Source organism: Pseudoalteromonas galatheae (assembly GCF_005886105.2).
Lineage (GTDB): Bacteria > Pseudomonadota > Gammaproteobacteria > Enterobacterales > Alteromonadaceae > Pseudoalteromonas > Pseudoalteromonas galatheae.
In genome coordinates this window covers 288,358-403,700 of record NZ_PNCO02000002.1, presented here as the reverse complement: position 1 = coordinate 403,700, position 115,343 = coordinate 288,358, and the positions used below count along the sequence as shown (strand labels likewise).

The following is a 115,343-nucleotide window of genomic DNA, read 5'->3' as shown; positions in this document are numbered from 1 at the left end:
GAGAAGGCCGCTAAAACCGACGCCAACGTTTTAATCTTAGGTGAAAGCGGCACTGGTAAAGAAGTCGTTGCCAGAGAGCTACATAAACAATCTTTACGAAAAGACAATACCTTTATGTCTGTAGATATGGGCACGATCGCCAGCTCTTTGTTCGAAAGTGAGTTGTTCGGCCATATGAAAGGCGCATTTACAGATGCGAAAGCCAATAAGCCAGGTCGCTTTGAACTTGCGGAATCCGGTACTTTATTTTTGGATGAAATAGCTAATATTCCGCTCGAGTTACAGGGAAAGTTACTTACTGCGATCCAAAATCGAGTAGTTACGCCAGTAGGTGGTAGCAAACAAATAGAGGTTGATCTGCGCCTTATCACCGCAACCAATATGAATTTGTATGACATGGTTCGCGAAGGCAGTTTTCGTCAGGACTTGTTATACCGCATTAATACCGTAGAGATCACACTTCCAGCACTACGAGATAGACCTCAAGATATTCCACTACTTATTGAGTTTTATGCTGATCTATACAGCAAAAAGTACAAGCTCGCGTGTAAAACGGTCAGCGACAAAATGATGGCTGATTTAGTCAAATATCAATGGCCCGGTAATATTCGAGAATTACAACATTTGGTTGAACGTGCTGTTATTTTATCTGACTCAACCCAATTACAGTTTCAGCTCGCCAGTCCAGCGGCAAGCACGCAAGAGAGAGTGGGACTTTTTGACACCTACAATCTCGCAGAAATAGAGCAACACACCATAGAGCGGGCGGTCCGAGACTTTAAGGGAAATATCAGCCATGCAGCTAAAGCGCTTGGGATCACCCGCGCGTCACTGTACCGTAAAATGGAGAAGTATGATGTGGAATAATAGCCTCGCTCGCATGGCCATTTTTCAACTCGCGGCCATTGTATTCGCCACGCTTGGTGTATTGGGCTTTCTCCACAGCTACGTCTTTTTGTTTAGTGGGTTATCCATTGCGATTGCAGTGCTATTCACAGTGCTGTCTATTGCCACACTGAAAAGACAAAAACAACGATTCGAAGAGGTGTTTACTGCGCTCAAGTATCAAGATGGCAGCTTTAGAATTGATAAAAAGCACCCAATAAGTAAGCAAGCACTTACAACCTGTAACGAGCTTATTCAGAAAGCTCAGCAAGATAAAGCCAAGCAGACAGAGCTCGTCACCACTTATGAAACGATGCTACAACACATAGAAGCAGGTCTGATCCTTATCAAAAATGGCCACACCATTTTGATTTGTAATAACAGCGCAAAGCAATTGTTGGATATTCGCGGCGCAGAGTCTGGACACTCACTACTTGCAGCACACCCAGAGCTTGAACAAGCCAAAGTAGGTAGCCACATTACCAAAGACTTACTATTTAAATATTTTACGTTTTCCAATCAAGACAACCAATACCAACTTTGGCTTTTTACTGCAATTTCAGAGCAGCTAGAGAGTACCCAAATCGAATCTTGGCAAAAGCTGATCCGCGTGCTTATCCATGAAATAGGAAACTCCGTCGCACCGATTTATTCGCTCTCAAATACGCTAATTAATATCACCAATAATCAGTTAGCCGAAGCGGTGACAGACCAAGAACTCGTTGAAGACTACTTACAAAGCCTACAAGCGATTGGTGTTAGGAGCCAGTCTTTACTTGGCTTTATAGATAACTACAGAAAGCTCACACATATCCCTGAACTTGACCTCCAACCGCTTGTAGTACAGACTTTATTTGATGACATCACGCCATTGATAAAAAGCGACTTTCGTGACGCAAATATCAGCCTACACTTTGACGTGACGCCCGCTGCGCTAAGCATTAATGTTGATAGAAAGATGATAGAGCAAGTGCTGCTCAACCTACTAAACAACGCCAAAGATGCCATGAAACATAACAACCAAGAAAAAGTAGTGACAGTATCAGCAACGATTAATCGCTACGGCAAATGTGAGATCAAAGTTGCTGATAACGGGGAAGGAATAGAGCCCAGCGCACTCGATAAGATATTTGTACCATTTTTTACCACAAAACCTCATGGCTCGGGAATTGGACTTGCACTCAGCCAGCAAATTATCCACCGCCATAAAGGGAGGATCAGCGCGACTTCTGAAGTAGGAAAAGGGAGCTGCTTTAGTGTATTGCTTTAGTGCTTTTCTTTTTTAAAGAAAAATAGCAACAACAAGGAGTTAATCATGAAGCTTCCACTTTTAAATAATGCCGAGGCAGAATATATTCCAGCATTTCTTACCAAGGCAGAGAGCCAATTACTGTATCAGTGGTTAATCACACACTGTGATTTGTCTCAGCCTGAAACCATCACCTTGCCTAACGGTGAAAATACGGAAATTAGACCTTGGAAAATGATGTTTGTAGACCCTAGTCTCGAAGATCCGGAAGTATTTCCTAGCTACCATGGTCGACGCCAAGCTTGGCCTAATTTGATTTCATCAATACAACAACGGCTACAAGCTCAAATAGGCGTCGAATTTAGCGTCTGCGTCTGTATTTTTTATTCAGATGGTGATGAGTACATGGACTTTCACAGTGATCTGTCCGCATTTGGGCCAACTAATGTTATCGCTTCTTTGAGCTTAGGTGCCGAGCGCTTGTTTCAAGTTCGTCATCAAGCAAAACCCGATGAACAATTTGAACAGCTGCTAGAAGATGGTTCATTATTTATTATGGGGAATGGCTTTCAAACACAATTCCAACATGCCATCCCCCCCGCACCTAAAGAGGTTGGCGCTAGATTTAATCTGACCTTTAGGCAGTTTACTTGACCAAACGTAACATAGGTGAAAAATGAAAGTAGGATTTTATCAATTTGCAGTCAAATATGGTGACCCCCAATACAACCGAACGACCATAGTCGAGGCATTATCACAGGCAGACTTTGATCTCATTGTGTTACCCGAGTTATGTACCTCAGGTTGCCTCTTTCTTAATCACACTCATATGGAGGAGATGGCTGAGGAATTACCTAATTGCACGACTCTCAGCCTACTCCAACCTTTAGCACAGCAGCGACAAGGAACTATCATCGCAGGGATCATTGAAAAAGCTGGTCGTGATCACTTTAATAGTGCAGTTATAGTTAAGCCAGAAGGAGCTGTCGGCGTGCATCGTAAGGTTTTTTTAGCCCCACCCGACAAACGCTTTTTTCAAGCCGGTGATACGTTCAAAGTGCACGAAATAATGGGGGTTAAAGTGGGTATTTTATTATGTTACGACATCTGGTTTGAAGAGGGACTCACCCAACTTACAAAGCAAGGTGTGCAGTTAATTGTAAATCCCTCAAATTATTGTGGTGAAGACAGTCTTGATACAATTAGAAAGCAAGCCAAGAAATATAAAGTCCATATTATTTCAGCAAATCGCACTGGTATGGACCACGTTACTGAAACAGGAGTTCAATTTATCGGCCAAAGCATTCTTGTAAGCCCTGATGGTGAAGTACTTATGCTTGGGGATTCAACGGAGCAGCTTATCACAGCCGAAATAGACTTTTTCGCCCCTTCGTGAGGATAGCCTGCAAATGCTTTCTATCGGAACAAGTAACCCCATTTTGGTTTTGCTTCCCATGTAATTCTTGATATTATCGCAACTCGTTGGGGAGTAGCCTGCTTCCAATGCTCGGAAGAGTTCGTATCAACATAATTGGCCAAAATGCCATGGTGCGGACACCTCTCGGTTGGCGAGACCATCGATGTATCCATGCCTGTGGTTGGGCGTGTGGATGTATCGTGGACTCAAATCGCCTGACCGGAGCAATGTAAATGAATTTCGTCACCCTGCTACTATTAGCATACGCTATGTCTACCGATGCTTTTGCCGCGGCAATCGGTAAAGGCGCCAGCTTAAAATCACCTCGGCTTACTCAAGCCATAAAAATCGGCCTTATTTTTGGAATTATTGAAGCCAGTGCACCGCTGCTTGGCTGGTTAATAGGACAATCTGCTGCAGGCTATGTCGAAGCTTGGGATCATTGGATTGCCTTTATCTTACTGTTCGGACTTGGCGCTCATATGATTTATGAGAGCCTTAAGGGTGATGACGAAGCGCCAACTCAACACGCAAAACAGCCTTGGTTCAGAACCATTATAACAGCATTTGGCACTAGTATTGATGCAATGGCTGTCGGCGTCAGTCTCGCATTTGTTGATGTGAATATATGGCTCGCTGCCGCACTCATTGGCCTCGCCACCACCATGATGGTGACAATTGGTGTGATGATTGGGCATTCGGCTGGAAAGTTTCTTGGTAGTCGAGCTGAAACCTTTGGTGGGGTGATCTTAATCTGTGTGGGAACTTGGTTGCTATATAGCCACCTTTCGATTTAATCTGACTCGCAAAAAAGAGCGGTATATTTACCGCTTGCTTACTTATACCCTTTACCTAGGGCTAATGGCTTTTAAGCCTTTTTAATCGCTTTTTTCAGCTTTTTGATTTTCGCTTCATGCTTTTCAATCTTTGCTTTACGCGCTTTCAGCTCTTTTTTAAGCGCTTTAACATCGCTTTTCTTCGCCATAACTAATCTCCTTTGGTTGTTTTGCGAACACTTACTACCATAGCAAAGTGACTGACAATATCAAACTACTCTCGTACTACAGCTCTATCTAATCCTAAAATAAACCCCTTGGCATCATGCCAAAGGGTTTTTTATTATCCGAATAGTTGAGTAAGCTTTTTTACTTCTCTACCGGAAAGCCTCTATCACGCATCAGCGCTTCAACCTCAGCATCACGACCTCTAAACTTGCGATACGCTTCTGCTGGATCCATTGAGTTGCGAACTGAGAATAGGTAATCCACCAAACGCTGTGCAACGTCTTTGTCATAGAAGCCACCTGGCGCTTCAGCAAACGCTTCAGCTGCATCTGAGGTTAATACCTCAGCCCACAGGTAACCGTAGTAACCCGCTGAATAACCTTCACCTGAGAATACGTGACCAAAGTGGGTGGTGCGGTGACGCATCACTACCTCATCCGGCATGCCTAGCGCACCTAACTGAGACTTTTCGAATGCAACAGGGTCGCCAATCTTGTCTGGATCTGTGGTATGGAAAAGCATATCCATGATAGCCGAACCAAGATATTCAGTCGTTGCGAAACCTTGGTTAAAGGTTGCTGACTTCTTGATTTTCTCGATTAGCGCTTTAGGCATAGGCTTGCCTGTTTTATAGTGAACTAAGTAACGATTGATTACTTCGTCCGTTGACAACCAACGCTCCAATAACTGAGATTGGAACTCAGTGTAGTCACGCACGCCAGAGTTTGAACTTGGATACTTCACGTTTGAAGAAAGCGCATGCAGCGCGTGGCCAAACTCGTGGAAATAGGTTTCTGCATCAGACCAAGAGATCAAAGTTGCTTCACCCTCTGGCGCTTTCACAAAGTTGGAGTTGTTTGAGCTAAGCACATTTGTTTTACCATCAAACGTTGTATGGCTGCGGTATGACAAGGCCCACGCACCTGAGCGCTTACCTTTACGTGCGAACGGGTCTAGATACCAGAGGCCAATATTATCACCAGTGGTTTTGTCTGTTACTTCCCAAACACGAACATCAGGGTGGAATACAGACACCGACCCTTTCGGCACTTCAGTGAACTCAAAGTTGAACAAACGACCTGCCACATAGAACATCGCTTCACGCAAATTATCTAGCTGTAAATAAGCCTTAACTTCGTTTGAATCCAATTGATATTTGGCTTGACGTACCTTCTCAGCGTAAAAACGATAATCCCAAGGCTTGATGGTGATATCAGCACCTTCTTTGTCAGCGATCGCTTGCATGTCAGCCACTTCTTCTTTCACACGCGCAATTGCAGCTGGCCATACTTTTTTCATCAGCGCCATCGCGTTTTCAGGCTTTTTCGCCATGCGGTCTTCGAGACGCCACTGCGCATAATTATCGTAGCCTAATAAGTTAACGCGCTCATGTCTCAACTTTAAGATGTCAGAGATAATCGCTTTGTTGTCGTACTCACCACCATTGTTGCCACGGTTATAGTAGTTGTTCCATACTTTCTCGCGTAACTCACGCTCTGTTGAGTAGGTTAAAAATGGATCCATGGATGAGCGAGAGTTGGTAATCGCGTACATGTCCGCCTTACCGCGCGCTTTTGCAGCAGCCGCTGCCGACGCAACAAACGACTCAGGCAAACCTGACAATTGCGCTTTAGTGAGGTAAACCACGTAGTTTTCTTCGTCTGCAAGGACGTTGTTTGCAAACTGAGTATGTAGCTTTGATAGCGCTAGATTAATGTCTGCGTAACGCTTAGCGTCTTCACCTTTTAGCGTCGCACCATTACGGGCAAAGCCGTTATAACGCATCCAAGTAATACGCTGCTCTTCTGCGGTTAGCTTTTTATATTCAGCACCTTCATAGACTGCTTTTACACGTTCAAAAAGCGCTTGGTTTTGGGTGATTTTAGAGCTGAACTCTGAAAACTTAGGTACCACTCGCGATTGAATTTCTCTAAATTCAGGGCTTGAAATATTAGAACGCCAAAGACCGTAGTAGGTAAATACACGATCCAAAGCAGCACCCGCTCTTTCCAGCGCAACGATTGTGTTCTCAAAAGTTGGCTTCGCAGGGTTATTAGCTATCGCTTCAATTTCTTTTAAATTATCAGCCATACCTATTTCAAGTGCGGCTTCTAAATCCTCAAGCTTCATTTTATCAAAATGAGGAACGCCTTGATAAGGGCCTGAAAACTCTTGCAAAAGCACATTATCATATTGCTTACTTTGAAGTAGTTTTACTGGTTCTTGAGTTTGATCCGCTGTGCCCGCACAACCCGCAAGGGCTAAACATACAGCAGCACTTAAAAGTGTGATGGTAGGTTTGAACATATTGTTACATCGCTTGTTGTTATCGTGGGTAAGATATTACGGATCGTCTCTAAAAGTGCAATCGCTTTGCGAGAGAAGCAAGATTCTCTGCGATGGAGAAGAGAAGCGAGAATTCATGACTGTTTGAATGTATCTAAACCAAGATTTAAGTTGTTTTTTTCATCGGTTGTTACAATTTACCTTGAAAATTTAACCAAAATCAGCCAAGTTAGTAAAAAACTGATCTGTAGGGAAAAATAATGGAAGTTGGTATTTTCATCTATGACGGTGCAGAGTGTTTAGATTTTTGCGGCCCGTTTGAGGTATTCAATACCGCAAAGCGATTTATCGAGACTCCGATTAACGTCAACCTTGTCGCGCCAAGTCATATCCCAGTAACCTCGCGTGGCGGCATGAGTGTAAACCCCCATTACAGCATCTACTCGCATCCAAAGTTTGACTTGCTCATAGTTGTAGGTGGGCTTCATCACCAAATTTGTAGCGATCACAACGTACTTAATTGGCTTGCAGAAACTGCCAACCATACCTCTCAATGCGCATCAGTTTGTACAGGCGTATTTTTATATGCTGAAGCAGGCCTCATTGATGGAAAGCGAGTCACCACCCATTGGCAAGATATCGACGATTTGAGAGAACAATACCCTTCTCTAGAAGTGGTTGAGGACGTAAGGTTTATCATGGATCAAAATTTTACTAGCTCAGCGGGTATTTCAGCTGGTATTGATATGAGTTTAGAGCTAGTGAAAAAACGTTTCGGGCAATCTATTGCAAGAAAAACAGCAACGCAAATGGATTACGATTGGCCTAGAAATTAATAATGGTGAATGTCACCATTATTAATTCTACCACACGCGGGTCTACTCACCGCTAACACCTGCAAGCTCCAGCTCACTCACACGTTTTTTCGCAAATACTACGACTTTATCGTATTCACTTTGCGCCTGTGCCAAATGTGATTTACACTGTCCTGCTTGATGTTCTCGCGCATAAGTTTCTATTTTATCGAGCAAATCAAATAGCGTATCTGCAGCCAAATCACCTGCTTGACCTTTAAGTGCATGGCTGTACCTCGCTGATGCGTCACAATTACTATTTTTAATACTCAATCTAAGCTGTTGCATTTGATTTTCAGAGTCACTCAAAAACAAAGTGTATACTTGTTTAAGTAACTCATCATCTCCAGAGAGGCGTTCTAGCACGTTAGCTTCATTTATTGGCTGTTTCGCTTGTTTTTCTTCCTCGCTCTCGAAGGGATGAATAAGCACAGAGTCATCATCCTTAGCGTGTACTCCTAAGACTTCCAGCACTTCAAATAATCGCTCAACGACCACAGGTTTAGTCACAAATTCATCCATTCCCGCGTTTAAGCAACGTTCTTTTTCACCCGCAAGTGCACTGGCAGTCATCGCAATAATGATCGCATCTTTGTATTTATCACCACCTTGACCCTGACGAATTGCCCTTGTGGCCTGATAACCATCCATTCCTGGCATATTGCAGTCCATAAAGATGGCATCAAAGTTAACTTCTTGATGCTCAAATAGCAGTAGTTTATTCACGGCATCTTGGCCATCAACGGCAAAGCTCACTTTAGCCCCTTGTCCTTCTAAGATGCCTTTAGCCACAATCCGATTGATTTGATTATCGTCTACCACCAAGAAATGACAACCCGCGACTAAATTACCGCTTAATGCCACTGTCTCACCAGACTTTTTCAAACTGGGCTGTAATCTAATTGCTTTATTTAAATCAAATAGCGCGACAAACTCCCCCACCCGAAGAGGAGCAGAGATATGCACAATATTGTCGAAATCATTAATATGCTGAAGCTCATCCCCCACTAAAACAAGCTTCTCAAATTGATTTTGAGCCGACTTTACTTGATTGTAATCTTGCTCACTCGTAACGATGCATATATCACTCTGTGCGCCTTTCTGTACAAGCTCACCACCACATTTACTGATAAGTTTAGCAATCATGTCTGACTCTAATTTTGTTTTACTGAACACAGAGGCTGTTTTGCCAGCTAATACTTCAGGCACGTCAATGGGTTTAGTTTGCGAACTAGAAAACGGTAGTTCAAACCAAAATTTACTCCCTTTAAACTTTTCACTCTCAAAATGAATATGGCCGAGCATTTTTTCTACGAGCTGTTTACAAATAGAGAGCCCAAGCCCAGTTCCACCAAACTCGTTCGAGGTGTTAGCTGACTCTTGACTAAACGATTGGAATAGCTTGCCGTGATTGGCTTTTTCAATACCGACCCCAGTGTCTTCAACTGTGATTTTAAGCCATACCGTATCGTCTAGTTGCTCGGTAACTGCGGTCAATTTCACATGGCCTTTTTTAGTGAATTTAATCGCGTTGCTAAGGAGGTTATAAATTATTTGTTTAACGCGCGCCGCATCACCGCACAACTCAATATGCGCTAAACCCGTTTGATCTAAAATATAAGTAACCTTCTGCTCCTTGGCCTTTGCCGACATAGAAAGTGCGACGTGCTCAATGACAGAGAGCGGGTTGAATGGTTCATTATCAATGTCTAGTTTACCCGCCTCTATCTTCGATAAGTCAAGTACATCATTGATTAACGACAAAAGCGTAGTCGAGCTAGTTTCCATCATTTCTAGGTACTTATGCTGGTGCTTAGTAACGGGCTCTTTTCTCACCAAATTTAGTGACCCCAAAATACCATTGAGGGGAGTTCTCATTTCATGGCTGATAGTAGATATAAAGGCACTTTTCACTTCTGACGCTTTGGCGGCTTTATCTCGAGCATCCACGAGCTCTTTGGTACGCTCTTTCACCTCTTGTTCTAAGCGCTCATTTGCACCAACTAGTTGTGCTTCCGCTTCTTTTTTCGCAGTAATGTCTTCAACAAATAATGCCACCCCCTGAATGCGTTCATTTCCCGCGTAGATTGGAGATAAACTAAGTGAAAGCCAAATACTTTCATGGGCATTCAGCTTCAGTTGTAATGACTTAGATTCCACCACTTCACCCTGTAAAACCGTATTAGCATAGCGAGATACAAACTGATGCACAGCTTCTGGCAGAAACTGTGAGTTACTACCTAAACTGCTATTTTTTAATTGCTTAAAGAAGTGTTTTGCTGATTCATTAAAGCTGGTGAGCTTTAGGTTGTTATCAAAGCCAAGTACACCATCTGATGCGCCATCTAAAATCGCCTTAAACTCTGCTCGCGTTGAATCGAGCGCACGTAAACTACTGGTATATTGCCAAAACGCAAAAAAGACTAGCGCAAATACACCGCAAGCAACAGCGAGTAAAGCATAGGTGGTTAACCGTTTTTCATTCAAACTTTGCTGATAAGCAGCAAAAGGGATCAGATTAACAAGCTTAACCTTTAGATTATTAAAGTTAGCCCCTGCAACCTTGTTAATGAGCGCTAAAAACTGTTCCCCCGTCGACTTGTCTTCCACCAGCTGGACTTTATTCGACCATGGCGTCACGCGATATAATGTTTGAAAGTTGATTTCGGGGTTTAAGTCTTTGCTGTATCGTAGCGAAAATTCTTGGTGATAAATAAATGAGTCATCTGCATCTAAGAGCATCACTTGTTGCATACTTGGCGCTTGAGAGACAATTCTGTCAATCATCTTTTCAGCATTGGTATTAATTACCAATATACCAAATAAGTCGTTATCTATATCGTAAGTCGGTAGAGTAAAACGTTTGGTTGGTTGAAAAGGCGTGACAACTTGTCCGTACTCGCGATTTAGGTTGATAGTTGTAGAGTAGATAGTACGCTCTGGTAGTTGCAGTGCTTGGATAAAGTAATCACTTTCGCTCTTATCCTGTAGTTTGCTATCCGGTACAGCAATTACCTGCCCTAGCTGCCGCTCAACCCTAACCATTTCCATCCCAGAATGGGCGTCAAGTAGGCGGATCTGGTTAAGGCCATCATACGAATACAACATTGACCTAAAGATCGTGCTTAGTCGTGCTCGCCAAATATCAAGCGGAGTGTTTTCTTGAGGGTCGATACCATTGTTTTTTTCCGCTCTGGCGATCCCCTGAATTGGTGGGGTGTCTAATAGAAAATAAAGAAACCGACGATTATCGTCGATTTCTCCCAAATAAATACTGTTTTGCGCTGAATGAACCTGCTCTAACCGCTGGAAAAAGCTCTCGTTTAGGTCACGATGGATGCTATTTTCAAAATATAAGATAGCACTTACCATCACGGCGAGCAGCAGTGCGATAGCGCTCTTAGCAATATTGGAAGAAGACACATTTTCTCCTTGGACAGTGGCCTGAGTGTTAGGCATAAAGACCTAAAATGCGTTCGCACTTAAGCACAAAAGGCAGCTACAAGCAAACGCATTATTAAATCTAGTCCAAATAGAAACAAAGACAAAGCTTCCTTACCATGAACTCAGCATAATAAGTCAGGTCATTTACAACGAAATACCTTTACGATTATGAAAACGGTGATAATCAATGCTTGGCCCTTCTGGTACTACTTGGGTTGGATTGATCATCGTGTGGCTAAAGTAGTAGTGTCTTTTAATGTGGTAAAAATCAACCGTATCTGCAATACCTTGATGTTGATATAAGTCACGCACATACGCAGAAATATTGGGGTAATCTTCGATTTGCTTAATATTGCACTTGAAGTGACCATGGTACACGCTGTCGAAACGGATGAGAGTCGTAAATAATCGCCAGTCGGCTTCCGTTAATTGTCCTTTCACAAGATAACGTTGCGCAGCAAGCCTTGCCTCGAGCTTATCTAGCGCGTTAAATAACGCATTTACAGCACTACTATAGGCATCTTGGGTAGTTGCAAATCCGGCCTTGTATACACCATTATTGATATTGTGGTAAACAAACTCATTTATTTCATCGATTTCATGCTTTAACGCCTCTGGGTAATAATCGGTGTCGTTTCCCGTTATCTGATTAAACGCATGATTAAACATACGGATAATTTCACTCGATTCATTGCTCACGATTTGCTTCGTTTGTTTATCCCAAAGGACAGGCACCGTGACTCGGCCCGAATAACTTGGATCGTTTTTAGTATACAGCTGATGCATAAAACTGAGCTGATACAGGCTATCACCGACTTCTGGACGCTGACTCGTAAAGCGCCACCCTTGGTCCAACATATCAGGGTCAACAATCGATACGTCGATATGCGCCTCTAGCTGTTTAAGCTTTCGGAAAATGAGCGTTCTATGAGCCCATGGACATGCAAGAGAAACATACAAATGGTAACGTCCGGACTCGGCTTTAAAGCCCGCTTTACCCGTTGGCCCCGCACTGCCGTCTGCTGTTACCCAATTTCTTAGCTTTGCAGACTCACGCTCAAACTTGCCTTGGCTACTTTTCGTATCATACCATTTATCATGCCATTGACCTTCGATTAATAATCCCATGTAAACCCCCTATACAATATCGCCGAAGCGTCCTTGTTGATAATCTTTTACTGCTTGATGAAGCTCCTCTTGAGTATTCATCACAAATGGTCCCATATGCGCTATTTTTTCCTCAATTGGCTGCCCAGCAAGGATCAAAAAGCCAACATCATCCGTCGCGAGGAGATCAAAATTTTGGCTTGGGTCAAGCTCAAGCAACGTTTGCTCCCCATAGTTTTCAAGTTTGCCCGTATGAATATAGATCATCACCTTGCCAAACTGAGCCAGTTCAAGGTGCAATTGACTTCCCGCAGCTAAAGCCACATCAGCAAGTGCTCCCCCGCCTGAAAGAGACTGTAATGACGATGTCAGTACCTCGCCTGCCACTTGCCATGTGCCCGCCAATGCTTTGAAATGACCTTTTTTTGCTATCGCTATTTGCGGCACAGGGTGCTCAATTGTATCTTGGTATTTAGGCGCTCGCATTTTGTCTTTTGCTGGCATATTTAACCAAATCTGGAAGCCATGCATGCCCTCTGCGTCACTTAGCGGCATTTCTGAATGCACCACACCACGCCCAGTACTCATCCATTGTACATCACCGCTGCGAATGGCTTTGATATTACCCATTTGATCTCTATGCTCAAAGCCGCCTTTGCGAATATAGGTAAAGGTTTCAATGCCTCGGTGTGGATGCGGTGGGAAGCCAGCCACAAAGTCATTGCGATTATCTGACTTTAATTCATCAATCATGAGATAAGGATCTAAACTCTTGCCATCAAATCCAGCGATGCGGTTAATATTTACACCAGCACCATCTCGTGTCGCCTGTGCCTTGTTAATTCGAATAATCTTCATAATAGCTCTCAAATTCGCCTGAACATGAAGTAATACGTTCAGCTCAATAATTTAATGGTTAGCCTATCAAACCTGCGAGAGAATAAAATTAGTCAAATTTGGCTATTTTGTTCGATTAAAAAGAACGAACATCACAAACCATAAGTAGCGCCGTCAATCACTGGTCTGAACAGCTTCTGATACCGACCATATTGAACAATTTTTAATTGTAATTAGATTATTCTCTGACAAGCTAGAGGGGCTACAATTTAACCCTTAATAGGAGCAAAGGATGAGGTCCCTAAGTCTATTGTTTGCGCTGGCATTACTTGCGGCGTGTAGTTCAACAAGTCCGGTAAGTGTAAATACGGTTACAGGTCCCCCAACCAATCTAACGGTTGAAATTACGGATGTCACCAATACCGATGGTCAAATGCTGGTACTGTTATTTGACAACAGCGCTGACTACCACAGCGACAAAAATGTGAATGATCCTGATGCTAACTTTTTTCGCAAATTGATTGTTACGCCGCAAACGCCCAACACCAGAGTCACTTTTGAAAACGTACCTGCAGGTCAATACGCTATTCAGGTTATCCACGACGAAGATAGTGACGGTGGCATGGATCGAATGATTTTCCCATTTATGGGGATGCCTAGTGAGCCTTACGCACTGTCAAACAACATTCACGATAGCTTGTCAAAAGGCGATTTCGAAGAGGCTTTATTTACTGTAAAGGCCCCTGACACTAAAATTCAGCTAGTCCTCTCCACGCATTTATCAAAAATGACAGGGCTGTAATACTCTATAACTCACAGATAATTCTACGCCTGTGAGTTATCCTCTCAAGTCATTACATTTGTCATTTTATTTTCTGACAACCCTCACTCACATCTCACCTTAAAGCAAAGCATACTGCAAATCGTACAGTTAAGTAGGAGCGAAGACGGTGAGCAATGCCATTGAGTTATCAAATATCAGTTTTGCATACGACAATACTAAGCCGATATTAGCAGATCTAAACCTTACGCTTGAACAGGGTAAGGTATATTCCATTCTTGGCCCAAACGGCGCAGGAAAAACCACCTTGATCAACATAATGCTCGGCAGACTAAGACCCACGTCAGGACGAGTTTCTGTTCTTGGCCACCAACCTGAGTCTGACTTTTGCCGCCAGCGCGTGGGTGCCATGATGCAATTAGGCGGGCTACCTCTGCAAACCAAGGTGAGGGAGTTTCTGGCGTTATTTGCAAGTTACCATCAAGCCCCAATTCCATTAGAGAGTTTAATTTCACTCTGCCAATTAACACCATTTTTAGAACAAACTTTCGATACGTTATCTGGGGGGCAAAAACAACGACTGTTTATGGCAATTGCACTCGTAGGCAATCCCGACATTGTTTTTTTGGATGAACCTAGTGTTGGTATGGATGTAGAGTCAAGACAGCAGCTGTGGCAGGCCGTACGCACGTTAAAACAACAAAGTAAAACGGTACTCCTTACCACACACTATCTTCACGAGGCAGAAGCATTAGCGGATGAATTGTTAGTTTTAAAAGAAGGAAAATGTACCAAGCTTAACGACATACCTGAACTTGCCAGCACCTATCGTCGGTCACAAATCAAGTTCACCAGCGACCTGTCTGCTGCAGCACTGGTTAATGCGATACCTATGATAGACCTGAATATTAAAGGCGATCAGTTCACTATCTTGACGGATGAGCCAAATCATATTTTGCAGCAGTTATTAGAGAAATTTTCTATTCGCAATTTACATGTAGCCCCAATGAGCCTCGAAGAGGCTTATTTATCACTGATGAATGCGAGGAGCGCTTAACCATGATAAACACTGCATCTTTTATACTTGAAAGCAAAACTGAACTTTTGAGCACATTTAGAAGTAAGGGTTTTGTGATCCCAGCCACACTATTTCCTTGCTTGTTTTATCTTTTCTTCGGCGTGGTGTTCAGTCATGGTGACTCCCATAACTATATGTATATCAATTATCTGATATTTGGCATGATAGGACCTGCGCTATTTTCCTTTGGCGTTAACGTCGCCCTTGAAAAGCAAAATGGTTGGCTGATACTCAAACAACTATCTCCCGTTTCTCCCTATCAGTATCTGCTCGCAAAGTGTGTGAGTGCGACGGCTTTTTCATTGCTCGTAGCCTGCCTAATGAGCTTACTGGCATTATTTTCCGTCTTGTCTTTAAGTTTAGCTCAATGGTTACTCGTGGTTACAATTACCCTACTCGGCACCTTGCCTTTGTGTATGTTAGGGTTGTTAGTTGGGCTGTCAGTGCCAGCAAAAGCGGCACCTGCGGTGGTTAATTTAGTTTACCTACCACTTTCGCTGCTTTCAGGTCTGTGGCTGCCTATCGGGCTATTTCCTGAAGCAATGCAATGGTTTGCTTGGCTGTTGCCAACTTTCCATATTTCCCAGTTAGCGCTTTCGACCATCGATGCAACTTTGGGTTTTCCTGTTTACCTCCATGCGGCCGTCTTAATTACACAAACGCTAGCATTATTTTTTGTCGCGCAAATAAAATTTAAGCAGGCGTAACAGGACAACCAAAAGCGCACGGTCCCAACCCTGTGCGCTTTTATTTTGTCATTACTTACTTTCTTCGAGCTTACTATCAATACTGAATTTACCAGCACCTGACGCGGCAAGTGCGAGAAAACCACCAGCCATGGCAATATTTTTAAAAAACATTAAGAACTGCATTTGGTCGGCCAGATCAAAGTGAAACAGCAACGCACTGACAATACTAAACCCCGCAAATGCAATTGCTGTCAGTTGAGTAAATGCTCCCGCAAGAATGAAAAGCCCTCCTATCAATTCAAAGGCTATAACCAATGGCAGCAGCTCGCTTGGTAATCCACTTGAAGCCATGTATGTAGCATTACCTTCGAAGTATTGGATTTTATTAATCGCAGCCAGTATAAAAATGGCTGATAGCCCTACTCGACCAAATAAAGATAATACTGATGCCATTGTACTGTTCGGTTTAATGATGTTAATTAGGTTCATGATACTTTCCTCGATAAATATAGACTGTATTGGATTGGCTCTCGGTGATGAGCCGTTGGAAGAAAGTATACGTTCGCTTTAAAATAATTAAATTAGTAAAAAAATCATGAATCATTCTATTAAAAAGAATTAAAGCTATCCAAACAGATTCGCTTCCAATAGGTAGTCAATCACCGCCCGTGTCCTAGGTGGAATTTGTTTACGCGATGGATAAATGAGAGAAAACACCAGCTGCTCGCTACTTAACTCTGGACAGATCATTTGTAACTCCCCACGCTCAACTTCTTGCTTCACAGTAGAAGGCAATAACTGCGCAACTCCTAATCCTGCTACTGTCATTTGTTGTAACAACATAGGAGAATTGCACCAATGCACTTGAGTTGGTGTAAAGTTTATGGCTTCACCACCACGATAAAATTGTGTCATCCCCGTTGATTTAGCCTGCTCTAACAGTAACCAAGGTAACTGATTTAGCTGTGTGTCTTTGCTTGGTAAACCATGCAATGCTATCAGTTTAGGACTTGCATAGAGCTTAAAACATTCTTGATGTAATTGCCTTGCAACCAATGCGCTGTCTTTAGGAAAGCCAACCCTGATAGCGAGATCTATTTGGTCATTAATAATATCGCGCTTGTTATCATCAACAATGATATTTAATTGGATCTTCGGATATCGCGCCGTGAGCTCAGGTAGTTTTGGTAACAGAAATTTATGTGCGGTGTCGTGTGTTATGGTTATTGAGACCATACCATGAGGCTCTTTGTTATCTAGTAATACCTCAACATCATCCAAAATAGCGTGTAATGAATGTGCTTGAGCCAAAATGTCACGCCCCTCTCGCGTTAGCGTGAGTTGCCTCGTGCTACGCTGCAGTAGTCTAACGCCTAGCATAGTCTCTAACTGAGACACTTGTTCACTCACTCTAGAACGGCTAGTTGCGAGCTTTCTAGCGGCTTGAGCAAAACTTCCCACATCCACAACCGTTGCAAATATTGCTAAGAGTTTTAATGCATTTAAGTCTATTGTACTCAATTTCAGAACTCACCATATCGAATTAACCCACTTATGATAACAAAAATTACCACCCATAATAGCCACATCCAATACATTCTCATTTTAAAAAGAGGTATACATCATGATCGCAATCACAGGCGCAACAGGTAAATTAGGTCAATTAGTTATCGAGTTTTTGGCACAGAAGATACCAGCCAAACATATTGTGGCTCTAGTCAGAGATCTCGATAAAGGAAAGGCACTCACCAATTTAGGGGTCACCGTAAGGCAAGCTGATTACGACAAACCGCACACACTTGACGCAGCACTTGCAGGTGTTGAAAAACTGCTGCTAATCTCCGGCAACCAGATCGGAAGCCGCACACCTCAACACAAAGCAGTTATTGACGCCGCTGTGAAAAACCAAGTGCGCTTAATTGCCTATACCAGTATTTTGAATGTGGACGATTCACCACTGGAGCTGGCTAAAGAGCACAAAGAAACAGAGGCTTATTTGAGGGCAAGCGGCGTGGCTTATAGCATGCTGAGAAATGGATGGTATAACGAGAACTACACTGATTTAGTGCCTGTATTTACAGCAAATAATGCCATTACCTCAATTGCGCCGCAAGCTCAAATCAACAGCGCCGCTCGTGCAGACTACGCACTGGCTGCTGCCACCGTATTAAGTAGCGCTGGCCATGATAATTCAGTCTATGAACTGGCTGGCGATAACGCTTTTACAATTGAAGGTTTGGCACAAGCTGTGTCAAAGCATACTCATGTTGAAGTAAAAGCAAAGTTTGTATCTGATGAAGAATATTTGGTCCACTTGGTTGATCTAGGCGTGCCAGCAACTTTTGCCGCATTACTGGTTGACGCAGAGGCACAAGCGCAAAAAGGATATTTGGCAACCCAGAGTAATGCGCTCAGCCAGTTGATTGGTCGCCCGACCACAAGTGTGGCCCAGTCGCTAGTTGCACATTAAGCGCATAGACCCAGTGTACAAGCTCCCGCTTGTGCACTGAATCCTACTCGGTCTCAGCTTTGCCCTCTAGCGTCGATACAAAAAGGTCTCGACTGACCAAAAAGCCACAAATGCTTACTACGACTAGAAAGATCCCGTACATAGAGCCAATATAAACCCAATCGCTTTGGCCAAACCAAAGACTTGCACGAGTCCCATCATTAACCAATAGAATGTTAATAAGAGACAATGTGATCACGCTGCGAAAATAAATCGGTTTATCCATGTGGCTCGCAAACGCTGCGATAATGAGGGAAAATAAGCACAGATAGAAGCCCATTACAGAAAACGCACCAGGTTGTATACTAGGGTAAAATGCGATGAGCGAGAGTAATACAGCAGCCCAACCGGTAGTTTTGTATATCATTATCAAGTCCTTTGAAAATGTTAATAAATGTTCGTTATGTAAACAGGATGGAGTATGAGGTAATACTCGTAATTACGCAACTAAATGATTATGAATATTGACTGATATGACCTTTATTCCTTAGTTTTAAACCTATATAACTATCTTTAACTTAAAACCTAAGTAAAAAGCATTAATTAAAAATTGATTTCATAACTATCAAGACGATAGTGCAACTGAAACTCTTGTCTTTAGCTGCGGTACACTGTCTTTTTCAAACCAATCGTGCTTTTTTAACCAGATTTGATTGCGAGGACTTGGGTGCGGTAATGGCAGATGACTTTGGCTGGAAAAGTCAGCATTTTTAACCACCTCAGTTACCGATGAATATTGCGTTAAGTAGCACTTTTGCGCATATTGCCCAATAAGTAGTGTCAGCGACACCTGATTGAGCGTAGCTAGCACCTGGTGATGCCAAGTTGGCGCGCAAATTTTCGGCGGTGGTAAATCTCCAGACTTCCCTTTACCTGGGTAACAAAATGCCATTGGCATAATGGCAAATAGATCTGGGTTATAAAACTGCGCTCGACTTACACCAAGCCAGTCTCGCAATCTATCTCCACTAGGGTCATTGAACGGCTGGCAGGTTTGATGTGCTTTTAATCCCGGTGCTTGACCAATAATCAACACTTTAGCCTTGCAACTGCCTTGAATAATAGGTTTTGCCCCCATAGGAAGCGTTTTATCGCACAGCTTGCATTGCCTAACACGTTCAAAAACTTCCATCTTCCCTTATTTATTTTACCCAACATCACCAAGGATCATTATGGCATAACCATATTCAAAACCCCATTTAACTAGCAGAGCTTAGAGTACTTAGTCGTTAAAACAACTCCACTCGACTTAAAACAAGTGCGAATCACTATCATTTAGATGCAAATTATTGGATAATATTCTATTACGTTTGCTGTCTTTTAAAGGGGTGCTATGCCTAGTCGGGATAACACAAATCATAAGGCTATTTTATATAAAGCTGAAGTACTAGCACGCTTTTTCATCGCTATTTTCGGCGGCTATTATGTGACCGTTTTAGCTTCATCTTTATTGGCTTTAACTTTACCAACTACGCGCCTAGATGCGCTTTTATATGCATTAACAACCGGCATCGTCTTTTACGCCATTGTCTTTATTTGGGTGTTTGGATGCCGCTCTTTTAAAAAGGTATTTCTTGGCATGATCGGACTACTTTGTATTCTCTACGGAACTTTGACGCATTTTGGAGGCTCCCTGTGAGAGAGTCATTTTTTCGTAGTATGACTTGGTTACACACTTGGGTGGGTTTACTCGTTTGTTGGTTGCTGTTTTTAATCTTTTTTGCCGGTACTGCGAGCTTTTTCAGACATGAGATCAGTCTATGGGCGCAACCAGCAACGCACCATTTACCTCATTATGAAAGTGCCCAACAAAATGAAACGGTCAAAAAGAGTATCGAACGGTTTCAAGAGATAGCGCCAAACGCCGAGTCTTGGCGTATTGAGATGCCAACAGAGCGTCGCCCCAGCTTGCTATTGATGTACTCCGAAAAGCCAGCCGAAGGAGAAAGGCGCGGAAAACGTCACTCTGAGTATCTTGACCCTGTAACGCTGGAGGCGCTTCCTGAGTTTAGGGAGACCAAAGGCGGTAACTTTTTCTACCGACTGCATTTTGATTTGCATTACATGAGCGCAATTACCGCGCGTTGGATTGTTTGTTTTGCAACTCTGTTTATGCTAATTGCGCTTATTTCTGGCGTGGTGATCCATAAGCGCATCTTCAAAGACCTATTCCAATTTAGAAACGGGAAAGGGTTGAGAAGCTGGCTTGACGCTCACAACGTTTCTTCAGTAGTGGCATTACCGTTTCATATTATGATCACTTACACCGGCTTAGTAACGCTTATTTTTATGTTACTGCCACAACCTGCAGAACAGCGCTTTGAAGATACAAAAACGCTCAGAGCCGAGCGCTACCCCTTTCTTGCTGAGATCCCTGAAACAGGACAGCCACTAACGGATCTAGCATTAAACAAAGCATTAGATCATTATTTTACTAACTCTGGCGACGCACCACTTCGCCGCATTGTGATTTCATCACCAGGAGACTCAGGTGCAACGATAAAGCTTTATGCCAATGCTCAACGCGCCGTGCAGGACGATCCACCAAGTTGGATGTATAGCGCAGCATCAGGTGAGTTGTTAAAAACACACAATGTGACACTGTCTGGCGCTGAAAATCTCTACGGCGGAATGATAGCACTGCATACAGGGCGCTTAGCAGAGCCGCTTTTGCGTTGGCTGTACTTTATCGCGGGATTGGCAGGCTGTGCCATGATTGCAACGGGTGCTGTTATGTGGGCAAAAAGACTGCGCCAAAAGCTCAAAGGTGGTGACAAGCCGGGTGTAGGCCTTAGGCTTGTGGAGTCGCTCAATTTAGGCACCATTATGGGACTACCAGCCGCAACGGCAATGTTCTTTTATGCAAACCGTTTGCTTCCAATGGAGTTATCGAGCCGTGCAGACAAAGAAGTTCTGGCGTTCTTTGTTACCTGGGGAGTATTCACTCTGGCCGCGCTCTTTAAGTCGAATAGGCTCGCGTGGCTGCTATCTGCGAAAGTGAATGCAATCGTGTGGGGCTTACTGCCTGTCGTAAATATGCTGACCACAGAGGGCAACCTTGTAAGCTATTTCATTAATGGTCAGTGGGTATTATTTGGTTTTGATGCAATAGCTATTGGTATCGCTATCGGTTTCTTAGTTCAAGCTAAAAAGCTCGGCAGTACCAAAGCAGCTCCAACGACACCACGTCGCCAAGCAAAGCGCGAGGTAACTGCCTAATGGAATGGCTAACGTTTTTACTTTGTCTACTTGCGTTTATGGGTTTTGCAGTAGCAAAACCCAATCACTATAAAGAAGTATTTGGCACACGCCCAAAAGGTAACGTAACAAGCCAATTAACCATTGCCAGCTGGCTTTGCCTTTGCGGAAGTTTAGCATTGGCCCTTACAACTCAGGGAACCTACGGTAGCTTAGAGTTTATTGGTTATACGACCTTAGCTGTGCTACTCCTTGTCGTTATCTTTGCAACTAAACCGAGTTATTTCAGATCACTATTTTACCTAGTCATCATAGGTATGCTGGTTAGTACGCTGTACTGGATCATATTTTAACTAAGGCGCCATCTTTGGCGCCTTTTTAGATCATTATTTTACTAACACTTTTCCATTAAGCTATTGAAACCACACCACTTAGCATAAAATATCAGCAACAATTGCGCTATACACCGCAAATTTACCAACTCAATTACGATATTGTTAGTAAAATAGTGATCTACCCAACTAAATTCTCCTCATTAGTTAGTAAAAATATGATCTATTAATCTATTTTTAGAATTAGCTTGGTAAAATTCTGATCCAAGAGGCTAAAGGAGTTGGGCCCGTTAGTTAAATATTGATCCAACCCCTCAACAACAACAATCTAAGCCACCATCGTCGACTTAAAGCAAAAATCACACTCGATCTTTACTATCCCTATGTAGAGTAAATTCTTTTATTTTTGCCATCTATTTGAAAATAAGAAGACCACCGATAAGATTAACTACGCTCCATTGTTGGAACAGCTTTACCAATAATTCAACGCAAAATTGCAGTTAGTAAAATTAAGATCTGCAAGAATAAGCAAAGTACATTGGTAACAATAATTGCCAGCCGCTGAAATCTCAGCCCGTACATCAGCCAAAAACTAAATACCAGAACATACCCGATTAAAAACGTATAGGACAAGTTGGTTGGGCCTTGGCGCTCAAGTTCACTGAATAGCTGACCTAATAATGCGATAAACCCGATACCGCCGAAGAGCACACCGGCGAAATCCCAGTAGGTATCTTTCGTTTGATAAAAGCCTGTCAGCCATGTTTTCATTTGCTTACTTCCTCTGATAAGTAGATATCCTTATAGTGATTGATACGGGCAACAATATGGTCATGTTGAATGGTACAAAAACGGTTAACTACGACTACTTCACAGCCTGCGTTAAGTGCGGATCTTACCCCTTGATCTGAGTCTTCAAATGCAAGACATTTAGAGGTTGCCACTCCCAGTCGTTTGGCCGCCAATAAAAATGGCTCAGGGTGAGGCTTACCTTGCCCAACATCATCTGCGGTAATTAATATTTCAGGAATAGATAAACCTGCTGTGGTGAGTCGTGCAATTGCATTATGACGATTTGCAGAAGTTGCAACGGCCCACTTGCGTTGCTGTGCTTTTATTTCGCTTAAAAACGATTTAGCGCCGGGAATGGCTGTTACGGTTTGGGCAAGATCGGCTTCTGCTTGTTCCAACAGCTCGACTTCATGCTGGCAATCTAAATGCGGAGTAAATTGTTCTATAAAGTCTTTGAAACGTGCACCTCTGCCCGTAGTTAATACCATTTCTAAATCGACATGATGTTTCTCACACCAAGGCGCGACGGCCTGTCGTACTGCAACTTCAGAATCAACAAGTGTGCCATCCATATCGAATATCAATCCCTGATAGTGGTTCAGGTTGAGTGAATTTAGTGCCATTTTTACTCCTTATGATAATGTTTCATGCACAAACAGGCATTAACCTATATTAAACCAGCTTTACAATGCATATTCGTGCAAATAATACGCTTGTATCTCGATCTTTTTCAAGTAAAATTACGCAAAAACATGCAGGAACATGCAATGCTATTAGCAGAACGTCATCAATTCATTCTTGATCAGCTTAATTTACAAGGGCGGATCACCTCTGTGTCCTTGGCGCAAACGCTTGATGTGAGCGAAGACACAATCCGTCGGGATTTAAACAAGTTAGCTGAACTTAAGCTACTACGGCGTGTTCATGGTGGTGCTTTAGCGCTGCAGGATAATACTCCTGACTATATCGAGCGTTTAGATAAGCCCGATACCAGTAAAATTCGTTATATTGAACCTGCTTTAGCGATGCTCGTGCCTGGACAAACGATAGTGATTGATTCTGGCGAGACATGCCGTTATTTGGCTCAGCACTTACCTAAAAATATGCCGCTGACGGTGGTTACGGGTTGTCCACTAATCGCCAAAGAGCTGGCCTACCATTCATTAGTGGATGTGATTGTGTTAGGCGGTCCTATGTTTAAACCTGCAATGCGGGTGGTAGGCATGACGGCGATCGAAATGGTGAAACGGATCCGTTTTGATATTGTTTTTATGGGGATTTGCTCGTTCCATATTCACCACGGTTTTAGTGCAAGCTATATCGAAGAAGCGGAGATCCTCTCTGCGACTATTCGTCAAAGCGATCACACTGTGATTATGGGACCGAGCCATAAACTAGATAAAGTCGCTACTTATCAGATTGTTACCGCTAACGAAATTAACACAATTATTACCGATGAAGAAATCAATCCAAGCTTAAAAAAGCAGATTGAGTCGCTAGAGATAGCGCTTACTCTGGTCTAGGTTAATACGGAGCTACTGGGTTGCTTGAGTAGCCTACTTACGGTTGAACTAAGCAACCGCCCCTTTAAGGCTTTAATAAGGCAAAAATGTGATTGTTGTAGAAACGCTCATTTTTAAATATAGCGCGTTTTAACACCGCTTCTTGCTCAAAACCTGACTTCTCTAGTAGCTTCATTGATGCATGATTGTCGTCAAATACGGCGGCAAAGATCCGTTCAATACTGGTCTCGTTAAATACCTCTGACGTAATGTGTAAAATGGCTTTATGAGTAATTCCTTTACGCCAATGACTTTTTGCGAGCCAATAGCCTATTTCACCAGAGCGCTGATATTCAAACTCGCCAGGATTAACACCTATACAGCCGATAAGCTGCTGACCATCGCATATCGCTCGAATATGGCCGTGTTTACTTCCCTCATTTATCCACCATATTGCATCTTGCTCGGTGTAAGGTTGCGGAATTTTTGTTGATAAATACCGAACAACATCAGGATCGTTCAAAATCGCGACTATATTGGCGACATCATTGGCTCGGAATGGTCTTAGCTTGAACATTGAACTCCCTTCAAATCGATTTTAGCTTATATTCATCAATAAGTTACCACTCCTTATTGTGGTATACAAACCTTGTAATTGAGATTGCTTATATTGTTTTTATTTCGTTTGCCCTAATAAAGAGAGTGAGATCACAAATTAATTGCAAGGATTAGGAAGAAAACACTATGGATAAAAATACCTTAATTGAGTCAGTAACCGAGTACTTTAAAAAGGTTGATGCTGGAGACTCTAGCTATTTAGACCTATTTCATGATGAAGTAACGTTCTTTTTTCCAAAGTTTGGTGACGCCGTAGGTAAACAAGCATTACTTGAATTTGGTGATAAAATAGGCAGCTCACTAAACAGTATTTGGCACGATATTGCACATTTTAATTTCATCGTGTCGGGAAAAACAGTAGTTGTTGAAGGACAAGAAGGTGGAGTAATGCGTGATGGCACACACTGGCCTGATAATCAAATTTCGTCTGGCCGTTTTTGTAGTGTGTTCGAATTCTCTGATAACTTGATCACAAGAATGTACATTTATGTTGACCCAGACTTCTCAAGTCAAGATAGTGATAGAATTTCAATATTATCGCGCAATGTTGAATGTTTGGATAAAGAAAAGAATAGCTGTTCTATGGTTTTCTCTGACAGTGAAAAAAACACCTTACTTGCCCTCAAGGGAATCGGCCCTACGGTGATAAAGCGTTTTGAAGAAATCGGTATTTGTAGTTTAAGCGAACTTGCGACCTATGAAGTTGAAGAAATTGCTGAGCGGGTCGCTTCTATGTTGCGAACAACTTGTTGGAAAAACAGCCCACAGGCCAAAGCTGCGATTCAAATCGCCATCACAAAGGCACGTGAAATGAACTAGCGTGTAAAGCCCCTTTACAACAGGGGTTTACACAGTGAAATTTACCTACTTTAAAGCAAGCCAATAAGTATCTTGTATAGGTTTATTTAATGGTTTGCTAAGCAACAGCCTCCACAAAGTTGAGATCAAAACGTCCGTCTGGATCTTCTACTTTGATAAGCTCGTTAAATGGTCTATTTTTTAGCGCCTTATTTTCAGCGAAGAGGTCTGACAATAGTGGTTTAACTTCGTTTCCGCATAGCGCTTCGGCGAGTGCTCCATGAGAAAGCTTGAATAACAGATCCATGTTCTCATCTTCATCTTCAGCGAGCTCTAGTTCCTCCCAACTCTCAAAAATATCTCTTAACTTAGCGACTTCTGGGCAGTCCTCTTCAAAGTCAGATAAAATAATAAATTCATCTGAGGCAACGTTTTTATGCTGTTCAAAATGACTTTCCGGCAGGCTGTAGATATTCCAATTTACATCGTAATGCCAAAACTCAACAGATAATAACATATGCGAGTAGGCGCTTTGATTTACATAAAACTGTAGTTCGTTGATGCGCTTTTTAATAAGTGTAATTAAAACATTTTCATAGGCTTCAATAAGCGTATTTTTATCAAACATAATGTATCCTAACTGCGGTCTTAAATGCTAAGACCACGCTCTCCTAAATATGATGTGCTGGCTATATGCCACTCTACTACGTATACGTGAACCTATGCTACCGCACTAAAAGCGATTTATCCAAAACACGCTAATTTAACCATCTGTTTACTAAAAACGCCAGCTTAACGACAGCAAATATAGTCTAAGTCTAACGCAAGCATGAAGATCAGAATAAGTTTGCTATTTCGTTATAGAGCCACTGGACGATAGGTCCTTTACTTTGGTCTCTACGTTGTACTATACCCATTTCGACAATTAGAGGGTTAGGAATATGCTCAGTTGACAGCTCAACGAGTTCGCCCATATACCACGGCGTGTTGACAACATGCTCAGGTACCAACGCCCAACCAACCCCTCTAATCACTAAACCCATGATGTAATAGTAACTATCGATATGCCAGTGACTTGTAGATATGGCTTGTGACTGAGTATTTCCAATACGATCACGTATTACAAGCTGTCGATGCAGATTTAACTCCTCAATACTCGGGGCTGGGTGTTGTGCAAGCGGATGATGAGGGGAGCAGACCAAGACTTGTTTAAAACTGCTAATTGAGGTGAAATCCAGCGATTCTGGTAATGGTTTCTGGTGAAATAAAATGCCTATCTCAGCCCTTTCTGCACTCACCCATTGCGCAATATCGTCTTGGGAGCCGTTGATAATAGCTAATTTTAATAGCGGAAATTGCTGAGCTAGTCGTTCAAACAAAGACTCAAATGCGATGATGGGTACAGCTTCATCCATAGCAACGGTGAGAGACACCTCTTCACCATAATTAAGTGAATTGGCTCTTGATTGCAGTCGCTGACATTGCATAAGCACCGCTTCGGCTTCTTTAAACAGATCGAGACCAGCTTGATTTAACACCGGTAGTCTGGCTGAGCGGTCAAAAAGTGCAAAACCTAGATCAGCTTCCAGATTGGCAATTGAGGTGCTGACACGAGATTGCGCTTTTCCCAAATGCCTTGCCGCAGCTGAAAATGACCCCAGCCTTACTGCGGTGACAAAGGCTTCAAGTTGATCGAGTGTCCAATGCATAACGATTAACCCATCCGAATTTCGGATGGATACTAACTTTGACCAATCTCAATTGCAAGGATAATAACCACTTTTCACGCTTAAGGATTTCATCATGTTGTTAGATTCAACGAGCAAAACACAAACTGAGGACGCTAACGTTACCCGCACTTTTTGGCGCTACACCATCCCTGCCGTTGTCGCAATGATGGTCAATGGATTGTACCAAATCGTCGATGGTATTTTTATTGGTCACTACCTTGGTGCTCAGGGGTTGGCCGCTGTAAACCTTGCTTGGCCCATTATAGGGATCATTATCGGTTTTGGTGTTCTAGTGGGGATGGGATCTGGTAGTTTGCTATCGATTTATCGTGGTGCTGACGACAATACAAACACGCAGCAATTGATAAGCACAAGCTTTTGGCTTATCGCCATGTTGACTGTGTTTGTAATAACTATCCTTGTATTATTCGGACCGACACTACTAGAGATACAAGGTGCTTCAGGTGAACTTTTACACTCCAGTTTAGACTACTTACAGATATTGAACTGGGGGGCCGGGGTCACAATCGCAGCAGGTGCATTACCATTGCTACTAAGAAACAATGGTAAACCGGAAATTGCAACGGCTTTGCTGATTGTAGGGGCGCTCTGCAACATAGTACTCGATTATTTTATGATTGTAGAATTACGTTGGCAACTACTCGGCGCTGCACTTGCTACGCTAATTTCACAAGGGATAGTTGCACTTGGCGCGCTTTACTTTTTACTCAACTCCTGTGGAGAAAATAAGCCGAGAGGGGCACTTAACCTCTCTCTAATCTTCGAAATATTTAAGCAAGGCGCTGCAGGGTTGGTAATGTTCTTGTATTTTGGCTTTATCATTGCGTTACATAACAAGCAGTTGCTGATATTTGCCAGTGAAGTTGAGGTGGCGGCTTTCGCTGTGGTTGGTTACCTTGGCGTTATTTACTATTTTATTGCAGAAGGTGTGGCCAGTGGTGTCCAGCCGCCCATCAGTTATTATTTTGGAGCTGGCCTTTACCAGCGCATTCGCACTATGTTTAAGCTAGCGCTCAAAGTGAGCTTGGGTTTTGGTGTGGTGATGGTAACGGTGTTTTATCTATTTCCGACGTATGTACTTGGGCTCTTTAGTGAGGATTTAGCTTTGCTCAACGCGGCCGAGCGTGGTTTGCAGCTACATCTATCCACGTTATTCTTGGATGGCTTTATATTTCTTACCTCAATGTACTTTGTTGCGGTTGGCAAAGGCGGTAAAGCCTTGGCTATTTCGCTTGGAAACATGTTGGTGCAATTGCCGTTTTTATACGTATTACCTTTTTGGTTTGGTGTTGATGGGGTGTGGCTTGCGGTACCTATTTCAAACATCACGTTAACTGTTATTATCATCCCTCTGCTTTGGCGTGATTTATATCAGTTAAAGCATGCAGATATGGAAGCTACGTCAGGTGATAAGCAGTGCGCTTAATACTGAGGCGCTTATTTTAAGCGCCTTCTTGGCGTTATCTTTGCCGTACGTAGTAATTTTTTACCACGCAATCTAAATATCTCACAGCATTCACATGTTTAAATTTAAGCGGCTCATTTAGTGTTCCGAATAAAGGTGTTCCACCACCTAAAATAGTTGGAATAGTTGTGATTATTAGCTCATCAATGAGATCTTGTTGTAGAAAGCTTTGTATGGTTTTTCCGCCATCAATGTAAAGGGTTTTAAAGCCCTGCTGAGCAAGTTGTTCGACGATATCTGTCAGTTCACCTTGCACAAGCGATACCTTATCCGCAAAGACTTTTGGTACCTCTTTAAGTGTATTACTCAATACAAAAACAGGTTTGTTGTATGGCCATTCGCAATCAAACCCTTGGATTGTCTCAAAGGTATTTCGCCCCATGATGATGGCATCTACACGGGCCATAAAATCGGCGAACCCCAAGTCTAAACCTTCAGGGTTAGGTAATTCGTGTAGCCAGTCTAAGCGGTTATTTTTATCCGTGATAAAGCCGTCGAGGCTTGCCCCAATATAGACGATATTTGCCATTTTATACTCCGGTTGAACCCTATACCATTTCAAGATAAAATAAATTCTACACTGTAGAATTTATTTTATCTTAGCGAGAGTAAACAATGAGTGTCAAGGATAAAAAGCGTGGCCGACCGCTAGCGGAAGATGAAGCACTAAGTCAGGAGCGGATCATACAAACAGCCAAATTGCAGATGAAGGAAAGTAGAAAAGTGCCTAGTATTCGAGCGTTGGCGAGCTGCCTAAATGTCGATGCAATGGCTATTTATCACTACTTTAAAAACAAACAGGCTCTGCTCGAGGCTTTGACTTGCTCTTTAGTCGATGAAATCTATGAACCTAGCTGCGCTGAAAAGTGGCAAACAGAACTACAACAGCTCAGTGCAAGTTATTTACAGCTACTCGACGACTATCCAGGATTGTTAACTGTGCTACTGTCAATGGATTCTGTAGGTCCAGCTCAAGTATTTCAAACTCGATTTGAGGAGATCACTCAATCGCTTGATTTACAAGGACAGGCACAACAAAATGCGATTAACTTACTGGTTGATTATCTACATGGTTTTGCTCTTGCTATGGAGTGCAACCCAGATAGAGAAGCGTTAGATGCCTCGATGACAAGCGGTGCAATTGCATTAATCTGTAAAGCGATTGAAGCTTAAGTGTCATTGCGTTGTGGTGTTGTAAAGGGGCATTACAACACACATAGGCACACTACCTGTTAGGGAAGCTTGAGATAACGATTGGGAGTGGTGCCGATTATTTCTTTAAAATCTCTTATAAGATGGGACTGATCGGTATAGTCCAACTGAGCCACAATGTCTGCCATTGTGCTCGTATCGGATTCAAGCATTGCAAGCGCTTGGTGCAGGCGATACTTCCGAATTAGCCATTTGGGACTAAAGCCGATGTAATGTTGGCAGAGCCTTTGTATTTTTCGTATTGGCATGTCGCATTGTTCGGCCAGTTGCTCAACCGTAAAAATATCGCTGCGATCTTGTAAGGTGTTGAGAATATCTTCAGCCATAGCTGCACCTATGCTTAAGGGGGGTGTCAATGGCATTAAAAACTGTGATAGTACTTTTACCCGCTCTGCATCATCATTCGCCATCGTTAATGGAGCAATAAGTGAGCTCGACGGTACATCGCAGAGAGACTCCAAAGAAAAGGTTTTGTCTATACATGTCAAAGGGGTGATATCAAATTGCTCCACTAGGGCACCGACCCTAAATTTAACCCCCAAGATCTGTCCTTTTCCGCGCATTGTGTAATCGTATACTTTGCTTACAGGACCAATAATTTTTATTTCATTACTGACTAGCAGCAAATGAAAGTTAGGATCTGGTAGGTTTCTTTGTGTATGGGTTTTATTATCCGGCAAACACCAGTCGACAAACCAAAACTGCTCGATAAGACCTACTAACTCTGTAGATGGGAAATACCGTCTGAGCTGGTAATTTGGCGCGCTTTGTTGTTGGTGAAGTACGCCGTTAATTTGGCTATGGTTAGATTTCATCGCTGCCTTGTTATGGATAAAGCTCTTCGCTTGTTGTCGCGTTTTTACAATACCAATTTGAAATCGCGTGCTAGATTTAAAACAAGCTGCATAAAACTGCAGAGCAAGGTCAAACTTTTCCACTATAAAATTAAGGGATAAACGATGCAACTAACAGGTGTGTACGAAATTATCAATTGGCAAGAAACCACAGAAAAACAATTTGATGATGGAGCTAAACTCTCAAAAGCCGTGGTGAGCCTCAGTTATGAAGGCGAGATTGAAGGCAGTAGCGAAGTTTATTATCTACTTCATTACACCGAAGCAGGAGATGTTGAATTTAATGGCTTTGAGGCTGTAACAGGTTGTTTTTCTGGACAACAAGGTAAAATTGTATTGATGCACAGCGGCCGTTTTAAGCACGGGAAAGCACAGAGCAATTTTACCGTGGTACAAAGCGACGTTGACAATATCGCTGTGGGTGACAAAGGATCATTTGAGTCAACTGAAGGCAAAAAAGCAAACTACCAAATAACACATAACTGATAGCTTCAATGTTATTGCGCTAGGCTAAGTAGCGGTGTCTTCTCATGTCTAGCGTGTACAGCGCATCAACTAACTCAGCAAAGTGACTAATGACGACATCTGCTTGCTCTGCGTAGTGAGGTTTGTCATTGGGGGCAAACAAGCATGACGGCATATTGGCGTTATGTGCCGCCTCTATATCGTAGAGGTAATCGCCAACATAAACACATTGATAAGGTGGCACTTGCCAGGTCTGAGCAACTTGCAGCAGTGCGGCAGGGTCTGGTTTGGCTGGCGCGTCATCCCTCGTTAAAATCAATGGGATTGGCAACCCCGCTGTTTTAAGCTTCAATCGCGCCGCTTTTGCAAAGTTTCGGGTCACAACGGCTAGTGGAATTCCCATTCTCGAAAGTTGTGCAATACACTCCTTAACTCCAGGAATAACATCACAGTGCTGTGCATCACACAACTCATGCTGGTGGACGATGTTCATAGCTTCTTCACGCATGTAAGGTGAAGGTAATGCACTGATAAAGCTGAGTAAGTCTTGTCCCACCGGACAGCCTATTTGTGCCCGAATAAGTGAAAAATCGAGTTCAGATGTCACTAGGGTGCCATCTAGGTCAAAAATGATGCCTTTAACCGGTATCCTATCCATTTTTAATATCCTTTGGTTTCGCATATGTACTGCGTAGCCCTACTTAAAGGTAGGTACGTAATTGAAGTTTGTAAAGATCAAGGCGATGGAGTTTTGCTTTTGCGAGATAAGTGGCTCACCGATGAAAACAGTGAGCCACTTTTTAAGCCTGACAAGTGCTTTATGCGAGTTTGCGTAGTAGCCCTTGCGTGTTTTGTTTCATGGTGTTCGACACCATAAAGTAACCAATCACGGCAACGAACGCTGCGCCTGTGGCTGGCCCTAACAGCCAAATATAAGGGTGAAAGCGACCATCCACATCAAACGTTTGAACTTGGATCACAAAAAGTGCAATATCACTGACCACAGCAGCCACCAGCCCTGCCAATCCGCCAAGTAATAAAAACTCATAAAGCGTGGCGAGCTTTATTAAACGACCTTTAGCACCGAGCGTACGTAAAATAACGATTTCCTGCATACGTTCGGCGAGGCTTGCCTGAACCTGAGAAATTAGTACCAAAGAGCCACTGATAAGTACAATACTCAGCACAAAGCTAATCGCCAATGAGACTTGAGAAATCATCGACTGTGCCTGTTTAAGCTGGCTCTGAATATCTATCATGCTAATTGTTGGATACGCTTTCAAGAATTGACTAATCACCTTAGTGTCGGTTGTTTCAAGCTTCGCGGCAGTAAAGTAAGTCACTGGGAATTGGCCGACGATTTTATCATTAAATATCATCACAAAATTAGGCTTCAGCGACCCCCAGTTGACACTACGTAAACTCGTCACTTTAGCTTCAAGTGTTTGACTATTGATTAGGAAGCTAAGCGTGTCCCCCACTTTTATTCCTACTCGCTCTGCAAGCCCCTGAGCAACGGAAACTTGAAGCGCATCAGAGTCATCAAACCACTTGCCATCGACTACTTCATTGCCCGCTGGCAATTCATCTAACCAAGTAAGATTGAGCTCACGCCCTACCCCATCACGAGCATCTTCGTCTTTTTCTTCACCTTCTTGCAGTGAGACTCGGCGTGCAAACTCTTCACCATTTAACGCGTTGACACGACCCAAAAATACGGGATAAAAATGTTCATGTTTGATGCCACTTTCATCGAGTTTGCTTTGCATTGGCTGAATTTCTTGCTCCGTGATGTTGATAAAAAACGCATTGGGCGCGTCTTCTGGCACTTGCATCTGCCAATCTGAGATCATGTCATTTTTTAGCACCACTAAAAACAACATTAATTTGATAGCAAGGGCAAAGCTAATGAGCTGTACCGCATTTGCATTAGCACGCTTTTGTAGTGTAGCAATGGCAAGAGACCAACTTGAGCCTGGGCTCAACCCCAGTTTCCTACCCGCTGAAAATAATAGTCGTGAGATCACGTACAACACGACCATCAGTAGCAAGGTTGCGCCGAATAAAATCGCGGTGATCTTAATGTCACGACTAAATAACCACATCAATCCAAAGATAGTTAAAACTGAGAGTGCCATATGAATTCGACTAATCGCGATGGTATCTCCAAGGTTGCGTCTTAGGACGCGTAGCGGCGGGATATCAAACAAATCTAATAGTGGTTTCAGTGAAAACATCATGGCGCACACCACACCCACGGCAATGCTCAGCAGCCAAGGCCTAAACCCTGCTTCTGGCAAAGCTGTATCCATAAAGTTAATTAGGTAAGAGGCACCAACATTTTGCAGTCCATAACCAATGACGAGACCAACCACAACAGAGAAAAAGGTCACTAAAGAGAGATGTAAAAGATAAATTCGGCGAATAGTTTTTCGGCTACCGCCGAGTGTTTTCATCATGGCGACGGGGTCATATTGACGTTCACAATAGCGCTTTGCAGATACCGCCATCGCCACAGCAGCAAGCATGATCCCAAAAAGCCCAGCAAGGAGCAAAAAGCTCTCTGAGCGAGCTAAGTTTTCACCTAAAGGTGATTGTCTGTCTTTTATTCCCTGCCAAGATTGATTGCTTTTGAGTTGCGGCTTGAGCCAAGTGTAATACTCTCCCAATTGTTGCTCTGAGCCCGAAAATAGTAGGCGATAAAATACCCGACTACCGGGTTGAATGGCTTTAGTCACCGGAATATCATCATAATTGATGAGAACGCGTTTGTTACCCGCCAGCGAAAAGAAAGGCGCATCAGGCTCGTTAATGAGCACCTTGCTCACGGTAAATTGCCCTGCCCCTATTTCTACTTCATCACCAATTTTTAGGCCTAGTGAGTAAAAGAGGCCTTCGCTAAGCCATACATTGCCCTTCTTTGGGGCAGCTTGTATTTGGTAATTCTCGCCCTCTAAGCTGTCTCTTAAAGTAAGCTTGCCTCTAAGCGGGTATGTCTCTGTTACGGCTTTTAATGAGCCAAGTATTAACTCATCGTTGGCAAATAACATAGAGTCAAAGTAAACTTGCTTGGCGGTATTTAAGCCAAATTCTCGTGCTGTAGTTAATACTCTGTCGTCAAAATCATGGTTGCTTGAAAGCCGCCTATCAGCAGCGATAAAATCAGCGGACTTTTGTTCTATGTTCAACCGGATCCGCTCAGTAATGGAAGACAAGCTAAACACAGTCAATACTGCAAGCGCAATTGCAGCTAAAATGATGGTTAGCTCGCCTCGTCTAAACTCCCTAGAGAATAAAGTAAGTGCTAACTTAAACCACATTGACTGCTGCTCCTTGTTTTATTACTTCTAGTTTCCCAGCTTCAATATGAATAATGCGGTCACACTGTTGGGCGAGTTGCTCATCATGAGTAACGAGCACTAAAGTGGTGCCATTCTCTTTGTTTAGGTCAAACAGTAAACGTTCGATAAGATGGCCGTTTTTACTGTCTAAATTGGCCGATGGTTCGTCGGCGAATAAGATTTTGGGTTTGCCAACAAAAGCTCGGGCTATGGCCACTCGTTGCTGTTCGCCACCCGAAAGTTGTGAGGGATAGTGCGTAAGACGATGAGACAAGCCAACCTTTTCTAATAACTCTGTTGCTTGATTTTTTGCACCTTTGTCCCCAGCTAATTCAGCAGGAAGCATCACATTTTCAAGTGCCGTTAAGCTCTGCACTAGCATAAATGACTGAAATACGAAGCCGACTTTTTCTGCTCGCAGCTGAGCTCGAGCTTCTTCATCCATTTTTTGCAATGATTCGCCATCTAAGTGAACTTCTCCTTTGGATGCGATATCTAAGCCGGCAAGTAAACTAAGTAAGGTTGACTTACCAGAGCCAGAAGCGCCAACGATAGCCACGGACTCTCCTGACTTGACAGTGAAATCGATATCACTAAGGATAGTGAGATTACCTTCGACGGTAGAGACCTGTTTAGTAAGGCCTTTTACTTGGATCATATTTAACTGAGAAAGCACTGACATGAAGTACTATTTCCTAAAGTTGTTGTTCATACTTGTTATTGTAATGGCGCCATTAAGCGCAAATGCCAAGCAAAAACTCATGATAGTTGGTGATAGCTTAAGCGCCGCTTATGGCCTGAAACAAGATGATGGTTGGGTTAAATTGTTACAAAATAAATACGAAACAGAACAAAATCCGATCGAAATTATCAATGTTAGCGTTAGCGGTCAAACCACAGGTAATGCTGTGGCAAAAATAAGTCAGCAATTGAAAACGATTTCGCCTACTCATGTATTAATCGAATTGGGTGGTAATGATGGCTTGCGCGGCTTTCCTATAAAAAGGTTGAAGGCAAATCTCACACAACTAGTGCAATCTAGCCAACAAGTAGGTGCTAACGTTGCCGTAATGGAAATACAAATTCCTCCGAACTTAGGTCCTCGTTATACCAGTATGTTTACCGAAAGCTACCAACAAGTAACTGAGCAAACCAATAGCTATCTTATGCCTTACTTTATGCTAGAAGTGGCGGACAAACCGGAATTAATGCAAAGCGATAACCTACACCCAAATAAAGAAGCACAACCCCTTATTCGTGACTTTATGTACGAAGAAATCAATAAATGGCTAGCAAAATAAGTATATATCGCACAAAAAAACCCGCTAAGATCGCGGGTTTTGGTGTGTTTTAGTTTGAAACTTGAACGTATAGCAACTACTTGAAGTTTGCGATGCTTGTTTTAGTCGCATCCACCGTTTTCCAAGCATATGATTGGCCAACTACACCATAAGGCACGCCGCCGAGAGACCAGTTTGGGTTAGAAAAATAGTCATACTGTGTTGCGCTACCAAATACATGTGGATAAGCCATGATACTTGCGAAATTGTCTTGAACACCGTGGCCCATACCATCAACGTAAACACCACCGCTGGTATCACCTTGCTTACGAGAGTGTGTAAGGCCTTGGTTGTGACCAAGTTCATGAACAAATGTTGTTGCACCACAATCGATACCTGTAATGCTGAACATGCGGTTGTTCATACTTGAATATAAATTACCATTGCTACCTTGACCTACCCAAGCTAGACCACATGTAATGTAGTTACCATTGCGCTCACCTGTACCAAGTACAGCAACCATATCTGCACGCCAAGTGTTGCGTAGGTTAGCTACATAATTACTGTTAGTAATGCTGTTTAACCATGCACTGGTTGGAGTAATATTATGATTACCTAGATTTTCGGTACCAGCAAGACGTAGCTGCAAGTCGATACCATTTTGGCTGTAAACTTGATTTGTAAATGCAATCAGCTGATTGATTTTAGTATTAATGTTTGATGTAGCTGCTGCTGATTGATCAGTATAAAGAATACCGATATCAATGGTGACTGCTGATGCACTTGCAGATAGTGCGAGCGCTGTTGCCAGCGACGCTGCCTTTACTGTTGTATTCATTGTTTTTCCTTTCTTTTAATTAACGTTACTTTTGGGTTGAAAAATATCTTCCTTCACAGAAACTGAGTGATGTTCTGTTTCATCATGGCTATCATGTGGATGCAGTTCTTCTTCTTTATGGGAGCGGTAAAGGTCTCGCTTTGCCGCAATCCAACCATATTGGTCTTTTGATTCAAATACATAGTTGCCACTTGGTGCCGTGAGCTGGCCATATACGGCGTCTTTGCCCACAGTTAAAACGGTAGTATGGAAGCGACCATCAGCACCAGTTACTTTACCGAATACGCTTTTGTCGCCGTTTCCCGCCAGAGATATACCAGTCACCTCTGCTACAAATGACTCTTGTGTTTGCGGAATAAGCAATTCAAAGTTGTCGCCACCTTCTAATTTTCTGAGTGTCGGTAAATCAAATTCAATATAAGCTTCATTGTTTAGGTCCTGTGGTAAAACCTTTGCGGCTGAAAGCACTGCTTTTGCTTGCGTCGATACTTTATTCACAGCGTAAAAGTCGTTGCTTTTTTGTATTGGCGGTGCCGCTGCGATGACAGCTTGCTTAGGAGCAAGCTCGAGGGTATCAAGCGTAGGCCTTGTCTTAAGCTCATCTTCCGAGTTGTTTGAAACTTGAATTATATTTGCATATGGGAACTGAGCTTCTGGCATCATTTTCCAAAAAGCTACTCCAATAAAACCAACAAGTAATGCAACAATGAACCATCGCATAATTCACCACGAATACGTTAATAAGTGGTGAAATACTATTCATGATGAGGGTTTATGATCAACTTTTAATTTACTAAAAGTTTTCATTTTGATTTGCTAAAGTTAAATATCTTCATGATATACATATATAAATCACATTAACAAATCTTTACAATGTAGTGTGATTAAGTGTGCTACGTAGTATAGTTGTCACACCAATGTAACTAGACTAAATTATTCAAAACCAATTGATTAGATTAATTTTATTTTTTCTATAAATAACATTATTTATCCGTTAGCTTCCATCTGTTTGATTTACATATTTAAAGTTTATTGCCTTAGCTAACGATTTTATTCATAGCCCCGATGCATGTTCTGGGTATTTTGCCATTCGTTTTGAAAATTGTTGTTTAACTTGGTTAAGTAATTGATCAGGGCTGAGCTCTGCAGCATTGTCAATTGCAGGCATAACTACAAAAGTTTTACTCCGATAGTCTATTGCCATAGGTACAATGGGGACTTCGGCAGATTGTGCGATATGGATAAAACCTTTTTTCCATTCTGGGGTGTATTTACGAGTTCCCTCAGGGGCCAAGCCCAAAATCAATTTTTCGTTGGCATTGAAGATATCGCGAACCTGCGTGACCATACCATGAGGTGTATCTCGCCTAACTGGAATACCGCCCAACTTGCGTAATAACCAGCCGAATGGGGGGATGAAAATGGTGTGCTTACCTAGAAAACGAATTTCAACATCAAGTGAAAGCTTGACGGCGATGCCAATAAAAAAGTCCCAATTTGATGTATGTGGCGCGACGGCTGCTACGAATTTGTTTTCACTTGGAAAGGTGCCAACTATCTTCCATCCCATCGCTTTGAGCATTAAGTTTCCAAGCTTTCGACCGAAAGGGCTGTTTGAGCGCGGGATATTAGGTGGAATATTGATCAAGACAATGCCCTTCTTTATTTTTTATTTGCTGGCAATGGATTTATTCTAACTGAAAATTTTGGCTAGCAAAACGTAGGTAGCCATTACCCAAAAAAGAACCAACAGCTGGATAAGGAGGAGCTTTTGAAGAGCGACTGAGTTGTTAGCTTTTGAATCCCATCCAAGCCCTAAGTAACCTGAAACTCTATAATTACCGCCTTACTAGCTACCAATTTTAGCGCTAGCCGCGTTGAACTTCCTTCCTTTAGACAACTATTGATGCGTAAATTTGCCTTGCTGACAGGAAGTAGCTTCCTTAGCGAGAGCAGGGCGCGGTATTACCTCTAAAACTCTCAAGCTGGACAAGAGTAGAAGTTAAAGTGAGTATTAAACACAACGAGTTAGCTGATTCCTTATCCAAGGATCAGGTCAAGCTAACAAAACTAATAGCTCTCGTTTCAACAGTTTGTCACTCAGGATAAGCCCTAGTTGGGTGATATACACTGGTGGATAGGTTGCCAAGTATATTTGGAGTTAAACAGAATATCCCTTGTATGACCACTCAAGTTTGGGTTTTGAAGTTTTAATGCTTTTCTATCGTCAAATTTTGCTTTTGTAATGGCTTCACGGGTAATTGGGTGACCGAAAAACAGCTTATCAAATGAGCCATCCTCTATGGCTTTATTCAGTCCATAAGAGAGGCGCTCCTTGAGCCGACGGTTATTTTTATTGACGAAAAAGTACATGGCAGTGGGATAGCAAAACGCAAATCTGGACTCTACTACGGTACTATTCATGCTTAGTAACTCAGTCCACGGTTCATGAAGTGCGCGAGGGAAGAGATCAAAGCGTTTCTCTTGTAGCATGTCTGGTAATAAGGAGGCTTTACTGGTAACGACAATAAAGCCGTTTTTCTCATAGATTGAGGTATCGGGCCAGTCAATACCGCTGCCTAGCGTGAAACTCATTAATTGGGCTGGCGAATTTAGTTGAGAGAGTCGTTCTTCAGTATCTTTGTGGATAAGAAATAAACGCGCGCCCATCATCCCTTTTAATAGCGGCACATATATCGTGGCTAAACTCTTTTCCCTCTTGATTGACGTCATACTCCAGTGAACATCTAAGAGCTTCCCTTGTTCAACAATCTCCAAGGTGCGTCCTTGTGGAGTATGATCGAACGAGTTTTCACTTAGTTGGTAAGCGCCATATTTATCACGGCTCTTATTTAAAGCCAGTCTTAACAACGCGATGTAGTAGTCTTGTTTAGGATCAGCAAATTCTTTAGAGATGTTATAGCGCACCAGATCGCTTGCACAGATGCTGTATGACGTTAGTAATATAAAAGTCAAAATCAGCTTTGTTGAGGCCATCATTCCTTTCCCTCATCACTCATTAACAATATATGCTTTAACTTTAGCGCAGAACGTCAGTTGATAAAGTAAAAAAGGCACCGAAGTGCCTTTTATTTTAGCGAGTTAGATAACCTAAAACATGACACTTAGCCAATCGTCATTACCATCAAAGTGCAGTGACCTCACTTTTCCTTTGCCTTCAAAATTGACCAAGTTGACCTGCTCTGACCACACATCTCTCAGCGCATTATGGCGCATTTTAAGCTCAGTTATTGGTGAAAACAACGGGGTTTCTTGATACACCCAAAAGAATTGACCATCGATTTCCGCACCTACCAAGTTTAACGGTAGCACTCTACCTGCGCCTGTTTTTAATTCAACGCGCTTACTGACATAATTTGCAAAGCTTGCTCTATCAGCAGGATTGTTAAAGATGTCGGCATTGTGACTCAATAGGCTTTCTACGGCGTGCTCAGTATCATGGAGATAGAACCTGTGCATAATTTCGATACTGCCGCTGCGTTCATTAAATAACACAGTAGTGATCGCTGCCTTTAATTGGTGCGCCTGACCAAATGGCGAAACCAGCACAAGTAGACAGGCAAAGAGCCAGGTTTTCATTAGTTATCCTTTTTCTCTTCAAATGGTTTTAGTTCGGCTTTCACGTCTTGCATGATATCGCGATGTACTTTGCCTTCACGCGCTTTCTTTTTATAAAGCTCCAAGCGTGATTCTATAATGCGTCTTGGGTAATGGTTATTCTCAATATCAACGTCAGCTGTTTCCCATCGCGGATCAACGGTCACGGACGCAAGCGGCCTATCTTTATCGGTAACAATTAGCTTGCTGACATTGCGGGCATTGCGACGCCAAATCTCGGCGGGGATAATCCGCTCTTCTTTGCTCCCATCTTGATAAGTAAGCTCAAGCAAGATTGGCATTACAAGCCCACCGACATTACTAAACTGAAGCACGTAATAGTTTTTGTCTTCTTTTACAGCACGCTCAAGGGCACGTTTTTCCCAAGGTTTAAGTTCAGATAAAAACTCACGATACTCATTTCGCTCTGCATTAGTAACAGTAAACTGGTCATTGTTATCGTAAAAGTCCGTTATGTCCTGATTTTTATCAACCCAAAGTGAACGCCCTTCCTCCTGATTACGCTTGACAAATAGCGACATTGGCTTGTTCTTTTCAAACTCACGTAGGCGACCAAAGTCGATGTCTGGGTTTTTGGTGTCTAGGCGTAATTGATAGATTTTATCTAGTGAAATATCGACATGATCTGTGCTGTAAAACCAACCCCGCCAGAACCAATCTAAATCGACCCCAGAAGCCTCTTCCATTGTCCTAAAGAAGTCGGCAGGCGTTGGACGTTTATATTTCCAGCGTAGGGCATACTCTTTAAATGCAAAATCGAATAACTCACGGCCTAAAATCACCTCGCGCAGAATGTTAAGAGCCGCAGCAGGTTTAGTGTATGCATTTGGACCAAGATGCAATACACTGTCTGATTGCGTCATGATTGGAGACTGATCTTCAGATTTCATGTAAGCCGCAATATCCCTTGGCTCAACGCCCCAAGGTATGGTGGGATCCCATTCGCGGCCGGCAACACCATCTAAGAAGCTATTGAGGCCCTCGTCCATCCATGTCCACTGCCTTTCGTCTGAGTTGACTATCATAGGGAAGTAGATGTGTCCAACTTCGTGAATGACAACGCCGATTAAAAAACGTTTCTCGGCTAGTGAATAGGTGCGAGAGCCATCGTCTTGTAATTTCGTACGAGGACCATTGAAAGTGATCATTGGATATTCCATCCCACCGACAGGACCATTTACCGACTGCGCGGTTGGGTAGGGATAATCAAAGGAAAAACGTGAATAAACTTCCATAGTATGAATAACGGCTTCGGTGGAGTACTTTTTCCACAAGTCACCACCTTCTTTAGGGAAAAATGACATGGCCATCACCAGAGGCTGCTCGTCACCACCTTGCTGATAACCTTTAGCATCCCACATAAATTTACGGGATGATGCCCAGGCAAAATCACGCACATTTTTGGCCTTAAAGCGCCACGTTTTGGTGTCATCTGTACCGGCTTTTTCGTTTTCTAGCGCTTCTTCTTCAGTAACGATGAATACCGGGCGTTTTGCTGTTTTTGCTTGCGCTAGCCTGTCACGCTGGGTTTTGCTCAGAACTTGCTTTGGGTTATCTAACTCACCAGTTGCAGAAACGATATGGTCAGCCGGCACCGTAATTTCAACGTCATAGTCACCAAACTCGAGCGTGAATTCACCACTGCCAAGAAAGGCCTTATTGGTCCAAGCTTCATAATCTGTATATGCCGTGAGACGGGGGAACCATTGTGCGAGCAAAAAGATGTCATTACCGTCTTTTTCAAAGTGCTCATAACCCGAACGTGCGCCAACCGCATCTTCTTCAACAATATTAAAGGCGAAGTCCATACTAAATTGTAGATCTTTACCTGATTTAAGCGGTTCGTTTAGGTCAACACGCATCATAGTATCAACAATCGTGATCTTAAGCGGTTTGCCGCGACCATCCTTAACATTATTGATGATAAAACCAAGTTCTGTGTCATCCATAAACTGCTGACGTCTGAGTTGATTTAGTGAAATTTTTGCATGTTTTGTAACCGGATTACTCTGTAATTCGTTCCCAAAAGTCGCTGTGCGCTCGGCGATAGAATCATTTTTGAAGATATTTTGGTCTAACTGTAGCCACAAATATTTGAGTGTGTGAGGAGAGTTATTTTTATAATGTATGGTTTGTGTAGCGGTTAATCTTTTGGCTTTCTCGTCCAAGTTTACATCAATATCATAATCCACCTTTTGTTGCCAATAACGCTCTCCAGGCTCACCGGCTGCGCTACGATAGGTATTTGGGGTCGGTAAAGTCTCATCTAATTGGCGAAACTTATCTTCAAAGTGCCCTTTGCTTTGTGAAATAGCGCTGGCGTGTGCGACACCCGACAGCACTAGAGCAACCAATAAAGACACGACTGGCGTTGATTTTTTCATTATTATTTCCCGTTTTTATCTTGCCAAGGTATTGACCGATAAACATTTTTATTTCAGTTTTTTGCTTGGAGTGAGTAGAGGTGATTTGCATAGTGACAAAAGAGGACAAATAAAACCTGCTACGAGTCAATAAGTTGACAAATAAAAACGCATAAATCAAAGTTTTGAGATAAAGTAACAATATTGAGATACGACTGAAATCGATCCTATTTTGAGTGTTTTTTAATCCTCTGTTTTTGTTAAAGAAAATCAGAAGGTCCAAAAATTAATTTGTATGCCAAAAAGGTATTTTGCAGGGTTATTGTCTACATTTTATAAATAAATAAAGAAAACAAAATTAGTTGTTGATATTGACCCAAGTTTATCTTTAAAATCGCGCACTTTACAATCTCTGGGTAAAACTGGCGTTAGTTTTGCTCTGTACTAAATACCCGTTTAGCGAATCAAATGTGGTGGGCAGTATGGATTTCTACATACTAAAAAAACAAGAGAAGTTTGTTGCAATTCCTGCAGACGAACAAAACTGTAAAGATTATTTAGATGATGGCTATTTTTATGTTGATAAGGTAGCTGCCTGTAACGAGAAATCGGCGATTAAACGTGTGCAAGATAAACATAGTCGTGTTTTCAAGTTACCTGCTAAATTCTTTTTACTAGCATTACCTGTGATCATTTTTGCTTGGTGGCAGCTAACTCACTAAGCAGTGAAAGCGTCAATATTCACAAGACGAATATTGCTCGACGATGCTATATTAGCGTTTCTATTGGAAAAGGAACGCTAAATGAAGGTTTTACATACGTCAGACTGGCACTTAGGGCAATCGTTTTACGAACATGATCGCAGTGAAGAGCATCGGCTATTTTTAGACTGGCTATGCGATGTGCTTGTTGAACAGCAAATCGATGTATTGTTGATCAGCGGTGATATTTTTCATACTGCAACGCCGCCTGCGAGCGCTGAAAAGCAGCTGTATACCTTTATCCAAAAAGCATCTCAACTGTGCCCGCAGCTGCACATTGTTCTGATTGCTGGCAACCACGATTCCGCTAATCGCATTGAAACCGCAAAACCACTCTTAACCTTATTCAACACCCATGTTATTGGTCGCTTTAACAAGCAAGCGCCTGAACAGGTTGTTATCGATTTGCCCATCGCAGCACAGCATATGCATGTTGTGGCAATGCCATTTTTGCGCAGTGCTGATTTACCAAAACCACTAGATGACGAGTTTGACTATCAAACCGGGGTACAATTAGCTTATCAGCACGCGCTAGGCACGATAGAAAAAGTGAAAGGTCCTATTGTGCTAATGGGGCATCTGCACGCCAAGGGGGGAACGATTTCAGAAGATTCTGAGCGTAATCTCAACATTGGCGGTTTTGATGCTGTATCTGCGGGCGTGTTTGGCGAGCAGTTTGACTATGTTGCGCTGGGTCATTTACATAAAGCGCAAACCGTCGCGAAGCAAAGTGCTATCAGATACTGCGGTACGCCTCTGCCAATGTCGTTTTCTGAACGCAATTATAAGCATCAGGTATTGCTCGCTGAATTTAATGAACAAGGTCTGGTAGATGTAAACCCCCTTTACGTTCCCCGTTTTAAAGATGTGTTATATATCCCTGAAGATGGTGCAAAGCGCTTGACTGAATTATGCGAAGCTATCGCGGCGCAGGATTTTAGCAAGTTCGATAGCGCTCCCTATATTCGCTTAAAATTATCTGCAGCGGAAACCAATAGCCGCTTTCGAGCCGAGATTGGTGAAGTGCTAAAAGGAAAGGATATTAAATTTTGTGGTATTGAGCGGGTGTCTAAAGGCACAGCTGCCAGTGAGTGGTTGTTTGAAGATTTGGGCAAAGTTGAATCGTTATCGCCCAATACCTTGTTGGATATTGCCTACCGCGAAATTGAACCGGAACAGGAAAAGGCACCCGCGACATTGCATGAAAAGTTAGCAGAAGTGATCGCGAGCATGGAGGAGTAGGGCGATGAAACTTGAAAAAATATTAATCACCAACCTTGCCTCTATAGAAAGCGCAGAAGTCGACTTTACTGCGGCACCACTCAAAGACACTGGTCTTTATGCCATTACTGGTGACACAGGGGCGGGAAAAAGCACTTTACTGGATGCGGTTTGCCTTGCATTTTATGGCAAAACCGCACGGTTAAAATCGGACGACAAAGAGAAAGTTGCATTTAATGGCGATAACATTAAGTTAAACGACCCGCGAAACCTATTGCGTCGGGGCTGTGTTGCGGCATCCGCTAGCGTGGTTTTTATTGCTCAAGACAGCAAACGTTATCAAGCTATTTGGTCGGTAGAGCGCGCTAGAAAAAGCCCTAAAGGTAATTTAAAAACCGCCACTATTGAGTTGTTTAGCCTACCTGATATGACCCTAGTCTGTGAGAAGAAAAAAGAAACAGAACAAAAAATCGAACAGCTAGTCGGGCTTAACTTTGAACAGTTTACTCGAGCTGTGCTGCTTGCTCAGCATGAATTCTCTGCGTTTTTGAAGGCGGGGGGAGATGAACGGGCACAGTTATTAGAATGTCTTACAGGTACCGAAAAGTTCAGTAATATCGGTAAAGCGGTTTTTGAAGCGCACAAGCAAAAGAAAATCGAGCTGCAAACTCAGCAAGATAGGCTAGGTCAAATTGTGCTCTTGTCACCAGAGCAGCAAGCCGAACTTGAAGCACAGAAGTCGGAACTGATTGATACAAGAAATCGACAACAAGAGACAAGCACAAAACTGCAAGCTCAGCTGCAATGGCTCGCGGATGTCGAGCTAAGAAAGCAAAAAATAGCTGAGGTGGAACACAAGCTGCAAATGCTTGAGCAGCAAATAGAAGAGGGAAAGCCACAGCAGGAATATGCGCAGCAAGTCTTAAAAGCCAATGAGATGCGTGATAATCGTGAGCAGCATGAGTTGACAGATAAACACATTGCGCAGCTATCTCAAGAACGACTAGCACTGCTGCAACAAGATTTTGAATCCGCTATTACAACGCTCAAAGCAAAACAACAGCAACTGGAACAGCAGCTTACTACGCAGCAAGCCAATTTTGTAAAGTTAGAGCCAAGCTTTAACACCATTCGTATATTGGATGAAAAGCTAAGCCTACACAAAGCGCAAGCACTAGAAACTAAGCCCTATCTCGATAAGCATGCCAATCTCATTGCGCAACATGAGACTGCGATACAGAAATATCAAATGCAACAAGGCGAAATCGCTACTGAATTAAAGCAGCTAGAGTATAAGCAAGCGAACTTGCACTCAGTTAGCAATATTGCCGGACAATGGAGCGTGGTTCAGCCTCAATTTGATGATTTGCAAAAGTATCAACAACAACGCAATGATCATGAAGTCCAGTTGCAAAAATTACCGAACGAGCAGCAAGCGCTAGGTACACAATTGAGCAAACATGAGGCTGAGGTACAGCAACTACAAAAGATTTATGATACCGAAGCCAGCGCGCTTTCAGCGTTAAAAGAAGCACTCCTACCTTTGACTCAACAAGACCTAAATTTGGCATTACAGAACTGGTCTCTATGCGTGCAAGCCTATCGTAGTATCGAAGAAGGGGAGGCCTTGCTGCATCAGTTACGGTCGCAACAAACTCAACATCATATTGGCTTGGAAAGGCTTGAGATATTGATCCGAGATACCAAGCAGCAAGACGAGTTGTCTAAGCAGCGACTAGCCCTAACTCGTGATAATTTGGAGCAAGTGCAGTTACGCGCAAGTGAGCGGATCAGCGATTTACGCGCTCAACTGCGAGCTGGGCAAGAATGCATGGTATGTGGCTCAAAAGAACACCCTTATGGTGTGGAGCACATAGATGCCCACTGGGAACAGTTACTATCGGATTTTCGGTCTCAGTATCAGGCTGCTGAGCAAGCTCGTGAGCAAGTGTTGCAGCGTTATAATCAACAAGTCGGTGAAAAAGAGCGTGAGAATGCGCTATGGCAGTCAGTCACTCAGGAAATCGCTCACTGCACTAAGCAAATAAACGAGAATCGCGCTCGACTAGATGCGTTGAATGATGAGTATAAAGTTGGCAATGCCGAACAAGCTGAATCGCAACTTTTGAGTATTCAGTCGCAGCTAAATGAGCTATCAAAGTTACGCAATAATATCGACCGCCAGTGGCAGTCGGTTCAGCAGGCGCAACAACATCTCGAGCAGGCTAAACATAAGCAACAGGCACTTCAGCAGCAGCACCATGATTTAGGTAATCATATTGCCTTTTTGCAAACCGAATATGATCAGCTATCACAAACAGTGGATGCTTTACGCCATCGGCTTGAAGCGTTAATTTCCGATGAGTCGTGGTGGCAAGAATTTGATTCATCCCCTCAAGCTGCCATTAGCCAACTTAAAACAGGAGTGCAAACTTGGCTAGAAACCACCGAGCGTACAGATACGTTAACAGCGAATAAAGTTCAGCTTGAGCATCAATTACATCTTGCCAGTCAACAAAAACAAGATGAGACGCAACGGCTTGAAGAATTAGAACATACACTTTTACAACATCAGCAGAATATTGAACGTCTCAATCGCGAACGTGCTGAATACTTACCACAGCAGCACACCAGCTTGGATAATTGGATTGCAGAGCTTAAGCAGCAAGAGCAACAAAGCCGAGAGCAGATCACACAAACCCAGCTGGCGCTGAGCCAAACCGAAGCACAGCGTGAAAAGACCCAGCACAGTCTGACGCAGCTAGAAAAGCAAATTACCGAGCAAACATCGCGCTTGCAGCAACTTGATGCGCGCTTTGAACAATGGTTGCTCGATCAGCAAGGACAGCTAGACAAAATAAAAGTACTAGCGTTACTTGAGGTTTCGTTGGATGAAGCGCGAGCGAATCTAGAAAAGTGTGCGCAAGTTCAGCAAGCCTTTCAACACACTAAGCTGCAGCTTAGTCATCAGCGTGAAGAACTCAGCCAACTTGAAAGTAAGTACCCTGATGGGGTTGATAGTGAGCACGTTAAGCAAAGTCATGCCGAGACGACGCAAGCACTTGAACAAACTCAAAGTCAGTTGCTACAAGTGCAAAGTGCATTAGAGATTGATGCTCAGAATAAACAACAATTCTCTTTACAAGCGGCAAATCTCGCTCAGTTACAACAAGACTACGAGCAGTGGCATTTGCTAGATAAGCTATTAGGCGACGCAACAGGCAAAAAGTTGCGTAATTGGGCGCAAACGCAAACGTTAAAAATCTTATTGCAGTATGCTAACCAGCAATTGCATACGCTTTCAAAACGCTATTTGCTTACCAATATTGAGCAGTCTTTAGAAATTGCGGTTATAGATAAAGATATGGCTGACGAACAACGTAGCGTCAACACCTTATCAGGAGGGGAGTCCTTCTTGGTATCTTTATCTTTAGCACTTGGACTTGCTGCGCTTTCGTCAAATAAAGTGCAAATACATTCATTATTCATTGATGAAGGGTTTGGTACGTTAGACCCCGAGACGCTAGGTGTAGCGATTGATGCACTGGACGCGTTACAATCACAGGGCCGCAAGGTTGGTGTGATCTCGCATGTTGCTCAGATGAGCGAGCGGATCGCCACTCGTATCCATGTGAATAAACAGCCTGGAGGCTACTCATCTTTAAATTTAGTACCACAAACATAAGGAAATTTGGATGCCGACTTTCACGGGCGAAGAAGCCCAAAACTACGACTCTAGGATCACAAAGCTTGTGCCAGGTTATGCGTTAATTCACCAGCTTACTGGAGCACAACTTTTAGCGCTTTACCCGAATAGTGCAACCATTTTGGTTGTGGGTGCGGGGACAGGCAAAGAAATTGTTGAACTTGCTCAGCTAAACCCAAGTTGGCGATTTATAGCGCAAGATGTATCTACTGATATGTTAGCAATTGCAGATCAACATTTTACTAAGTTAGGCTTACAGGAGCGCGTGCAGATCCATCATGGTGCGATTTCACCACAGGCCTATCAAGCAGATGCCGTACTGTGCTTGCTGGTGATGCACTTTGTAAAAGATAACGGCGATAAAGCAAGCTTGTTTAAACAAATGAGTGAGCAGCTAAAGTCGGATGGTCATCTTTTTATTGCCGACTTAGAAAAACCTGCGACAAGCTTTGAGCGTGAAGCGCAATTAGTCGTTTGCAAACAACTCGGGCTGACTGATGTTGGCGAGCAGCGCATGAGGGTGAATTTAGAGCATGAGTTTTATCCCGTGGATAAAATGCGTCTTGCAGAGCTGCTAGACACCGCAGGTTTTGGCATTGCTAAACCTTTCTTCAAGGCCCTTGGGTTTGCAGGCTTTGTGGTAGAAAAACAGTAGTTTTCTAATAAGCCAGACCATATTCGGGTGTGGCTTTTCCTTTCTTACTTTTTCAACGTAGCTTGTATTAAGCTAGTAAAATAATGATCTATACCAAACCAATTGCTGCTCCGCTACTAGCGTCACCGCGCTTTATCTAAACTTCAAGTCATTTACTTCTAAAAAGTTAGTAAAACTCTGATCTCAATGACTAAGATACAAGAAGTAGATCAGTATTTTACTTAGTAAAAATATGATCTATTCGCAAATTAGCATACCGTTTAGTTTCCACCTAATATCTAACCTCGTCTTATTATATCTACTAACCTATTGATTTTTATATTACTAAGTTGGCGATAATCCAAAAATGGCGAAATAATAAGACGCAAGTTATAGTCAACGGCGAACTCATCATCCAGCCAAATTAAATTGTTAGTAAAAATCTGATCTCTAAGCAATGATTTCGCGTAGGTTCGTCCTGCAATAATATGCCAATCGTATGTTTTTGCTGAAAAATCAGGCGCTGAAAAGAGCAGAGCTTCCTGACTTGAAGCTTGAAGTAACGCACTATCTCGATATGACTGCCAAGTTGAATAGTTAGTAATATCGTGATCTGGCAGCTTTGCTGCAAATAAAAACTTGGCAAAAACATTGAAGATTTTCCGCCAACCGTTGCCGCAGTGCGAATTAATATGTTCGATCTCCCTATTAGCTAACGCACTGACTTTTATCAAATTATTGTAAGGTTCTATGTTTGGTGGATGCTCAATATAAAACGCAACTTTCCCCGTTGCTACACCCAAACCATGAGTTAGTATTTTTTTGCTCTGTGCTGTATTCATCACGCTTTGCTGCGATCTATTCATTTGCACGTAAGTTTAAAATAAATAAGGTGAAATTGGCATGGTAAGGGTTTGAATTAAATTTTGTTCTTACTAGGTAAAAATTTAATCTATCGCTAATCTTAGTGCTTGAACACTACGTATGACATTAAGATGGAATATGGAGAATTTATATGAAAGTACGACAGTTATTTTTCACGGTGATTTTAACGCTTGCAGTTTCGGCATGCACAGGGCTACCTGATGGCATCAAACCAGTTAAAGACTTTAGTGTTGAGCGCTATACAGGTACTTGGTATGAAATCGCGCGATTAGACCATTCATTTGAAAGGGGAATGCAGAACGTCACGGCAACTTATAGCCAAAATTCCGACGGGTCAATTAAAGTCGTAAATAAGGGATATGTAACAGAGGAAGGAGAGTGGAAAGAAGCAATTGGCAAAGCCAAGTTTGTTGCAAATGATGAAATAGCGCACCTGAAAGTGTCATTTTTTGGTCCGTTTTATGGCAGTTATGTGGTATTCGAGTTAGGTGAAGATTACCAGTATGCATTCGTTACCAGCTACAATCGTGATTACCTTTGGTTGCTTTCTAGAACACCTCAAGTATCGGACACTATAATGACTAAATTTAAAGATATGTCTGAAAAATATGGCTTTAACACTGATGAACTTATCTATATGAAGCACGAAGCCGTTCAGAACAAATAATGTAAACCCCCTTTACACTAAAATTCCCTTTATAGGTACTTCAACTTACTAACAGAAAGTAGCCTGTATGTGAGTTGAGTCCAAGTGTCTTATTCCTGTAGGAAATGGTTAATAAATCATTCAGTCAACTGTAACAGGAACACTTCACACTGTTGCACGCTTTACAAAAAATAATACTTAGGAACTGGAGTAACTCATGAAGCGTGTAGCATATTCTCTTATTGCAGCAGCAGTTGCAATGGCACTTACAGCCTGTGATGGTGATGATGGAGCACAAGGCCCAGCGGGACCTCAAGGTGAGCAGGGCACAGCAGGCCAAGATGGTGCAGACGGCACTAATGGCTCAAATGGTCAAAGTGGTACTGACGGACAGGATGGTCAAGATGGACAGGATGGTCAAAATGGACAAGATGGCCAAAATGGTCGTGATGGTAGCTACAGCGTACCTGGCCTTGTTCGCATAGCAACCGTCCCGGCTGGTGCCGAAGTTACTGGTCTATTTCTTTCCGAAGGAGGCGACTTGTTCTTCAACGTTCAGCACCCAAATGACACCAATACAGCCACAGATAAGTTCAACAGCAAGCCATTCAATACGGGTACGGTCGGTGTACTAACTGGTGTGAACTTTAATAATCTACCTGCAAATATCCCAAGCGCGCCAGTTCCTGCTTCAACCATGGAACAACAGACCGTGATTTCTGCGATTGGTCAGTATCAAATTCTAGGCCAAACAGGAGATACATTCGCGAACCTTGGTGCTAAAGGTCTAGCGGGCGGATTGGGTGTGCACTACAGTATCTCAACTGGCGAAGAGATCATTAAAAATGATAATCCTGATTTTAATGGTTATATTCCTGTGGACGCAGACACAGGTTACCTATTCACGAACTGGGAAGCGTATCCAGGTGGTGTTAGTCGTTTGAAAATGAGCAAAGCGACAACAGGGAAGTGGTCAATCGAAGAAGCTATGATGGTAGATTTCGACGGTGTTAAAGGAACAGCAGCTAACTGTTTTGGTTCAGTATCTCCTTGGGGTACACCACTAACTTCGGAAGAATGGATTGTCTGGTCTGAAGTTGATTCAACACAAGATCCCCAGTGGAATAACCCAGCGGAGACAGGCAACGACACAATGGAAGCATTAACTGCACCTGACTTCCCTAATCCTTATCGCTACGGCTATATTGCTGAGATTCAAAATCCTACGACCGAAACACCTGATGTTGTGAAACACTTCACAATTGGTCGCTATGAGCATGAGAACTCAGTCGTGATGCCAGACCGCCGTACTGTCTATTCATCACAAGATGACACAGGTGGTGTACTATTTAAATTTGTTGCAGATCAACCAGAAGACTTAAGTGCGGGTACCCTTTACGCAGCAAAGTTAACTCAGGATGCAGGCCTTACTGATCCAGCTGTAACTGGCTTTGACATTAGCTGGGTTGAGCTTGGTAATGGCAGTAATGCACAGATAGAAACTTGGATTGCTGAATATGATGGCATCAATGAGAGTGACTATGTTGAAGATCAAACAAGCTACCTGTCTGTGGCTGACGTAAAAGCATGGGCTGAAGGTGCTGCGACCTATCCTACCGTTGAAAATGGTGGTGGTAAAGTAACGGCTGGCAAGCCTATGGATAACCGAGCAATCTTCCTTGAATCTCGTCAAGCTGCGCGCCAAAAAGGGGCGACAGCTGAATGGCGTAAACTTGAAGGGATCAGCATCAACCACAACCGTGTACTTGAGGCAGTAACTGGTCAAGATGTTGTTGCCGGTGAAGTAGTAGATAAAGCCTATATGTACATTGGCATTGCAGATATTGATAAAACCATGATTGATGAAGAAGGTGATATTCAGCTTTCTGCGCGTGTTAAAGATTGTGGTGGTGTATATCGTGCCCATATAGATAACAACTATAACCTAACTCGTATTGAGCCCGTTGTAATGGGTGGTACGTACCGCTCATCATTGACTGGCGCTGAGCGTTGTGACGTCAATCAGCTTTCACAGCCTGATAACGTTATCGTTATGGAAGATGGCCGGATTATCATCGGCGAAGATGGCTTCCAAGAAAATAACACACTATGGCTTTATGACCCTAAAGCAAAATAATTAAACAAGTAGCAGCGCACCTTATAGTGCGCTGCTTTTTTTTAGCAAAATTTTGGAGTCATAAAAATGAAATACGTTAGCCTAACCCTAGTGGCGTTAACGAGCGCAGTGTTACTTGGTTGTAATGATGAACAGCCCCAAGAGCTAACCAACATCGCACTTTTGTCGGCGCAGACTGAAGCACCTTACCAACAAGGTGATGATATTCCTGCGACTGCATTTATGCAGCACAATGAAGTCTATAACCCTGAATCGGTGATCCCGCCTCAGTGTTACACCAAAACGGATGGTGTAAATAACCCTTGCTACGCTTGCCATCAATCATACGATGAAAAAAACCGACCAAACATGATGCGCGATGCCAATTTACAAGGTGCCTATGAGTTTTCCGACCTTGGATTTAAAAACCACTGGAAAAATTTGTTTAAAGATCGTTCAGAACTTATCAAAGGTATCTCAGATCAAGATATTACTAACTGGGTCAACCAAGATAATTACACTCCTTTCATCGAAAAACTGAAAAATAACCCTGACTGGAAAGGTGAGATCACCCCGCTTAACAACTTGGCATATCCTGAAAAAGCATTCGATGAGCTGGGTATAGCAAAAGACGGCAGTGGCTGGGTGGCATTCAATTATAAGCCTTTTCCTAGTACTTTCTGGCCAACTAATGGCTCTACAGGAGATGTCATGATCCGCCTTGCTGACGCCTTTAGAGAAAAAGGTGAAACGTATAATCAAGACGTCTATCTTGCTAACTTAAGTCTGGTTGAAATGGCTGTAAAGGGGCTTGACGAAATATCAACACCAGTGATTTCTGAATCGCGAGTTGGCGTAGATTTAAATGGTGATGGCAAGCTCACGCAGATCACTAGCATGCTGCGCGGTGAACGTTACCTTGGTGATGCCAATACTATCGAGCTTGCTCATCAGTTATATCCACAAGACACTGAGTTTTTACATACCGTTCGGTATATTGGGGTGGATGATAATGGTCAAGTATTTAATGCGCCAAGAATGAAAGAAGTGCGCTACATGAAGAAGCACAACTTTAAATCCAAGCAATCACTCGGGGCAGCTTACTACAGAGAAGCGAAAGAAAAGGCATTCGAAAATTACCCTCAAACGCTTTATTTGGGCGACCAAGGGATCAATAACAACTTCGGTTGGACGATTAACGGTTATATTGAAGACAAAAATGGTGCACTTCGTCCGCAACATGAACAAGAGCTTGCTTTTTGTAATGGCTGTCACAAAACCATTGGCTCAACCTATGACCAAACCTTCTCATTTGCACGTAAAGTCGAGGGAAAGCTGGGTTGGGGTTATATCAATTTAAAAGAGATGCAAGACGTACCTAACAAAGGCGAAGAGCAGGGCGAATTCCTGACCTATATGATGCGTGTTGGCGGCGGGGATGAGTTTAGGCAGAACCAAGAGATGCTGATGCGCTGGTTTAACGAAGATGGAACGGTAAACAGCAAAAAAGTGCAGTCTGTGAAAAACCTCTATGAATTGATCACACCATCAAAGCCACGCGCGCTGGCATTGAACAAGGCCTACTTGACCATTGTCAAAGAGCAGAGTTACTTGTTCGGTCGCGATGCCACCATAGTAAAGGCACGCAATGTGCTTGAACAAGTCGATGACTCTCAACAGCCTCTAGAGCCAAAGCACCGATATGTGTGGGATATGCAACTGGATTGGAATAAAACCGAGTAAGAATATCTAAACAACTTAGGTGAGTCGATAGTATTGAGTAATCAGCGTCATTTCAGTATTTTTAAGAAAAATAATGTCATATGACTCAACCTGTCGACTCAGTTAAATCAATGATAGAGTTTCAATCAGATAAAGGTTTAACAAGATAGTGTTTTAATGGCGCTTATCAAGCCGTTAACCAAAGCGCATCGTAAAGCAGAGCTGAGATGGCATCTAGAAGCTGACTCCGATCTGCTTCCTAAGAGTGGAACAAGCAAAAAGCGGACAAGAACGATGCACTTGCTATTATACAAGCATCGATATTACCAGACACTTACTTCATTACTAGAAAACATCGTACTCAATAGTGACAATAAGGAATAATGCGATTTCGGGAATTAGCGATTAAGTAAAGAACAGCGTTAATCAATCAAATTAAAGACTTAGAATCATTAAAAGAGGGCTTGGCGGGTGCTATACAAACGCACTTGGAAGAAGAAAAACAACTTGAGCTTTGAGTTCCGATATTCACTTCATACCACTGGAACGTATTATTTTTACCCTTCACGAATTACGATAAAAACCTAGAGTGGGTGGTTTCGAATATCAATGGGCACGGTAAGTTTGTTGGAAGTACCATGCCACTTAGCTGAATTAATTGTACTAGCTCAGACTTGTCCTTTACGTTTTTAATCGCGCATATTTCGGTACTTAATCTTTGGCTGAGGTTTAAGCGATTGGTGATCATTGTTACCAATGTACTTTTCTTGGCCTTACAGATCTTTATTTCACTAACTACAATTCAGCATTGAGCTGTTAGCAAAGCTAAACAGCCTTGCTAACCTATTTAAAATGGATTCCCATCATTGATTGGAATAGCTGAGCGATATAATGTGGTTTTCGCAAAGTGAGCATATGCAACTAACCCAAACACATCATCCGCATTGCCGATATTTTCCCACTCTATAGTGGCATAGCCATATCCAGTTACACCACTTTGGCCAATATTTACATATGCAGATGAATTAGCCTGAATTTCTGTACCAGAATTTGAGAAGTTCTCATAACGCTCAGCCTTTTTTACATTACCGTTTTGGTCATAGAACTTAATTGTAACCTTCAGAGGATTATCAGTGATATTACTGATAAACACTGAAGTATTGCCGTTCGTTGACGCTAACCAGTGAGGAACAACTGCTTTACCGTTACCAGCGTAACTCAAAGTAGAACATGCAAGCAGTGCTACTGACGCTAGCGCTCCTTTCCAACCTGTTATCATTACCATTTTCCCTTAATAATCAAACATATAAAAACAAAAAGATAACAAAGAATTACAAACACATCAATTATTATCTATATTCGATACAAACTAAATCAAACTTCTTGATTGTATTTCCACAGAATAAACGTCCCCAAGGCATGTCCTCGTAAGAGATTTCGATGCCCACCCACGGCTTAGACATCATATCTAACAGGATCATTGCACTTTACCCAATAAAGTTAATAGCTTCGTAAGCACCGCCCCTCAATCCAACCATAGCTTTGGAGATGTTCGATCCGATATAATGGCAAATTGCTCAACCCAATCAATTAATACTTCAATCGCCATTGGTTTGGCATAAAAATACCCTTGTACATACTGGCAGCCCAAACCTGTTAGGCAATCTAGCTGCCCTTGTTGCTCTACGCCTTCAGCTATCACTTTGAGCGATAAACTTTCGGCCATCGATAAAATCGCGTTGACCAAAACGACAGCATCTTGGTTTTGATCTATATCTTGAATAAAACCTCGGTCAATCTTTAATATATTGATAGGAAAACGTTTAAGATAACTAAGCGAAGAGTAGCCAGTGCCAAAGTCGTCGATTGCTAAGTTGACTCCCGTTGCCCGTAGGCTTTGCAACCAAGCGGTTACAGCTTTATCGTCTTCAAGCAAGATGCTTTCTGTGATCTCAAGCGTTAGGTTCTCTGGATGAAAGCCTGACTGCTGCATGATTTGTTTAATGATAGTGGCATTAAAACCGAGTCGATATTGCTGGCTCGAGACATTTACCGTCAAGTAACAATTCATGCCAAGCGCTTTATTTAATCTGCGAATATCATTGCATGCTTTGGCGAGTAACCACTCACCAAGAGGAGCAATAAGGCCACTTTCTTCAGCAACCGGAATAAATTCAGCGGGGGAAATATACTGGCCGAAATCAGTTGGCCAGCGCATGAGCGCCTCGACGCCATATAATTTACCCGACACCGTATCGACAATAGGTTGGTAATGTACGGTTAAACGCTGGTGCTCAAGCGCAGCCCGAAGTAGCTGCTCCAGCTCAACTCGCCGATTCACCTGCTGCTGCATTTCTTGAGCAAAGAAATGATATTGATTGCGTCCCGCTTCTTTTGCCTTATACATCGCTAAGTCAGCAAGGCGCAATAGCTCTCTTTGGTCTTTTGCGTCACTAGGTAAAATAGCGATCCCAATACTTGCCCCCGTAAATACCTCAAAGCCATTGATCACAAAAGGGCTACTTAGTGCTTTGACAATCTTATCGGCGACTTGCGCGGCATGATCCGGATGCGCAATTTGGCTCAATAATAATACAAATTCATCTCCACCAAAGCGGCTCAAGGTATCGCTTTTACGCAGCAGGCCGTTTAAACGCTTGGCTACGGAGATAAGTAAAGCATCTCCGGCTTCGTGACCCATGGTGTCGTTGACCCGCTTAAATCTATCTAAATCGATAAATAACACCGCACTTTGATGATGAGTGCGGCTCATCCGCTTAATATCTTGCTCAATGCGCTCGAGTAATAACGTTCTGTTAGGCAGCCCGGTCAACACATCGTAATAGGCTTGATATTCAATCTGCTCCTCTTGCGCTTTGCGCTCAGTCATATCAGACAATATGGCAACGTATTGCTGTACCAGTCCTTTGTCATCATGCACGACACTGATTGCTAGCCACTCTGGATATAAAGTACCGTCTTTACGCTTGTTCCAGATCTCACTCGCCCATTGTCCGTGCGAGTTGAGAGTGCTCCACATCTGCTCATAAAAATGTTTATCATGCTTGCCCGAGCTTAAAATATTGGGTCGTTGACCGAGTACTTCATGTTCTTCATAACCGGTAATTTTGGTGAAGGCTGGGTTGACCGCGGTGATTTCAAGTTTTGCGTTGGTGGTCATAATTCCTTCTTGCGTTGCATTAAATACCGCAGCCGCAGTTTTAAGCTGCGCACTTGCACTTTTTTGTGCTGTGATATCTTCTTTGATCGCAATAAAGTTTATGATTTCCCCCTGCTGATTTTTAATCGGGGAAATAGATGCGTACTCCCAATAGTAATCTCCAGACTTACGGCGGTTGTAAAACTCACCACGCCAGACTTTACCTTGTTTAATCGTTTGCCAAAGTGCTTTGTAGTCCGTGAACCCTTGCTTGGAACCTAGTACTTTCGGTGTATGTCCTTTCACATCCTCAAGTGAATACCCGGTAACTTGTTCAAACTTAGGATTAACGTATTCAATACGAGCACGAGGATCGGTGATCACAATAGAAGAGGGGCTTTGTTCAATCGCATGGCCCCATTTTCGCAGCTCTTCTTCCGCTTGTTTAAAAAGGGAGACATTGACACTTACAAACACTTGACCATTATTGTGCGTGTTAGTTTGCTTTACCTGAAGCCAAGCGCCTGATTCTGTTTGATGCAAATTAGCATCGGAGTTAAAGATTTCTCCAAACTGCTGCTGCCATTCTTCTAGTTTGCGTGGCATTTTATCACTATCAGCAATTGCAAAGTGACTACGCCAAGCACTGTTGCAGAGCAACAAATTGCCATTTCGACTAAAAAGAGCAAATCCTTCGGTTAAACGCGCAACGGCGTCTGACAAAGTTTTACTGGTGCTCAAAATTTTATTTTTGGCTACATAAAGCCGGTTAGCAAACACAACCAAGAGCAAAAATAGCGCAATGGTCAGCAGCAAGAGTAATTCACTTTGATGCTTGGTTTTTTCTATGGTTTCACTGTGGTGCTGACTATATGCCGCATAAAGCGCTGAAAAAGCTTGGTCACTAGGTAAAGATAAAAAGCGTTGTTTTGCCTTTTTTAATTCTGCACTGTTAACTAGGGCAACATTAAAATGCTGGTAGATCAACTGCTCTAAGCGACTTTCAGAGTCAATTATAAGTAAAGGCTCTGCCACAAATTCGTAAAGCTGACCCAACATTAAATTAGCAAGCATTCTATTTGCATGTGTCGCCAATTCAGGCTCGCTCTGTTCCAGCTCAATGAGTAGCTCGGGGAGATAAAGCAAACTGTTCTTAATGTTTGCTGCAGCTGTTTTAATGGATTCGACTTGCAATACTTTATCACTAAGCAGTTGACGATAAGCATCAAATTGCTGTTGAATATCCGGTGTAGTTTCTACAAATAACGCATCCCGCTCAGGTGTATTCAAAGCGTCAATTGCATGTGCTAATTGCGCTAACTCATCATATTGATTGAGCTGTGCACTAAGCATTTGTAACACAGCGGCATCCAGTTTGGCATCAATACTTTTGGCTTCAAAGAGCAGGGTAACTCGTGATTGGTGTGTTTGACTACTGAGCTCTTGTTGCGAGTAAAAGTACGCAAAAAGCGCAATTGGCGCGCACAGCAATAATGCTTGCACACCAATGAAGGCCTTATTCTTCATTCGTGATTTTCCAAATCCATTTCGTGGTGATGTCCTGCTAGGCTGCCAATAAAGGCAACTAGCTTATTGATATCAGAGTCTGAGATATTGCGGCCAAGTTGATATTTGGCCATGGTCGCAACGGCAGCTTCTAGGCTACTATGACTACCATCGTGAAAAAAATATACTTGTTTACTAGCAAGTCGCAGACTCGGCACTTTGAACACAAAGCGATCTTGCTCGTTGCCAGTAACATTAAAACGGCCGTAATCCATTTTTTGAATTGGCGTCTTTCTATCGCCAAAGTAATCACCAAAAGTGCCCATTTTGGCAAACATATTACCGCCAACATTGCGCCCTTGATGACAGCTAATACAGCCATACCGTTTAAATAGCTCATAGCCGGCAATAGCAGGCTTCGGCAGTTTTACACTATTATCTTTGAGCCATAAATCAAACGGCGCATCAACGGTGATTAACGACGATTCAAAAGTTGCTATTGCGTCTTTTATCGTGTGCTTGGTTATTCCCTGCGAGTATACTTTATCAAATTGCTCGACAAGTATTTTATCTTGATTTAACTTAGCAATGACTTCTGGCCAAGTCATATCATGCTCTTTAGGGTTTAAGATGGGTGAGTCGACCTGATCATAAAGCGATTGAGCACGGCCATCCCACGCTTGACGGATATTAAAAACTGCATTGTAAACGGTCGGAGTTTTTAGCTCACCAACTGCACCATTAACACCACTGGAAAGGGGCTTTACATCTGCGCCATGACTGGGAAGTTGATGGCATGACGCACAGCTAACCTGATTTCCTCGAGAAAGTCGCTTATCAAAAAAAAGTGTTCTGCCCAAGCTGACTTTATCGGCATCAAGTCCTATTGCAGACTCAAGTGGCAGAATTGGCTCATTTGCAACTCCCAATAATGGAAACGCAAAAAGTAATAAACTCCAAATTCGCATACACTCCGCCCAAGTTGCCATCTTGCTGTAAAAGATAGCAACATTCGGCATTGCAAATTTTGATTTAAAATAAGCTTAGCAATAGAAGTTGTGTGTTTTTACTCACTCGCCCCGCACGGCTAAACTTGTCACTTCACTCAGCCAGTTATCAATTACCTCAGGAGTTGCTAAGTGCGCTGGGCCAAATAACGTATGTTGAGTTGGCTCTATACCACAAAACCCCAATGTCCCATGTTCTAGTTGAGCCACAAGCCCAGTTGCGGCTTCTTCCAAATAAGTTTGCGGCGTGTCTGATGTGAGAATAACTCTTGCGGTTTTATGCGCTAGAAGTTTTTCAATTTCAGTTCCTGCTTCACTGTATTTAAAAGCAAAGCCTGGAAGTAATGTTCTATCTATTAGCCCTTTGAGCTTGGCTGGTAACGCCAACCACCAAATTGGGCTTACTATCACAATGTGCTGCGCCCACAGTAAGTTCTCTTGGAACTGCTTGAGGCATGGCTCTAACGGTTGATTTGCTTCATAGCCATACATCAAATTGATTTCAAAGTGCATCTCACTAAGATCCATTCTGCGTATTTGATGTTGGGTGCTTGCAGCTTGCTCGTAGCTTGCTGTGATAGCGTGGCACAGGCTTTTGGTTTTGGGGTTACCGTTTAGTAGCAGTATTTTTTTCATCGTCGTTTCCTTATCAATGACTGAGAAACGAGTGTACTGTCTCCCCCTAACGGGAGAGTCAAGTTACTCTACCTGAGACTGGGATAGTTTTATCTGTGGACATTCATCAAGCGATGCGATGCAGTGTTCAATTCGGTGTATTTTTTGCTGAAGCTGCGCAACTTGCTCTATGCAGGATGCTTTGAGCTCAACTAAAAACGTGTTTATTTCTACCCAGTTGACTTGTCGCCCTTTAATTTCAATTACCTGCTGCAATTGCTTAATCGACACACCGAGCAATTTTGCTTCTTTTATTAATAACAACAGATCGACATCCACTTGCGAATAGACACGGTACTTACCAACCCGCTCCGGGGTAGGTATAAGCCCTTTTTCTTCATAAAAGCGAATGGCCTTAACTGACAGCCCTGTTTGCTTTGACAGCTTGCCAATATACATTTTTGATTCTCCCTGCTAAAAGCAAAATAACGGTTTACAGCCTCTGCAAAAGTTGCAACTATCAACGGTAAACCAGCCACACGCTAACAAAAAGTATCGCCAAGGAATAGCAGAAGATGTATCAGTTATTTTACTACCCTCGTAATGCCAGTTGGGCACCGCACCTCGTACTTGAGCACTTACAGCTAGAAAAGGAACTGCTCTTAGTCAATAGAAAGACACAACAACAAAAGTCTGCGACCTATTTAGAACTCAATCCAACAGGACGGATCCCGACATTGGTCGACGGCGAACAGGTCATCTTCGAGAGTGCGGCAATTTGTTTGCATTTATGCGAAAAGCACCCTGAGGGGCAACTTATCCCTGCGCCGAAAACCCCACAGAGAGCCACGTTTTATCAGTGGCTTTTTTATTTAACCACGACAGTTCAGCCAGAACTCATGCTGTATTTTTATCCTGAAAAATATCAGCTGTCACTAGAGAACAGTAAGACCATGTCTCAAGCCGCAGAGCAACGAGTCGGCGACATGTTTGCACTCATCGATAAGCAGTTAGCAACAAACACCTATTTAGCTGGTGAGCAGCTCACGCTCTGTGACTATTATTTGTTTATGCTAGCCCATTGGGCAAGTGGATTTAATACTGCGCCAAAAGACTATGCGCATTTGGGTCGATTTATGCGAGTCATGGCACAGCAAAAAGTGGTAAAAAGAGTGTGCGAAATTGAACAAACCGATCTAAGTTTTTATTAACATCCATTACACCAAGGAGGAAAAATGGAAACCTTAGTTAAAAATTATATCTCAGCCTACAATCATTTTGATATCCCGGGTATGCTAGCTCAGCTCACGGATGATGTCGTATTTGAGAATCTCGCCAATGGTGAAATTACGACGCGTACAACCAGTAAAATGGAGTTTGCAGAATTAGCAAATCAGTCCGCTAAGTTATTTTCCGAACGCAATCAATCTTTAACCGCCGCCACGCAAGACAATGATCTGTTTATTGTTCATGTGACATACAAAGCTAAATTAGCCCAAGACTTGGCCAATGGCATGAAAGCAGGGCAAAGCATCTCCTTACAAGGCCGCTCAGAGTTTGCATTTCGTGATGGCAAAATTTGTTTGATAAGAGATATAAGCTAACTTCTTACTCCAAACTCGGGTTATTTATTTGGCAAAATCAGCGTGCTTTTCTATGCTGGTTTTGTCACTTTCATCATTAATTCATTTCGACCTAAGCACTATCTAGCGATCAGTCTAAGACGAATTGAAAAAAACGGAGAATAACAATGGGACTATTAAGTGGTCTACTCGGTAATGCAAGCGAAGTAGACAGTAACGAAGTTGATAAGTTATTAGAAGATACACTTATCACCGGAGAAGAGGTTGCACAAGCTTACAAAGTGATCCGCGACTTATTTATTTTTACTAACAAGCGTTTAATTTTAATCGACAAGCAAGGCATGACGGGCAGCAAAGTAGAAATGCTCAGCATTCCGTATAGCAAAATAACAAAATACAGCAAAGAATCTGCGGGTCACTTCGACCTAGACGCGGAATTAAAAATCTGGATTGGCTCAGATCCAACGCCAATTAGTAAAGAATTTAAAGCGGGCGACAATATCAACCAAGTGTATAAGATCATTTCACAGTATTGTTTATAGCCGCGCTTGCTGTAAAAAGGCACATGCGTATTGTGCCTTTCTTTTCGGCGAGAAAATTAAGTTGGTTTTCGCTCAGTACGCAAGCAAAAAACCGCAGAAAAGAGTAAGGAAACAAACACTTGATTCCAAAAGTTAGAGACAAAGGGATCAGCAACAAACTGAGATGCAATATGCCAAATACTCAGGTTTAGCAGAAAACCAAGTACCAACCCATAGCCTTTGTATTGTGCGAGCAATTGCCCCAGTTCTTGCCTAAAACGCTGATATTGAGCTAATTGGCTCATTTTATACTCCAGTTATTGATTCGCAACCGTAAGCTCTACCACTTCTTTCTTGGCCGATATTCGATTTATCAATAGTACATCGTGTCGGTGAGATAATCGACACTGGTAGGCACTTCGCCGAGGATAGTAAACGACGTTTTGTCAGTCATGAATAAAGTGGCCCCGTGCTTCACTAACATCCACGCCCGAGGTGACAATAAAGCACTTTAAAATCAGTATATTAAATTTAAAAATGTAAGTTTTAGAGCTGCTAATAAACGTCTATTTCTCACATCAACGGAAGCTTTGTCTGCCTCCATAACTGCATTCGTTTTGGTAAAATACTGTCAAAGTGAACAAGTCTTACCGACTGCTTGCTTTTTATCCAGCTTCATACCAAAATAAATGTAACCAAAATTAGTTACTTATCGATATGTAACCAAACCAAGTTACTTACATGACATCACTACTTCAAGGTGCGGTGATCACAGCAGACATCGTCGGCTCACAATCACTGTCACTACTACAACTTACAACACTGCAAAGTGAATTAAAGGACTACTTAGCTGATATAGCAGCTGCAGAGCAGGGCTATTATAGCTTTTACCGCGGCGATGGCTTTCAGCTTGTGTTGCAAGACGCGACGAAACTATTCAATGTGGCGTTACGGCTACGGTTGTTTTTAATTAGCCGACATAGCGATGCCAGACTCAGCCTCGCAGTCGGTGAAGTCAATATCACCGCCGCAGATTTATCAACCGCAACGGGTACTGCGCTGGTACTAGCGGGCCGAGGGTTGGACACAATAGGACAAGCAAGACTCAGATATAACAATGACAGCAATGCCCACTTTACACTAAACCTAGCATTTGTGGATTTGTTACTTTCGAACTTAACCCATAAACAAGCAGAGGCCGCTTTTATTCATATTTCACACCCTAAGTTGAGCCATGCCGATATTGCAAAACAACTCAACACCAGTCGGGTGAATGTGACTAAGTTACTCAATAGCGCACACTATGCTTTACTAGATCAATTTTTAGCAATTGCACGCTCACACCAATAGTCGAATGCTCAACGCTTAAATATCACGAGGTGGACTTAATGAACGAATGGCAAGTATTGTTATTGTGGTTAGTAATAGGCCACACACTCACTGACTTTTACCTCCAACCTATGAGCTGGGTACATGATAGAAATACCCGTCACTATAAGTCCATCAAATTGTTGTGGCATAGTATCGCGCATAGCGGGGCTGCACTTGCAATCATCCTACTTTGGCAGTCTACTTTGTTTTGGGGAGCACAATGGAATGCGCTGCTCTTTGCGCTAGCGGTAGGTATTAGTCACTACTGTATCGACTTAGCTAAATCCTATTCTAGCAAGGGAGCTATTCCTTTTGTGATAGACCAATGTGCACATATTGCCATATTAGTGGTCGTCACTTGGCTAATTGCAGAGCCTGAGATTGCACTCAGTGTCTTTGCCAAGCCTTTTGCCAATGTCCAGCTGCTAATATTGGTTGTGGGCTATTTAATGGTATTGCATCCCGCATCGATATTCACCAGCATGCTGCTTGAGCGATGGCAACTCAATAATTCAGCTCTTGATAGCCTGCCGCAAGCAGGAAGCTTAATTGGTCAGCTTGAACGTGTATTACTGCTGAGCTGCGTGTTACTGGATAGCTGGGCTGCTATCGGTTTTATTCTCGCCGCTAAATCGGTGTTTCGCTTTGGCGATCTAACCCAAAGCCAAGACAGAAAGCTCACCGAATACGTGATGTTGGGCACGCTTGTCAGTGTGTTGCTTGCCCTTGTGGTCGGCGCCTTCATCAAACCATTTATGCCCATTCAATTGTAATTTAATCCATTCAGTGTCTTGACATTTAATCTAGTGCCTGCAAATAAACGTAGGCGCTATTTACCGCTAATTATTTGCCTCTACTCATTCTACTTCCTCATTAGGAGTTGCCATCACAATGAATAACTAAGTCCTTTGTAACTGACGAACTTATTATTAATTTCCAGTGCAAGGCTTATGGTTATCTTTGAGGCTTCTCAGACTAATCTATAGACTCTTTTTCTGTTTTGCTGTTAATTGCTTTTTACGAGTCTCTTAGCCTTATTACCAATTAGCTTAATTAAGCTTGCTATTTTGAGGCGAGAAAATTTTTCTACTTATTTGTTTTAAATAAGAAATCTTTAACGCTGTTAGCGTCAAGTTTACTCCTTCAAACTCAGCAAGTATTAAGGTTAATAGGTATTAGATGAACACGATAATATGACTATATCAATGCTGCACTATGGCTTATCAGACGCCATTTATCATCACTGCACCAACACCAAGTAGAGTGCCTCTGGGCATAGTATGATCTCTCACCTAGAGCACTCTCAAGTGCTGAGGTGTATGTAATGGTCACCCGCGTACGACTCTGAGACACCAATTTATAATCCTCACTGACTATTTTATGCTTGCTAAGGTCTTCATGTTTTAACCCCGCTAGAATATCAGCTTTGGTCATCCCTTTGCTAAATAGGCCATCTTCATAAAATTCATCGTGAATATAATCTGAGATCCGCTCAATATCACTGCGCATTTGCGGTGTATGTAGCCCTTGTTCTAGGGCTACAATTTTTTCGAATATATCCATAAAAATAAGCTTATTCTAGACTCAAAGCGTTTACTTTCTAGGCCATACACCAGCTAAACAAACGTCTGCAAACTTCTCAGCTTTTACTAATTCTATCGCGACTTGAGCGTGAGCCGCTTTGTTACTTTTTGCTCGATTTTTTAAATATGACATGTATATCTCCTTTACTCGTTGATCATAAAATGGTGCGCTCCAAGTTTTGGTAGCACAGATTGAAAAAACTGAATATCAAACAAGACCGCATGTTCTTTTGGTAACAGTGAGTCAACTTGAAATAAATAAGGGACTTGCGTTGTTGTGAGGGGATCTAGGTCTGAAGCCAAACAAGCAAGACAGTATGTTCTAATTATTGCCTGATAATGCTCGTTATATTCGATGTTTTCTAGTGGGGTTTGATGACCTAGTACTTCGCGCTTGCGCACTGGATAGTGGTGAATAAACTGCCCAACCCCCTCGCAAAAGGACGCGTATTGATGTGTATGTAAAATAAAAGCATGAAACAGTTCGTCAACCAGCTTGCTTGCAGCGGCCACTTTATGAGGCGAAATGATGGTAAATATCAAGTAGTCTTTTAAGCCTTCTACAACTACTTGTATTTCCTTTTCAGATAACCTTTGCCCAAAATGAGTTTCCACATGCCAATCAAACCACTCGAGCACAGCCTCATCAAATTCATAATTTTCGATAAAGCTCACAGCACTTTCCTTTCCTGCAATTGCTTTCATCAGATCCCTTCTCCATATTAGCAATCACCTTAAAATATACAGTTCCTACTAATTAGTCAAAAGAGAAATACAAACTATTAACATCAGTTCGAGGTTTTTGCTAGCCAAGACGCTGAGAGGTTACGAGAGCCAAACACACCAACTTTCTATGAGTAAAACTCTGCTAGGGGCCAGTCGATTTACGTCCGACGAGCAACAACTCGCGCATGTTTACGTCGTGAATTGTTGCTCTTCTGATGTCAGCCGTGGACATTAAGCTTTGCCTCCTGCCTAACATGAATGTCATAGGTTTATCTTGTGCTTGGAGGCACTGCGGCTACCGGTTTTCATTATTCTTTGTGTTATTTTCTATGCCTATAATTGCGACATACCGCTCAGCCAAATCATTACTGAGTAATCGCTTCGAAAACCTTTTAAACTCCGACAAAGATAGTTTCATCGAGTTAATACTAGTCTCATCAGTTTGAGAAATTAGCCGGTCAGCGAATACATAATCAAGCTGATTGCTCAATCTAATTACCTCTTTTTTGCTTTCATCACTCAGTTGTAAAAACTCCTGCTCTGTTAACCTTTGTACCTTACTCAACATATCAGTAAAAAAATGATGGTTCATTTTTTTCATATCACTGATTGAGTGTGTCGATGTCTGTAGCAAAGTAACAAAGCCGGTTCCTTTATCACTCACTTTGTGACCTGTTATTGCTGTGTAGGCAATTTTAAGTGTATTCCTAAACCTTTCCTTGTAATCACTTCTTATAATCGAGTTGAGCAAAACCGCATATACTTTCTCTTCTAGTGAGCCTGTTTGCACCTGTCTTAACGATGCCAGTATGTTTACTGGCGCATTATTTTTGAGTTCTAGATTTTGCGAGCTGGGTGCCGGTAAAGCGTGACTCACGCTATCAGGTGACTTTGTAGGATAACGCCTAATAGCAGCAAGCAGTTGCTCATCAGACCAAATATGGTTCGATTGGATCCGTGCCAAAAACTCATTCATTCTGAACACTTGATTGTCATTGACCTTTTTCTCAATCGCGCTAATCGCGTCAGTCTTGGCTTTTGCAAGATCATCACCTAAAACCGAAATTGGAACTTCAATAGCGTTTGCCAGATAAGTGGCGAGCGATTTCCTGCCGCTTGCAACAATACTCAACTTATCGTCAATTAAAAACGTGACAGGGGTACCTAACGCATCAGCATCACTTAACCATTTGCTATATTTGGCTTCCAGGTGCGCTTTAATTATTAGTGCCTCTGCGTAGTCATGAATGTGAGAAATACCAGCCTTTAGCACACGGTGGGATGCAAATTTGCCATCTTCTACAGCTCGCAATCTCACGTCTTTCTTCGCGACAATTGATTTTTCAACCATTTCTACCAAGGCATTTTTTCTTGGAAAACGAAAAGATAGTGGGGTATTCACCTCATTCTTTCTTGTTGACTCAAGCAAAACATAAGGCTGGTCGTAATGTTCCATCACATCTTTATTCTTAAGTGAAACCCACTCATCATCATTCACAAATAGCTTAGTGTAAGTTTTTGCGGAAACAAACGTTTCAACGAAGCGCCTAAACAAGGCTCTATCGAGCTTTTGAGGTATATGACAAGCGTTAAGCCAGTCGGTCAATCGACCAAAGTGAACTTGATTATCTAACTCTTTGGCCAATTCAAATGATAGGTTTTTCTGTGAACATGTCAGCCTATATTCCATTGCAAAATCATTGTATACCGATACCAATTCCGCTTCTCGTTCTACTGCCGCCAAGCTTAACAGTACAGAGTTAAAAATCGACAGAAATTGCCGCGCATCCTCATATATAGATCCCCCTTCAACTTCGCGCCGGGGAAAAGTCATGTGTAAGCTATCAAATTGATGAAATGCGTTTGGTGAAAACTCAATTGATGTGGGTGAAAACTGAAGTGTTGCTTGCCCTAAGCTAACAGTATGGATGGATGAATGCTTTAAAAGGTGTATTAAGAACCGTGTAAAAACAGGAGGTGCGCTAGCAATAGGGGGAACCGCAAATGTGAATTGAACTTCCTTGTCATCATGATTTTGTTTTTTTCTGACTTCAGTCACTGGTGTAAAGTGCAAAGAAGGCTCTTGAGTCATTCTTTGTGCGTGATCTCGTTCGCTCAACTCTACAGCGCCTATCGTCTTTTCCATCAACTTAAAAGCGCTTTCTTTGCTGTGTGATGACTCACTTAAAATCGTGATGTTTTTACCATTGTACCTACTAAATAACCTTTTTAGCTCGTCTTGTAACCTAGCTGCATATTTTTGAAATTCAGCGGTACTCCCCATAAAAAACGACCCATCCTTAAGCGTTAGATCAGTATGCGCAAATACCCTGAAAGTTTGCTCCCAATCAATCAGCTCTTGGTAGCGTTGCCCTTGCTTCCATTCATTATCGATTGCAGCTATTTGAGCTGCAATCGCATCTTCAGAAGCTGTGACTCCAACTAATGACTCTTGAATAAGAGGTAACAAGCCACCTAGATATTCTGTGGGAATTTCGTACCAATATCTAACCCCAGATGTATTTAAAGTTGCTCTTCTGGTGCCATTTACTGATGCGAGAAAGTCGTCAATTTTCGATACGTTTTTTGCATCTCCCCCTAAATTGAATAAGTGTTCTGTTAAATGGGAAACACCATGGGCATCACCGTTATATAAGTGCCCCGCTTTTACAAAAATAGCCAGTCTAGCTACGTTAATATCAGATTGAATATGTTGATATACAATGCCATTGCTTAATGTTGGTAAAGTGTTTTGGCTGCGTTGCTCCAGAGCAAACGAGCTGCTATTAAAAATAAGCAAGGCGCAATAAAGAAAGGAAAAAATCGGAGAAAGGCTTCTTCTTATTAGCATGTTGGTATTAGTTTCCTTACAACTTGTCGCCAAACACTACCACATGACAACTTGGAGAAACAATTGTTTAAAATAAAACCGACGAATTCTCTGATGCCACCTTGACATTTAACCTAGTGTCGGCAAACTATTACCTGCTTGATATTTATATCCGCCTGTTTCCCCTCTTATTAGGAGTTGCCATCACAATGAATAACTAAGCCCTTTGTAACTGACGAACTTATTATTAATTTCCAGTGCAAAGCTTATGGTTATCGTTGAGGCTTCTCAGACTAATCTATAGACTCTCATTTTCTATTTTACTATTTACGGCTTTTACGAGTCTTTGTGCCTTTAGCCTTTAGCCTTTTGCACTGCTGCAACTAGGAGCAGTAATTATGCCTTGGATACAGTTAAAACATGCAAGCTTGACACTTGCAAATGGTCAATGCTTATTTTGCGATGTCGACTTAACAATAGAGCGACAATTTATTGCGATAACAGGCCCTAATGGGGCGGGCAAATCACACTTACTCAAAGCCCTATCCGGTGAACAGCCTCTAACCTCGGGCGAGCGCCAAAGTCATGGGAAATGCTTTTATCTCCCACAAGATGCAACTAACCGCTTTGCTACCGTTTCTGAACTACTAGGGCTTAAAGAGAAGCTAGCAGCACTGCATCGGGCCCATCAGGGGTTAGCCTCTGGGTACGATTTTGAATTAATCTCAGATGATTGGCAGTTAGAATCAACTTGGCAAGCAACACTTGCGCCGCTAGAACTCACTTTGGAAACCCCCTTTACACTGCTAAGTCCCGGGGCAAAAATGCGAGCCTATATCGAAGTATTACAATCTCAGCCTGCAATCCTATTACTGGATGAGCCGAGCAATCACATGGACAGCAACAATAAGCACTGGCTAGCCGAGCAGCTAAAGCACCACAAACATGGTGTGGTTGCCGTCACACACGATCCTATTTTATTAGATGCAGCCGACCATATACTGCACATAAAACAGGGGGAGCTAACTCATCACTCACATGGATTTGACGCCTTTAGAGAGACACTACTTCAAACTCAAGCTCGACAAAAACAGCAACATTTAGCAAATCGCGCGGCACAAAAAACACTTAAACAAGCCATGATTGCAGCGGATCTGCAACATCAACGGCAAGCCAATAAAGGGAAAGCACAAGTACGCGCTGGTAGCCAAAGTAAACTGATTGCTGACTTTAAGTCTGACAGAGGAAGTAAACGTCATGCCGGACAAACCCATAAAATTCAAAAAGCTCAAGATAATATTAAGAAAAATACAGTGTACTATCGAGAAGACAAACAGCAGTTTCATTTTAATTCAGCTTTTCGAGCAAAAGAAAAGCTCCGCTTATGTGAAGCCGAACTGTGCTTTGGACCGGAAAATACACTGAACCTTTTTGCGGATACAACACAAAAGCTCAGAGTAATTGGAGAAAATGGCATCGGTAAATCGACCTTGCTTAAAACCCTTGCGGGTAAGCTAGAGTTAAAGCGCGGAGAAATTCAGCGCCCAGCAACATGTATTTACTTAGATCAGCACTGTGCTTGGCTTGAGCAGGGCCCTTGCGTTTTAGATATTGCCAAGCGCTTACTTGATACACCACATCATAATATCATCACCAGCTTTGCAAGCGTCGGCCTAAAACTCAACCAGATTTCAGGGCCTATCTCGAGCCTCAGTGGTGGCGAGAGAATGAAATCGGCCATCGTGCTGGCAGTGCAACTGCAAGGCTTTTTACTGCTTGACGAGCCGGATAATCACCTCGACCTTGAAGCACAAGAAGAGCTTGCGGCCATGCTTAATCAGCTTCCTTGTGGATTTATGCTGGTCTCTCATAATGAGTACTTTTGCGGTCAGCTCAGTAAACTTGAAGCGATAAGGTTAACAACATCATGAAAAATTTACCAAATACTTCTTAGGCTAAGATAAAAAAGTAAAGTATTTCAGGTAATTAAATTCTGGTTTGGGATTTGCATTTCTAGTTCTATGCAACATTCTGTCACTGGAGATAATGTGGACTGTAAGGGTATTCAATCTGAGTTTCACGAATGTAATCGTTTAGAGGTTGCTAGAAAAAAGTGGGGCCGTGGTTTTTGCTATTTAGATGCGAGCAACAACCCCATTCGCTCTAAGGTGATCAAAAAGCGAATAAAACAGTTGGTGATCCCACCGATGTGGAAGCAGGTTCAAATCAGCGCCTGTGCTTTTGATAAAGTGCAAGCCGTTGGTTTCGATAGTAAAGGTAAAAAGCAATATATCTATCATCCAAGCTATCAACTCACCCAACAACAAGCTAAATTTACCCGCATGGCCCAATTTGCAAAACAGCTACCACAAGCAAGAACGCGCTGTATAGAGCAGCTAAAACACGATGATTGGCACCAAGAAAAAGTTGCCGCACTGGCTGTTATGGTGCTTGATTCCACAGGGATCCGTATTGGTAACCAACATTACTATCAACACAATGATACTTGTGGTCTAACCACGTTAAGGCGCAAGCACCTGAAACATAACGAAGTAGGGATAACTTTTGAGTTTCAGGGAAAACACGGTAAACAAAGAAAAGTTGACGTATTCGACGAACAACTTTGTCAGTTTATTAGTGAATCCGCTGTACAAACTGGCTATGGGTTATTTCGATATCATTGCCAAGGGCGATGGCACGATTTAACCAGCGATGACGTCAACACGCAGATCCACACGCTACACGGCCCACAATTTACCAGTAAGGATTACCGCACTTGGGTAGCTTCTCGGTTAGCGGTACAGTTCGCATTTGACGTTGCAATAGAGGTTGAAGGTAGTAAAAGAAAGCGTTTTGATACCCATCTAATCAAGCGGGTAGCAAAGGCACTTGGCAACACACCCAAAGTCTGTCGAGACTACTATATCCACCCCAAGCTCCTGAACTATTTATGTGAACTCAGCCAAAATCAAATGGTTCCTGATTTTAGTAATGACTTTTGGCAGTTAGATGGATCGCTCAGTGATTGTGAAGCTTTCATCGTGAAGGTTTTAACAGAAGAAAAGGGGGAGGAAGGAACGCCTCCCCCTTTGGGCACTTAGTGGCGTCTCTGTTATGACCACTAAATTAAATAAGCTGAGACGACTGCACGTCTCAAACCACATGGGGACCGTTAGTTAAAGCGGTAATACCTCGAGGGTAGTGACATAGCTGCCGGCACGTTTTGTGGCGGGTGCTTGTGCTTTGTCATCTTCATATTCCACTTCAAACCAATACATGCCTGGCTCAGATAGCGTTAGCGTCACTTCACCTTTGGCATTTGTTGTATATTTGCTTGGTTGACTATTATCACGGTACTTTTCATCCTGACGTACTACTATCACTTCTGCACCCTTGGCAGGTTCACCATCCATCGTATACTGCAAGGTAATTGGTTCACCGGTGTACAAATCATTAGGGTGAGTAACCGGGTTTAGCTCTAGCCCTTTGCCGGTTGGCTTAAGCGCAGTGTTATTTGGTGCGCCCAAAGTTACAAATACTTCTAATCGTCTTGCAACGTCGACCACACTTAAATCTTTTGCCGTTTTTGGCACTTCTTTGTTAAAGGCTTCTACTGAGCCAACTTTGCCGCGTCCTGGCCAGTAATGCTTTTCACCATTTTCATCAGTCCAGCGCGCCACCAGCGAGCGACTTTGATTAAACACTTTGTAAGTGCCTTGCTGATTGAGCTCAATGTCAAACACACTGCGATACTTAAGTTTTGCAGCGTTCTTAAGTTCAACCTTGCTACCAGAAGGAGACAGTGCTGATAGACGCTCTAGTGGATAAGCATAATGATCTGGGTTAAAGATCCCATTGGCGATGGCTGCATCAAACGTGATCCATTCGCTGTCACCAGACACCACGGTGGTACTTGGCTTGATCCATACTCGGTGTGCTTCACTTAATGGGCTATATGCGGCTAAGGCAACTAAGACACCAGATACTAACGTTGAAATTTTCACGATTAAGGCTCCATTGTTAAAATTGTTGTAGCGAGTTCAGATTTACCTTCTGCAATCACAGTGACAGGTGCAGTGATAGGTAAAGTCACAGGCAGTTTCAATACTTCACGACCTCCAAGCTCACGAGCAGCCTCTACGAACAGCGTGTATTCATCCGCAGGTAAAGCTTTAAACTCATCGCGCCAAGGGGTTAAATCAATCTTTGCCGTACCTGGACGCCTTGTCGCACCAGTCACGCCATCTACAGGCATGGATAGGCTACGGCCGCTTCTACGCCACCAAAGGCGTAAGTCTTTTAGCCACTTTTCACCTTCTTTATCCGCCATATTAACGTCATACCAAACGGCAATATCGGCAACTCGCTGTTGTTTGCTGTTCGCCAACCATACTGCGACATAAGGTGGGTGATATTCCGCAACGTTTAAACGCGGGATCGTGATTTCAACTTCATCAGCTTTAGCGTGCGCAGGTACCATCAGCACTAAAACAGGTAATACAAAGCCTGCTGCGACGAGCGGCCAAGTCGACTTTCTTCCTCGAGAATGCTTGTATAAAAGCCATAAGCCTGTGAGTGAAAACACTACACAAGCTACTGAAAACACATCAATAAACATACGCCATGCAAATCCTGTATTACGTCCTTTGTGAAGATCGTTAAGGTATGATACCCAACCACGATCCGTGATCTCTTGATAAAACTCACCGCTATCAAGGGCAATGCTAAACCAGCCATCGCCACCAGCTCTTGGCAGCGCAACATACAATTCGTACTCGCTCCACTGCACTTGCTGTAGTGCAGGTAACGCCGCACCTGTGTGTGACTGATACCAAGATTGAAAGCTGCGAGGCAGCGCTGTCTGCTCTGCTGCCGCGTTAAGCTGGGTCAACAGAGCACTTGGCAGCACCGCTTCTTTAGCATATGTGGTAGGTGCAGCTTCTATCTGGCTTGCGTGATTTAAGGTGATCCCAGTCACGGCAAATAGCAGCATTCCCACCAAACACACGGCAGAGCTCATCCAATGCCAAGTGCGCCAATCAAACAGCTTTTTAAGTCGCCGATTCGACGACTTAGCCGCTGAGCGAGCTCGTGTCATTAAAAGCTCCACGCCAATGAAGCCCAATAGCGACGACCATCTTCAAAGTAGCCGTATTCTGCTTCAGTAATTTCTTCATCGAAGAGGTTGTAAATCCCAAATCCAAGCTTAATTGCTTCGTTCAGCTGATAATTTGCACCTACATCAGTTAGGTTATACGAAGGTGCGACTAAGCTACTTTGCGAAGGCCCTGTTACAGGCTGGCTTTCTTCACCACGATAATGGAAGCGTAACCACGTGTTTAGCTCATCCGAATACTGATAATTAAGCGACGTTTGGAACAAATGTTTAGGTAACTGGTTTAATGGGCTACCTGCATATACTCCGGTTTTTTGCTCCGAATCTGTGTAGGTATAGTTTGCGCTAAGCTTTAGTTTTTCAGTCAATTGACCCGAAAAGCTAATTTCACCCCCTTGGGTTACGGCTTCATCAACGTTGACATAGGTTGTCGGTAACGAACCAAACTCGTTAGGGCCGTCCGTACATTGAGTTAGTGGACACGAAACCCGTGAAATTTTATCGTCAAACTCGTTATAGAATACCGTTGCTGAGGTGCTGATCCCTTTAGCAAGCTCAATGTATACGCCTACCTCGTAATTAATTGAGGTTTCAGGGCTTAAGTCTGGATTCCCATAAATATTACCACCACGGCTCACTTGGCCCCACGCCGCCGTACTTTGACGCAAGTTAGGCGCTCTAAAGCCGGTTGAGATCCCACCTTTAACCGTCACCGCATCTGATGCAGTATAAACACCGTATAAGCGCGGGCTAACATGGCCGCCAAAGTTACCGTCTTTGTCGTAGCGTAGGCCCATAGTCAGGGCAAATGGCTCAACGATGCGCCACTCATCCTCAGCAAATACCGACCACTGATCGTTGTCGACTTGCTGCAAATCACTAATGCGGTTACTGGTTTTGTCGGTCAAATCTTCATTAAGATAAGCAACACCGATTGAGCTAGTATGAGACTCACCAAGCGGTAACGTCCAAAGAGACTGGAAATCTACGTTTTTGACCGTCATCTCACGGGATTTATTGTCAAACTCTTCATGTTTTAAGTAACTACGAGAGCTACCAAATGACCAGTAACCGTTATGCGTCAAAGAGATTGACTCACTATCGTATTCGGTTGTAGTGGACTCAGGACAACCACGGCGGCCACACGGCTCACCTGGCGCAAGCGTTGCCACCGTTTTACCTAGCGTGGCATCAAGCGTTTGTGAAGCAATACCATAATCCAATAACCATTCGTGTTCATCTGATGGCGTATAGGCCAGTTTTACCTTCAGCGTATCTGCATCGCGACCTCTAAAGCCAGACACAATTTCGTCTTCGTCTCTGTGCGTAGTTTGGCCGTAAATTTGTACCCCTAAGGTATCTTTGATTAGCGAGCCTGCAGCAAAGAAATTTGCCTGATAAATATCACCTGAGCGACTGTTTTCTTGGCTGGTGGCGTCAACTCTGACTTCTCCATGCCACTGGTCAGGCGTTTTTTTAGTGATAATGTTAATTACGCCGCCAATTGCATCAGAGCCATACAGCGAAGACATAGGCCCGCGCACAACTTCGATACGTTCGATGGCAGCAACAGGAGGCGTCCATGCACCTTCAACACCAGGACCGTCACTATTTGGCCGAGTCTCACGCGAACTTTGTCTTTGCCCGTCGACTAAAATAAGCGTGTACTGACTGCCCATGCCGCGAAGGCTAATATCTTCCCTGTCTCCGCCTCCAGTTACTACAACTCCGGGAACATCTGTCATGGCATCGGTCAGGTCTCGATAAAAGCGCTGCTGCAGCTCTGCTTGATTGATAACGCTAACTGACGCCGGCGCATTTTTTAGCAGTTGCTCAAATCCAGAAGCGGATACGACGATCACTTCCACCTCTTCTTTTATTTCTGGTTTTGCATCACTTTGTGCAAGTGAAGAAAAAGGCAGGGCAGCTGCAACAGCTAAAGAGAGTGGCGCCAAACTACGACAGGCCATCAACATCGAGGAACCTCCATGATAGAATACAAGATAAATAACAATTATTTTCATTTGTAATGGTATGATGATTGCGTATTTTGGAGCAATGCGGTTTTTCTTAAAGGTATTTTAAGCAGGTCTTAACAATGAATCAGAAATTGACTCGCGGACTTAAAGTGTTCGCAAAAACGGTAGAAGCTGGCAGTATGAGTAAAGCCGCTGACTTATTGCATATGACCACCTCGGCCGTCAGCCAGCAGATCAGCAAATTAGAGCAAGACATAGGCCTAAGTTTATTTAATCGAAATACTCGTAACCTCACGCTCACCGAAGCGGGCTCTATCTACTACAAATCCGCGATACAAATACTGCAAACTGCGAAGCAAGCGGAGCATGAACTTGAGTTATTGCAGCATACGCCATCTGGCATATTGAAGATCTCTGCCCCCATCGGGTTTGGAGGAGGGCTACTCAGTAAGCCACTGCGCTATTTGAGTGAGCAGTTTCCACAAATAAAAGTTGATTTGATCCTCACCGACGAACCCATCGACATCATCACCGAAGGCGTCGACTTAGCTATCTGTATAGGCCCTTTACAGGACTCAAACCTTATTGCCCGCCACCTTGCTGACTGGCAACTTATCCCCTGTGTCAGTTGCCATCACCCACTGGCACAACTCAATATATCGCACCCAGAAAGCTTAGCGCCTCATGCTTTAATTGGTCATTCTAGTAGCAAACAAAATCCCTATCATTTGAGCAATCAACAAACTCATCAGCAAGTGGCGCTGCCAACAGCACGTTTTATGGTGAATAATATGCAAGCTTGCATTCAGCTCACGCTTGATGGTATCGGCTATGGGGTATTACCTGAACCAGAAATTAGGCACCACCTTTCATCAGGTAGACTAAAAAGGTTATGTGCTGAGTGGTCATTAAGAGAATACAGCGTATATGCCGTGACGCCACATCGCGATACCGTTGCGGCAAAAACAACCGCAGCCATTGAAAGCCTAAAAGAGTGGTTTACCCAAGTTTCCAACGATAACCAAGTGTTTGTTGGAGACTTTAGTTTTATCTAAGCTTCGTTCAGTTAAACTTTGGTAGTTAACCTGAGCTGCGGATAATTAATGCCTTTCTAGCAGCTAGTTTTAGCGCTAACTGCGTTGAATTCACTTCCAATAGCCAGCTATTGGTGCGTAAATTCGCCTTGCCTACAGGATGTAGGTACCTCAGCGAGAGCAGGACGCGGAAGCGGTGTTTTCCCTAAAACTCTCTGGCTAGACAAGGAAAAAGCTAAGTTGTGCTTTAGCAACAATGAGTTGGAACATTCCTTATCCAAACCTCAGGTTAGTTAATAAAAAATGGCGAGCCATATAGTTGGCTCAGAAGTGTCTGTATAACTTACTTTATGCTTTTGGTGTGCGGGAATATTAAGGCTATCTCCCGCCTTTAAAGTGACAATTTTACCGTCATCAAAAGTCAACTCGCCACAGCCCTGCAACACCAGCACCCACTCGTTTTCATCTTGGTCATAATATCCTGAGCTTGGCGAGGGATGCCCGCTTGATACAATTCGTTCAATACGAATATTTGGATGAGACAGTACCGTTTCGAAAATTTCTTCGGGTAAATCAGCTGGAATGTCTTTTAGAAAGTTCATAGGCTTGAAATTAGCAATTAATCGACGATAGAGAAATAATTTGCCGCAACAAGCACATCCATTTATCTAGTAGCGGCAAATTGGGAGAATGGTACAACTTGATCAATAGAAACGTTCAATACATCGTTCTCAATAAGTCAAAACAACCCATCAGGTGATTAGTGAAAAACCCCCTAACTTTAGCGACTCCACTCGGACTTCGTGCCCCGTTGTACAGTCGCCATTAAAGTTACACAATTTAACAATATTTGTAAAACGAAATTTAACATTAAATAAACAAGAGTGAACTTACTAAAGCCCTTTAAGCTCTATACGCCAAGGAGGATCCAGTCGATTTTCACCGGCCCAGTAGAGTTTTATCTTGTTCCCTGCGGGGTCAAACAGTATGGCTTCTCGCCATAGATAGGCTGCGCTGTCGGCAGTTGCTCAAATATGATCCCTCGGGCCTCTAGCTCAGAAACCCACTCATCTAACTGTTCATGCTCGAAGTAAATAACCGCACCATTGTTGATAGGAGGCGTTTCTAACGACAAAGAGAAGGTGGCATTACCTTCAGGGCATTCAAATCGAGCATAGTGCGGTGTATCAACAATTTGCGTGAAACCTAGCTTTCTATAGAACAAACAGGCTGCATCTATATCATCAACGGGGAGAGTAACTTGGTTAAGATTCATAATCATCAACCTTATAATACTGAACCATCGTGCCTTGTCGGCAAAAAAATACCAGCCTAGCTTAGGCTGGTATTACAATCATCACATCTTAATGCGAGTTACAAATCAAATGTTCTCGACACAGAAAGTACGATACGTTCATCAGCCGTATCCCAATCTAAGCTCGTATTTTCAGCAGCCACTTCAATATCAAACCCTTTAAATGCGGTTTGATATGCAAGACGGTAATGATTGTAAGATTTATCATTACCATCCCAAGCAAATTTATCACCATCCAAAGAGTTAGATACATCAAAGCTTGCTCTCAAAGCATGGTCTTCAGCAATTTCAAAGGTATGAGCTACCATCGCAATGGTATGACCCGCTCCCGAACCAAAATAGTCCCAGCTGTACCAAAAATTAAATTCAGTTTGGCCAAATTCACTAGCGTAACCAAACTTGGTATACACCTCGGGGTAGTTCCCATCACTTGAGCCGCTATCGCCGTGATAAGAGTAATAAGCAATACCGTAGTCTAGGCTCCAACTTTGGTTTAGCTCTACATATCGGCCAACATAGAAGTCCCACTCTATATCGGTGCCGTCACCAAAGTCTACATTTGAGGCCCAGCTACCTACATAAACGCCATTAGCAAAAGCCTTATCAATACTGCCTTGAAGTGCAGGGTCATTTTGCGTTTGACTCACACCGTTAAAGGTATAGTCGGACGCGCCTGTGAGTGTTGCAGACCAATCTGCAGCCGCATAGTTAGATGCAAGTACAAGTGGGAGTGCACAAAGTGTTTTCTTTAAAGTTGTCATCTGGTTGTATCCCTAGTTTACTGATTCAATTTTTCTAAAGTCGATAAGGTTGTCTTTTGGCGAGCTATCAATCTTACTCACGGTTTTGTATTTGCTATAAGCAATGTAACCAAAACATGAGAAGAACAAGCCTATGACTAACGCACCAACCCATTGGATCTGTAAAAAGTTTAGTTTAAATAACAGCGTAAGCAGTGATAACGCCACGATATTAAATAAAATATAGTTTCTTTTTCCTAAACGGCTAACTGTGAGGTTAAGGTTATCTGTATATAAACGGATCAAAGAGTCGAGCGAATTGATTACAAACACCACGCCAACAAAGACCATTGCAAAGTTTTTAATACCCGCAGTTGGGATCCCAGCCTCATAATAGTGATAAAGCACACTAAACCATGCTGCGATTGGAATAGATGGGAAAATTAGCATCGCCGCTAGCACTTGATAAGTTTTCAAGCCGCCGACAAAACGCGATGTGAATTGCCCTATCATGATACTCCACGCAAACCACCAGAATAGATAGAACTCGTGATAGTCATTAAGTGGCAACACAAACTGATCTATATTGGCAAAGTAACCGCCGATCAGCGCCAAGTTATTGGTATAACTCGACATTGCACTGTCACCAAAGACAAACGCAGACGCCCACATAAAGGCAATTAAACCGATAAATACCCATGTCGTTGTGATACTTAAAAAACGCACGTACTTAAGGCTAGTGCTTGAATAAACCGCAAAGGCGATCGCCGCAAACACAATCAGATAGAAACTAGGAATAATCGACTCACCATCGCCTAAACTAGGTAAATACCAAGGTAGGTTAGACAGTAATAAGAATGCAGTAAACGCACATGTACCGATAATAACTAGGTTATTAATGAATTTTACCCAAGGAATTTCAAAAAATTTCACTTTGGGCTCTATTACGCAGAAATAAAAGCACGTAAGAAAGTAGAAACCCCAGATTAAAAATCCCCAAAAGCCGAACTCTATGGCCAGCGGATTAGTAAATGCATACTCTGGGCTTGCTTTTATGTCTGCGTAACCCGCAAACTCCGTAAGCGGAAACATGATCAGGCCAACGTCTAGGCCAGAAGTAAATAAGATTGCAATAAAAGTGAACGTTTTAACCGGTGTAACACCAACGCACTGTAAATTCCCCCACTTCAATAAAATAAAGGCAATTGCCAATAGGGTGAAAATGATGCCTGCACTAAGCCATACTGTCATTGTCACCCTCCCAAAATTGATAGAAGTAACTCATTTTTTCTCCGTTGTTTTTATTTACATTATTCCCGCATTAATGCAGTGCAAACGATTTGCACTGCATGCCACTGCAGGTCTCATATGGGGCACGAACTTTCCCATACGAGTGGCGAAACTAGATCTCCGAACTACGTTGAACCTGTTGCCAGTTTTGCGTCATAGCAACGTTTGCTCCCTCAGCGGCAAGTGGCGAATTGCCTAAAATCATATCCGCTGCTTTTTCCGCGACCATAATAGTCGGCGCATTGAGGTTGCCGTTTGGAATGGTCGGGAAAATAGATGAATCCACAACGCGTAGCCCCTTTACACCGTGCACACGGGTTTGTGAATCTACAACCGCCATTTCATCCTCACCCATTTTGCATGAACAAGAAGGGTGGTAAGCACTCTCTACCGCTTGACGCACGAAGGCATCAATCTCTTCATCGGTTTGGATATGTTCACCTGGTTGGATCTCGCTCTGCCTAAAGTCATCAAACGCACTCTGCTCAATGATTTCACGAGTCAACCTAACACAAGCTCTAAAGCCTTCAATGTCTTCTTGTTCTGCCAGATAATTAAACTGTATTTTAGGCGCAACCGTTGGATCTGCTGATTTAATCGTTACTTCACCACGGCTCTTTGGTTTATTGTGGCCGACATGAACTTGGAACCCATGACCATCAAAGGCACTCTTACCATCGTAGCGAATCGCCGCAGGTAAAAAGTGATACTGAAGATCTGGCCACTCAACGCCCGCTTTCGAGCGAATAAAGGCACAAGATTCAAAATGGTTAGTTGCGCCTAGGCCGGACTTATCAAGCAACCATCTTGCACCGATCAAACCTTTAGAAATTAACCCCAACTTGCCATTTAAGGTGATGGGCTGCTTACACTTGTATTGGAAATAAAACTCCAAGTGATCTTGAAGGTTTTTGCCAACTCCAGGTAAATGATGTTTCACTTCAACGCCCGCGGCTGTCAACGCTTCTTTATCACCAATACCAGATAATTGTAATAAGTGCGGTGAACCGATTGAACCTGCACTCAGGATCACTTCCTTCGCTGCATTCGCGTTTTTCAGTTTTCCTTTCACGCTGAACTCAACGCCTGTAGCGGTTTTACCATCTAACAGTACTTTTTGTACCAGTGCTCCCGTTACAATAGTCAGGTTGCTACGGTGCTTAATTGGGTCTAAGTATGCTCGGCTTGATGAACAACGTTTACCGTCTTTGACGGTCATATGCATTGGTCCAAAGCCTTCTTGCTGCTCACCGTTATAGTCTTTGGTAAACGCATAACCGGCCTGCTCACCTGCGCTAATAAATGCACGATAGAGCGGATTTGCCATTTCATTACCATTATTGGTACCAAGCGGACCTTGCTCACCACGGTACTCATCGCCACCTAAATACCAAGATTCAGCGCGCTTGAAGTAAGGCAAACAAGACTGATAATCCCAACCTTGCGCACCATGGTCTTGCCACTCATCAAAGTCTTTTGCATGACCTCGAACGTACACCATGCCATTGATTGACGACGACCCCCCAAGTACCTTGCCGCGAGGGCAATGCATAACGCGATTGTCTAAATACGGCTCAGGCTCAGTATGAAACTGCCAAGCGTATTTATCGGTATTCATTGGAATAGATAGCGCGGTTGGCATCTGAATAAAAATGCTCTTATCGCTACCACCCGTTTCGAGTAACAGTACTTTGTGCGCTGGATTTTCCGATAGGCGATTTGCAAGCACACAGCCTGCAGAACCTGCACCTACAATAATATAATCAAAATCAGTCATCATGCTCCTCGATTAAAATGGACTTTCAATATCGCTCATACCAACATACACAGACTTAGTTTGGGTATATTGATCTAGCGTCTCGATGCCATTTTCGCGGCCAATGCCCGACTGCTTATAGCCTCCAACGGGCATTTCAGCGGGTGAGTTGCCATAACTATTGATCCAACAAATACCAGCTTCTAGCTGGTGGATGACACGGTGTGCACGTTGAATATCTTTACTAAATACACCCGCAGCCAGACCTAAGTGGGTGTTGTTTGCACGCTGAATGACTTCTTCCTCGTCATCAAATACCAATACCGACATCACTGGACCAAAGATCTCTTCTTTCACTATGGTCATGTCATCATGACAATCGATAAATACAGTCGGTGCAACAAAGTAGCCGTTTGGTGCCGTTTCAGGACTAAGTGCCTCACCACCGGTAAGTAAGGTTGCGCCTTCAGCTTTGCCTTTTGCAATGTAATCCATCACCAAGGTGTGATGCTGTTTTGAGATTAGGGCGCCAAGATTTACGTTTGGATCGAGCGGATCGCCGGCGATGATATTTTGTTCAGTACGCTGCTTTAGCTCGGCCAAAAAGGCGTCATAAACCTTACGCTGTACAAATACGCGCGTACAGTTAGTACACACTTCACCTTGGGTGTAGAAGTTACCTAACATCGCGGCGCTTATCGCTTGAGAAATATCAGCATCTTCAAAGACGATCAGCGGTGATTTTCCACCTAGCTCCATCGTCACTTCTTTTAAATTGCTTGCCGCACTTTGCATTACTTTTTTGCCAGTACCCACTTCACCGGTGAACGATACTTTTTCAATATCAGGGCTGGTAGTAAGCCATTGGCCCACTTCAGCGGCACCTTGTACCACATTGAATACTCCCGCAGGGACACCGGCTTCAATAAAGATTTCAGCCAGCTTAATTGCACCAAGTGGTGTTTCTTCCGATGGCTTGAAAATGAGAGCATTACCAGCGGCAAGTGCAGGCCCTGATTTCCAACACGCAATTTGCAGAGGATAATTCCACGCGCCAATGCCTGCACAAATACCCAGAGGCTCTTTGCGAGTATAGAAAAAGTCACCTGCCACAGGCTGCTGAGTGCCAACTTGAGCGGGAGCCAACCCTGCAAAGTATTCAATCACATCAGCGCCTGTTTGAATGTCTACACATTCCGCTTCTTGCCAAGGCTTACCTGTATCTAACACTTCAATCTTGGCAAGCTCATCATTACGCTCGCGCAGCAAAGATACCGCTTTATGTAAAACACGACTACGCTCAATTGGCGCCATTGCTGACCATAATGCAAAGCCCGCTTTGGCACTTTCAATCGCAGCTTGCTGAACATGACTATCAGCAACCTCTACCTCGTAGATCACTTCATCCGTTGCTGGATTTTTTACTGCAAACTTTTCGCCTGAGTGGTTTGCCAAGAACTGGCCATGAATAAAATTTTGATATACAGGGACTGTCACATTATCCTCCAAACTGCTTAATAAGTGATTGAATGTAGCGTTTTGCGAGCGTTTCACTATGATGAAACGCATGATGGTCAGCTTTGCTTAGTACAGCTCTTAACCAGAGTCCGTCAATCATACCGGCGGCAAGCTCAGCCGCTTCTTTTGCTTCAGGCCGAGGCATAAAGGCAGCAAATGAAGTCGCTAAGTTACTCTGCAGACGGCGGCTGTTAACACGCTGTAGTCGGTGAAGCTCGTCATCGTGCATAGATTGCGCCCAGAAACTCAACCAGGTACGCGTCGTATTTGACTGCTGCTGCACCATGGCAAAGTTAGCCTCTACGATATACATGAGTCGCTGCTCGGCACTACAACCACCGTAGGTTTTGTCCAACAAACTGTATTTCAAGTTGTTTAATAGATAGCGCACGGTTGCTTCAATCAAGCCTTGTTTACCACCAAAATAGTGACTGATGATCCCTGATGAGAGACCGGCCCTTTTACTGATACTATTAATAGTGGTTGCTTGTAATCCTAACTCGGCAACTGACTCTAAAGTGGCGTCAATTAGCTGCTGACGACGAACAGGTTCCATTCCGACTTTTGGCATAGCTTTTTATTAATTGACCGTTCAATTAAAATAAGCTTAGGGTGATAAAGTTAAGACTTCAAGGTTGACTTTTTGTAAAAAGCCAATTTTTTGACGTTTGTACCTAGGTTAATCCCATGATAGCTAAGGGGTTTTAAAGGATTACAAAAAATCTTAAAAAAATTTAAAAAATCTGAGATTTTGCAGGTATTTGCGATAATTTACCGTTTTGATGTGACAATCTGATTAAGCTTATCTTGACTAGAAAACAGTCAAAACCGAATCAAATGAGGGAACTGAGTAAGACAAAGCATCCTTGCTATTTAAGATTTGAAAGCGGTAACAACTGGTAACCGGGGAACCGATTTGAGACAGTTGAAACCCCAAAAGAAGCATTTGCCTGATAACTCGCCACTAACAATTCAATCTTAGGTTTAAGTTCTACGATCGCTTCATCAATTTTACTTTTTAGCCTCGCACTAAAAACATTTTTACGCAGCAAAAAATGTACTTGGTTATCATGTATCACGTAAGGCCAAGCCTGCGCTGCGTCAAGCCCTCGCTCTTTAATAAAATAATTTCCCGTGATCATATCATCCACAATAAAGTCAACACGCGCTTTCATTAGCATTTCAACTCGACGCTGCGCACTGGCAATACTCACAAACTGATCTTTATAGCGAGGATCTTGTTTCAGCTCACCAAGCTCTTCGCCATAGTAGGATCCGATGCTTAACCCTATAGTTTTCGATTGCTCTAGTAATGAAGCTAAATTGGGAAGCGCTGTGGGAGGTGATAAAGAAAATAATCGCATACGTTCAAAACGATAGGGCTGAGAGAAATCTCCGTATACTTCTCTATCTTTAGTGTAGCTAACCATTACCGCAACATCTATCACTCCTTTTGACATTTCTTCAAAAGTGCGAGCGCTGGAAGGGAGGCGAATATAAGTAGTACACACGGCAACGTGCTGGAACACCATCTCGGCAATGTCTACGTCTAGGCCCCAAGGTCCAAGCTCATCAAATACAGTTAATGGTGGCCAATCGGCAACAACGCCGATATTCACCGTTTTACTGCATTCGCTTGCACTGGCAGGAGTAGTTACCAAGCTCCACACCAATATAGCCATGCCAATCAAGTTATTCACTGATATGTACTGCTTAACCATGACACCTCGTGAGCAAGTCTGTGACAATCGGCCTTATAGCATGACTACTCAGTTCATTGCATAGGCACTATCTTTAGTAGTAACAATATATTTACCTAAAGCCTAGAACACAATGCCTGATAATTAAACTATTTAAATCAAAAAACGTATCGGTGCTCACAGAAACAAAAAAGCGTGACGTAAACCCCCTTTACATCACGCTTGTTTTGGCACTTTATGGCTGATATTCGAATACCTCTTCAATAGAGATATTAAATACATGCGCTATTTTAAAGGCGACTTCAAGCGAGGGAGAATATTTGGCAGCCTCAATGGCCATAATCGTTTGTCTTGTGACACCCACCCGCTCAGCAAGTTCTTTTTGTGTCATTTCACCCCTCATAAAACGTAGCATTCTGATTTTGTTTTTTATTGGTAAATCAGACATACACAACCCCCAAACGAGCTTTGACGAGCTGGGTTCCATAACCGACCAATTCAGCCAGCAAAAATGCAATCACTAAAATATGAAGTGGTGCAAATGGTAGTTCAAAAGGAAGCGCTTGCGACCAATTTTGTGCTTCGGCTGAATACTGGAAAATAGAGATACACACACCAATCTGAAGCACCCAGTAGGCCGGTTTGCACCCTGATAGCGCAATCAACTTTTCACGCTCATCTAACGGCTTATCCATATCTTTATCGCTAACAAAGCTCAGTAGCAGCTGACCTGCAATAGATGTCACGATAGAAATAACAATCACCTTGAGCAACAATCCTGATACCCAACTAGGATCTTGACGTAACTGCTCTGTAGCCGCTGTTATTTCGCCTAAATAAAAATACAAGATATAACCTGTTACCAAAAACTCTATCGCAATCGTTAAGTCACGGAAACTCAACGAGTCTAAAAACGCTTTAATCTTATTGCTGCTTTCCATGTTACCCTCACTTTACTCAAAGTAAAATATTCTTTACATTGGAAGCGTAAACTTTGCTCAATCACAAGTCAAATATTTTTACTTTAAGTCAAGTTTAAATAACTAGAAACGTTTTCGAAACTCGCTTGGTCTTAAGCCCATACACTTATTAAACGTCTTACGGCAGGCTGTCGTATCCTACCTGGTGCGCAATCCAATCAAATGGCTTACTCGTGCTTTCTAATAAATCACACATTTTCTGCACTCGAAACCATTGCAGATATTGATTTGGGTTGAGCCCGAACACCTCAGTAAAACGGTTCTTTACGTGAATGGGACGATATCAGCCAATTCTGCCATTGAAATATTATGGCCATAGTAGGTGCTAATGTGCTGAAAGATATACATATAGACTTGTCGTGATACATCACGATCTACGGTTCCGACGTAGGTCGAGGTTTACCTCGACAAAAATCTCAACAAATATTTCGACAAGCACCTAAACAATCTACGATGAAAAAGCTCGTCGTGATAAATCACGACCTACGAACCCAACGTAGGTCGAGGCTTACCTCGACACAAGCAGAAAAACCAAAAAGGCTGGATTGACCAGCCTTGATTTGAGTGACATCGAAATAAAAAGGGACTAATTTGCCTGCTGCTTATAGGCTTGTCGATAGGCGTGAAGTAGCGGCTCGGTGTAACCATTGGGTTGAACTCGGCCTTCAAATACCAAAGATAACGCCGCTTTATAAGCAAGGTTTTCACTAAGCGGTTTATGGTCATTGAGCATTGGTTGGTAGAGGCTGTCACCTTCGTTTTGACCATCTACTACAGCCGCCATGCGCCTAAAGGTTTTTTCCACTTGCTCTTCGCTACAAATACCATGATATAACCAGTTAGCGATATGCTGGCTTGAGATCCTAAGCGTTGCTCTGTCTTCCATTAATCCAACGTGATTGATATCAGGCACTTTTGAGCAACCTACGCCTTGGTCTATCCAGCGCACCACGTAGCCCAAAATGCCCTGCGCATTATTGTCTAATTCGGCTTGAATATCCTCCGCAGACAAATCGTTTTCTAACATCAACGGGGGCGTCAGTAAGTTATCGAGCGACGCCTGCTGACGTGTTTTTATCTCAAGTTGGCGGGCAAACACATCCACATAGTGGTAGTGCATTGCATGGAGCGTTGCTGCGGTAGGAGAGGGCACCCATGCAGTATTAGCACCAGACTCCGGATGGCCTTGCTTTTGCTCCATCATCAGCGCCATTTTATCTGGCATTGGCCACATTCCTTTGCCTATTTGTGCCTTTTTCCTAAAACCGGTTTTAAGGCCAATATCCACGTTTTGATCTTCATAGGCCGCTATCCAAGACTGTCCTTTAATTGCCACTTTGGGCAATACAGGGCCCGCCAGCATTGAGGTATGAATTTCATCGCCTGTTCTATCCAAAAAGCCCGTATTAATAAATACTACACGCTGCTTAGCGGCAGCAATACACGCTTTCAAGTTTACCGAAGTACGGCGCTCTTCATCCATAATCCCCATTTTAATGGTATTTTTAGGTAGCGAGAGCATCGCTTCAACTCGGCTAAATAGGGTATCAGTGAAAGCGACCTCTTCAGGCCCGTGCATCTTTGGCTTCACGATATTGATACTTACTGCCGTCGAGTTTTTAAACGGACTATTTCCCTGCAAATCATGCAGCGCAGCCGTGCTTGTCATGATGGCATCTAAGATCCCTTCGAACTGCTCGTTTCCTTCTGCATCCAGTATCGCTGGTGTTGTCATTAGGTGGCCAACATTGCGCACAAACATCATAGAACGACCTTTTAGTGTCATTCGCTGGCCTTGTGTATTTACATAGCTTCGGTCGGCATTTAGCGTCCGAGTCAGTGATTGTCCTGACTTTTCGAAGGTCTCGCTCAAGCTCCCTTTCATCAAACCTAACCAATTTTGGTATACCAATACTTTGTCTTGTGCATCTACCGCCGCAACTGAGTCTTCACAATCCATGATTGTCGTAAGTGCAGCCTCAAGGACGACATCTTTGATCCCGGCTTTGTCTGCCTGTCCGATCGGATGGTGCGGATCGATTTGGATCTCAATATGCAGATCATGATGACATAGCAATATCGCACTTGGATTTTGTGCCTCCCCCTGATAACCCACTAGCTGATCAGGCTTTTGCAGTGCAACTTGGGTGCTGTCGTTTAGTGTAATCACCAAATTGCCGTCTAGAATCGCGTAGTTCGTACTTTCTATGTGAGAGCCTTCTGCCAGCGGCAGCGCTTTATCGAGAAATTGCCTAGCATAAGCCATGACTTTAAATCCGCGATTCGGATTATAGGCTTGAGTACGCTCAGCACCATCCTCTTCACCAAGAACATCCGTTCCATAGAGCGCGTCATACAAGGAGCCCCAACGCGCATTCGCCGCATTGAGCGCAAATCTTGCGTTACTGACAGGCACCACTAACTGAGGACCGGCTGCGCTCGCAATTTCAGGCTCTACATGCTCGGTTTCGATGGCAAAGTCTTCAGGCTCAGGCTGCAAATAACCGATAGATTCAAGAAATGTCCGATATTCTGCAGCTTGCCAATCAGGATGAGAGAGGTGGTAATCGTCAATTTGCTGTTGCAGGGTATCGCGTTTGTTGAGTAACGCTTGGTTTTGCTTCCCAAGTTCCGAAAAAATATCCGCTACGCCTTGCCAAAATTGATTGACCGCGATCCCCGTACCGGGAAGTAGAGATTGCTCAACAAAGTGCGCCAGTGGAGTCGCAATTTGGAAGCCTGAATGAGTGACATACTTGCTCATGGAGAGTCCTTGATTAACATTTTTTGAACGGGATAGGTCAAACATAAAACAATTTTTGGAAAAACGAACCCCTTTTACCATTCACAAAAAATATACTCACAATAACAACTATAAATTTAAAAAATCTAATTTATCGGCCTAGTGTTTAATTAAGCCCGCAGCCAACCACTCTCACACCGGTTGGTTTCGTGTAACAAACAACCAGAATTTAATTTGATTTATAGTACCCGTTCAAAGGAAGCTAATTATGTCTCAGTATCAAACTCAGTTAGATCATTTCTCTAGTCTATGCCAAAGCCAAGGAAAAACTTGGCAGTCTATCAGTCCTGAGTATGCCAGCCGTATGCACCTACAAAACCGTTTTAAAACCGGTTTGGACATTGCAAAATACACGGCAAAAGTGATGCGTGAAGACATGGCAGCGTACGACGCAGATAGCAGCCAATACACACAATCGCTTGGTTGTTGGCACGGTTTTACCGCGCAACAAATGATGATGGCCGTAAAACGCCACAATAAAACCACAAAGCGCTCTTATGTATACCTAAGTGGCTGGATGGTTGCAGCGCTACGCTCAGAGTTTGGCCCACTACCTGACCAAAGTATGCATGAAAAAACAGCGGTTCCAGCTTTGATTGAAGAGATCTACACCTTTCTCAAGCAAGCCGATGCACGAGAGCTAGACCATCTCTACAAAGAGCTTGATGCAGCAAAAACCAAAGGCCAAGACACAACCGAGATCCTTAGCAAAATCGATAATTTCGAAACCCATGTAGTGCCTATCATTGCAGATATTGATGCCGGTTTTGGTAATGAAGAGGCGACCTATCTTTTAGCTAAACAAATGATTGAAGCGGGCGCTTGTGCTATTCAAATCGAAAACCAAGTATCGGATGCAAAACAGTGTGGCCACCAAGCAGGTAAAGTAACGGTTCCCCATGAGGACTTTTTAGCTAAAATTAACGCTGTGCGATACGCTTTCCTTGAGCTTGGTGTTGAAGATGGCGTGATCGTTGCTCGTACCGACTCATTGGGTGCTAGCTTGACGCAAAAGGTACCAGTATCAAAAGCAGCTGGTGACCTTGCGAGTCAATACACCAGCTACTTAGACACCACGCCTGTGACCTCAGCCGCTGATTTACAAGAAGGTGAAATGGCAATTAAGCTGGATGGCGAATTACAGAAACCAGTTCGCTTGGATAACGGCCTCTATCAATTCAGAGCAGGCACAGAAAAAGACCGTGTGGTACTAGACTGTGTAACTAGCTTACAGTCAGGCGCAGATCTATTGTGGATTGAAACCGAAAAGCCAAATATCGAGCAAATTGCCGAGCTGGTTAACCGAGTTCGCGAGCAAGTGCCTAACGCTAAGCTTGTGTACAACAACTCACCATCGTTCAACTGGACATTAAAATTCCGTGAACAGGTATACCAACAATGGCAGGAGCAAGGTAAAGACTTATCGGCATACCCAAATCCAAGCGCGGATGCAAAAGTATTGATGGCACCAGAGTTAGACGCAACCGAATTGGCAACAGAAGCCGATCTACTGGTGCAAAACTTCCAGCGTGACTCGGCAAGAGAAGCGGGGATTTTCCACCACCTAATTACACTGCCAACTTATCATACAGCAGCGCTCAGCACTGATATTCTGGCTGAAGGCTATTTTGGTGACGCGGGTATGCTTGCCTATGTACGCGATGTGCAACGACAAGAAATCCGTCGCGAGCAAGCATCAGTTAAACACCAAGACTTGGCTGGATCTAATATCGGTGACACCCACAAAGAGTATTTCTCTGGTGAGAATGCTCTCAAAGCAGGCGGTGAAGCCAACACCATGAACCAGTTCTAAACACTCTAGCTAAATATCGACTTATATAGTTCCTTAATCAGCAAGGGCCGTCAGGCCCTTTTATCTATTGTGGATCAGATTTTTACTAGCCACTGGTAACTGAGATCACGTATTTACCAACATCAGCTATTCAGATCATGTTTTTACTAACCTAGACCTATTTGAGATCAGAATTTTATTAACTCAACACCTAGCGATCCCGATCTTTACAGTAAAGATCTAAGATCCCGACAAAAAAGAGCGCATTTGTGACTTTTTTCACTGTCACAAACCAAAATTTTACTAACTAAACCAGCGACAGGTCACATTTTTACTAACTTACTTAGTAAAATTTTGTTCTGAGTTTATTTTGACTAAAAACCAAAATATGACTAACCTCAGATTTATAAGCACTTCATTCTGCTGTAAACCCCCTTTACACTTTCCATATTTACCCCATTTTTCCATGTAAAACTATAAAACTGATTATAGTACGTTGAAGTTGATACATGACCCCCATTAAGAACTTAATAAAAGCAGTAGCACTGCTTACAGCGATGCATTGCCAGGCTGGGAATACAGTTATCAAGGAAATAGAAGATTTAGAAAAGGCAGGAAAATACACCGAAGCCTTAGTTAAAATTGAAACGGCCAGCGTCAGTGAAGAAGAAGAAACGCGATATCAAGCGATTTATTTGCAGGCCATGATTTATCGAAAGCAGGACTTATACGAGAAATCAATATCTACACTTAGTTATATTGAAAAGCAATTTTTTCTTACCGAAGCACGTAAGTATGATGTATACAGAGAGATAGGTATTAACTATCGTCACTTAAGCCAGCTTGAAAAGGCCGAGTCTTTTTACTTAAAAGCACTCTCTTCAGCCGAAGCAATGAATAAATCAAATTTAGTTGCGCAAACCTATAATAACCTGGGTGTAGTTGCCGACCATAGAAATTTGCTTGCGCAATCTATGCAATACCACTTAAAAGCCTATGAATTGCTAAAAGGAACTGATCAGTACGAAAAGCAAGGGGCTAATTTTTATAATCTTGGTGATATTTCTGTGCGTATGGGAGATAAGGAGAATGCTGAGTATTTCTTCCAACAAGCTCTCGTTGCAGATAAAGCTTCAAAAGAATTACGCAACGTCGCTGGCACAGCCCTTCGCTTGGGGGAGCTAAAGTTTAAAAATGGTAAAACGGACGAAGCATTAGCGCAAACAAAAGAGGCCATTGAATTTCTAAAAGAACTCAATGCTAGGGTTTCACTCGCTAGGGCATATCGTAACTCAGCGCTGATCCATATAGCCAAGGCAGACTTAGACAATGCGTTATCAGATGCACTTGCAGGCATTGAATATGCCACTCAAACCAGCTCAACACTGCAACAATTTTACGCCTACCTGACGGAGTTAGAAGTTAGGCTAAAACGCAAAGAAGTAAACAAAGCAAAAACACTACTCACCAAGCTGGACGCTCTAACCGAAATTGAAACGGCAGAGCTGCTGCTCGAAAAATATCATCGCCTTAAAGCGATAACGCTTGCTGCACATCATGAATACGCTCAAGCTTTCCAATTTATGAAGTCGACTTCAGAACTACAGACTCGACTTCATGAAGCATTACTGGAAAAACAAGTAAGTACCTATAAAGCCAGTATTGACGCGCTTATTCAATCTCAACAACTTGAGCAAGCCCGCTCTGCACAAGCCATAACTGAGGTTAACTTAGAAAATGCCAAGCTATCCACACAAATGTGGGTGATCACTGCAATATCGACCTTCTTAGCTGGGTTATTTCTAGTCGGATTTTTTGTCATCAAACATAGAAATGCGGCGCTAAAAGCAAAAATGTATCAATTGAATATTGAGCATAAAGATAAAATGCTGGCCGATATTTCCCACGAGTTACGCACGCCACTCAGTGTCTTAAAGCTCCATATAGAAGCGATGGAACACAATCTTATTGATGACAACACAATTGCATATGCCAAGATCAACAACAAGATAAATCAGCTAAATGAATTGATCTCGAACGTATATCAATTATCTCAAGCAGATCATAACGCACTTGTGATCCACCCTCAGCAGCATGGCGCGAAAACGGTTATCCAAAGCTATGTTTATGACATTGAAAGGCTAGTAACAAGTAATCAGCTGCAATTTATCGCCGACATTCACGTCGATGATATGAGTATTTACATTGATAAACCGAAGCTGGATAGGGTTATCGATAACCTTGCTAAAAATGCATGTTTATATACAGATAAACCCGGCAAGGTAAGGTTTAAAGCTGTGGTCAATAAGCAAGGACTATTTCTACAAGTAGATGATAGCTCACCAGGCGTATCAGAGGCCGAGCAAAACAAACTGTTTGAACGTCTGTATCGTGTCGAAGCATCGAGAAGCCGTGCAACAGGAGGCTCAGGTCTTGGTTTATCTATTTGTAAGAGCTTGATTGAAGCGATGAATGGAAAAATCACAGTGAAGTCAGGGAAGTATGGCGGTTTGTGTATTCAGATAAACTTACCTCACGCGGTAGATGTATCAGCATAAAGTACAAAAGGCCAAGCAGATGCTTGGCCTTTTGTCTTTCTATGCTTGCTTAGAAACGATAGCTGATATTGCCATACACGAAACGACCATCGGTGTTATATGCCGAAAACGCAGAGTACGGGAAGATCTGATTAAACGTTGTATAACCAATATTACTAACGGTATCTTGTGGATATTGATCAAATAGATTGTTAGCGCCTACTGCAAACTTCCAGTGGTCACCGAGGTTATAAGCCACTTCTAGATCAGTGATCCATTTAGCGTCTAATACTTCATCGCCTTCTACTGCGCTCGAAGAATCTACCGTTTCACCATAGCGTGTGGCACGTAATGTCGTCTGCCAATCACCAAATTGCCAAATTGCAGCTAAGTTCCATTTGTCTTTTGGTGTTCCATCTTCAAATCGTGCAATTTCACGACGAGCAAAGTACTCGTAGCTGTCACCAAGGGCTTCAAGCTCAGCAGGATTTGCTTTTACATGCGTAACTTCAGTGTCATTGATGTTTAGCGCGGCACTTAAACGCAGATCACCGTAGTCGGCAAGATCAAAACTATACGTCGCTACGATGTCCACACCTTCAGTGCGCGAGTCGATAGCATTCGTGAAGTACCTTACACTTTGCGTATTGAGCTCACCCGCTTGCTGCAAAATATTGATGACCTCAGGACCACCCAAGTTCTCAGAAAGTACGATGCGATCGTCGATGTCAATGCGATAAGCATCCACGGTAAATGAGAACGCATCCAATGTAAAAACAAAACCCGCCGTCATATTGACCGACTCTTCCGGCTCAAGCTCTCGAGCACCCAGCGCTTTTGCAGCAGGAGTATCAACAGGGAAGTGACCAACTTCACTCGGTACGCCATTTTCAAATACCGTAGCAATTGATTTATAGGACGTTTGAGCCAATGAAGGCGCTCTAAAACCTGTACTTACTGCACCACGTAGTGAAAAGTTATCCGACACCACATAGCGCGATGCCAGTTTACTGGTGAAAGTGCTGCCAAAATCACTGTAATCTTCAAAGCGACCCGCCAAGACGACGTTCCAGTCCTGTGTTAAGTAGGTATCAAACTCTGCGAATAAAGCGATGTTATGACGAGATTCATCGACAGCACTTGCTGGTGAGAAACCAGCGAGTACTTGCGCACCACCAGCCGCAACGGGATTGCCTTCTGCATCAAGCACGGTGAGGTAAGACGCTTCTTCACCGACTTCAATTTCATAAGTTTCGCGGCGATATTCTGCACCAATAGTGAAAAATACGTCATCCGGTAAGCCTAAATCCAATGCCGTTTTAGCATCAGCATTCACGAGCCACTGTGAATAGACTAAAGCGCCGTTATTAAACTCAGTCGGGCTTGTTACCCCCATCGAAGTATTCAAACTATTTACGACACCCAAAGCGAAGTCATTCACACCATAGTTTGTACTGATATCGTAATCCCACTCACCTTGAGTGCCTTTGACACCAAGCGCAAACGAGTAATCATCTACATCGCTGACGATTTGAGGCAAGAACCCATCTGGGTATACCGCTGTTAGGTTACGACTGTCATTTGCGCGACGATAGAAACCACCGGAGTTACCTTCACGTGTCGAGTAGCTACCAAATGAATAAAGTTCGGTTTCCGCATCTAAGCTGTAACCCGCATTATAAAATAGTGCAAAGTCTTCCACTTCGGCTTTACCAAAACGGTGGTTGTAGCGATCGAATGAAAACTCTCTTGAGTCAAGTTGGTCATTTTCATCACGAGCATATTGCTCTCTTGGATCGAAGCCTGAACGATTAGTCGGTTTTTTATCTCTATATTCAGCAGACAGATTAATAAAGCCATCATTACCTAAAGCAAAACCGATGTTGGCACCAATTGTTGTAGTACCACCATCATTACGCTTACGGTCATCTCCTAATACAAAGTCTAAATCGCCTGCTGCGTTTGCACGAGTTTGTAATAAATCAGGTACACCTGCCATCTGTGTATCATGCTCACCATAGGTCACGCTAATACTACCGCCTTCTTCGGCATCTTTAAGCACGATATTAATAACGCCAGCAATGGCATCTGAGCCGTATTGAGCAGCAGCACCATCACGTAAGACTTCTATACGCTTAATCGCAGCAGCTGGAATGGTATTTAAATCAACCGCCGTTGAACCACGACCAACAGTACCGTTTAAATTCAATAATGCGCCGGCATGACGACGTTTACCATTTACCAGCACTAAGGTGTGATCCGGTGCTAAACCTCTAAGCACTGCCGGACGAGCGTGATCCGTACCATCCGCCAGCGTTGAATTTGGGAAGTTAAAACTAGGTACGAGCGTAGTGAGTACTTGGCTCAGCTCCAGCTGACCTGTACTTTGCATATCTTCTAAAGAGATGACATCTACCGGCACTGTACTCTCAGCAACACTACGAAGACTTCTTCGCGTACCAGTGATTTCGATGACTTCAACACTTTCTTTGGCTTCAGTGTTGTTACTTTCCGCTTGCGCATGAATTGAAATAGTTGAAAGAAGCGCAGCACCGACAGCCAACGAGAGTGGCTTGCGAACAGCGTTTTCCAGCTTGTTATTAATAAATTGCATAGTTTGTCCCGTGAATATGTTGAACGCAGAGTCTGTAAAAGACCGATTATTACTTAATTTAGTCAATATGAAGATAAATCAAGACTGAACAAGGTACCCCAGTAAATAACACAGAATACAGTACGATACCTATTCAACTTACGACTACAATGTTGGTACTTACTTATTCAATACCAGCTTAAGATTAAGTAATCTCATATCAGAAAGGATGCGGATTTTAGAATTATTCTTTCATTGATAATAAAGAATTTTTAGATCTACCTTATGCTTCATAAGACTCTGGTCTGATGTGTATTCACTCCATCTTTACTCCACATTGAAGCGCTTAAATACCAGCATGCAGAAACGGAGAGTACCCATGACACAACGGACGCTAAAACATGCTGAATGGTTGAAAATTGTTGAATCTAGAGCGAACCAACAGCAACTTCAAATAAAGCCAAAAAATAAACTATCGCCAGCTGTGATCTGGACTTTTGTACTAGCCACTATGATTTCACTGGTCAGTGCATGGGCACTTATCACAGAAATGCCTGAAGCACCCATTCAGCAGCTTAGTCAAGAATCCCAAATGCGTATCAATCGCTACTTTACCAAACAGTATATGGTTGGAAGCTGGCAGTTCTCACATTTAAAAACCAGTAAAGATGACATCAATGTGTTTATCCGTATCCCGACTAAACTTGCATTAACGGGACAGGCACTTAAGGGTTATATCGAGCAATCACTATGCCCACCGGCCAGTAGCAATGTTTGGCGTGATGTCAGCCAATTTGCGCTTTATATGCACTTGTATTCGGATACGCCACGCCACAGCGACTATGCCAAGTGCAAGGCACCTTAATCATCTGATATTAAATTCTTTTATCTTTCGTTCAAAGGCCCAATGGGCCTTTTTTGCTTTTTGGATTTCAAAGGTTATTTCGAGCTGTCGTGATTGCCAAGCTGACTTACCGGCTCGAGCTCAAGTTTGGCTTTTTCTTCGAGTTCTTCGGGTAGCTCTTTGACTACAGCAACACCTAGCTCTTTAAATTCAGAGGCTTGCTTAATTAAGTTGCCTTTACCCATATACAACTGAGAAAACGCGCGTTCATAGCTCTCTTTTGCTTTATCAAGCTGTTTGCCCACGCCTTCCATACTATGTAGGAAGCTATTGAGCTTGTTATAAAACTTTTCAGCACGGAGCGCCAGCTCTCTGGTGTGTTTGCTTTGCTCTTCAAAACGCCATAGCTGTTTGACTATATTAAGACTGGTTAAAAGTGTTGTTGGCGTTGCTACCAATACATTGTTTTGTAAAGCATCCTGATAAAGTGTTGGCTTATGCTTAACCGCCTCAACAAATGCAGATTCCACAGGGATAAACATAATGACCACCTCTGGGGAGTTAAGACCAGGTAAGCGCTCATAAGATTTACTACCCAGCTCTTTGATCCTTGCAGTGATGGCTTCGGTGTGTGCCACAATGGCTTGATTCGCTTCACTATCGGTTATGGCGTTGATATATCGTGTATAGGCATTCAATGAGGTTTTAGCGTCAATTACCAGATGACGAGATTGCGGTAAGTAAACCACGACATCAGGGCGAAACTTGCCTTCGTCGGTATTAAAGTTTACTTCTCGCTGATAGTCGTACCCCGGACGTAGCCCAGCGCTATCTAGCACATTTTCAAGCATGAGTTCGCCCCAGTTACCTTGTGCTTTCTTTTGCCCTTGTAATGCGGTGGTCAAACGATCTGCTTGCTCAGTCATGGCTTTATTGTTGGCTTGTAAGTGCAACAATTCAGTTTTTAATGACGCCCGTTGCTTCAGCTCTTCACTATGAATGGCTTCCATTTTATCTCTAAAGCCCTTTAATTCACCTTGTACTGGCTGCAACAACTGCTGGATTTTTTCTTTACTTTGATGACTAAAACGCTCGCTTTTCTCATCAAATATTTGATTCGCGAGATTGTGAAACTCTTCTTTAAGCTGGACTTTCGCTTGTTCAAGCTGCGCAAGCTGCTGCTCAAAGCTTAGTTGCTTTTGCTCCAGCAAGGTTTGTAGATTGGCCATTTCAACTTCTAACTCATGAGCATGCACTTGAATTTCTTCCTTAGCATCGAGCTCTCGCTGCCACAACTGCTGATATTCAGCGGCTTGCCGTTGACGCTCAGCTAACCTTGCTTGCAATTGCTGCTGTTGGCCATGACTTTGTAGTTGCTGCGCTCTTAATTGCTCAGCGAGTTGCTCGGCTTGGCTTAGTTGTGACCTAAGTGCTTGCTCGGAGGCGAGTTGAGTATTGAGTTGATTTTTGAAAGTGCTACGCATGACCCAAACAACGGGGAGTAGAGTAGCCGCACCGCCTGCGAATAGCGCAAGACTAAACCATGCAGGCGTATTAGAGAGCATTGACCAAAGCATATTGAGATCTCATCGGTTCTTCTGCTTTGATAATACCTTAGATATAAATTTCAATCACTTAGTCATTCAGTGATCTGTTGACCATTGTAGCGATATCCGGCGCCATATACCGACTCTACAATTTTCGGAGATAAATCTAATCCTTTGATTTTCTTTCTGATATTTTTAATGTGGCTGTCGATTACGCGATCCGAAATATCAAAGTTATCCGGTTGAATATAATCAAGAATTTGCTGTCTTGAAAAGACACGATTTGGTGCGTCATATAAAAGTGCAAAGACGTCAAACTCAACTTTGGTTAAGCCTAATGTACTGCCCTTCAGTTTAACCGTTAATTCTTCGCGATTTACTTCGATAGGCTTTTGATACGCATTGGAGTTTACACAACGGCGTAAGATTGCTTTCATACGCATCACTAATTCAGCAGCGCTAAAAGGTTTACATACATAGTCATCTGCGCCGACTTCTAAGCCCTGTAAACGGTCTGCTTCTGCCACTTTGGCAGTCAGCATCACAATAGGTACTTCAGAAAACTCTCGAATTTGACGCATACACTCTACGCCATCTTGGTTCGGCAACATAATATCCATCAAGATCGCATCTGGTTGGTTTACCTTTACCCAGGGCACAACTTCTGCACCGTCTGCAATATGAAACATTTCAAAACCGGATGCTCTAAAAAATAACAGCACCTGCTCTGCAATATCTTGGTCGTCTTCGACGAGCAAGATTCTTGATGGGGTAGACATAGGATTTATTTACTCTTTGCTTTTAACTTTTTCAATTGATGTCTAACTTGACGCTTTAATTTGTCTGAAAGCGTGTCATCGAACAGTAACATGGTAAGTATACTAGACAAGTCGTCTGAACTCGCAACTTCATTAAGTAGATCATAGTCTGATTCTGATTGTGTCTCAATAAAGTTTAAGTGTGAAATTGTCGCATCGTTGCAAAGCATAACGTTATCCTAATTAGTCTATGGCGTTTCTCCGTTATAGCTATTAAAGCGTGAGATTATGGAATAAAAATGGAGTGAATGATGTTTTTTTATCAAAAGAAAAGCCAGCTTAATTAAGCTGGCTTATTACAATCAGTAACAAAGGGGGAAAATCAACATATGCTCACTGCATCAACAATGCCACAACAAGCACTATCATAGACCTTCAGCTTTGTTGATTAGTTCCAAATTTTTTTAATTTTTTATCAGCGCGAGCATCTGTGACTCATCAAACTGACCAAGATTAACGCCAGACTCAGCAAACAGAGCGTCAACAAGGGCTTGTTTATCGCGTTGCATCTTAAACACTTTCTCTTCGATAGAGTTCGCCATAATCAGCTTGTACACGAATACCGGCTTATCTTGTCCGATACGATAGGCACGATCTGTCGCTTGATTTTCCACCGCAGGATTCCACCAAGGATCAAAATGGATAACCGTATCTGCTTGAGTCAAATTCAAACCAGTTCCACCTGCTTTTAGGCTTATCAAAAAGACATTGCATTTGCCTTGAGTAAACGCCTCAATGGCTTTATCCCGTTGCCTCGTCTGCCCTGTCAGCATAGTATATTTCAACTGTTGCTGTTGGCACTGCTCAGCAATGAGATCTAACACACTGGTAAACTGGCTGAAGATAATTATCTTACGCCCCTCACTGAGTAGCACAGGCAGGTGTTGCGCAAGCCACTCAAATTTAGCGCCGTGTTGGTCGGTCAGCGATTTATCGACCAATTGTGGGTGACAGCAGATCTGACGTAACTTTAACAAGGCATCGAGGAACGCCAGCTTGCTTCTTTCTACACCTTGCTCCTGAAATAGATTGAGCAATTTGCTTTCTACTTGGTGCTGAACACCTTGATATAATTTATGTTGTTCATCAGAGAACTCTAATTCTTTGATGAGCTCTGTCTTATTGGGTAGCTCTTTCACCACCTCAGCTTTTGTACGACGAAGAATAAACGGCGCGATCAGCGATCTAAGTTCTCGAGCTCGAGGGCGATCTTGCTCCTTTTCAATTGGGATCTGGAAGTGTTGCTTAAACTGTTGCTTGGTGCCCAGCACATCTGGCATCACAAAATCAAGCAACGATTTAAGCTCGAGTAAGTTGTTCTCTACCGGTGTGCCACTTAAACAAAGCTTGAAACGGGCGGATAGGCTTTTTACGCATTTAGATATTTGTGCGCTTTCGTTTTTTATATATTGCGCCTCATCCAACACAATGGAATCAAAATCAAGCCCTTTATAGTACGCCACATCGCGCTTAAGTAGCGGATACGTCGTTAGAATAAATCGCGCACCAGAGAGGTTAGTGAGTGCTTCCTCTCTATTAGAGCCATGAATAATAGTAAGTGGTAAATGCGGAGCGAAACGCTTAAATTCGTCACGCCAGTTCCCTACTAAACTCGTTGGACAGACAATTAAACTTGGCTGTGTCACCAGCGTATTATGCTGAGAAATAAAGTAAGCAATAACCTGAAGTGTTTTTCCAAGGCCCATATCATCGGCTAGAATGCCACCTAACTGATGACGATTGAGGAACTTAAGCCAATTAACGCCTTGCACCTGATAATCTCGTAGGGTGAAGCTCTGCCCTTCGCTGGCTGGGATCACTTCAAGACTTTCTATCGGTTTATCTAGCTCAGCGAGGTACTCAAGTAGCTTGTGATCGTCAGAGTCGGTATGAATATGGTCCAGTTCAAACAGCTTTTTGGCATACGACAACGGAAATTTAAATTGTGAGCTTGAAAGGTAATAACTAAAACGAGATTTAAGCTCCAGCAATTCATCAAATACGGACTTGCTTATGGCGTAGAACTGCTCACCGATTTCGACGTAGCGATATTCATGGGCAAGGTTGTTAAGCTCATGAACCGGATGCTTATCCCAGTTGAGCGTAACGGGCTTGTCATCTAACATCACCTTTCCGAGCACATGATGTTGTTTATCTCGTTTGAGGCTTAACAGCACTTTTGGTGTAACAACAAGGCCATTGCTTGGCAACTCGTCAACAACCCAACGTTTACCCTGTAAAAGCGGCCTGATCTCCCTGTTAAACCAATGGACTTCAACGCCATCCTCGGTTGGTAATAAGAATTCGTCGCCCTCATGAACAAAACCCAGACCTGTAAGTACCTGCTCTAACCTTGCTAACTGCTTTTTCGTCGCGCCTTTTCCAAGTGGCTCAATTGCAAAGCGAATTTTATTTGGCCTATCTAGTTTTATAAGCTTAGCGACATTAGATTGCTTACTCGCTAACTGCAAAAATCCAGCAGGAGGCGCAATGACATCATCCGTAAAGATATCTTGGAAACGCGCCATCACCTGCTCTAGCTTCTCTGCCGTTATTGTAGGCATAGTATGAAGGTGGGCGATTTCCTGCGCGGTAAGCTCTGACTCTATTCGGCCAACGATCAAGTTCTCTGTATCTAAATACACAGGAGGTTCTGTTTTAATCAAGCGCCAATGCTCAACATTCGCAAGGCGGCTTTTAAGTTGGTATTCATTGCCTTCTTGATGCCAATAAAAATCTAGCGTTTGCTTGTGTCCAAGCTCCAAAGGTTGGCGCTGGTTACGATAAAAGCAGCGGTGAGTATGTACCAATTGTGTTAGCGCATTGAAACCCCAAGCACCAAATAGCTCAAAGTGGCCTGGTGTGTTTTGCGAGCGGATCCAGCTAAACAAGCGGAAATCGTTTTCTAGTAAGCCAGCTGGCGCAACTTGGCTATTGAGCTGCTGTTCTGTTAGCACTCGACCCAGAGGGTAAACACCGTCGGGCCGATTTGGCGATACCTTAGGGTTTACAAGGACTTCGTTTGCCCGAGGCTCTAATACGAAGAGCAAGACGTTTTCCGCGTCTGCTTTATCTACTTGCTGCAACTGCCCGAGTTCATTAAACCAATCATTAACCAAATAGGCTTCACCAAAGCCGCCAGAATGTTCGATTTTAAGTTTTAGCAATACTGCAGCAATGTGTCGGCATTTAGGATTATTCGAACAAGAGCAGTTTGCCTCAACCGAAACCGTACCTTGTGATTGGTTTATTTTGATGTGTTGAGTGAAGGTATTGCCATAATTTCCCAATACCTGCGCGTCAATTTGCGCAAAGTTTTCGCTGTGTTGGAGGTAGCAGACTTGTTCGTCTTGTAAATACTCCTTAGCTTTCGTAAGTAAAGCTGAATTGAAGTACTGACGAAGAAAACGTTCAGACAAAGGAAATTGATTAGCTTGTTCCTGTTTGATTTCTTCAAATAAAGCGAAAAGTTGCTCTTTAGATAACTGCGAAGACATTAAATGCACGTCAAAATTGAAATAAAGAGCCAGTATATGAAATTAGTGATTTGAGCTAAAGAGAGAAATGCGAGAAATTCGTTAAAAAAGCACTGGTTGGAGGTCAACTGGGTAGAAAAAGCGCTGAGTTGCTTGATAATTCAACCAACTCAGCAATTCTTGTACGAACCTTAGTTATAGCTGCTTAGCAACTTTTGCAATTGCTCTAAACGCTTATCAGTCAATACTCGATTATCTATTTTCACGGTAACATCACCGCTTTTTAGATTTCTTTGCACTCGAATGTAGTCGTTCTCTAACATGGATTCGACGCGAGAATCGCTACTTCCGAATGTAGTTAAGAATTTAGTGATCTGAACAGCACGTTTCTCATCTGACATCTCTTCTGCCATAAAGTCTTGCGTTTTAAGCGCAGCAATTTGCTCTGAAAACAGGTCAGGCTGCTCTTGCTTTGCAGTAATGAGCTTTTTAGCCGCTTCACGACCCAAATGATTTGCCGTTGGATACAACTGTAATACTTCGACCGGAATGCTTTCATAAGCTTTCAACGCATCAGCAATAGCTGTGTGAGAAACGCCTTCCACGGCTGCGATTTCTCGATACGATCCTTTTTGGCCCTGCTCGATCAAGTTTTGCTTAGTGTCAAAATAAGCTTTACCTAACTCCCAAAGGCTTGGAGCGATGTATTGATCGGAAGATACCGCTAATGTTTTTGCATCTTCGTCACTAAAGTCTTTCGAGCTCAACACCACATAATCTGCTTCGGCCAGCAAACAGGCTTTACGGCGTCTTGAGCCTGATAAAACGTGAAGTTTGCCGTTGTGATGCCAACATAGAGCAGGGTGGAGATTTCGCTTATCTTTTTTAATGGCAGGTAATATATCTGCGACTGCTTTTTCGCTTAATAAAGATTGCTCGCGGCGATTCTGCCCATATACGGTGGTTTTACTCTCAATTTCACTAAACGGCACTACTTCACAGGTTAGTACTATGGTTTTTGTCGGATCGCTTGGCGCAGGCATAGTAACCACGTCGCCTACTTTAGCCTGATCTAAAAGATCGTCGAGACTACTCCCCTCAACCGCAGTAGCAAAAGGATCTATTCGTGTATCATTTTTACGTTTTCTAGCCATTATTAATACCTTTTTATTCTGCTAGCGAAGATTGTGTTGAAGGCCAATTTGAACGGATCAGCATCTCTAATTCATCAACCACATCTTTGATATTTTCTTGCGCTTTTAGCAATGCTTCACGACTTGCTAAACTATCTGAAGTCTTTTGGTCAAAAATTGTATTAAATGATGAAGAGCTCGCCGTAATTGCAGAGCTGTGATTGATTGGATAGCTCATTACTTGACGGCCAAACGCACTACGTACATCTTTAACGATATCACGCTGAGAATGGTTGCCTTTAACATAGTTAGTGACTAAAAATTGCATAAAGTCCCAGCCTTCGTGACCAAGAGCAGCAACAGTATGGTATATTTCACCAAGACGCTTCAGGTATTTATTGTTAGCGTCGAAGTCAACAGCCTCTGGATGTACAGGTATTAACATCGCCGTAGACGCCATCAATGCGTTATAGAACATAAAATTAAGAGAAGGTGCGGTATCTACTAGGATAATATCAAACTCGTCTTGTACGGGCTCTATAACCTTCTCTTTAAGCTTATGGTAATGACGTGTCTTTTCGTAGCTTGAACTTTCCTTTAACTCTGTTGCTGTTTCATGTTCAAAGTAAAAGTCATCCATACCTGAAGGTAGTACACGAATATTTGGAATGTGGGTTTCTTGGAATGAGTTAGAGACAAGATCTTTCCATGTTTCACCTTCATCTAATTCAATGCAATCTCTCATTAGATCACCAACCGTGATCGGTTCATGATCATTCGATGGAAAAAAGCTTGATGATGATCCCTGTGGATCAAGATCAATGATCCCAATGCGATAGCGCTTAATATTAGTTGTAGCTAGTGCCGCAGCGATATTCACCAAGCTTGTTGTTTTACCACAACCACCTTTCAAACTATTGATCACAATGACTTGTAATTTATCGTTAGACTTTCGTTGATCTGCATTTACACCCAGAACATCTGCCATAGCGAAGATATTTGCTAATGTGTATGCATAATGACCGTTTGCACCTTTCTTTATATTAATGGTATCAAAGTCACCTTGGTCATGACGTCTTTTTAGTGTTCTATTATTTACACCAAGTAGATCTGCGGCAGCCTTTTGCGTATAAGTTCTGAGCTCTTTTTCTTCAGTTTTAAGATGAGCTCTATAATGTTGAATACGACCAGCAAGTGATTGTTCAGCTACTTCTGCCGTAGCTTTCAACAGCCGGTACGTTGATAGCGCATTGTTATTTATAGACATACACATTATCCTTTATTTGATAACGAATATTATAATGTCCATATATTTTGCTGTAAACACAAAAAAACAAAGACATTTGTAATTTTGATTTACATCTAAGTATAAATAAGAAAGTTTAGATATGGTTAAATATATAGGTATTAAAGGCTAAGGTAAGGAAACTATACGCTATCCAACTGTTTTACATCGTTTTTTTTGTTTTTTATAGATCTACTTTTTACTAGGTTAAGATCAGATCTCTTATAACTCCGAGATCGAAATTTTACTAACTACTATTTCAAAAAGTTATATATAAACAGCTTATACACATAATTATTCACAGTTATGCCTCTGGAGATCAAATTTTTACTAAGTAAGATCAAACTGTTATGCACAGATGGTATAAGATCAAGTGCTTTAAGGTATGTATAGATCTGATCTCTACTTAGCATAGATCAGATCCTTACTAATTAATGGTGGAGTTTTCCACAAGTACGTCAGGTTTGTCGTTGTAAGTCCGCTAAATAAGCCTTAATCAAAGGTTTTTCAGCGTTAATTTTACCTTAGTTAGTAAAAACTTGATCTGAAAATAGGCCCTACCTAGTAAAACAATGATCCCAACAAAAAAAGTTACTTCGGATCACTTTTTTACTAACTTTAATCATTAACTTTTTCTGTCGAATATGTTGTTATTAGACGTCATGAAAATTTGGAAGTAAAACAATGAGCCGGAAGGTGAACATCTCTGTTGACAATTTGCCTGATTCACTTCGTGGACAGATCCATGGTGTAGAAAGTGCAATCGATAACGAAAGTTTGGCGTTGTTTACGGATAATAAAGATGTTCGAGTATCTTTAGAAAATGCCGCCCATGGGTTAAGAGCTTATTCTAACACCTTTAATCATTACGATTTATGGGGACGCTTTGTTCGTTCGGGGCATAAAAAATTACCGTTAGAAGAAGCGCCTAAAAAAACGATCGTAACGAGAAAAATATCTGAAAAAGTAGATGGTATTCTATACGAAGGTGAGATAAAAATTACGCCTGCTGTTGTTAGTACTAAAAAAGACGGTGATGACGAAGAGTTTTTAGTTTGGCCATCTGACCGCGAAGAAAAGGTCGAGCGCGCGTTGATCCGCCTAGCTTCCAAAGGCAAGATTGTTAAAATAAATTTTAAGTCCGGTATTCAATACGCAGTTATTTTTTCAATGAACGAGCTTGCTCAAGAATTAAAAGCTGTTGGTCAATCAATGCCTTATCCGCAAATTAAAGAATCTTTGGAAGCCCTTCAAGGTTCTAAACTTTCGTTCAAATATACGGCCACCGATACTAAAAACCCAAGTATTGATGATTCATTTTACGAATCAAACATGAATTTTCTGTCGTCGCTACACTTTAGTGGAAAAAAAGGGCAGGGCGGGAACATCAAATGTGTTGCATGTTTAAATGCATTTGTTCATAACATGATCGATAACTTGGAGTATAAAGGTTATTATTTCAACAGTGCTCAAGAGTTAAAACGTGGTTTGTCTCGTTGGATGATGCTACGTTTGTATCATCTATGGCGTTATGCAGCCCCAGGTAAAACTTATCACTTTCGCCTAATTTCAATTATGGAAAAATACGGCTCAATTTATTCTGATGATGAAATTACAGAGAATAAATTGAAGGCACTTCGTCGTGATATGACCACAACAATGAAAGATTTGATCGAGAAAGGGGCAATATCCGAATACAACATTTCAAATGTTAAGGATGAAAAATCCGGAAAAATCGTTGATTATGTGTACGAAATGCACCCATCTGCTCAATTCTGTGACGAAATATTGGCTCTCAATAAACACCATAAACGTATCGAAATTCAAGGTGGTAAACGTATCGTCGAAAATGTTGAAGTAATTGATGAAGATACATTAGAAGAAATCGTTAAGAAATAAGATTTTCTGTTTTGGCTAGGATAGTATTTCTAGCCAAAATAAAGAACTTTGGTATCAAAGCTAATTTCTATTTCAACGGAGGATACTTTCCGAGCGAAATTTATCGCCACCCAATTCTTCAAAAAGATGGAGTCTGAAGAGCTAAAAGTCTTCTTGAAATTTTCTGCGGTGAAAAAATACTGCCATCAATATATCCTGAAACTACATCAGCGGATCAAGTCAATTCTCTAGTCCTTGGGAGATCTAATAAGTATATCGATAATTCAAATTTTCCTATTTAGAACAATAAAATAGAAAAACTCTGTTATCCAACAGAAGTTGATTTTTTAGTGATTTCTAGATGCGAGTCCGTAGGCGATAAGCTATTTCAGAGCTTAACACGTAATGATAAATCAAAATTTAACCTGAAGAAATTTAGTACTTAATCTGTGAAGATAACGATTTCATTATAGTCTTATAATACCAAGTAGTCTTGATACTTGTTCAATTTGAAGGAGCAAATCTGTTGCTAACTGCGTTAAAAATTTCTCATTTAGAACAACTAAATAGTAAAATTCCCGCCTTGCCTACATGGATGTAAGTACCTTGGCGATAGCTGGACGCGGTAATGGTGTTATCGACAAGATTTTCTTCGCCTCAAAAGAGATCACTTAATTAAATTAATTGGTATAAGTTTTAAAGTGTATAGAACACATCATACTATAATGAGGACAAGTCAGTTAGCGCTTGCATGGACTATACTAATTTAACAAGATTATGTTAAATTAATTGCTACCGTCAGATTCCGTATGAATTACCTTATTATTATTCAAATTTCTCTAAATAAATTCTATCGACTAGAAAGTTGTACTCTCGCTTTCTTGGATGATCATCTTTTTGTGTAAAATGACTTAGCTCTCCAAGTTTAGTGTCTGGATTCGGGTTAAAGAGTATAAATGGAAGTGCGGCACTCACATGATAGCGATTCTGAGCTGTATATCTTACATTCACCTCAGGTGTTACTCGAGTTGGCCTTCTAATTCTGAGTTTTGTATTTTCTGATAGACTAGAAACTCTATATTTTTCTTGTTCTACAAGTTGTTGCCACTTTTCCTGATCTATCATCCTTGGATTTGAATAAAGTGAAGAGCGATTCAACATCTCCATAGCAAGTTCTTTACTCAAAACTCTGGTTGCATGTTTTTTCATCCAAGTAAATCGAACGGAATAGGGAGCTTCGGATTCGCTATGTATTTTTCGATAGGCAGCTAAAGTCATTAAGTTAGGAACTGCACTATGAACAACTTCGAATCTGGCATCATTGTTAGAAATTTCCAAAATAGCATTTTTAAAATTTTCTTTGGCAAGATTCACTGCATTCACCCTAGACTTGATAACTTCTTTAGGGTCATTGACTAACAAAAGACCAGGAAACCTTTGCAACAACTTTCCGCTTTCTCGGTCGTTTAAATAGAGGTCGCGATAAGCATCTAAACATTTAGAGAGTGCTTTTTCGCCTTCTATTTTTTTAACAGTTATATTTGTTGGAGCGGTTTCTTCATCTTGTTTTTTTATATCTGGTAGTTCGTAAAAAGTTGCCTTTTTAATATCAGCTTCTGTTAATTCCTGGCATAGCTGATTAATGTGTTCGTTAAGAATGTCGAAGGTTGAACGTATATTAAATTTATTCATTGTATGATGTGTTCTCAATATCTCTTTGGCATTATATCAAAAATAATGATATCTCGCTAAGTGATTTTATTACGAGTATTTAATGGAACAAACTAACCATATCCGTTTGCTAAATTAAGCTAGATATCGTTTTAGAAGATCAGTGTTAAGAACTTAGTTATTTGATCAATTAGTTGTGGGTATTTTGTGATGATGCACATGTTTGTTGAACTTTTAAGTATGATGTGTTCCCTAAGGTGTGTTCAAATTATATCAGAAATACTTTGTTAGCTCATATTTATTTTCACTTATTAAGCTTTTATTTGGAGCGTCTAGGTTTTTAGAGAATAAAATATCAACTAGTGAATTTAAAAATAGGAAAGTGATTCTATGTCGTTTTGATGAAATTGCTAATTAGTTTTGTGGAGCTGGAATTTTTTTACTTCAATTTGTATGATGTGTTCTTTATAGGTAGGATAAATTATATCAAATTTTTTTGGATTTCTCCTATAAAATTAGATTTTGATAAATTTTGGAGGGAGTTAATATTAACTGACTAAAAAGCAGCGGCTAGAAACCACTCAGAATGACAACGTTACTTGACAACTCTTTGATTAAATTTTAAATCCAATGCTAATTTTATACTTTTTAAAAAAAAGTATGATGTGTTCTTTTTTATCTCGCGATAATACTCTTTTTTATAAATTAAAGTCAACTTGTTGATTCTCGCATTGTCTTGTTACAGTCAAAGGTTTTGGTATCGAAAAGCCTTTGTAAGTGCTCACTTATTTTGTTTCGACTGTACTTTTTCGTAGACATGAAGGTTTGATAGATTCTAGTTAGGCTAGGAAGGGAAGATGATAGATGGTTGATAAGTGTGCACTTACTTTGCGATGACTATCATTTGGGATCCTTCAAAGGGGTTGGCTAAGTTATAGAGTAAAATACTGAATTTAATTTTTCACTTTCTAAGAGAATAACCGGACCACTTCTTTTTCTGGGCTATGAATCTTCGAGTAACATCCGCACATTTTCAGTCGTACTTGACTAAAATACGAAGACGATTAAAAGACAAGTTTATTTTGCTACATGCACATGTTCAGTGCTAGTACTAACTTTATAATAACTAAACCAGCTACTTCTGTGATTGTTTACTGTTATTCAAACTTCACCGGAACAAATACTAATGTCAATGCCGTACTCGATTTGTAGTGAAGTTAAAATAACGGACAAACACAAGTAGATAGAAGACACATCTCATGTTCTTTGGTTATTTGAATATCATATAGTTTTTACACTTGTGCTCATGGTCAGATCGTCGAAGAGTGAAGTAGACAGAGATCTTTCAAGCGTTTGAACAGTTTGTTTGCGAACGAGTCAAGCTAGATGAGCTAACTGCTCATGGGACAATATCTCTGAAATTAACTGGCCAGAAACTAGTGAGAGTTTTGGAAATGAAAATAGCAATTAAGCGAGTAACCTTATGCCTAATTATTTTAGGCAAAGTGATTAGCTGTAAGAATAAAGGTCGTTGTGTTAGATATCGAGAAAAGAATGAGGGGCAAGAGTAAACTCAGTAGTACTGCGTAATCAATACCACCTTTTTGACAGTAGAATACTTTACTTATTAGTTAAGCACTGTGTTACCCGGCGAGATTTCGTTGTTTCAATAAGATAGCTTAATCAAGAAAACTTATTTTAATAGTCCAGCGCACTAAAGAGAAATCTCCCCTATTTTTCAGCATTGAGCTCTCATTGGAGGAGAGGGCTGTTTGAAGTACCTATACGTGTTAATGCTTCCAAAAACTATATAGCACATGTGGTTAGTACTCATAGCAATCACTATAGACTCATTTTTTCTTGCTTCCTTCCTACTCATAAAATACGACGAGTCACTACCCAGTGACTTATAGCTGACTTGAAGAATTACTAGTCTGAACTTAAACAAACATCAATTTAACATAATAATAAGCTAAAGTCAGTGTGTCGTCTTTGTATATAAATGCTCTGTAAGATGATTTGCTGAAGAGGTAGGGTAGGAGCCCGCTTGCTCTCAAATTCTTGAACTGACCTCTAATCAAGGAACTCAAAGTGAAAAACAAGATGTCGACAAGATTATATTTGATATCGATTCCAGGGTCTTCAATTCACTCTAAATGCCTGATGATACTCATTATAGCGAATAAAGATCAGCTGATAAAAGTCTGATAGTTGCCAACTTTAGGTCTGCTTTTTTGCTAGCTGGAAAGATGTATTAAAAATCACCTTATTTTAAGAAGCTTAGTACTGTGATTAATTTGTAAAACAGTTTTAGCTAAAGTGTCATTATAATAAATTATATAATGTATGATGTGTTCTTTAACAAAACAAACTAAAGTTTTTCCTTGATGAATAAGGGGGCTTGGGGTACTGTTCAATGGTGGTAACACATATTGGAATGAGGAAAATACAATGGCTAATTGGAGCCCAAATAGCTGGAGAGATAAACCTATCTTACAGCAACCTGAATACCCAAATTCAGAGAAGTTAAAATCAGTTGAAAAAGAACTAAATTCAGCACCGCCGCTCGTTTTTGCAGAAGAGACGCGAAGCTTGTATAAAAGCCTAGCAGATGTTTGCGAAGGTAAAGCTTTTATATTGCAAGGTGGTGATTGCGCAGAATCGTTTTCAGATTTTAGTGCCGCTAATATTCGTGATACGTTCAAGACACTTTTGCAAATGGCTGTCGTATTAACATATGGCGGTAAATGCCCGGTAGTTAAGATTGCTCGAATGGCAGGGCAATATGCTAAGCCCCGTTCTTCAGATTTCGAGACTATTGAAGGTGTTTCTTTACCTTCATATCGTGGTGATATCGTTAATAGTTTTGAGTTTACGGAAGAAGCACGTATCCCAGATCCTGATAGATTGATGAAAGCATATCACCAGTCTGCAGCAACACTTAACCTACTTCGCGCGTTTGCACAGGGTGGTCTTGCAGATCTGCATCAGGTAAATCGCTGGAATATGAGTTTCGTAGCTGCAAATCCGTTAAAAGACAAATTTCAACAACTCGCGGAGCGTATTCAAGAAGCACTTGAGTTTATGGAAGTTTGTGGCATTGATTCAACAGTAGCACCAAGCCTGAAGGAAACTCCGCTTTATACCTCACACGAAGCGCTATTGTTAGGTTATGAAGAAGCCTTAACTAGACGAGACCACTTATCTGGGGACTGGTACGATTGTTCTGCTCACTTTGTTTGGATTGGTGAACGTACTCGTCAATTAGATCACGCTCATATCGAATTTTTCCGTGGTATTAAAAACCCTATTGGCGTAAAGGTTGGCCCTGGGATGCAAGAAGATGAGTTAATTAAACTTGTCGATGCGCTTAACCCTGATAATATTCCTGGTCGTCTAACACTTATCACACGCATGGGTGCAGATGTGCTGCCGGAAAAGCTGCCTAAATTAGTTCGTAGAATTCAAGAAGAAGGCCGCAAAGTTATTTGGACTTCGGATCCGATGCACGGAAACACTGAAAAAGCGACGACTGGATATAAGACACGTAGTTTTAACAATATCCTGAGAGAAATCAGTCAGTTCTTCGCAGTGCATAAAGCTGAGGGTAGCTATCCTGGTGGTGTGCACTTAGAAATGACAGGGCAACACGTCACTGAATGTGTTGGCGGTGCCTACGGTCTATCAGACGAGGACTTATCTCAGCGTTACCGCACCCAGTGTGATCCGCGTCTAAACGCAGACCAAGTTTTAGAGCTAGGCTTTTTAGTTGCAGATCTACTTAAAGATGCTCGCAAAACAGTATAAATAACAAACAAAAGGCCGCATTGCGGCCTTTTTAGTACTTATGGCGCTTTAGACCTGTTTCAGAAATAATCTTTGCTGATATTTCCTCAACGGAATAACGTGTGCTGTTCAAGTAAGGCGTTTTATTCTTTTTAAATAGCATCTCAACTTCTTTGACTTCAATACGGCATTGTCTGATTGATGCGTACTTTGAGTTTGCCATCCTCTCCTGCCTTATTGCAGCTAACCTTTCTGGCTCTATGGTTAAACCAAACAGCTTACCTTTATATTTATCCAAACATTTAGGTAGTCTTCCACTTTCTAAATCATCTTCCGTCATTGGGTAATTCGCGGCTTTGATCCCATATTGCAATGCTAAATATAAGCTAGTTGGCGTTTTACCGCTGCGGCTGACACCTACCAATATGATGTCTGCCTCGTCATAATCTTTAATATTTGCGCCGTCATCATTTGCAAGTGCGTAGTTAACTGCATCTATTCTAAAATCATAAGAAGATTCGTGAATGCTATGCGTGCGGTGCATTTTGGGCACCGGCTGAACTTTTAGCTCTCTTTTTACTATTTCGCTCGCATAAGATAAAAAGTCGTAACAAACCCCTTGCGACGATAAAATAATATCGGACAATTCTGGATTAACGAATGTAAAAAACACCAACGGCTTCTCACCTGAACTTTCAGCGACAGAGTCTATTAATTTTTTGATTTCATTTGCTTTTTTTGTTGTCTCTACAAACGGTATCGTTTGGTGATTAAATTCTACAGGGAACATTGAAAGCGTTGCGTGACCAAACACTTCAGAGGTGATAGCGGTGCCATCGGAAATATAAAATGCTGTTCTCATTTTGCTATTATTCATTCAGAAATTGTTGAAAATAAGCCATCGCGGTTTACGAAGACTGCCTTACCGTTGTAGAATGCCCTTGACCAAGTGGAAAGGTCAATTAATCTCTCACATTTAATACAATTTGTTTTGGAGACAGTTCCGTGCAAGACTACGTTCTCTGGTATCAAGAGTTGGGTATGCAAGATGTACCTCGAGTTGGTGGTAAAAACGCTTCTCTAGGTGAAATGATATCTAACCTTGCTAACGCTGGTGTACAAGTACCTGGTGGATTCGCAACAACAGCTGATGCGTTTAATGAATTTCTTGAGCAGTCAGGCCTCAATGAAAAAATCCACTCAATCCTAGATACTCTCGATGTTGACGATGTCAACGAATTAGCCAAAGTCGGCACCCAAATTAGACAATGGGTTATCGATACACCATTCCAACCAGAATTAGATAAAGCAATCCGTGAGGCATATAGCCAGTTACACGGTGACGCAAGCCAAGATGTCTCCTTTGCTGTTCGTTCATCAGCAACAGCAGAAGATATGCCAGACGCCTCCTTCGCTGGCCAACAAGAAACTTTCCTAAACGTTCGTGGCATAGATGCCGTAATGGTCGCCATCAAGCATGTTTTTGCTTCGCTATTTAATGACCGTGCTATTTCTTATCGAGTACACCAGGGCTATGATCACAGAGGCGTCGCGCTTTCTGCCGGTATTCAGCGTATGGTGCGTTCAGACAAAGCATCGTCTGGTGTTATGTTCTCAATAGATACTGAATCAGGCTTCGAAGATGTTGTTTTTGTTACTTCTAGCTATGGTTTAGGTGAGATGGTAGTTCAGGGCGCAGTGAACCCAGATGAATTTTATGTTCATAAGCCAACTCTAGCAAAAGCAAAACCTGCAGTTCTTAAGAGAAATATAGGCTCAAAAGCAATCCAAATGATCTACTCAAGTGATGAGTCTCACGGAAAGCAAGTTGAGATTGTTGATGTAGACTCAGCACTATCTAACCAATTCTCGATTACAGACGCAGAAGTAGAAGAATTAGCAAAACAAGCTGTTATTATCGAAAAGCACTACGGTCGTCCAATGGATATCGAATGGGCGAAGGATGGTAATGACGGTAAGCTTTATATCGTTCAAGCCCGTCCAGAAACCGTTCGTTCAAACGAAGATGCGAACGTAATGGAGCGCTTCCAGCTAAAGTCAAAGTCTGAAGTTATTGTTGAAGGTCGTGCAATCGGTCATAAGATTGGTTCAGGCGTAGTTAAAGTCCTGTCTTCAATTGATCAAATGGACTCGGTAAAGCAAGGCGATGTACTTGTTACTGATATGACGGATCCTGATTGGGAACCTATCATGAAGCGTGCCTCTGCTATCGTAACGAATCGTGGTGGTCGTACTTGTCACGCAGCAATCATTGCTCGTGAGCTAGGGATCCCAGCAGTAGTTGGGTGTGGTAACGCAACCGATTTGATCACTAATGGCGACACGGTAACAGTATCATGTGCAGAGGGCGATACAGGTTATATCTATAAAGGTGAACTTGAATTCGATGTTATTTCTTCTCGCATCGATTCAATGCCAACTATTCCGATGAAGATAATGATGAACGTAGGTAACCCAGATCGCGCATTTGATTTTGCGAAGTTACCACATGCAGGTATCGGTCTTGCGCGTCTTGAATTTATCATCAACCGTATGATTGGTATTCACCCT

The 115,343-nt window shown here is 42.4% G+C and carries 99 protein-coding genes, 2 pseudogenes and 1 riboswitch (2 of these 102 only partly in view); of the genes and pseudogenes, 42 read left to right on the top strand and 59 right to left on the bottom strand.

The window, feature by feature from the left end; translation table 11 throughout:
- From CWC29_RS19815 to CWC29_RS19795, 5 genes are all read left to right on the top strand, one after another.
- Window positions 1-867: the 3' portion of a sigma-54-dependent transcriptional regulator gene (locus CWC29_RS19815; protein ID WP_138521231.1), read on the top strand. The gene continues 510 nt to the left of window position 1, outside the view; 867 of the gene's 1,377 nt are visible here — the last part of the coding sequence; its start codon lies beyond the left edge, outside the window; it ends in the stop codon at window positions 865-867.
- Window positions 854-2,155 carry a sensor histidine kinase gene (locus tag CWC29_RS19810; RefSeq protein ID WP_235956694.1) on the top strand — a complete coding sequence of 434 codons (1,302 nt, stop codon included), beginning with the start codon at window positions 854-856 and terminating at the stop codon, window positions 2,153-2,155. The genes CWC29_RS19815 and CWC29_RS19810 overlap by 14 nt, the downstream gene beginning before the upstream one ends.
- A gap of 45 nt (window positions 2,156-2,200) precedes the next feature.
- On the top strand, window positions 2,201-2,788 hold the full coding sequence (locus CWC29_RS19805; protein ID WP_138521233.1) for an alpha-ketoglutarate-dependent dioxygenase AlkB: 588 nt from the start codon (window positions 2,201-2,203) through the stop codon (window positions 2,786-2,788).
- Between the two features lie 22 nt (window positions 2,789-2,810).
- Window positions 2,811-3,530 carry a nitrilase-related carbon-nitrogen hydrolase gene (locus CWC29_RS19800; protein ID WP_138521235.1) on the top strand — a complete coding sequence of 240 codons (720 nt, stop codon included), beginning with the start codon at window positions 2,811-2,813 and terminating at the stop codon, window positions 3,528-3,530.
- 76 nt (window positions 3,531-3,606) lie between these two features.
- Window positions 3,607-3,777: riboswitch (yybP-ykoY riboswitch) on the top strand.
- A gap of 7 nt (window positions 3,778-3,784) precedes the next feature.
- A complete protein-coding gene (locus CWC29_RS19795) occupies window positions 3,785-4,348 on the top strand; it encodes a manganese efflux pump MntP (protein ID WP_138521237.1) in 564 nt (187 codons plus the stop codon).
- Between the two features lie 348 nt (window positions 4,349-4,696).
- On the opposite strand, the gene CWC29_RS19790 is transcribed toward CWC29_RS19795, so the two are convergent.
- Entirely contained in the window at window positions 4,697-6,862 is a 2,166-nt protein-coding gene (locus tag CWC29_RS19790) for a M3 family metallopeptidase (protein ID WP_138521239.1), read from the bottom strand.
- A 239-nt stretch (window positions 6,863-7,101) separates the two neighbouring features.
- On the opposite strand from CWC29_RS19790, the gene CWC29_RS19785 reads away from it, so the two are divergent.
- The gene (locus tag CWC29_RS19785; protein ID WP_128726987.1) at window positions 7,102-7,677 is read left to right on the top strand and encodes a DJ-1/PfpI family protein; all 576 of its coding nucleotides are present in this window, start codon (window positions 7,102-7,104) and stop codon (window positions 7,675-7,677) included.
- 42 nt (window positions 7,678-7,719) lie between these two features.
- On the opposite strand, the gene CWC29_RS19780 is transcribed toward CWC29_RS19785, so the two are convergent.
- The 3 genes from CWC29_RS19780 to CWC29_RS19770 all read right to left on the bottom strand — a co-directional run bounded on the left by CWC29_RS19780 (window position 7,720) and on the right by CWC29_RS19770 (window position 13,104).
- Window positions 7,720-11,118, bottom strand: coding sequence for an ATP-binding protein (locus CWC29_RS19780; protein WP_138521241.1), 3,399 nt, complete (start codon window positions 11,116-11,118; stop codon window positions 7,720-7,722).
- Window positions 11,119-11,283: 165 nt separating this feature from the next.
- A complete protein-coding gene (locus CWC29_RS19775; protein WP_128726989.1) occupies window positions 11,284-12,267 on the bottom strand; it encodes a glutathione S-transferase family protein in 984 nt (327 codons plus the stop codon).
- A gap of 9 nt (window positions 12,268-12,276) precedes the next feature.
- On the bottom strand, window positions 12,277-13,104 hold the full coding sequence (locus CWC29_RS19770; RefSeq protein ID WP_138521243.1) for a pirin family protein: 828 nt from the start codon (window positions 13,102-13,104) through the stop codon (window positions 12,277-12,279).
- Between the two features lie 271 nt (window positions 13,105-13,375).
- Here CWC29_RS19770 and CWC29_RS19765 point away from each other — a divergent pair, with 271 nt between their 5' ends.
- The 3 genes from CWC29_RS19765 to CWC29_RS19755 all read left to right on the top strand — a co-directional run bounded on the left by CWC29_RS19765 (window position 13,376) and on the right by CWC29_RS19755 (window position 15,649).
- A complete protein-coding gene (locus CWC29_RS19765; protein ID WP_128726991.1) occupies window positions 13,376-13,885 on the top strand; it encodes a DUF2141 domain-containing protein in 510 nt (169 codons plus the stop codon).
- A 148-nt stretch (window positions 13,886-14,033) separates the two neighbouring features.
- The gene (locus CWC29_RS19760; RefSeq protein WP_138521245.1) at window positions 14,034-14,921 is read left to right on the top strand and encodes an ABC transporter ATP-binding protein; all 888 of its coding nucleotides are present in this window, start codon (window positions 14,034-14,036) and stop codon (window positions 14,919-14,921) included.
- Window positions 14,922-14,923: 2 nt separating this feature from the next.
- A complete protein-coding gene (locus CWC29_RS19755; protein WP_138521247.1) occupies window positions 14,924-15,649 on the top strand; it encodes an ABC transporter permease in 726 nt (241 codons plus the stop codon).
- Window positions 15,650-15,700: 51 nt separating this feature from the next.
- On the opposite strand, the gene CWC29_RS19750 is transcribed toward CWC29_RS19755, so the two are convergent.
- Window positions 15,701-16,120 carry a DoxX family protein gene (locus CWC29_RS19750; RefSeq protein WP_138521249.1) on the bottom strand — a complete coding sequence of 140 codons (420 nt, stop codon included), beginning with the start codon at window positions 16,118-16,120 and terminating at the stop codon, window positions 15,701-15,703.
- A gap of 135 nt (window positions 16,121-16,255) precedes the next feature.
- The gene (locus CWC29_RS19745) at window positions 16,256-17,152 is read right to left on the bottom strand and encodes a LysR family transcriptional regulator (protein ID WP_138521251.1); all 897 of its coding nucleotides are present in this window, start codon (window positions 17,150-17,152) and stop codon (window positions 16,256-16,258) included.
- Window positions 17,153-17,255: 103 nt separating this feature from the next.
- Between CWC29_RS19745 and CWC29_RS19740 the strand changes: the two genes are divergently transcribed.
- Window positions 17,256-18,101, top strand: coding sequence for an SDR family oxidoreductase (locus CWC29_RS19740; RefSeq protein WP_128726996.1), 846 nt, complete (start codon window positions 17,256-17,258; stop codon window positions 18,099-18,101).
- A gap of 43 nt (window positions 18,102-18,144) precedes the next feature.
- Here the strand turns inward: CWC29_RS19740 and CWC29_RS19735 are convergent, their stop codons facing one another.
- A complete protein-coding gene (locus CWC29_RS19735) occupies window positions 18,145-18,507 on the bottom strand; it encodes a hypothetical protein (RefSeq protein WP_128726997.1) in 363 nt (120 codons plus the stop codon).
- A 198-nt stretch (window positions 18,508-18,705) separates the two neighbouring features.
- Window positions 18,706-19,272, bottom strand: coding sequence for a uracil-DNA glycosylase family protein (locus CWC29_RS19730; protein ID WP_138521253.1), 567 nt, complete (start codon window positions 19,270-19,272; stop codon window positions 18,706-18,708).
- A gap of 201 nt (window positions 19,273-19,473) precedes the next feature.
- Between CWC29_RS19730 and CWC29_RS19725 the strand changes: the two genes are divergently transcribed.
- From CWC29_RS19725 to CWC29_RS19715, 3 genes are read left to right on the top strand one after another with little or no spacing between them, the layout of a single operon-like run.
- On the top strand, window positions 19,474-19,779 hold the full coding sequence (locus CWC29_RS19725) for a hypothetical protein (protein ID WP_138521255.1): 306 nt from the start codon (window positions 19,474-19,476) through the stop codon (window positions 19,777-19,779).
- Window positions 19,776-21,359, top strand: coding sequence for a PepSY-associated TM helix domain-containing protein (locus CWC29_RS19720; RefSeq protein ID WP_138521257.1), 1,584 nt, complete (start codon window positions 19,776-19,778; stop codon window positions 21,357-21,359). Before CWC29_RS19725 ends, CWC29_RS19720 begins: the two co-directional genes overlap by 4 nt.
- Window positions 21,359-21,691 carry a DUF3325 domain-containing protein gene (locus tag CWC29_RS19715; protein WP_128727001.1) on the top strand — a complete coding sequence of 111 codons (333 nt, stop codon included), beginning with the start codon at window positions 21,359-21,361 and terminating at the stop codon, window positions 21,689-21,691. Before CWC29_RS19720 ends, CWC29_RS19715 begins: the two co-directional genes overlap by 1 nt.
- Window positions 21,692-22,153: 462 nt before the next feature.
- Here the strand turns inward: CWC29_RS19715 and CWC29_RS19710 are convergent, their stop codons facing one another.
- Window positions 22,154-22,441: a hypothetical protein gene (locus CWC29_RS19710; RefSeq protein WP_128727002.1), complete on the bottom strand. Its 288-nt coding sequence runs from the start codon at window positions 22,439-22,441 to the stop codon at window positions 22,154-22,156.
- Entirely contained in the window at window positions 22,438-23,085 is a 648-nt protein-coding gene (locus tag CWC29_RS19705) for an HAD-IA family hydrolase (protein WP_138521259.1), read from the bottom strand. The genes CWC29_RS19710 and CWC29_RS19705 overlap by 4 nt, the downstream gene beginning before the upstream one ends.
- A gap of 144 nt (window positions 23,086-23,229) precedes the next feature.
- On the opposite strand from CWC29_RS19705, the gene CWC29_RS19700 reads away from it, so the two are divergent.
- A complete protein-coding gene (locus CWC29_RS19700) occupies window positions 23,230-23,985 on the top strand; it encodes a DeoR/GlpR family DNA-binding transcription regulator (RefSeq protein ID WP_128727004.1) in 756 nt (251 codons plus the stop codon).
- A gap of 64 nt (window positions 23,986-24,049) precedes the next feature.
- Here CWC29_RS19700 and CWC29_RS19695 read toward each other — a convergent pair whose 3' ends face one another.
- Window positions 24,050-24,541, bottom strand: a complete 492-nt coding sequence (locus CWC29_RS19695) for a GNAT family N-acetyltransferase (RefSeq protein WP_128727005.1) — start codon at window positions 24,539-24,541, stop codon at window positions 24,050-24,052.
- Window positions 24,542-24,708: 167 nt separating this feature from the next.
- On the opposite strand from CWC29_RS19695, the pseudogene CWC29_RS19690 reads away from it, so the two are divergent.
- Both CWC29_RS19690 and CWC29_RS19685 read left to right on the top strand, forming a co-directional pair.
- Window positions 24,709-25,125: pseudogene (locus CWC29_RS19690) on the top strand (nuclear transport factor 2 family protein); the annotation flags it as partial.
- 39 nt (window positions 25,126-25,164) lie between these two features.
- Window positions 25,165-25,401 carry a helix-hairpin-helix domain-containing protein gene (locus CWC29_RS19685; RefSeq protein ID WP_128727138.1) on the top strand — a complete coding sequence of 79 codons (237 nt, stop codon included), beginning with the start codon at window positions 25,165-25,167 and terminating at the stop codon, window positions 25,399-25,401.
- A 97-nt stretch (window positions 25,402-25,498) separates the two neighbouring features.
- On the opposite strand, the gene CWC29_RS19680 is transcribed toward CWC29_RS19685, so the two are convergent.
- On the bottom strand, window positions 25,499-26,008 hold the full coding sequence (locus CWC29_RS19680; protein ID WP_128727006.1) for a hypothetical protein: 510 nt from the start codon (window positions 26,006-26,008) through the stop codon (window positions 25,499-25,501).
- A gap of 208 nt (window positions 26,009-26,216) precedes the next feature.
- A complete protein-coding gene (locus CWC29_RS19675) occupies window positions 26,217-27,089 on the bottom strand; it encodes a LysR family transcriptional regulator (protein WP_128727007.1) in 873 nt (290 codons plus the stop codon).
- A gap of 94 nt (window positions 27,090-27,183) precedes the next feature.
- Between CWC29_RS19675 and CWC29_RS19670 the strand changes: the two genes are divergently transcribed.
- On the top strand, window positions 27,184-28,557 hold the full coding sequence (locus CWC29_RS19670; protein WP_128727008.1) for an MATE family efflux transporter: 1,374 nt from the start codon (window positions 27,184-27,186) through the stop codon (window positions 28,555-28,557).
- Window positions 28,558-28,591: 34 nt separating this feature from the next.
- Here the strand turns inward: CWC29_RS19670 and CWC29_RS19665 are convergent, their stop codons facing one another.
- The gene (locus tag CWC29_RS19665; protein WP_128727009.1) at window positions 28,592-29,125 is read right to left on the bottom strand and encodes a dihydrofolate reductase family protein; all 534 of its coding nucleotides are present in this window, start codon (window positions 29,123-29,125) and stop codon (window positions 28,592-28,594) included.
- An 86-nt stretch (window positions 29,126-29,211) separates the two neighbouring features.
- Here CWC29_RS19665 and CWC29_RS19660 point away from each other — a divergent pair, with 86 nt between their 5' ends.
- Window positions 29,212-29,769, top strand: coding sequence for a TetR/AcrR family transcriptional regulator (locus CWC29_RS19660; protein WP_138521261.1), 558 nt, complete (start codon window positions 29,212-29,214; stop codon window positions 29,767-29,769).
- A 59-nt stretch (window positions 29,770-29,828) separates the two neighbouring features.
- On the opposite strand, the gene CWC29_RS19655 is transcribed toward CWC29_RS19660, so the two are convergent.
- Window positions 29,829-30,623 (bottom strand): helix-turn-helix domain-containing protein, encoded by a 795-nt coding sequence (locus CWC29_RS19655; protein ID WP_235956693.1) that lies wholly within the window; start codon window positions 30,621-30,623, stop codon window positions 29,829-29,831.
- Between the two features lie 144 nt (window positions 30,624-30,767).
- On the opposite strand from CWC29_RS19655, the gene CWC29_RS19650 reads away from it, so the two are divergent.
- Entirely contained in the window at window positions 30,768-31,148 is a 381-nt protein-coding gene (locus tag CWC29_RS19650) for a DUF3224 domain-containing protein (protein ID WP_138521263.1), read from the top strand.
- Between the two features lie 19 nt (window positions 31,149-31,167).
- On the opposite strand, the gene CWC29_RS19645 is transcribed toward CWC29_RS19650, so the two are convergent.
- From CWC29_RS19645 to CWC29_RS19635, 3 genes are all read right to left on the bottom strand, one after another.
- Window positions 31,168-31,785: an HAD family hydrolase gene (locus CWC29_RS19645; protein WP_138521265.1), complete on the bottom strand. Its 618-nt coding sequence runs from the start codon at window positions 31,783-31,785 to the stop codon at window positions 31,168-31,170.
- A gap of 160 nt (window positions 31,786-31,945) precedes the next feature.
- Complete coding sequence (locus tag CWC29_RS19640) at window positions 31,946-34,447, bottom strand: ABC transporter permease (protein ID WP_138521267.1); 2,502 nt, start codon at window positions 34,445-34,447, stop codon at window positions 31,946-31,948.
- Entirely contained in the window at window positions 34,437-35,150 is a 714-nt protein-coding gene (locus CWC29_RS19635) for an ABC transporter ATP-binding protein (protein WP_010376092.1), read from the bottom strand. Before CWC29_RS19635 ends, CWC29_RS19640 begins: the two co-directional genes overlap by 11 nt.
- Here CWC29_RS19635 and CWC29_RS19630 point away from each other — a divergent pair.
- The gene (locus CWC29_RS19630) at window positions 35,149-35,769 is read left to right on the top strand and encodes an arylesterase (protein ID WP_138521269.1); all 621 of its coding nucleotides are present in this window, start codon (window positions 35,149-35,151) and stop codon (window positions 35,767-35,769) included. The genes CWC29_RS19635 and CWC29_RS19630 overlap by 2 nt on opposite strands.
- A gap of 76 nt (window positions 35,770-35,845) precedes the next feature.
- Here the strand turns inward: CWC29_RS19630 and CWC29_RS19625 are convergent, their stop codons facing one another.
- The 6 genes from CWC29_RS19625 to CWC29_RS19600 form a co-directional block, all read right to left on the bottom strand.
- Window positions 35,846-36,586, bottom strand: a complete 741-nt coding sequence (locus CWC29_RS19625; RefSeq protein ID WP_128727016.1) for a reprolysin-like metallopeptidase — start codon at window positions 36,584-36,586, stop codon at window positions 35,846-35,848.
- A 15-nt stretch (window positions 36,587-36,601) separates the two neighbouring features.
- Window positions 36,602-37,306 carry a hypothetical protein gene (locus tag CWC29_RS19620; RefSeq protein WP_138521271.1) on the bottom strand — a complete coding sequence of 235 codons (705 nt, stop codon included), beginning with the start codon at window positions 37,304-37,306 and terminating at the stop codon, window positions 36,602-36,604.
- Window positions 37,307-37,640: 334 nt separating this feature from the next.
- Window positions 37,641-38,234 (bottom strand): 1-acyl-sn-glycerol-3-phosphate acyltransferase, encoded by a 594-nt coding sequence (locus CWC29_RS19615; RefSeq protein WP_138521273.1) that lies wholly within the window; start codon window positions 38,232-38,234, stop codon window positions 37,641-37,643.
- Window positions 38,235-38,698: 464 nt separating this feature from the next.
- Window positions 38,699-39,586 carry a hypothetical protein gene (locus tag CWC29_RS19610; RefSeq protein ID WP_138521275.1) on the bottom strand — a complete coding sequence of 296 codons (888 nt, stop codon included), beginning with the start codon at window positions 39,584-39,586 and terminating at the stop codon, window positions 38,699-38,701.
- A 111-nt stretch (window positions 39,587-39,697) separates the two neighbouring features.
- Complete coding sequence (locus tag CWC29_RS19605; RefSeq protein ID WP_138521277.1) at window positions 39,698-40,186, bottom strand: DUF6702 family protein; 489 nt, start codon at window positions 40,184-40,186, stop codon at window positions 39,698-39,700.
- A complete protein-coding gene (locus CWC29_RS19600; RefSeq protein WP_138521279.1) occupies window positions 40,186-42,609 on the bottom strand; it encodes a M1 family metallopeptidase in 2,424 nt (807 codons plus the stop codon). The genes CWC29_RS19605 and CWC29_RS19600 overlap by 1 nt, the downstream gene beginning before the upstream one ends.
- 461 nt (window positions 42,610-43,070) lie before the next feature.
- Between CWC29_RS19600 and CWC29_RS19595 the strand changes: the two genes are divergently transcribed.
- From CWC29_RS19595 to CWC29_RS19580, 4 genes are all read left to right on the top strand, one after another.
- Window positions 43,071-43,310, top strand: coding sequence for a hypothetical protein (locus tag CWC29_RS19595; RefSeq protein WP_088532724.1), 240 nt, complete (start codon window positions 43,071-43,073; stop codon window positions 43,308-43,310).
- 81 nt (window positions 43,311-43,391) lie between these two features.
- On the top strand, window positions 43,392-44,591 hold the full coding sequence (locus CWC29_RS19590; RefSeq protein WP_138521281.1) for an exonuclease SbcCD subunit D: 1,200 nt from the start codon (window positions 43,392-43,394) through the stop codon (window positions 44,589-44,591).
- A 4-nt stretch (window positions 44,592-44,595) separates the two neighbouring features.
- Complete coding sequence (locus CWC29_RS19585; protein ID WP_138521283.1) at window positions 44,596-48,255, top strand: AAA family ATPase; 3,660 nt, start codon at window positions 44,596-44,598, stop codon at window positions 48,253-48,255.
- A 10-nt stretch (window positions 48,256-48,265) separates the two neighbouring features.
- A complete protein-coding gene (locus CWC29_RS19580) occupies window positions 48,266-48,931 on the top strand; it encodes a class I SAM-dependent methyltransferase (RefSeq protein ID WP_138521286.1) in 666 nt (221 codons plus the stop codon).
- Between the two features lie 278 nt (window positions 48,932-49,209).
- On the opposite strand, the gene CWC29_RS19575 is transcribed toward CWC29_RS19580, so the two are convergent.
- Entirely contained in the window at window positions 49,210-49,752 is a 543-nt protein-coding gene (locus CWC29_RS19575) for a DUF6942 family protein (protein WP_138521288.1), read from the bottom strand.
- Window positions 49,753-49,925: 173 nt separating this feature from the next.
- Between CWC29_RS19575 and CWC29_RS19570 the strand changes: the two genes are divergently transcribed.
- The 4 genes from CWC29_RS19570 to CWC29_RS19555 all read left to right on the top strand — a co-directional run bounded on the left by CWC29_RS19570 (window position 49,926) and on the right by CWC29_RS19555 (window position 54,663).
- Entirely contained in the window at window positions 49,926-50,462 is a 537-nt protein-coding gene (locus tag CWC29_RS19570) for a lipocalin family protein (RefSeq protein WP_138521290.1), read from the top strand.
- Between the two features lie 196 nt (window positions 50,463-50,658).
- A complete protein-coding gene (locus CWC29_RS19565) occupies window positions 50,659-52,578 on the top strand; it encodes an alkaline phosphatase PhoX (RefSeq protein ID WP_138521292.1) in 1,920 nt (639 codons plus the stop codon).
- Between the two features lie 66 nt (window positions 52,579-52,644).
- Complete coding sequence (locus tag CWC29_RS19560; protein WP_138521294.1) at window positions 52,645-54,300, top strand: hypothetical protein; 1,656 nt, start codon at window positions 52,645-52,647, stop codon at window positions 54,298-54,300.
- Window positions 54,301-54,456: 156 nt separating this feature from the next.
- Window positions 54,457-54,663 carry a hypothetical protein gene (locus CWC29_RS19555; RefSeq protein WP_138521296.1) on the top strand — a complete coding sequence of 69 codons (207 nt, stop codon included), beginning with the start codon at window positions 54,457-54,459 and terminating at the stop codon, window positions 54,661-54,663.
- Window positions 54,664-55,126: 463 nt separating this feature from the next.
- Here the strand turns inward: CWC29_RS19555 and CWC29_RS19550 are convergent, their stop codons facing one another.
- The 5 genes from CWC29_RS19550 to CWC29_RS19530 all read right to left on the bottom strand — a co-directional run bounded on the left by CWC29_RS19550 (window position 55,127) and on the right by CWC29_RS19530 (window position 61,026).
- A complete protein-coding gene (locus tag CWC29_RS19550) occupies window positions 55,127-55,558 on the bottom strand; it encodes a hypothetical protein (protein ID WP_138521298.1) in 432 nt (143 codons plus the stop codon).
- Window positions 55,559-55,804: 246 nt separating this feature from the next.
- Complete coding sequence (locus tag CWC29_RS19545; RefSeq protein ID WP_138521300.1) at window positions 55,805-58,966, bottom strand: EAL domain-containing protein; 3,162 nt, start codon at window positions 58,964-58,966, stop codon at window positions 55,805-55,807.
- Window positions 58,963-59,913 carry a cytochrome-c peroxidase gene (locus tag CWC29_RS19540; RefSeq protein WP_138521302.1) on the bottom strand — a complete coding sequence of 317 codons (951 nt, stop codon included), beginning with the start codon at window positions 59,911-59,913 and terminating at the stop codon, window positions 58,963-58,965. The genes CWC29_RS19545 and CWC29_RS19540 overlap by 4 nt, the downstream gene beginning before the upstream one ends.
- Window positions 59,914-60,015: 102 nt before the next feature.
- Complete coding sequence (locus CWC29_RS19535) at window positions 60,016-60,588, bottom strand: NAD(P)H-dependent oxidoreductase (RefSeq protein ID WP_138521304.1); 573 nt, start codon at window positions 60,586-60,588, stop codon at window positions 60,016-60,018.
- 63 nt (window positions 60,589-60,651) lie between these two features.
- Window positions 60,652-61,026, bottom strand: coding sequence for a MerR family transcriptional regulator (locus CWC29_RS19530; protein WP_138521306.1), 375 nt, complete (start codon window positions 61,024-61,026; stop codon window positions 60,652-60,654).
- 116 nt (window positions 61,027-61,142) lie between these two features.
- Here CWC29_RS19530 and CWC29_RS19525 point away from each other — a divergent pair, with 116 nt between their 5' ends.
- From CWC29_RS19525 to CWC29_RS19515, 3 genes are all read left to right on the top strand, one after another.
- The gene (locus tag CWC29_RS19525) at window positions 61,143-61,778 is read left to right on the top strand and encodes a glutathione S-transferase family protein (RefSeq protein ID WP_138521308.1); all 636 of its coding nucleotides are present in this window, start codon (window positions 61,143-61,145) and stop codon (window positions 61,776-61,778) included.
- 24 nt (window positions 61,779-61,802) lie between these two features.
- Window positions 61,803-62,171 carry a nuclear transport factor 2 family protein gene (locus CWC29_RS19520; RefSeq protein WP_010605566.1) on the top strand — a complete coding sequence of 123 codons (369 nt, stop codon included), beginning with the start codon at window positions 61,803-61,805 and terminating at the stop codon, window positions 62,169-62,171.
- A 146-nt stretch (window positions 62,172-62,317) separates the two neighbouring features.
- Window positions 62,318-62,692, top strand: a complete 375-nt coding sequence (locus CWC29_RS19515; protein ID WP_125251249.1) for a PH domain-containing protein — start codon at window positions 62,318-62,320, stop codon at window positions 62,690-62,692.
- Between the two features lie 56 nt (window positions 62,693-62,748).
- On the opposite strand, the gene CWC29_RS19510 is transcribed toward CWC29_RS19515, so the two are convergent.
- A complete protein-coding gene (locus CWC29_RS19510) occupies window positions 62,749-62,976 on the bottom strand; it encodes a hypothetical protein (RefSeq protein ID WP_138521310.1) in 228 nt (75 codons plus the stop codon).
- 436 nt (window positions 62,977-63,412) lie between these two features.
- Between CWC29_RS19510 and CWC29_RS19505 the strand changes: the two genes are divergently transcribed.
- Both CWC29_RS19505 and CWC29_RS19500 read left to right on the top strand, forming a co-directional pair.
- Window positions 63,413-64,021 carry a hypothetical protein gene (locus CWC29_RS19505; protein WP_138521312.1) on the top strand — a complete coding sequence of 203 codons (609 nt, stop codon included), beginning with the start codon at window positions 63,413-63,415 and terminating at the stop codon, window positions 64,019-64,021.
- Window positions 64,022-64,059: 38 nt separating this feature from the next.
- The gene (locus CWC29_RS19500) at window positions 64,060-64,815 is read left to right on the top strand and encodes a DUF3307 domain-containing protein (RefSeq protein ID WP_138521314.1); all 756 of its coding nucleotides are present in this window, start codon (window positions 64,060-64,062) and stop codon (window positions 64,813-64,815) included.
- Window positions 64,816-65,239: 424 nt separating this feature from the next.
- On the opposite strand, the gene CWC29_RS19495 is transcribed toward CWC29_RS19500, so the two are convergent.
- From CWC29_RS19495 to CWC29_RS19485, 4 genes are all read right to left on the bottom strand, one after another.
- Complete coding sequence (locus CWC29_RS19495) at window positions 65,240-65,605, bottom strand: nuclear transport factor 2 family protein (RefSeq protein ID WP_209319187.1); 366 nt, start codon at window positions 65,603-65,605, stop codon at window positions 65,240-65,242.
- A 30-nt stretch (window positions 65,606-65,635) separates the two neighbouring features.
- Window positions 65,636-65,758, bottom strand: a complete 123-nt coding sequence (locus CWC29_RS24000) for a hypothetical protein (protein WP_268960349.1) — start codon at window positions 65,756-65,758, stop codon at window positions 65,636-65,638.
- 11 nt (window positions 65,759-65,769) lie between these two features.
- Window positions 65,770-66,330, bottom strand: coding sequence for a glycine-rich domain-containing protein (locus CWC29_RS19490; protein ID WP_138521316.1), 561 nt, complete (start codon window positions 66,328-66,330; stop codon window positions 65,770-65,772).
- A 316-nt stretch (window positions 66,331-66,646) separates the two neighbouring features.
- Window positions 66,647-69,202, bottom strand: coding sequence for an insulinase family protein (locus tag CWC29_RS19485; protein ID WP_138521318.1), 2,556 nt, complete (start codon window positions 69,200-69,202; stop codon window positions 66,647-66,649).
- A gap of 377 nt (window positions 69,203-69,579) precedes the next feature.
- Between CWC29_RS19485 and CWC29_RS19480 the strand changes: the two genes are divergently transcribed.
- Both CWC29_RS19480 and CWC29_RS19475 read left to right on the top strand, forming a co-directional pair.
- Window positions 69,580-71,112, top strand: coding sequence for an ATP-binding cassette domain-containing protein (locus CWC29_RS19480; protein WP_138521320.1), 1,533 nt, complete (start codon window positions 69,580-69,582; stop codon window positions 71,110-71,112).
- A 117-nt stretch (window positions 71,113-71,229) separates the two neighbouring features.
- Entirely contained in the window at window positions 71,230-72,282 is a 1,053-nt protein-coding gene (locus CWC29_RS19475) for a DNA topoisomerase IB (RefSeq protein WP_167815451.1), read from the top strand.
- A gap of 75 nt (window positions 72,283-72,357) precedes the next feature.
- Here the strand turns inward: CWC29_RS19475 and CWC29_RS19470 are convergent, their stop codons facing one another.
- Genes CWC29_RS19470 through CWC29_RS19460 form a run of 3 tightly spaced genes read right to left on the bottom strand, consistent with a single transcriptional unit; the run spans window position 72,358 to window position 76,273 of the window.
- Window positions 72,358-73,185, bottom strand: coding sequence for a DUF4198 domain-containing protein (locus CWC29_RS19470; protein ID WP_128727039.1), 828 nt, complete (start codon window positions 73,183-73,185; stop codon window positions 72,358-72,360).
- 2 nt (window positions 73,186-73,187) lie between these two features.
- The gene (locus CWC29_RS19465; protein WP_138521324.1) at window positions 73,188-74,279 is read right to left on the bottom strand and encodes a PepSY-associated TM helix domain-containing protein; all 1,092 of its coding nucleotides are present in this window, start codon (window positions 74,277-74,279) and stop codon (window positions 73,188-73,190) included.
- Window positions 74,279-76,273, bottom strand: a complete 1,995-nt coding sequence (locus CWC29_RS19460) for a ligand-gated channel protein (RefSeq protein WP_138521326.1) — start codon at window positions 76,271-76,273, stop codon at window positions 74,279-74,281. Before CWC29_RS19460 ends, CWC29_RS19465 begins: the two co-directional genes overlap by 1 nt.
- A 122-nt stretch (window positions 76,274-76,395) precedes the next feature.
- Between CWC29_RS19460 and CWC29_RS19455 the strand changes: the two genes are divergently transcribed.
- Window positions 76,396-77,331 carry a LysR family transcriptional regulator gene (locus CWC29_RS19455; RefSeq protein ID WP_138521328.1) on the top strand — a complete coding sequence of 312 codons (936 nt, stop codon included), beginning with the start codon at window positions 76,396-76,398 and terminating at the stop codon, window positions 77,329-77,331.
- Window positions 77,332-77,603: 272 nt separating this feature from the next.
- On the opposite strand, the gene CWC29_RS19450 is transcribed toward CWC29_RS19455, so the two are convergent.
- From CWC29_RS19450 to CWC29_RS19395, 12 genes and pseudogenes are all read right to left on the bottom strand, one after another.
- The gene (locus CWC29_RS19450; RefSeq protein WP_138521330.1) at window positions 77,604-77,912 is read right to left on the bottom strand and encodes a cupin domain-containing protein; all 309 of its coding nucleotides are present in this window, start codon (window positions 77,910-77,912) and stop codon (window positions 77,604-77,606) included.
- A gap of 291 nt (window positions 77,913-78,203) precedes the next feature.
- Window positions 78,204-78,586 (bottom strand): annotated as a pseudogene (locus CWC29_RS19445) (VOC family protein).
- 98 nt (window positions 78,587-78,684) lie between these two features.
- Window positions 78,685-79,386, bottom strand: a complete 702-nt coding sequence (locus CWC29_RS19440) for a TorF family putative porin (protein WP_138521332.1) — start codon at window positions 79,384-79,386, stop codon at window positions 78,685-78,687.
- Between the two features lie 12 nt (window positions 79,387-79,398).
- Complete coding sequence (locus tag CWC29_RS19435; RefSeq protein WP_138521334.1) at window positions 79,399-80,616, bottom strand: BCCT family transporter; 1,218 nt, start codon at window positions 80,614-80,616, stop codon at window positions 79,399-79,401.
- A 151-nt stretch (window positions 80,617-80,767) separates the two neighbouring features.
- On the bottom strand, window positions 80,768-82,435 hold the full coding sequence (gene betA / locus CWC29_RS19430; RefSeq protein ID WP_438270145.1) for a choline dehydrogenase: 1,668 nt from the start codon (window positions 82,433-82,435) through the stop codon (window positions 80,768-80,770).
- Between the two features lie 9 nt (window positions 82,436-82,444).
- A complete protein-coding gene (gene betB / locus CWC29_RS19425; protein WP_138521338.1) occupies window positions 82,445-83,908 on the bottom strand; it encodes a betaine-aldehyde dehydrogenase in 1,464 nt (487 codons plus the stop codon).
- Window position 83,909: 1 nt separating this feature from the next.
- Complete coding sequence (gene betI / locus CWC29_RS19420; protein WP_128727048.1) at window positions 83,910-84,500, bottom strand: transcriptional regulator BetI; 591 nt, start codon at window positions 84,498-84,500, stop codon at window positions 83,910-83,912.
- A gap of 298 nt (window positions 84,501-84,798) precedes the next feature.
- On the bottom strand, window positions 84,799-85,650 hold the full coding sequence (locus CWC29_RS19415; protein WP_138521340.1) for a substrate-binding periplasmic protein: 852 nt from the start codon (window positions 85,648-85,650) through the stop codon (window positions 84,799-84,801).
- A gap of 214 nt (window positions 85,651-85,864) precedes the next feature.
- Window positions 85,865-86,077 (bottom strand): helix-turn-helix transcriptional regulator, encoded by a 213-nt coding sequence (locus tag CWC29_RS19410; RefSeq protein ID WP_138521342.1) that lies wholly within the window; start codon window positions 86,075-86,077, stop codon window positions 85,865-85,867.
- On the bottom strand, window positions 86,070-86,570 hold the full coding sequence (locus tag CWC29_RS19405; RefSeq protein WP_128727051.1) for a hypothetical protein: 501 nt from the start codon (window positions 86,568-86,570) through the stop codon (window positions 86,070-86,072). The genes CWC29_RS19410 and CWC29_RS19405 overlap by 8 nt, the downstream gene beginning before the upstream one ends.
- Window positions 86,571-86,727: 157 nt before the next feature.
- Entirely contained in the window at window positions 86,728-86,856 is a 129-nt protein-coding gene (locus tag CWC29_RS23830; RefSeq protein ID WP_239966548.1) for a hypothetical protein, read from the bottom strand.
- 339 nt (window positions 86,857-87,195) lie between these two features.
- Window positions 87,196-89,373 carry a malate synthase G gene (locus tag CWC29_RS19395; protein WP_138521344.1) on the bottom strand — a complete coding sequence of 726 codons (2,178 nt, stop codon included), beginning with the start codon at window positions 89,371-89,373 and terminating at the stop codon, window positions 87,196-87,198.
- A 247-nt stretch (window positions 89,374-89,620) separates the two neighbouring features.
- Here CWC29_RS19395 and CWC29_RS19390 point away from each other — a divergent pair, with 247 nt between their 5' ends.
- A complete protein-coding gene (locus CWC29_RS19390; protein ID WP_128727053.1) occupies window positions 89,621-91,225 on the top strand; it encodes an isocitrate lyase in 1,605 nt (534 codons plus the stop codon).
- Window positions 91,226-91,713: 488 nt separating this feature from the next.
- On the top strand, window positions 91,714-93,762 hold the full coding sequence (locus CWC29_RS19385) for an ATP-binding protein (protein WP_128727054.1): 2,049 nt from the start codon (window positions 91,714-91,716) through the stop codon (window positions 93,760-93,762).
- A gap of 49 nt (window positions 93,763-93,811) precedes the next feature.
- Here the strand turns inward: CWC29_RS19385 and CWC29_RS19380 are convergent, their stop codons facing one another.
- Window positions 93,812-96,355, bottom strand: coding sequence for a TonB-dependent receptor plug domain-containing protein (locus CWC29_RS19380; protein ID WP_128727055.1), 2,544 nt, complete (start codon window positions 96,353-96,355; stop codon window positions 93,812-93,814).
- A 358-nt stretch (window positions 96,356-96,713) separates the two neighbouring features.
- Here CWC29_RS19380 and CWC29_RS19375 point away from each other — a divergent pair, with 358 nt between their 5' ends.
- On the top strand, window positions 96,714-97,199 hold the full coding sequence (locus CWC29_RS19375) for a hypothetical protein (RefSeq protein ID WP_128727056.1): 486 nt from the start codon (window positions 96,714-96,716) through the stop codon (window positions 97,197-97,199).
- A gap of 74 nt (window positions 97,200-97,273) precedes the next feature.
- Here the strand turns inward: CWC29_RS19375 and rmuC are convergent, their stop codons facing one another.
- The 6 genes from rmuC to CWC29_RS19345 all read right to left on the bottom strand — a co-directional run bounded on the left by rmuC (window position 97,274) and on the right by CWC29_RS19345 (window position 105,419).
- On the bottom strand, window positions 97,274-98,755 hold the full coding sequence (gene rmuC / locus CWC29_RS19370; RefSeq protein WP_128727057.1) for a DNA recombination protein RmuC: 1,482 nt from the start codon (window positions 98,753-98,755) through the stop codon (window positions 97,274-97,276).
- Window positions 98,756-98,817: 62 nt separating this feature from the next.
- A complete protein-coding gene (locus tag CWC29_RS19365) occupies window positions 98,818-99,504 on the bottom strand; it encodes a response regulator (RefSeq protein ID WP_128727058.1) in 687 nt (228 codons plus the stop codon).
- A gap of 5 nt (window positions 99,505-99,509) precedes the next feature.
- Window positions 99,510-99,713 carry a hypothetical protein gene (locus CWC29_RS19360; protein ID WP_138521346.1) on the bottom strand — a complete coding sequence of 68 codons (204 nt, stop codon included), beginning with the start codon at window positions 99,711-99,713 and terminating at the stop codon, window positions 99,510-99,512.
- A gap of 234 nt (window positions 99,714-99,947) precedes the next feature.
- Window positions 99,948-103,040 (bottom strand): DEAD/DEAH box helicase, encoded by a 3,093-nt coding sequence (locus tag CWC29_RS19355; protein ID WP_128727060.1) that lies wholly within the window; start codon window positions 103,038-103,040, stop codon window positions 99,948-99,950.
- A gap of 170 nt (window positions 103,041-103,210) precedes the next feature.
- The gene (locus tag CWC29_RS19350; RefSeq protein ID WP_128727061.1) at window positions 103,211-104,173 is read right to left on the bottom strand and encodes a ParB N-terminal domain-containing protein; all 963 of its coding nucleotides are present in this window, start codon (window positions 104,171-104,173) and stop codon (window positions 103,211-103,213) included.
- Between the two features lie 13 nt (window positions 104,174-104,186).
- Window positions 104,187-105,419 carry an AAA family ATPase gene (locus tag CWC29_RS19345; RefSeq protein WP_128727062.1) on the bottom strand — a complete coding sequence of 411 codons (1,233 nt, stop codon included), beginning with the start codon at window positions 105,417-105,419 and terminating at the stop codon, window positions 104,187-104,189.
- Between the two features lie 702 nt (window positions 105,420-106,121).
- Here CWC29_RS19345 and CWC29_RS19340 point away from each other — a divergent pair.
- Entirely contained in the window at window positions 106,122-107,336 is a 1,215-nt protein-coding gene (locus CWC29_RS19340; RefSeq protein ID WP_017216875.1) for a hypothetical protein, read from the top strand.
- An 804-nt stretch (window positions 107,337-108,140) separates the two neighbouring features.
- On the opposite strand, the gene CWC29_RS19335 is transcribed toward CWC29_RS19340, so the two are convergent.
- Complete coding sequence (locus CWC29_RS19335) at window positions 108,141-109,007, bottom strand: DNA replication terminus site-binding protein (protein ID WP_138523618.1); 867 nt, start codon at window positions 109,005-109,007, stop codon at window positions 108,141-108,143.
- Window positions 109,008-111,437: 2,430 nt separating this feature from the next.
- Between CWC29_RS19335 and CWC29_RS19330 the strand changes: the two genes are divergently transcribed.
- Complete coding sequence (locus CWC29_RS19330) at window positions 111,438-112,793, top strand: class II 3-deoxy-7-phosphoheptulonate synthase (protein WP_128727064.1); 1,356 nt, start codon at window positions 111,438-111,440, stop codon at window positions 112,791-112,793.
- A 31-nt stretch (window positions 112,794-112,824) separates the two neighbouring features.
- On the opposite strand, the gene ppsR is transcribed toward CWC29_RS19330, so the two are convergent.
- A complete protein-coding gene (gene ppsR, locus CWC29_RS19325; RefSeq protein ID WP_128727065.1) occupies window positions 112,825-113,634 on the bottom strand; it encodes a posphoenolpyruvate synthetase regulatory kinase/phosphorylase PpsR in 810 nt (269 codons plus the stop codon).
- A gap of 143 nt (window positions 113,635-113,777) precedes the next feature.
- Here ppsR and ppsA point away from each other — a divergent pair, with 143 nt between their 5' ends.
- Window positions 113,778-115,343 carry the 5' portion of a phosphoenolpyruvate synthase gene (gene ppsA / locus CWC29_RS19320; protein ID WP_128727066.1) on the top strand. The gene runs 810 nt beyond the window's last position, so only the first 1,566 of its 2,376 coding nucleotides appear in the window; it begins with the start codon at window positions 113,778-113,780; its stop codon lies off the right edge, out of view.

What these genes read in the sequence shown, in the direction of transcription:
- CWC29_RS19790 (WP_138521239.1), bottom strand. Translation starts at nt 6,862, where the DNA reads ATGTTCAAACCTACCATCACACTTTTAAGTGCTGCTGTATGTTTAGCC.
- CWC29_RS19755 (WP_138521247.1), top strand. Translation starts at nt 14,924, where the DNA reads ATGATAAACACTGCATCTTTTATACTTGAAAGCAAAACTGAACTTTTG.
- CWC29_RS19555 (WP_138521296.1), top strand. Translation starts at nt 54,457, where the DNA reads ATGGCGCTTATCAAGCCGTTAACCAAAGCGCATCGTAAAGCAGAGCTG.
- CWC29_RS19595 (WP_088532724.1), top strand. Translation starts at nt 43,071, where the DNA reads ATGGATTTCTACATACTAAAAAAACAAGAGAAGTTTGTTGCAATTCCT.
- CWC29_RS19785 (WP_128726987.1), top strand. Translation starts at nt 7,102, where the DNA reads ATGGAAGTTGGTATTTTCATCTATGACGGTGCAGAGTGTTTAGATTTT.
- CWC29_RS19775 (WP_128726989.1), bottom strand. Translation starts at nt 12,267, where the DNA reads ATGGGATTATTAATCGAAGGTCAATGGCATGATAAATGGTATGATACG.
- CWC29_RS19460 (WP_138521326.1), bottom strand. Translation starts at nt 76,273, where the DNA reads ATGTTGATGGCCTGTCGTAGTTTGGCGCCACTCTCTTTAGCTGTTGCA.
- CWC29_RS19560 (WP_138521294.1), top strand. Translation starts at nt 52,645, where the DNA reads ATGAAATACGTTAGCCTAACCCTAGTGGCGTTAACGAGCGCAGTGTTA.
- CWC29_RS19610 (WP_138521275.1), bottom strand. Translation starts at nt 39,586, where the DNA reads ATGATGGCCTCAACAAAGCTGATTTTGACTTTTATATTACTAACGTCA.
- CWC29_RS19695 (WP_128727005.1), bottom strand. Translation starts at nt 24,541, where the DNA reads ATGTTCAAGCTAAGACCATTCCGAGCCAATGATGTCGCCAATATAGTC.
- CWC29_RS19655 (WP_235956693.1), bottom strand. Translation starts at nt 30,623, where the DNA reads ATGAAATCTAACCATAGCCAAATTAACGGCGTACTTCACCAACAACAA.
- CWC29_RS19565 (WP_138521292.1), top strand. Translation starts at nt 50,659, where the DNA reads ATGAAGCGTGTAGCATATTCTCTTATTGCAGCAGCAGTTGCAATGGCA.
- ppsR (WP_128727065.1), bottom strand. Translation starts at nt 113,634, where the DNA reads ATGAGAACAGCATTTTATATTTCCGATGGCACCGCTATCACCTCTGAA.
- CWC29_RS19705 (WP_138521259.1), bottom strand. Translation starts at nt 23,085, where the DNA reads ATGGCACTAAATTCACTCAACCTGAACCACTATCAGGGATTGATATTC.
- CWC29_RS19390 (WP_128727053.1), top strand. Translation starts at nt 89,621, where the DNA reads ATGTCTCAGTATCAAACTCAGTTAGATCATTTCTCTAGTCTATGCCAA.
- CWC29_RS19575 (WP_138521288.1), bottom strand. Translation starts at nt 49,752, where the DNA reads ATGAATACAGCACAGAGCAAAAAAATACTAACTCATGGTTTGGGTGTA.
- CWC29_RS19385 (WP_128727054.1), top strand. Translation starts at nt 91,714, where the DNA reads ATGACCCCCATTAAGAACTTAATAAAAGCAGTAGCACTGCTTACAGCG.
- CWC29_RS19725 (WP_138521255.1), top strand. Translation starts at nt 19,474, where the DNA reads ATGCCTAGTCGGGATAACACAAATCATAAGGCTATTTTATATAAAGCT.
- CWC29_RS19570 (WP_138521290.1), top strand. Translation starts at nt 49,926, where the DNA reads ATGAAAGTACGACAGTTATTTTTCACGGTGATTTTAACGCTTGCAGTT.
- CWC29_RS19635 (WP_010376092.1), bottom strand. Translation starts at nt 35,150, where the DNA reads ATGTCAGTGCTTTCTCAGTTAAATATGATCCAAGTAAAAGGCCTTACT.
- CWC29_RS19505 (WP_138521312.1), top strand. Translation starts at nt 63,413, where the DNA reads ATGACATCACTACTTCAAGGTGCGGTGATCACAGCAGACATCGTCGGC.
- CWC29_RS19455 (WP_138521328.1), top strand. Translation starts at nt 76,396, where the DNA reads ATGAATCAGAAATTGACTCGCGGACTTAAAGTGTTCGCAAAAACGGTA.
- CWC29_RS19660 (WP_138521261.1), top strand. Translation starts at nt 29,212, where the DNA reads ATGAGTGTCAAGGATAAAAAGCGTGGCCGACCGCTAGCGGAAGATGAA.
- CWC29_RS19395 (WP_138521344.1), bottom strand. Translation starts at nt 89,373, where the DNA reads ATGAGCAAGTATGTCACTCATTCAGGCTTCCAAATTGCGACTCCACTG.
- rmuC (WP_128727057.1), bottom strand. Translation starts at nt 98,755, where the DNA reads ATGCTTTGGTCAATGCTCTCTAATACGCCTGCATGGTTTAGTCTTGCG.
- CWC29_RS19365 (WP_128727058.1), bottom strand. Translation starts at nt 99,504, where the DNA reads ATGTCTACCCCATCAAGAATCTTGCTCGTCGAAGACGACCAAGATATT.
- CWC29_RS19810 (WP_235956694.1), top strand. Translation starts at nt 854, where the DNA reads ATGATGTGGAATAATAGCCTCGCTCGCATGGCCATTTTTCAACTCGCG.
- betA (WP_438270145.1), bottom strand. Translation starts at nt 82,435, where the DNA reads ATGATGACTGATTTTGATTATATTATTGTAGGTGCAGGTTCTGCAGGC.
- CWC29_RS19675 (WP_128727007.1), bottom strand. Translation starts at nt 27,089, where the DNA reads ATGCATTGGACACTCGATCAACTTGAAGCCTTTGTCACCGCAGTAAGG.
- CWC29_RS19645 (WP_138521265.1), bottom strand. Translation starts at nt 31,785, where the DNA reads ATGGATAGGATACCGGTTAAAGGCATCATTTTTGACCTAGATGGCACC.
- CWC29_RS19485 (WP_138521318.1), bottom strand. Translation starts at nt 69,202, where the DNA reads ATGCTAATAAGAAGAAGCCTTTCTCCGATTTTTTCCTTTCTTTATTGC.
- CWC29_RS19495 (WP_209319187.1), bottom strand. Translation starts at nt 65,605, where the DNA reads ATGGATATATTCGAAAAAATTGTAGCCCTAGAACAAGGGCTACATACA.
- CWC29_RS19600 (WP_138521279.1), bottom strand. Translation starts at nt 42,609, where the DNA reads ATGAAAAAATCAACGCCAGTCGTGTCTTTATTGGTTGCTCTAGTGCTG.
- CWC29_RS19765 (WP_128726991.1), top strand. Translation starts at nt 13,376, where the DNA reads ATGAGGTCCCTAAGTCTATTGTTTGCGCTGGCATTACTTGCGGCGTGT.
- CWC29_RS19710 (WP_128727002.1), bottom strand. Translation starts at nt 22,441, where the DNA reads ATGAAAACATGGCTGACAGGCTTTTATCAAACGAAAGATACCTACTGG.
- CWC29_RS19515 (WP_125251249.1), top strand. Translation starts at nt 62,318, where the DNA reads ATGGGACTATTAAGTGGTCTACTCGGTAATGCAAGCGAAGTAGACAGT.
- CWC29_RS19545 (WP_138521300.1), bottom strand. Translation starts at nt 58,966, where the DNA reads ATGAAGAATAAGGCCTTCATTGGTGTGCAAGCATTATTGCTGTGCGCG.
- CWC29_RS19540 (WP_138521302.1), bottom strand. Translation starts at nt 59,913, where the DNA reads ATGCGAATTTGGAGTTTATTACTTTTTGCGTTTCCATTATTGGGAGTT.
- CWC29_RS19360 (WP_138521346.1), bottom strand. Translation starts at nt 99,713, where the DNA reads ATGCTTTGCAACGATGCGACAATTTCACACTTAAACTTTATTGAGACA.
- CWC29_RS19535 (WP_138521304.1), bottom strand. Translation starts at nt 60,588, where the DNA reads ATGAAAAAAATACTGCTACTAAACGGTAACCCCAAAACCAAAAGCCTG.
- CWC29_RS19795 (WP_138521237.1), top strand. Translation starts at nt 3,785, where the DNA reads ATGAATTTCGTCACCCTGCTACTATTAGCATACGCTATGTCTACCGAT.
- CWC29_RS19580 (WP_138521286.1), top strand. Translation starts at nt 48,266, where the DNA reads ATGCCGACTTTCACGGGCGAAGAAGCCCAAAACTACGACTCTAGGATC.
- CWC29_RS19700 (WP_128727004.1), top strand. Translation starts at nt 23,230, where the DNA reads ATGCTATTAGCAGAACGTCATCAATTCATTCTTGATCAGCTTAATTTA.
- CWC29_RS19340 (WP_017216875.1), top strand. Translation starts at nt 106,122, where the DNA reads ATGAGCCGGAAGGTGAACATCTCTGTTGACAATTTGCCTGATTCACTT.
- CWC29_RS19550 (WP_138521298.1), bottom strand. Translation starts at nt 55,558, where the DNA reads ATGATAACAGGTTGGAAAGGAGCGCTAGCGTCAGTAGCACTGCTTGCA.
- CWC29_RS19450 (WP_138521330.1), bottom strand. Translation starts at nt 77,912, where the DNA reads ATGAACTTTCTAAAAGACATTCCAGCTGATTTACCCGAAGAAATTTTC.
- CWC29_RS19435 (WP_138521334.1), bottom strand. Translation starts at nt 80,616, where the DNA reads ATGACAGTATGGCTTAGTGCAGGCATCATTTTCACCCTATTGGCAATT.
- CWC29_RS19405 (WP_128727051.1), bottom strand. Translation starts at nt 86,570, where the DNA reads ATGGAAAGCAGCAATAAGATTAAAGCGTTTTTAGACTCGTTGAGTTTC.
- CWC29_RS19490 (WP_138521316.1), bottom strand. Translation starts at nt 66,330, where the DNA reads ATGAAAGCAATTGCAGGAAAGGAAAGTGCTGTGAGCTTTATCGAAAAT.
- CWC29_RS19605 (WP_138521277.1), bottom strand. Translation starts at nt 40,186, where the DNA reads ATGAAAACCTGGCTCTTTGCCTGTCTACTTGTGCTGGTTTCGCCATTT.
- CWC29_RS19345 (WP_128727062.1), bottom strand. Translation starts at nt 105,419, where the DNA reads ATGTCTATAAATAACAATGCGCTATCAACGTACCGGCTGTTGAAAGCT.
- CWC29_RS19620 (WP_138521271.1), bottom strand. Translation starts at nt 37,306, where the DNA reads ATGCGATGGTTCATTGTTGCATTACTTGTTGGTTTTATTGGAGTAGCT.
- CWC29_RS19625 (WP_128727016.1), bottom strand. Translation starts at nt 36,586, where the DNA reads ATGAATACAACAGTAAAGGCAGCGTCGCTGGCAACAGCGCTCGCACTA.
- CWC29_RS19415 (WP_138521340.1), bottom strand. Translation starts at nt 85,650, where the DNA reads ATGGTTAAGCAGTACATATCAGTGAATAACTTGATTGGCATGGCTATA.
- CWC29_RS19670 (WP_128727008.1), top strand. Translation starts at nt 27,184, where the DNA reads ATGTTGTTAGATTCAACGAGCAAAACACAAACTGAGGACGCTAACGTT.
- CWC29_RS19730 (WP_138521253.1), bottom strand. Translation starts at nt 19,272, where the DNA reads ATGGAAGTTTTTGAACGTGTTAGGCAATGCAAGCTGTGCGATAAAACG.
- CWC29_RS19735 (WP_128726997.1), bottom strand. Translation starts at nt 18,507, where the DNA reads ATGATATACAAAACTACCGGTTGGGCTGCTGTATTACTCTCGCTCATC.
- CWC29_RS19770 (WP_138521243.1), bottom strand. Translation starts at nt 13,104, where the DNA reads ATGAAGATTATTCGAATTAACAAGGCACAGGCGACACGAGATGGTGCT.
- CWC29_RS19530 (WP_138521306.1), bottom strand. Translation starts at nt 61,026, where the DNA reads ATGTATATTGGCAAGCTGTCAAAGCAAACAGGGCTGTCAGTTAAGGCC.
- CWC29_RS19380 (WP_128727055.1), bottom strand. Translation starts at nt 96,355, where the DNA reads ATGCAATTTATTAATAACAAGCTGGAAAACGCTGTTCGCAAGCCACTC.
- CWC29_RS19585 (WP_138521283.1), top strand. Translation starts at nt 44,596, where the DNA reads ATGAAACTTGAAAAAATATTAATCACCAACCTTGCCTCTATAGAAAGC.
- CWC29_RS19750 (WP_138521249.1), bottom strand. Translation starts at nt 16,120, where the DNA reads ATGAACCTAATTAACATCATTAAACCGAACAGTACAATGGCATCAGTA.
- CWC29_RS19355 (WP_128727060.1), bottom strand. Translation starts at nt 103,040, where the DNA reads ATGTCTTCGCAGTTATCTAAAGAGCAACTTTTCGCTTTATTTGAAGAA.
- CWC29_RS19685 (WP_128727138.1), top strand. Translation starts at nt 25,165, where the DNA reads ATGGTTTTCTCTGACAGTGAAAAAAACACCTTACTTGCCCTCAAGGGA.
- CWC29_RS19465 (WP_138521324.1), bottom strand. Translation starts at nt 74,279, where the DNA reads ATGACACGAGCTCGCTCAGCGGCTAAGTCGTCGAATCGGCGACTTAAA.
- CWC29_RS24000 (WP_268960349.1), bottom strand. Translation starts at nt 65,758, where the DNA reads ATGTCATATTTAAAAAATCGAGCAAAAAGTAACAAAGCGGCTCACGCT.
- CWC29_RS19800 (WP_138521235.1), top strand. Translation starts at nt 2,811, where the DNA reads ATGAAAGTAGGATTTTATCAATTTGCAGTCAAATATGGTGACCCCCAA.
- CWC29_RS19650 (WP_138521263.1), top strand. Translation starts at nt 30,768, where the DNA reads ATGCAACTAACAGGTGTGTACGAAATTATCAATTGGCAAGAAACCACA.
- CWC29_RS19715 (WP_128727001.1), top strand. Translation starts at nt 21,359, where the DNA reads ATGGAATGGCTAACGTTTTTACTTTGTCTACTTGCGTTTATGGGTTTT.
- CWC29_RS19640 (WP_138521267.1), bottom strand. Translation starts at nt 34,447, where the DNA reads ATGTGGTTTAAGTTAGCACTTACTTTATTCTCTAGGGAGTTTAGACGA.
- CWC29_RS19375 (WP_128727056.1), top strand. Translation starts at nt 96,714, where the DNA reads ATGACACAACGGACGCTAAAACATGCTGAATGGTTGAAAATTGTTGAA.
- CWC29_RS19740 (WP_128726996.1), top strand. Translation starts at nt 17,256, where the DNA reads ATGATCGCAATCACAGGCGCAACAGGTAAATTAGGTCAATTAGTTATC.
- CWC29_RS19680 (WP_128727006.1), bottom strand. Translation starts at nt 26,008, where the DNA reads ATGTTTGATAAAAATACGCTTATTGAAGCCTATGAAAATGTTTTAATT.
- CWC29_RS19630 (WP_138521269.1), top strand. Translation starts at nt 35,149, where the DNA reads ATGAAGTACTATTTCCTAAAGTTGTTGTTCATACTTGTTATTGTAATG.
- CWC29_RS19590 (WP_138521281.1), top strand. Translation starts at nt 43,392, where the DNA reads ATGAAGGTTTTACATACGTCAGACTGGCACTTAGGGCAATCGTTTTAC.
- CWC29_RS19510 (WP_138521310.1), bottom strand. Translation starts at nt 62,976, where the DNA reads ATGAGCCAATTAGCTCAATATCAGCGTTTTAGGCAAGAACTGGGGCAA.
- CWC29_RS19330 (WP_128727064.1), top strand. Translation starts at nt 111,438, where the DNA reads ATGGCTAATTGGAGCCCAAATAGCTGGAGAGATAAACCTATCTTACAG.
- CWC29_RS19410 (WP_138521342.1), bottom strand. Translation starts at nt 86,077, where the DNA reads ATGTCTGATTTACCAATAAAAAACAAAATCAGAATGCTACGTTTTATG.
- CWC29_RS19350 (WP_128727061.1), bottom strand. Translation starts at nt 104,173, where the DNA reads ATGGCTAGAAAACGTAAAAATGATACACGAATAGATCCTTTTGCTACT.
- CWC29_RS19480 (WP_138521320.1), top strand. Translation starts at nt 69,580, where the DNA reads ATGCCTTGGATACAGTTAAAACATGCAAGCTTGACACTTGCAAATGGT.
- CWC29_RS19335 (WP_138523618.1), bottom strand. Translation starts at nt 109,007, where the DNA reads ATGAATAAATTTAATATACGTTCAACCTTCGACATTCTTAACGAACAC.
- CWC29_RS19805 (WP_138521233.1), top strand. Translation starts at nt 2,201, where the DNA reads ATGAAGCTTCCACTTTTAAATAATGCCGAGGCAGAATATATTCCAGCA.
- CWC29_RS19500 (WP_138521314.1), top strand. Translation starts at nt 64,060, where the DNA reads ATGAACGAATGGCAAGTATTGTTATTGTGGTTAGTAATAGGCCACACA.
- CWC29_RS19440 (WP_138521332.1), bottom strand. Translation starts at nt 79,386, where the DNA reads ATGACAACTTTAAAGAAAACACTTTGTGCACTCCCACTTGTACTTGCA.
- betI (WP_128727048.1), bottom strand. Translation starts at nt 84,500, where the DNA reads ATGCCAAAAGTCGGAATGGAACCTGTTCGTCGTCAGCAGCTAATTGAC.
- CWC29_RS19520 (WP_010605566.1), top strand. Translation starts at nt 61,803, where the DNA reads ATGGAAACCTTAGTTAAAAATTATATCTCAGCCTACAATCATTTTGAT.
- CWC29_RS19665 (WP_128727009.1), bottom strand. Translation starts at nt 29,125, where the DNA reads ATGGCAAATATCGTCTATATTGGGGCAAGCCTCGACGGCTTTATCACG.
- CWC29_RS19525 (WP_138521308.1), top strand. Translation starts at nt 61,143, where the DNA reads ATGTATCAGTTATTTTACTACCCTCGTAATGCCAGTTGGGCACCGCAC.